We start from the raw sequence: 115,343 nt of genomic DNA, 5'->3' as shown, positions 1-115,343 counted from the left end.
GGCTCTCCTTTTCAAGCCACATCTTTAGCTCTGAATTTGTAATATCAAGGAGTGAACGAACTTGTCGGAAGCGTATAAACAAGCAGGAGTGGACATCGCCGCGGGCAACGAAGCGGTCGTACGGATGAAGAAGCACGTCCAGAAGACGTTCCGTCCTGAGGTGCTTACCGAGCTCGGAGGTTTCGGCGCCTTGTTCGGCCTGAACAAGGACAAATATGAGGAGCCGGTGCTCGTATCTGGAACGGACGGAGTCGGCACGAAGCTGAAGATTGCTTTCGCGATGGATAAGCACGACACGATCGGCATCGATGCGGTGGCCATGTGCGTTAACGACGTTGTCGTACAAGGAGCGGAACCGCTGTTCTTCCTCGACTATCTGGCTTGCGACAAGGTCGTACCGGAAAAAATCGAAGCGATCGTCAAAGGAATCGCTGACGGCTGTCTGCAAGCCGGCTGCTCCCTGATCGGCGGCGAAACGGCGGAAATGCCGGGTATGTACTCGGAAGGCGAGTACGATATCGCGGGCTTCACGGTCGGTATCGTCGATAAGAAGAAAATCATCGACGGCTCGACGATCGCCCCGGGCGATGTCATCCTCGGCTTTGCTTCCAGCGGCGTGCACTCGAACGGCTTCTCGCTCGTCCGCAAGCTGCTGCTGCAGGACAAAGGGTACAGCCTTCAGGACGAAGTGGCTGAGCTTGGCGGCAAGCTGGGCGATACGCTGCTTGCGCCGACGAAAATTTATGTGAAACCGATTCTGGCGATGCTGGAGAAGGTGACGATCAAAGGCATGGCGCATATTACGGGCGGCGGGTTCCTCGAGAACATTCCGCGCGTTCTGCCGGAGGGCGTCAACGCTCAGATCGAATACGGCTCGTGGCCGATTCTTCCGATCTTCAAGCTGCTGCAGCAGTCGGGCAATGTGTCCAACAACGATATGTTCCGCACGTTTAATATGGGCATCGGCATGGTGCTGATCGTTCCGGCGGAGCAAGCGGACGAAGCGATCCGTCTGGCCGAGGAGAACGGAGAGAAGGCGTACCGTCTCGGTACCGTCACCCCGGGCGAGCAGATCGTGACGTTTAACGGAGCGGACGTGTAATGAGGCCGTTTCGCATCGCGATATTCGCTTCGGGAAGCGGTTCGAATTTCCAGGCGATCGTGGACGCCGTACAATCCGGGAAGCTCGATGTCGAAGTCGGGCTTCTCGTTTGCGATAAGCCGAATGCCAAAGTCGTCGAGCGGGCCGCGGCGGCCGGAGTCGACACCTTCGCGTTCCGTCCGAAGGAGTACCCCTCCAAGGAGGCGTATGAGGCGGCTATTGTGGAACGGTTGCAGAAGAAGGAGATCGATCTGGTCGTTCTCGCCGGGTATATGCGCATCATTACGGATACGCTGCTGAAGCCGTACGAAGGGCGGATCGTTAACATCCATCCTTCGCTGCTTCCTTCGTTCCCGGGACTTGATGCGATCGGTCAGGCTCTCGCTCACGGGGTCAAAGTAACCGGAGTTACCGTGCATTTCGTCGACGGAGGGATGGATACCGGCCCGATTATCGCCCAGCGCGCGGTAGAAGTGGCGGGCGGCGACGACGCCGATTCGCTCGCTTCCAAGATTCACCCGATCGAGCACGAGCTGTACCCGCATGTCATCCGCGCCATTCGCGAAGGCCGGGTGTTCGTCAGCGAAGACGGACGGCGGGTGCTGTGGAGCTGACGTGGCGGCATGCGGTAGCCGGCCATGCTGCTTCAGTCGCGCAAGCCGAGCTGCAAAGCCGTAGCTAAGCTGCACGCCATAGCTGTAGTCGCAGGTCCTGGTCACACGCCATAGCCAAACTGCACGTTATAGCCCAAGCTGCAAAGCCATAGCCATAGCTGCACGCCATAGCTATAGTTGCACGCCCTGGTCACATGCCATAGCTAAGCTGCACGTTATGACCCAAGCTGCACACCTTAGCTATAGCAAGCTACACACCCATAACCCTAGCTGCGCCGCTGGATGGCCAAACACACGAACGTTTACTGGTACTGTTATTTAAGCAAAGAAGCTGTTGCTCAAAATAAGAGTCTTTTGTACCTCTTAAAACGTCTCTCCCCGCCGAATTCAAGTAAATACGAGTCTTTTGGGACTCTTATTCCGACCCTGTTTTGCCCTAAAAGGCGTTATTGATCAAAATAAGAGCTGCAAACCACTCCTATTTGCTCGAGAGTTCACTTTATCCGGCAAATAACGGTCCCTAAAGACTCTTATTTAAGCGGGGAGCTGGGAAAGGCCCGAGCTTTCGTCGGTTATCTCCGGCCAACTCGGAGTCCGAAGCTGTAGCTATACGGAAGCCTTCTTCAACCGGGAAGCCGGACAAAGTCTGCTCCTTTCCAGGCTGCCACCAGGTATACAAGGCGGGAGAACGAGACGAGAGAGGCAATAAACTAATTAAGGATGGTCCACTATGCCAAATGAGATCCATTTGCGTTACGGGATGAACCCGCACCAGAAAGAAGCAAAGCTGTACGCCGAAGGCGGAGCCGAGCTGCCGATCAAAGTGCTGAACGGCGATCCGGGCTTTATTAACCTGCTCGACGCTTTGAACGCATTCCAGCTCGTACGCGAGCTTCGCCAGGCTACGGGCCTGCCGGCGGCCGCTTCGTTCAAGCACGTCAGCCCGGCCGGGGCGGCGGTGTATGCTCCGCTTAGCGACACGCTGAAAAAAGCGTACTTCGTAGACGGCCTGGAGTTGTCCGAACTCGCTACCGCTTATGCGCGCGCACGCGGAGCTGACCGGATGTCGTCCTTCGGCGACGCGGCCGCACTGAGCGACATCGTGGATGCGTCTACAGCTACCCTGCTGAAGCGCGAAGTGTCCGATCTTGTCGTAGCGCCGGGTTATACCGAGGAAGCGCTTGAGATTCTGAAAGCGAAAAAAGGCGGCAAATACCTCGTGCTGCAAATCGACGCCGACTATGTGGCCGACTCGATCGAGACCCGTACCCTGTTCGGCCTGAAAATGCAGCAACAGCGCAACGATGCCACGATCGACGCCTCGGCGTTCGACCATCTCGTAACCCGCAACAAGGATCTGACCGAGGAAGCGAAGCGGGATATGCTCGTAGCTCTTATTACTTTGAAATATACGCAGTCCAACTCGGTCTGTTACGCGCTCGACGGTCAGACGATCGGTATCGGAGCCGGACAACAGTCGCGGATTCACTGCACGCGTCTGGCCGGGGATAAAGCTGACCGTTGGTACCTCCGTCAGCATCCGACTGCGCTCGGCATGAAGTTCCGCCAAGGCTTGTCGCGCGCCGAGCAAAACAACGCCATTGACTTGTGGCTCGAGGACGAGCTGACCTCGTTCGAGCAGGCGAGCTGGGAAGCGTGCTTCGACGAAGTGCCTCAGCGCCTTACCCGCGAAGAGAAGCGCGAATGGCTGAAAGGGCTCACGAACGTCTCGTACGGTTCGGACGCATTCCTGCCGTTCCGCGACAACCTCGACCGCGCCAGCCGCAGCGGCGTCCGTTACGTCGTTCAGGCGGGAAGCTCAATGCGCGATGAGGAAGTCGTTCAGGCCGCCGACGATTACGGCATGGTCATGGCGTATTCCGGCGTTCGTTTGTTCCACCATTAATCGTTAACCACGGAAGGGAGCACGCATCGTGACACAGCAATGGAGCCAGACGGCCGAGATTAACGCAGGCAAGCTTAAGGAAAATGCATATCCGGGACGCGGTATCGTTATCGGCCTTACACCGGACGGTACGCGTTACGCGCAAGTGTATTGGATCATGGGCCGCAGCGAGAACAGCCGCAACCGGGTGTTCATTCAGGAGGACAACGGCTTCGTCCGTACCGAAGCTAAAGATCCGGCCAAATTGACCGATCCGTCGCTTATTATTTATTATCCGGTCCGTCATGCGGGACAAGCCCATATCGTAACGAACGGCGATCAAACCGACACGATTTACGACGCCGTAGCCGCAGGACGCACGTTCGAGCAAGCGCTGACGACTCGTACGTGGGAGCCGGACGCGCCTAACTATACGCCGCGCATTTCCGGATTGGTCGACTTGTCCGACGTGAACTGCGCGTACAAGCTGTCGATTCTCAAGACGAACCAAGGCGACGCTTCGCAGACGATGCGCCATTATTTCCACTACGAGCAAGGCATCGCCGGCTTCGGTCATTGCATTCACACATACGCCGCAGACGGCAATCCGCTTCCTTCGTTCCAGGGCGAGCCGGTGCTGATGCCGTTATTCGACGATATCCGGCAAACCGCTTCGTTCTACTGGGAACGCTTGAACGAGGAAAACAAAATTTCGCTGCTGGTCAAAACGATCGACAAAGCTACCGGCCAGACGGAAACGGTCATATTGAACAAGGCTTAGCATCCCTGTGATTCACTAGCGGAGGTCCGGATGAGCCGGGCGCAGCAGCGTCAGTAGGTGCCGGAGGTTCAGCGGGAGCGCTGAATCATCGGCCCATGCAGCGCCAACCGGGCTTGCCGCACGATGACGAGCAGGGAACAAAGATTCGGGAGGGTTAACGGTTGCGTATATTGGTCATTGGCAAGGGCGGAAGAGAACATACGATCATTTGGGCGCTGAAAAAAAGCTCCCGGGTCGAGCGCATTTATTGTGCGCCGGGCAACGCCGGCATTTCGGAGCTGGCGGAGAACGTGCCGATTAAAGAAAATGAGTTCGACAAGATCGCCCAGTTCGCACTGGATTATGCGATCGATCTGGTCGTCGTCGGACCGGAAGATCCGCTGGCGGCCGGAATCGTCGACTATCTGGAAGAGCGCAATATCCCGGTATTCGGCCCGCGTGGCAATGCGGCGATTATCGAAGGCTCCAAAGTGTTCACGAAGGAGCTTCTCCAAAAGTATAAAATCCCGACCGCGGCTTACGAATCGTTCGAATCGTACGAGCCGGCGCTTGCCTATGTGCGCAAGCAGGGAGCTCCGATCGTCATCAAGGCGGACGGCCTAGCGGCAGGCAAAGGCGTTATCGTCGCGCAAACGCTGGCAGAAGCGGAGAAAGCGCTGCAGGACATTATGGTCGATAAAGTATTCGGCGAGCAGGGCAGCCAGGTTGTTATCGAGGAGTTTTTGCAAGGCCAGGAGATGTCAATCCTGTCGTTCGTAGACGGCAACGTCGTTCGTCCGATGGTACCTTCGCAGGACCATAAGCAAATTTTCGACGAAGACAAAGGCCCGAATACCGGCGGGATGGGCACGTACAGCCCGCTGCCGCACATTCCGCAATCCGTGATCGACGAAGCGATCGAGACGATCATCAAGCCGACCGCCGAAGCGATGGTGAAGGAAGGACGTCCGTTCCGCGGCGTGTTGTTCGCCGGGCTGATGATTACCGAGAACGGTCCGAAGACGATCGAATTTAACGCGCGTTTCGGAGATCCGGAGACGCAGGTCGTGCTGTCGCTGCTCGAAACGGATCTGCTCGACATCTTCCTCGCGACGATCAACGGTCGTCTGCAGGACATGGATATCCAATGGAGCGGCGATACGGCCGTATGCGTCGTCCTGGCATCAGGCGGCTACCCGGGCAGCTATCCGAAAGGAGTTCCGATCTACGGCTTGGACGAGGTGCAGGACTCGGTCGTCTTCCATGCCGGAACGACACATAAGGACGGTCAGGTCGTCACCGACGGCGGGCGTGTGCTTGGAGTGACGGCGAGAGGCGCCAGCATCATGGAAGCCCGTGCGAAAGCTTACGCCGACGTGGAACGGATTCGCTTCGAGGGTATGCAGTACCGCACAGATATCGCGCTTAAAGCGCTTCGTTAAGTCAAGGGGAGCCAACCGTCAGTCAGTTCAAGGGCTGCTCTGCAAGCCAAACCATGGGGCTATCTCAAAAGTGTCCGTACCACAGTGGCACAATGGAACGTTCTATGTTTTAACAAAAGGACCTCAACTTCCACGGAAAAGTGGGGGCTGAGGTCCTTGTTCTTAAGGAAAACCGGTTTCGGTTCGTTCGAAGGCGGCGCCAAATCGCAAAAGGGCTTTGGTGACAGCCCCGTTTGTGAGCACCCATTCAATGAAAACGTGTTTACTTTACTCAAACTCGTTTTTCGCGTATTTTTCTTTCCGTTTATGCACATAAAGGATAGCTGTGACTAACCCTGCGATCAGAAGCACTTCCAGCCAGTAAGCTTTCATTGCCATGAGGAGCCAGTTCATCCGGATTCACCCCGCGAAATTCCGCCACCTTTTTTTAAAAAAAGCCAATTCCGGCGGTTTTCCCTATAGGTTGCCCGTTCGTCCGATCGTCTATGCCTCCCTATGAGAAACAAGGGGTGGTAGGGGTGGAAAATGTGGAATGGAAACGATTCCCTGTGATATACTATTATAAGTACAACCTATAATCAGGAGGGTTTTCCATGGATATGGAACAAAGACAACCATACAGCGGAACCGATGATCAATCGACTTATTACAATGCGCCATTCCACAAGCTGCTGCGGATGTTCACCGTGTCGGTGCTGATCTCGTTCGTCGGTACGTTTGTAGGGATGTACGTTCCGCCGGCGCTGTTCATTCCGCTCGTCGTCGTAGAGCTGATTATGCTGGTCGCCGCCTTTTTCATACGGCGTAAAGGAAAAGCGGTCGGATACGGATTTGTATTTACGTTTTGTTTCATCAGCGGGATCACGATATTTCCGGCGATTGCGCATTATACGTCGATCGGAGGCACTTGGCTTGTCTCGACCGCGTTTCTGCTGACTGGTATTATTTTTGCCGGGTTAACCGCCTATGCGTATTATTCGAAGCGCGATTTCAGCTTTTTGGGCGGATTTCTGACGGTGGGCATTCTCGTTCTAATCGGGTTCAGCCTGATCGGACTGTTTACCGGCGGATTTGGAGGTACGCTCGGACTGATGATCGCCGCGTTCGGGGTACTCATCTTCTCCGGGTTCATCCTGTACGACATCTCCCAATACAAGCACGGAGTTCCTGACGAAGAGATTCCGCTCGCCGTATTGAGCCTGTACTTAAGCTTCATCAACTTGTTCCTGTACTTGCTTCGTCTGCTCGGCATTTTGTCCAGCGACGACTAAGCACCGACATCGAACATCGACAGCCCTCTGCCGGGTTTATAACCGGATGGAGGGTTTTTCTTTTTGCCGAACACCGGCAGGGCATTTATCGGCCTCGGCCGTTTTTGCGGCTTTTCTTCATATCCTGTGTGTCAGGCTGCCTATCCTTCTATGGTTTCCGGTTCTACTCTAGCGTTCCGGCACATAGTCTGGAACCAAGAGAGAGAAGGAGGAGAGGAAGAGCTATGAAGCAAGGACGTTCGGCGCTGTTAACCGGTCTGGCCGTTTTACTAGCGGGAATCTTATATGTGATTATTTTGATAGGATGCGAGGAACGGTCCGGCGAGAGCGGACAGCCGGTCCAACAAGCGGCCGTTTCTGACGGAGCCGGGGAACCGGGCGAACTGCGGCCCGACACGCTCGTAGGAGGAGGTTCGCCGAAGGAAGCGGACAAGCAGGAGGCCCCGCCGCCGCCGAAGTTTCCGCTGACCGGTCTGACCGCGCCGCAGGACGTACAGGAGCGTCCCGTTATGGTGATGGTGGAAAATTCGCCGCAAGCCCGTCCCCAGACCGGACTGGATCAGGCGGACCTGGTCTATGAAATATTGGCCGAGGGCGACATTACGCGATTCGCCGCGGTGTATCAGAGCCGGGCGCCCAAGACGATCGGACCGGTAAGAAGCATCCGGCCCTATTACGTAGAGATCGGGGACGGGCTCGACGCCTATATCGTTCATGCCGGGTGGAGCCAGGAGGCGATGGACATGCTGGCCGGACGCAAACTGTCCCATCTGGATGAGGTGTACGGGGACGGAAAGTATTACTGGCGCGATGCCAAACGGAAAATGCCGCATAACCTGTATACGAGCATTGAGCTGATCCGCCAAGGAGCTAAAGATAAACGGTTTCGCACCGATTGGAACGGTCCGCTGCTGCAATTCACTCCGGATTCTCCGGACGGTCTGTCGGCCTCGCCAAGCGGACAGACAGCGGCGAAGGCGGTTATCCCGTATTCGCGGGGATATACGGTCTCTTACCGGTACGAAGCGGAGAGCGGAACCTATCTCCGTTCTATGAACGATAAGCCTCATACCGATGCGCTTTCCGGACATACGTTGTCTGCGTCCAATATCATTATCGCTTATGCGGCACACCGAGTATTGGATTCGGAGGGCAGGCGGAGAGTCGACGTATTCGGGCCGGGCCAAGGCGTGCTGCTGCAGCGGGGAACGAAAAAAGACATCACCTGGGAGCGGAAAGAGGGACTGATCCGGGTCTACGAGGGCGGCAAAGAACTAGGCTGGCTGCCCGGACAAACGTGGGTGCAGATCGTGCCGTCCGGCACCGCCGTCCGGATCGAGTAGCGGGACATGCGGCGAACAGGGGAGAGCGTTCGGCGGAAGGCAACAGCAGGGACGGAGCTCCTCTCAGTGGCCAGCGAGTATAGATTTCCGCGCGCGGGCATACTAGCCAGCAGAACAACCGAAATAAGGGGGCTGACAGGTTGGGGCAGGGGCTCGGCGCTGGTATCGGCGAAGGGATCTCCGCTTTTTCGATCTGCTCCACCGGCTGCTGCGGGGGCGCTATCTGCCTTTCAAGGCCGGTGATCCGGCCGGTATCGACCCGTCGGTCTGCGATCCCGGGAGTACGTTCGGGTGAGGCTCCTCTGCGGAGCCTTCTTTTGTGTCCCGGACCGCTTACACGTTTGTCCACTCCGTCTACGGTTATGGTAGAATAAGGGCAACAAGCGTAAAGGCGGTGCGGCAGGCGATGAAAATCGCGATATGCGGCGGTACGGGATTTATCGGCGGCGCTCTGGCCCGGTATCTGGAGCAGTCCGGGGACGAGGTCGTGCTGATCTCGCGCACGGCATCCGGCGGCGGAGGTCGGGAACGGTGGAAGACCGTTAGCTGGGATAATCTAGAAACGGACCGGGGAACGCTGGAGGGACTCGATGCGATCGTCAATTTGGCGGGCGAATCGATCAATCAGCGCTGGTCGGACAAGGCCAAACGGCGGATTTTGCAGTCCCGGCTGGATACGACGAAGAAGCTGGCCCGGCTGGTTGCAGGGCTGGAGCATAAACCGAAGGTGGTTGTTAACGGGTCGGCTATCGGCATATACGGGACGTCGGAGACGGAAGTATACGACGAATCGCATCCGGTTCGCGCCTCCGACTTCTTATCCGGAGTCGTCGAGTCGTGGGAGAAGGCGGCCGACGCGATCCCGGCGGAGCGCATCGTCAAGCTGCGTACCGGACTCGTGCTGGGCAAGGAGGGCGGAGCGCTGCCGATGATGGCGCTGCCGTACAAGCTGTTCGCCGGCGGCAGAGTGGGCAGCGGCAAGCAATGGATGAGCTGGATTCACGTCCATGACATCGCCCGGCTAATCCGATATTGCATCGAGCGGCCGGAGATGTCCGGTCCGGTTAATGCGACCGCTCCGAATCCGGTAACGAACGATCGTTTCGGCAGAGCGCTCGCCGCTGCACTGCACAGGCCTCATTGGTTTCCGGTGCCGGGCTTCGTTTTCCGCGCCGCGTTCGGGGAGATGTCCGAGCTTCTGCTGGCCGGTCAGCAAGTATTGCCGAAGTCGGCGGTCGAGCATGGCTTCGAATTTCAATATCCGACGGTGGATAAAGCGCTCCAGAGCATCTATGGACATGGAAGTCACTAATACGACCTATTTTACTCCTTGACATGCTGTGTCAGGTATCGTTAACTGGAATAGAAAGAGGTACAGGTTCATAACCAATAATATAGAAACCAGGTGAAACCGATGAGCGGAAACAAACGGATTTTGATGGGAGCCGGCCGACCAGCGCTCAGCAACGACGTATTGGGGTCAACGCAAACTGTCATTCACGAAGCATTGGAACGTCTCGGTTATGGAGAAAGCTACTACGAACTGCTGAAGGAGCCGCTGCGGCTGCTGACCGTGCGGATACCCGTACGGATGGACGACGGACAGGTGAAAGTATTCACCGGCTACCGCGCCCAGCATACCGATGCGGTCGGACCGACCAAGGGGGGAATCCGGTTTCACCCGAACGTCACTGCCGAGGAAGTATCCGCCCTGTCGCTCTGGATGACGCTGAAATGCGGCATATTCGATCTGCCGTACGGCGGAGGAAAAGGCGGCATCATCTGCGATCCGCGCACGATGTCGCTTGGCGAAGTGGAGCGTCTGGCTCGCGGCTATGTCCGGGCGATCAGCCAGATCGTAGGTCCCAACAAAGATATTCCTGCTCCGGACGTATATACGAACGCGCAGATTATGGCGTGGATGCTTGACGAATACGGCATTATCCGCGAGCACGACTCCCCGGGCTTTATTACGGGCAAGCCGATCGTGCTTGGAGGGTCGCAAGGCCGGGAGAAAGCGACGTCGCTCGGCGTAGCGATCTCGATCCGCGAAGCTGCAGCCGCTCAAGGGATGGCGATCAAAGGACTGAAAGTATGTATCCAGGGCTTCGGCAACGTCGGCAGCCATCTGGCGGAAATTCTCGACCAATGGGGCGCGGTCGTGGTAGGCATCAGCGACGTGCATGGCGGCATCTATGACGAGAAGGGGCTGGATATCCCGTACTTGCTGGACCGTCGTGATTCGTTCGGCAGTGTCACCAATTTGTTCAGCAAGCGGCTGAGCAACGCGGAGTTCCTGACCCAGTCGTGCGATGTGCTCGTTCCGGCGGCGCTGGAAAACCAGATCACGATGGAGAACGTCGATTCCATCCGGGCCAAAATGATTGTCGAAGCCGCCAACGGTCCGACTTCGATGGAAGCGTCGGAGAAGCTGCACGAACAAGGCGTGCTCGTCGTGCCCGACGTGCTGGCTAACGCGGGCGGCGTAACCGTCTCGTATTTCGAATGGGTACAGAACAATCAGGGCTACTACTGGCCGGAGGAAGAAGTGAACACCAAGCTGGAGAGCAAAATGGTCGAAGCGGTCCAGAAGGTGCTGAGCATGGCGAAAAGCCGGAATATTACGCCGCGACTGGCGGCCTATATGGTCGGTGTGCAAAAGTACGCCGAAGCCAGCCGGATTCGAGGCTGGGTGTAAGTCGGACTTACAACGGAATAACGGATGCATCCAGAGCTTCGCATAAGCAGATCACATCTGCAAGGGCGAGGCCCTTTTTCATTGGATTCAAATCGAATTGGAGGAGAGATCACGATGAGCGAGCTTCAGGTGCCTACCTGGTATTACCAGCATTACGACGCCGACTTTGCAAGGGACGTTCCGGCTGAGGCGTTCGGAGGATGGAACAAGACGGTGCTGCCGATCGCCTGCGAACGGACGGCGCTTGTCGTCATGCATGCGTGGGATTGCGGGACGAGGGAGCAGTTTCCCGGTTGGCACCGGGTCGTCGAGTACATTCCGCGCTCTTACGACATCTGCGGTAACGTGCTGCCGGGCCTGCTGGAGGCGGCCAGATCGTCGGGGCTTACGGTGTATCATGTCGTAAGGCCGGGCGGAACGTATTTCCGCGACTATCCGGGCTACCGGAGGGCGGATCAACTGGCCGGACCTGAGGTGCCGAGGAAAAGAGAAGTGCAGCGCGACGAAGTACTCGATCGTCTGGCCCGCTTCCGCAGCCAGTCCGTGTTTCCCGGGGAGCATAACCAGCCGGATATTACGGCAGGCCAGCGGTGTATGGACTTTCCGCAGCCGGTCAAACCCGCCGGCGACGAAGGCGTTGCCGAATCGTCCGCACAGCTGCACGCATTATGCCGGGAAGACGGGATTAACCATCTGATCTACACCGGATTCGCGATTAACGGCTGTCTGGTCAGCTCCCCGGGCGGGATGATCGATATGCAGCGGGAAGGCTATATGTGCTCCGCCGTCCGCCAAGCGGTTACCGCGATCGAGAACAAGGAGACGGCACGCGCCGAGACGGCGAAGGAGATCGCGCTGTGGCAGGTTGCGCTGCTGTACGGATTCGTCTACGATGCCGACGATTTGGCCGACGCGCTGCGTTGCCGGACGGTGGATAGGCCGTCATAGTTCGCGGGGGATAACGCAACCCACAGCCTCCTCAACCTTCGATCCGCCCAAGACTCCGCCCAACAAAATCGCCCGTCCGCCGCTGTGCATGCATGGCGGCGGACGGGCATTTTACCGGTTAGCGGCGGCCTCGTCTGCGGCGTCTCGAACCGGAGCCGGGGGCGTACAGCACCGGCCGCGGGCCGGATCTTTTCTTGCCCTTCCGGCGGCGCTTGCGGCGGCGGGGCCGTTTTTTCCAACCTTCGAATTCGTCGTTTACCTCGGTCGTTTTCGCTTTGCCGGGCATCATGTTCATCAGCAGCTTAATCATCGGTTGCATCTGTTGAATATTGCTGACGATTTTCTGAACTTTGCCTATGCTGGACATAATGCCGTCGATTCCTCCCAGCCGGTCGACGACGGATTTAATATCCTTGAAGTTGAAGTTGCCGAGCAGACCGGAAGCTCCCGAGGCGGGGGCCGCATTCGTAACCGTAGGCAGCTGCTGCAGCTGTTGAAGCTGTTGTCCGTAAGGGACGGGGGCATAACCGAACTCTCCGTTAAAGCCGCCCGCTCCCGCTCCCGGATAAGCGCCCACATTACGCGTGTCCCTGAAGCTGCTGCGATGGTCGTGCCAACCTGGCCATTGTTGTGGATTCACGCGAGTCTCATTCCTTTCGCAGAAGATGGTTATGTACTACTGTATGTGGTAGGCGAATGTTTGGATTGGACGAATGCCCGGTTTATGGCGGCGAGTTCGGGGGCCTGCCCGCTTGTGCGCGGATTTTGGCGGCCGGGAGCGCCCTTTTTATGCGGGATCGGCAGGAACGAAAACCAAACAAACCTCCATACCCGCCGGCGACCCGGGCATGAAGGTTTATCTGTCAGAGGCTTCGGTTACTTCGTTAAACCGTGATCGTCCGCTGCATGACCGCGAATCCGGCGAGCTGCGCTCAGGCAAAGTGTCCGGCGGCCCCAAGCCCTGAATCCGTCGGATGGAGTCTCCCGTCAGATCCTGCGAGGCGATTTGCCGAGAGGGGAAGGACGCAGCTTTACCCCTGTAACGCATAAAAATTTTAACGTTATGCAAACGTAAAGGAAGGAAATGCAGTTCCGATGTCGAAACAGGTAAGCAAGACAGGAAATAGGGGTTGATGGAAAAGTGCAGTTGAAGAAGCTGAACGATAAAACGATCGACCAGCTGTTCGAGGCGGTTTTGACGTTAAAAACAGTGGAAGAATGCTATATTTTTTTCGACGATCTGTGCACGGTTAATGAGATTCAGTCGTTATCGCAGCGGCTGGAGGTCGCCCGCATGCTGGGCAAAGGCAGCACCTATAACCAGATCGAAGCGGAGACGGGCGCAAGCACGGCGACGATATCCCGCGTCAAGCGCTGCCTCAATTACGGGAACGACGGCTACAAGATGGCGCTGGAGCGGCTGGGCCGTTAATCTTTTTGCTGCTGCCGTTAGAGGTTCCCGCTATACCGGTAGTACCCGAATCCTTCTCCTCCAGGAGCGGGATTTTTGCGTTGCCGAGGGGCGTTCATGGGCAGATTGACTTTCCATGACGGTTTCGTTAGCATGAAGTTGAGATGGGGGCGGAGTAGGTGTCGCGTTTGTCGGATACGAGCAAGGCAGGCGTCCTGGTCATCAGTCACGGTTCGCGAAGCCCGGTATGGGTGGAGAGGGTGGACCGTGCGGTGGCGGATGTCGGATGGACCGGAGCGGTACCGGTTGTCTCTTCGTTTCTGGAGATAGTGGAGGGCCGGCTCATTCAGGACGGGATCGATACCTTGGAAGCGCAGGGCGTTACCGATCTGATCGTCGTACCGCTATTCGTCTCGTACGGGAGCACGCATGTGGACGAGATTCGTTGGGCGCTGGGCGATTTGCCCCGGCCTTCCTCAGAGACCGATCTGCAGCCTTTTCGTCTGAACGCCCGGGTGTGGATATGTCCTCCGCTGGATGACGACCCGGTTGTCGCTGAGATTATGTATGAACATATACGGGACTTATCGGTTCGCCCGGAACGGGAAGCGGTTCTGCTGATCGGACATGGCAGCGATCTGCCTTTCTTTTATTCGAGGTGGAAGCGCGGCATGGAGCGGGTGGCGGCCGATCTGAAGGAGCTGGGAGGCTTTGCGGAGGTGCGGAGCGCCTTGCTGCTGCCGGATGAGACGGCGGACGTGCTGGGCAGCTGGAAGCAGGAATTGCCGGAGCGGGACGTGATTGCGGCTCCGCTGTTTTTGAGTGAAGGTTACTTTACGGAGCGGGTCATCCCGGACAGGCTGGGAGGCCGCGGCTGCCGGTATAACGGACGAGCCCTGCTGCCGCATCGCGGAATCTCCCGTTGGATGGAGCGGCAAATCGTCGAGATGATGGACAAGGCGGGTTTGCGGGTATAACGCTCGTGGGCTCCGTATAAGGAACGGCTGGAATGAAGCATAAGAAACGAATTTGATCATAGAACGATATAACGGAAAATGGGGGAATGGGTCAATGGCCAAACGTGCCAGACTGATCTACAACCCGACGTCCGGTCGGGAAGAGATGAAGCGAAGGCTGCCCGAAATCTTGCAGCGGCTGGAGAGAGGCGGACTGGAGACGTCCACCCACGCTACGATCGGAGAAGGGGACGCAGCTATTGCCGCGGCGGAGGCGGTGGAGCGCGGGTTCGACGTCGTGATCGCCGCAGGCGGGGACGGCACGCTGTATGAGGTGATCAACGGCATGGCTGAGAAGCCGAACCGGCCGCCGCTCGGCATCCTGCCGCTCGGTACGACGAACGATTTCGCGCGGGCGCTCGGGATTCCGAAAAATTGGGAGTTTGCGGTCGACCTGATCTTGCAGCAGCATACCCGGAATATCGACGTCGGCCGGGTGAACAAGCGGTATTTCATCAATATCGCGGGTGGCGGCTCGATGACCGAGCTGACCTACGAGGTGCCGAGCAAGCTGAAGACGGTGATCGGACAGCTCGCGTATTATATGAAGGGACTCGAGAAGCTGCCCCGGCTCCGTCCGACCGAGCTGATCTTCCGCTGGGAGGATCAGATCGTCCACGAGGAAGTGATGATGTTCCTGATCTGCAACAGCAACTCGGTCGGCGGCTTCGAGAAGCTCGCTCCGGAGGCGAGTCTGAGCGACGGGTTGCTGGACGTGTTTATTTTGCGCAAATGCAATCTGGCGGAATTCATCCGCATCGTCTCGGCGGCGCTGCGTGGTGAGCATATGAACGACCCGCATCTGATCTACTTCCAGACGCAGAGCATTCAGGTGACGTCTCCCGACTACGTGCAGTTGAACCTGGACGGGGAGTTCGGCGGTACGCTGCCTTGTACGATTTCGGTGCTTCCGGATCATCTGCAAATTTTCGTCGACGAGTCCGGCAATTCGACATACAAATAAGTCAGGTTGGAGTGAACGTGTAGTGGCAAAAGGAACAGGCCGGGGCGGCCGATCGAAACGAAGCGGCGCGTCCGGCGGCCGGGGAAGAAACGGCGCACCGTCCGCAAAAGCGCAGGCTGCGGCCAAGGATACGGCCAAGGCGCCGGTGACGCTGCAGGAAACGTATATCGCCGATTGTATCGGGATCGGGCACGAAGGGGAAGGGGTAAGCCGGGTGAACGGCTTTACCCTTTTTGTTCATGGAGCGCTGCCGGGAGAGAAGGTCAAGGTACGGGTGACCGGGCTGAAGAAGCAGTACGGGTTCGCCGAGCTGCTTGAGGTCGTGGAGCCGAGCCCGGACCGTATCCAGGCGCCTTGTCCGGTCTATGCGGAGTGCGGCGGCTGTCAGCTCCAGCATCTCGATTATGCGGCCCAGCTGCGGCTGAAGCGGCGAATGGTCGCTGACAATCTCGAGCGGATCGGGAAAATCCGCGTGGCCGGCGGAGATGGGGCCGGAGCCGGTGCAGGTGCCGGTTCGCTGGGGAGCGGTGAAGTGGCGGACGACGGGGTCGTCGTTCATCCGACGATCGGGATGGACGAGCCGTGGCAGTATCGCAACAAGGTGCAGGTGCCGGTCGGGGAGCAGGAGGGCGGGCTTGTCGCCGGCTTTTATGCGGGCGGCAGCCACCGGATCATCGATGCGGAGCGATGCCTGATCCGCAGCGAAGCCGCCGACGGGATCGTGCAGGCGGTCAAGAGCGCCGCCCGCGAGCTTGGCATACCGGCGTATAACGCCGAGAAGCGCGAGGGCGTGCTGCGCCATGTGATAATTAAGTCCGGCTACCGCACCGGCGAGACGATGATCGTTCTGGTTACGGCGGGGCCGGAGCTGCCGCATGGACCGGAGCTGGCGGAGCGGATCGCACAGACCTTGCCCGGCGTGGAGAGCGTGTGCCACAACGTCAACGACGGTGCGCCGGGCAGCGTCATGGGCCCGCGCACGAACGTGCTGTGGGGACGCGACCGGATCTACGATGCGATCGGCGACATCCGGTTCGCGATCTCCGCGCACTCGTTCTACCAGGTCAACCCGCTGCAAACCGAGGCTTTGTACCGCAAAGCGCTCGACTATGCCGGGTTGACCGGCAGCGAGACCGTGATCGACGCCTATTGCGGCGTCGGCACGATCTCGTTGTTTCTCGCGCGGCGCGCGAAGCGGGTGTACGGCGTCGAGATCGTCCCCGAAGCCGTCGAAGACGCCCGCCGCAACGCGGAGATGAACGGCTTGGCGAACGCGGAATTCACGGTCGGCAAGGCCGAGGACGTGCTCCCCTCATGGCGGGAGCAGGGCATCCGCGCCGACGTCATCGTCGTCGACCCGCCGCGCAAAGGCTGCGATGCCGCCTTGCTCGAGACGATCGTCGCGATGCGCCCGCAGCGCGTCGTCTACGTCTCGTGCAACCCCTCGACGCTCGCGCGCGACCTGCGCGTGCTCGAGGACGGCGGCTTCCGCACCGTCGAGGTGCAGCCGGTGGATATGTTTCCTTGGACGGCGCATGTGGAATGTTGCTCACTGTTAGTCAGGAAGTAAAACGAATAGTGCGAGATGTATTGGCGGATAGAGATGAAGATAAATCGCATGAATGAAATAGCCATGTTATGATTAGGATAGAAAAGATTAGGATAGAAAAAGGAGCCGGACGGCCATCCGACTCCCTGCACAACATTTTGGGTGGGAAGCCTCCCAGAGAGACTTTAGAAAATAACCCGTTCCCTTGGCGCTAACCTGGGCGGGTTATTTTCATGTTTTCAGATATGTGAGCAGGGCCAGCAAAAACATACCGAGCCTAATTACTTCCATCAACGAAAATTGCATAAGCATCACCTCCAAACGGGGAAGTCAGAGGATGCGAAGCAACCGAATTGCCAAAGCTGATGGTAGAATCGATAGACTTATACCTTATAAAAAAATAGTGGAATTAATTGACAGGGAAAGTTGAGTGTGTTAGTATTGCTTTAATTTAAAATGAAAAGGCTATGATGAGAAATAGTAGGTATTAGGGATCTCACAGAGAGAAGATGGTTGGTGCGAATCTTCATTGATCTAATAGTGAAGCAGTCTCAGAGCTGTGAACCGAACAGAGGAATCTTAGTAGGCTTCAACGGAGTTCCACCGTTATTCAGGAAACAATATCGGAGAAATCCCGTATTGATAGAGTGCAGAGAAATCTGAAATTAGGTGGTAACACGGACATAATAGTTCGCCCTAAGTTGACAAGAAATATGTCAGCTCAGGGCTTTTTTTGTTGTACTTCTTTTCGTTTGAATATTCGCAGAATAAAAACTTTTGGATTTTCCAAGAATAAATAATAATTGAAATGGAGGTAATGAGCATGGTGAAAATGACACCAGATGAGTTAAGAAAATCATATATAGATTTTATGAAAGGTATAGGGGCTAGCCAAGTGCCCTCTTCTAGCTTGTTACCAGAAAATGATCCCTCAACGTTGTTTACGGGAAGTGGAATGCAACCTATGGTTCCCTATTTATTGGGGGAAAAGCATCCGATAGGTAATGAGATAACTAATATTCAGAAGTGTTTAAGGACAGTGGATATTGAGGAAGTAGGAGATACGTCGCATCTAACATTTTTTGAAATGATAGGTCGATGGGAGTTTAAAGCAAATGAAAATAACTATAAGAAAAAGCAAATCGATGCCATTTGGAATTGGCATATCATCGAATTAGGAATTGATCCTGGCAGGCTGTATATCAGTGCTTTTATAGGAAGTGATGATTTGAATATACAGAAAGATACGGAAGCCATTCAAATCTGGTCAGATAAATTCAAATCAGTTGGTATAGAACCTATTATTGAGGATGATCCATATCAATATGGGACATCTAGAGGTGGAAGAATATTCTTATACGACGAAAAAGAAAATTGGTGGAGCAGAGCCGGAAGTCCATTCGATATGCCTGTTGGTGAACCAGGTGGGCCTGATAGTGAAATGTTCTATGATCTTGAACCAGGCGGCGATTCACTGGATCATCCTGCTTCTGTAAGCGAGAGGTTTTTAGAAATTGGGAACAACGTATTTATGTGTTACAAAAAAGAAGACACAGGATTTGTAAAAATGCAAAATCCCAATATGGATTATGGAGGCGGATTAGAAAGGGTTGCAACCGCCCTTAATGGTGACAAGGATATTTATAATACGGCTTTCTTCCTTAATCCCAAGAAAAAATTGATGGAGCTAAGTGGTAAACAATATACTGACGAATTAAAGTCGTTTAGAATCATACTTGATCATGTGAGGGCTGCTACTTTTCTAATTAATGATGGTGCGGAGCCAGCTAATAGTGATGCAGGGTATATAACAAGAAGGTTATTAAGAAGGGCGATTCGTGCAGGTAAAAAAATCGGTATACGAGGAAGTTTTGTGGGTGAGTTGTCTGAAGTTTATATAGATGAAGCAACAGCTTATGAAGATTTGATCAGTAATAAAAAGAAAGTTATCGAAATAGTAAATAAGGAAGAAAATCTTTTCTATAGAACTTTACTGCAAGGAGAAATTGAAATACAAAAACATCTTAAGAATAAAGGTAAAGTTACAGGTGCAGACGCCTTTTATTTTTACGAAACATATGGGTTTCCCTTGGAATTGACGGAAGAGTTCCTAACTGAAAGTGGATATAGTATGGAGGACAAGGCGTCTTATGTAGAGGCGGCAAAGAAACATGCTGAAAAGAGCAGAACTGCTTCTGCGGGTAAATTTAAAGGTGGATTAGCTGAACATTCAACGGAAACAACAGCGCTACACACGGTATCTCATTTATTACTTGCTGGTTTAAGGGAAGTTTTAGGTGATCATGTTCATCAACAAGGAAGTAATATTACTTCAGAACGATTAAGGTTTGACTTCAACCATGATGAAAAACTTACGCCAGAGCAAATAGCTGAGGTGGAGAAGTATGTGAATGATGCGATTTCATCAAAAGCAATTACCTATATTTCAGAGCTGCCTAAAACTGAAGCGAAAGAAAGTAATGTTGTAGGGAATTTTTGGGATAAATATCCGGATATCGTTAAGGTGTATACAATCAAAGATAACGAAGGGAAAGTTTGGAGTAGAGAAGTATGTGGAGGTCCTCATGTAGAAGATACAACAAACTTAGGAAAGTTCAGTATTAAAAAAGAACAATCTTCTTCTGCTGGAGTTAGAAGGATTAAAGGAGTAATTGATAAATATTTCCATAAAGCGGAACAATAGCCGATGAGACTCTTTCGTACGAGCCTGTTCTTGTTATTGTTAGTCATTTTCATGAAATCCCCATACAGTAACAGGGTTGCATTATTTCACCTGTCTACCGTATGGGGAGCATATCACATTAAGAAATACGGTCTTATTGATGTAACAATCACCGGGCTCCCTGTGACAGAGAAGGCATCACTTTTAAACTGAAGCCATGTGGAGTGCGTAATAGGAATACAACGAATCGATACGTAGAAATCCATTGTTATTCAACACTTTGCGCGATTTATGACGTTCACGGCGGATGACCAAGACTTCAAAAATAAGCTGCTCAAGGACAAAATCGAGGTTTCGGTCGTTTTGGATTGGATTTGGACGTCGTATGCGTAGATATGTCATTGGATAAATTTCAAGCAAATAATCAGTCAAGCTATGCCACTGGCTAAAGAACGAGGGGATACCGATACTTTTAGCGACGTCAAGTATACCGTTATCTTCTCAAACGACACAGTTAAGATTGAGTCACTAGATACAATCCTCTCTATAAATACACAAGCCCTTATTCTTCAATTCTTGAGAAATCAGACACGGGAGAATGGCTTATAACAGTCGAAATCTTCGAAGCTCATCGGTAAAATTTTATGGAAAGGGAGCAACGCCTCGGCGATCTGCTCCCTGTTTTGATTAAGCAATAGTTTCCCGTTAGCATGGTGCAGGGTTACGCTTTCTTAGAGCGCCGGCAATGGGACAACTTCAACGAAGGCGTCACCTTGATCGATTCGGTGGAGACGTACAAAGCTCGGTTCGGCGTGTACCCGGAAGAAGTGATGGCCGATCTACCGAAACCGGGGGAACCGTGCCTACTGCAAGGAGCTCGGCATTCGGCTCAGCGGAGATGAAACGAACCGCCAAGCTGGATGCAGGCGAGCGCAATGCGATCGAAGGCAAGTTTGGCGAAGGAAAACGAAAATATGGTTTGAATCGAATCCGGGCGCGACTCGAGCAAACGAGCGGGGCCGTCATCGCCTGTAGTTCCTCGTGATGAACCTGGAACGCCGCTTTCGGCTCCTTTTTGTCTTTATTTTCAACATGCTGCTGATTCGCATATGTGATCTTGTATGAATGCTTATACATAAAGGCATGACAGGAGAGTAAGCCTTGGGATGATGGTTTTGAAAAATTGGCATCCAGCATACATCTCATGCGGTTGTCTGGCGAAATTTGTATGAAAAACTTTACACATAGTAAAAAATAGTATACTCTGTGTATGAATACTTTTACACAAGAAACGGAGATGATCCCTATGTATGATCAGGAGAAAAAGACAGTCGCCTCATTGCTCGCAAGCCTAATTGTTCTTATTGCTTATGTCCTGTACGGTTATGCCAGGATCCGGGAGCGAGGGGCTGATCTGGAGTCCAACCTCACCTGGTGGGCGGGTGTTATACTGGTGTTCATTGGGATCGGCATCGTCGTGTACATCATCATCCTGATTGTGTTTCGCATTCTGAATGCGATTGTGATACAAGCACGGAAGGAAGAAGACGATTCGACGGATGTCTTAGACGAGATGGACAGACGGATTATGCTGATTGCAACGAAAAACGGGTTTATTGTTGTCAATGCAGGATTTATCGCCGCGCTCGTTACTCTCGTCCTGGATATGCCGTCTGCTGTCATGTTGAATGTTGTGTTCCTGTCCTTTCTTGCCGGGGCGATGGTTGAGGGGTTCTGGAAGTTGTTACTGTACAGAAGAGGGATCGGGAATGGATAACATCACGATTACGAACCATATACGTCGGTTGCGTTTTCACCATCATGAGATGACACAGCTCGAGCTGGCGAGGAGAACGGGTGTTACGAGACAGACCATTGTCGCTGTAGAGAACGGCAAGTACTTCCCCTCGCTGGAGCTTGCGTTTCGGATTGCCCATGCGTTCGGTGAGAAGCTGGAGGATGTGTTCGTCTGCGAGTTCACGGGAACAGACGACGATACAAGGAGGGGAACACGATGAAAGCAGTCGTTTATGAAAGATTCGGATCACCCGAAGTGCTACACCTGCAAGAAGTCACCAAACCGGTCCCCAAGGATGACGAAGTGCTTGTTCGCATCTATGCAACGACCGTCACTTCCGCAGACGTGAGGATTCGCGCCAAGAGGATGCCGGCCGGATTCGGTATCATTGCGCCGCTCGTGTTCGGGTTTCGTAAACCGCGAAATCCGATTCTGGGCGTTGAGTTTGCCGGAGTGATTGAGCAAGTGGGGCGTGAGGTGACCACCTTCAAGATTGGTGACGCTGTGTTCGGCATTCATGGCGCTGGCATGAGATGTTATGCCGAATACAAGACGATCAAGGCGTCCGGACCGATTGCCTTGAAGCCAGATGCGATTCCCTTCGAAGAAGCAGCTGCAATCCCGTTCGGCGGGGGGACCGCCTTGCATTTCCTGAGGCAAGGGAAGGTGACGGCGGGAGAGAAGGTGCTGATCATCGGTGCGTCAGGCAGTGTTGGCAATGCGGCTGTGCAGTTGGCGAGAAGCATGGGTGCAGAGGTGACCGGGGTGTGCAGTACGGCCAATGTGGAGCTTGTGAAATCACTTGGTGCAGACCATGTGGTGGATTATACGATAGAGGATTTCAGACGCAGTGTACTCAAATACGATGTTGTGATGGAGACGATCGGGTTGTACGGGTTCACAGACTGCAAATCGGTTCTCAAGAAAAACGGGCGGTTCATCCCGATTGCCGGGGGATTGCCCGATTTTGCGAAGATGGCGTGGACGAATCTGACAGACAGCCGCAAGACAATCGCCAGAGTCGTCACGGAAAATGCGGAGGACCAACGAACGATTGCGGGTTTGGCTGTAGCCGGAACCTACAAGGTGGTCATTGACCGAACGTGGCCTCTGGAGGAGATATCTGAAGCACATCGTTACGTGGACACAGGTCGCAAACGCGGTAATGTGGTAATCAGGGTAATGGAGTTATAGCGCTGTTTCGAAAGCGACAATAGTCTATAGTACGCCCGGACGTGAGCTGAGAGGTTGGATCATTTCACATGCATTTCTCGCTTTGGTGAATGAGAAGATGCTGATGGGTCGCAGGGCAGCCGTGGATCCCATGGATGTTCGTTTGTTCCCCGTCCGGGAAGCCCTTTCTATGGAGCTAGCTTTCGATCATCGTCAAATTCTTGAGGATGCGCTCGTGGGAGATTCGCAAACAAATGCTGACTACCATTGATTGCTAAGGAATTTCTACCTAAGGAATTCACTATAAGCGAGCTGTATCAGGTCATTCAAGCTATTGTGCCTGAATTGGACGAGAAGAATTTTGTGCGCAAGATCACATCAACCCAAAGTCGCAAGGGTATCATTGAGGAGGTGAGGGATCATAAGGGCGATTTGAAGAAATCGAATGAATACTCACAAGGAGCTGCACAGTTGTATCGCTTTTCCGAAACGGAGCCAAGGTTGTCTCTATATCAATAAATAAATTCTTCGTAGGATATGCGAAAATATCGAATTATTATGGTTATCGTAAAATGACGTGGAAAATAGGGATTACAACTTTTAATTTTATGAATGGAGATTATAATATGAATACACAAAATAAAGCACAAAATGCACTGGAAGACATCAAAGTCAGTTCGAAACTGAAGATTGCTACACTGTGGGCGAGTTTTATGTTTCTCTATATTTATGTTGATTATTTCCACTTATATATGCCGGGCAAAATAGAAGATATTCTGGCAGGAAAAGTATTTACATTTGACATTTCATATGTCTTTCTATTGATAGCACTGATTTTTGTAACAATTCCAGCTCTTATGATTTTCCTTTCTGTTGCCCTGCCGGCTAAAGTAAATCGCCGGGCAAATATCATTATTGCCGCGGTGTATATTCCCTATATGTTGTTTAATTTGGCAGGAGAGGCTTGGGCGCACATGGTGTTTGGCGCTGTTGTAGAAGTCGCTCTTCTTTGTCTAATTATCAGGTATGCATGGAAATGGCCTTCTTCGTAATACAAAGTAAAAGTGGCTACGCCCCTGAAATTACTTTGACCTATATTCCACATCATTTTACGATAACCCGGAAATTGCTGAATATTTCGTTGCAGTAGAGCACACATCACGGAATTCGAGAGCACCTTTCTCGGAGATATACGGCTGTGGCAGATACACCCTAGTCACGTAATCTCTTGGGATGCCTGGGATTGTGGCAGGGGAGGGGCTTGGATCTCCCTTTCTCTTTCGGCCTATAACGGCGGTTTTAATTTCATGCATTCGGCAGAGCACTTAACTTCTTTAGCCAGCGATTTCGCTGGCGTTCCTTTGAATCCCTCTTCGTCAATCGTGCGCGAATATACCAGTATAACTTGGACATCCACATCGTACTGTGGTGTATGGTGAGTTCCAATCTCTCCGTAAGTTCCCCGCCTTGCCGCTGTGCGGTTAATGCTGCGATCCCGGACCGCCGCATCATCCCGTTCGACACGTAACACTATGTTTACCGCGACGGCAAGGAGAAGCTGCAGAGTAGAGGCGATGTATGAATTCGGAAAATGAAAAGGAAGGGCCGTTCCGAGATGGCCCTTTCGGCTTTTTTGGTTTCCAACGTATGGTTAGAAAATTCGACGTCGTCCTTTCCGCTGGCATGCAAATCGCCGTAAAGCGATCCTTTCAGCCTAATCACAGAGCAAGCCGGTTCAACCGGAGACGGGGCGTTAGCCCCGCCGTCCGATGGAACCGGCTTACGGTTCCGGAATGAAATTCTCCGTGCCGTCCTGTTGCTTCTCGTAGGAATGGTCCATGGATGCTTCCTGGATATAGCCGTATGCCCAGTGGGCTTGCGTGACGTCCGGCCATTGCTGCGGCGCTCCGTCTAGCGGTCCCCGGCCCTGCAGCCTGTCGATCATCGCGACCGCCTCGGCGCGGGTCAGCGTCGAATCCGGGCGGAAGGTGCCGTCCTCGTACCCATTTACGATACCCGCCGCCGTCGCTTTCCCGATGCCGGCTTGCGCCCAGCTTCCGGCGATATCGGTGAATCCCGCGCTCCCGGCTATCTCCTCCGGCAGCAATCGGGCGATCACGGTCGCCATCTCCGCCCGCGTGATCGGCGCGTCCGGCATGAAGCTGCCGTCGGGATATCCGATCATCAAGGCCATCCTGGAGACGCGGTCAATATACGCCTTCGCCCAGTATGCTTCGGTAATATCCGGGAATTTCCCGGCTGCAGCGACCTCGCCCCGGTCGATGACCCGGACCAGCATCGCGGCGACTTCCGCGCGGGTTATGTTTCGGTCAGGACCGAAAGTCCCGTCGGAATAACCGAACAGAAAGGCTTTATGCTCCAGATTCGCCCAACGGATGACGGTAAACGTGCCTGTCTTGCCGGCGGTTACGGGAAACCGAATCCCAAGCCGATTTTCGCCATCATAGGGGACGATGCTTCCTCTCGCCAGCTCCTTCGTGCCGTCGTCATACAACGCGAAGACCGCGACTCTCTTCAGCTGTTCGTCGTTGAGCGGCGCACCGGTCAGCGGCAGAATCGCCTCGTATCCGCCGCCGGTCGCGTTCGATCCAATCGTCATCGGACGGCCGACGGTTTCGACCGTGCCGCCTCTCGCGGCTTCGAGTACGAGCGGATCCGTCGTTGCCAGCGATTCGATCGATTCGAGGTCTTTTTCCCTGGCCGGTTCGATGCGGAAACGAAGCCCGTCCGTTCCAACTTCGAACATTGCGTTCGGGATGACGACACGCGCCCGCGTCGCGGAAATCTCCATTCGGATCTTGCTCTCGGATAGCAAATCGACCGAAGCCTTCGGGAACGTCACGACCAGCTCGACGTCCCCGTTATCTTCGTCCGGTATGAGCATCTTCGCGAAATCGGAACCGAGCGCCTTGAGCTTGTCGATCGCTCGTGCCGCCTGATCTTTCGTCAGTTCGACCGCCGCTTGGCGGCGTCCGTCGTTGGCAGACGAACGGACGATATAGGCATTCGATACGAGGGACCCGCCGTTGCCGTCAAAGACTTGAATCGTAGACCGTCCAGAGTCAGAATCGGAGTCCGGCGTTGACGGCGACGCCGGCGACGACGAATTCGGGGCGCGCGGCGTCGCGCTCGCCTCGTTCGAGAACCCGCTGGCTTCCGCGGCGTTGTGCGCCTTCACCGCGAAATAATAAGTCGTATCGTTGACAAGACCCGTCGCCGTATAGGTCACTCCCGTCACCGTGGCCAATGGCAAGGGGTCGTACGCACCGGATGCAGTGCCGATATAAAGGCTGTAATAGACGGCTGACGTGACACTATCCCAGGCCAAAGACGCTTGGCCGTTTCCGGGAGAAGCCCTGAGATTGGCCGGAGCATGGGGAGGATTCAGACTCCACTGGGCGTAGACGGTCACATCGCCGCTCACGACGGTCGTCTCGTCGAAGCCGGTTCCACCGCCGTTCGGCAGCGTATTCCAGCCCGCGAACGCATAGCCGGGACGGGTCGGCGGCGCGGGAAGGGCAGCCGCCGTCTCGCCGTCCGTCACGTTCAAGGTCGAGGGGGTCGCCTCCGTATCCCCGCCGTTCTTATCGAACGTGACCGTGTGGGTAACCGCTTCAAGCTTTTTGATCTTGTAGTTGCTGTTGTCCGATACATACAGATTCCCGTTATGGTCCAGATCGATCCCGATAGGGCCTCTCAGTTCCGCCGATGTCGCCGGTCCGCCTTCGCCGGAATCCCCGAAGGCGCCGGTCCCGGCAATGGTCGTGATGATGCCGGTCGAACTGATTTTCCGAACGATGTGATTGCTGTTCTCCGCGACGTACAGCGTTCCGTTGTCGTCTACGGTGAGTCCGATCGGTTGCCACATAGCGGCCGCCGTCGCCGGACCTCCGTCGCCGGAATAGCCGGCAACTCCCGTGCCGGCCACCGTACTGATGTTCCCGGACGTATCTACTTTCCGCACCCGATTGTTGTTTCGGTCCGCGATGTACAGATTCCCGCTGCCGTCAAAGTCAATGGAATACGGAGTACTCAACTGCGCCAAAGTCGCCGGGCCGCCGTCGCCCGAGAAACCGGCAGCTCCCGTCCCGGCTACCGTGCTGATGATGCCGGTCGTTTGATCCACTTTTCGAACGACATGATTAAAAAGTTCCACGATATATAAATTGCCGGTGCTGTCCGCGGCAACATCCGCTGGACCTCTTAGCAGGGCTGAAGTCGCCGGGCCGCTGTCGCCGGAATAGCCCGGAGCGCCCGTGCTCGAGCCGGCCACCGTGGTGATAATGCCGGACGTATCCACCTTGCGTACGCGCTCGTAGCCGAGTTCCGTTATGTACATATTCCCTGCGCTATCGAAGGCCACGGACCCAGGGTATCGTAATGTAGCCGAAGTCGCCGGTCCGCCGTCTCCAGAAGGGATGCTCCAGTTCGCCTCGACCCCGGGCCTTCCGGCTACCGTCGTGATGATGCCGGACGTATCCACTTTCCGGATCACATGATTATACGAATCCGCAAAATACAGATTTCCGGCGGCGTCTACGGCTAGATGGTAAACTATGTTGAATCGGGCCGAAGCTGCCGGCCCTCCGTCTCCGGAGAAGCCCGCTGTGCCAGTTCCGACGATCGTGTCGATCGTATAGTTCTCCGCCGCATAAGCGCGGCTCCCCCAGTCTGCCGGCAGCAGGGGAACCAGGCCGTTTACCGACATGACCACAAGTGCGATTAGCAGCAGCTTGGCTGCTCGTCCCTTCCATGTTTGCACATTGGCTCTGCTCATCATTCTCCTCCGTTCTTGTAACGCGTCTACAACAACTGTATGTTCAACAACCATTCCATTACACGGGATCCGACCTAACACCTACCAATTGGCGAAAACCAAGATAATGATGAGTTCACTTTAGCTTGTTCCACTGTGCTTCTTCGTGAGATTGGATTTGTCGAACGATTCATGCTTTCAGCTCGATTTGTTTCGCCATATTGCCCCTTTATATGGGGCTTCGCTTTCGCTAAACTTTGACGTAGTCCTGGTCCAGGTATTTGGCCATCTTGGCTTCCCCCCAACAGTCGATTTATAATTAATGAACACCTTATTGTTTATTATTATGCGGGGCAAGCAAGGCTTCAATGAACAATACTGGCGGATGTGTCGGTTAACGAACACGTAGGGTCAAGGTGTCGGGTAAAATTTTCGGGAACATCGGGGGGATTCGGATGAGCGTGAACACGACCGATCTGCGGGTGGTCCGCAGCAAACAGGCGATTCGGGATGCGCTGGTGGAATTGATCGAAGAGAAGGGTTTCGAAGCGGTTACAGTCAAAGACATTACGATGCGGGCCAAAATCAACCGCGGCACGTTCTACGCCCATTATCAGGACAAATACGACCTGATGGCCAAATGCGAAGAAGAGATCATGGTCGGGATGTCCAATATTGCGAAGAAGATTTTTCCATCGTTGAAAACGGAACTGCAGCAGTCACCGTCCCGATTGGCGATTTATCCGTTCGTTGCAGCCATCTTCGCGTTCATGAACGGGCACAGCCGATTCATGAACGCGGCGTTGGGACCGAAGGGAAACATGTCTTTCCAGATCAGGATCAGAGCGTTCATGCAAGAGACGATGCTGGGGAAAAGCCCGGACGTGCTGATCAATGAAGAAGAATGCCTCGTTCCGACAAAGTATTTTGCTACGTACGTGGGATCGGCGCACATCGGCGTGATTCAACAATGGCTGGAGAGCGGCAGGCAAGAGTCGCCCGAGGAAATGGCGCGCATCCTGACAACCATTCTGGTGCACGGTCCGTTGTATGCGGCCGGATTGAAGAAGCTGCCCGAGTCCTGAACCGCCCGTTGCCGATTCTTACAAGTTGGGGCACAACTACGAATAAAAGGAACTTAGTCGAATCCACGATGAACTGCTTGTTGTTAGGCACTTTTGTGCGTGGTGGGACAATGTCGATTCGATACCTAGAAGTTTTGAATTTCCGGTATTTTACACGATATGTACATTTACGACAGATGAAAAAAACGGGTTCAATAATAAATACTGAAAGATTCGATCGAAGTTTCCGTGGTGTTGGATCTGAAGTATGCAACCGGGCTTCTATTAGCCGTCATAGCCCATAACGCATTGGAGAGCGGGCCATATTCGAGTATGGTCCACTTTCTCTGGAGGTTCATGAATCGTGGACAGACAGAAGCACTAAGCCAGTTGTCTCCTGAATTGTTCGGAGAAAGCCTTTATTTTATCCACGAAAATTCCTTTCAGTTGATCGGTGCCTTCTTTCGGTGCAGCATAAGCCTTGTAACCGCCAAACGATTCGATGCAGATAGCGGCTTCTTTGAGGTCGGCCGGAATATTCCGCTCTATGATTTCTTCTGTCTCCTTGGGTTTCTCATTGCAAATAAAATATCCCATTCTTTTTTTCAGTAAATCAGAATGATTTTTTTTGATGAAATCGCGAATCGGTTTATATATTTTCCCGTCTCGAACTCCCGCGCCCAAAATAATAGAATCAAATTCCCCGATAGAGGGCTTTTCCATTTGAATATCGCATATCGTACAATTCGGAATCTCTTCTGCTAACACTTTAATGCATTGCTCTGTGGCTCCTGTTTTCGTAGCATAGATAATCAGCGCTTTCACTAGACTCATCCTTTATCATTTGGATTTTTTTTTGTATTTGAATGAAGATAGTGAATTTGCTCCTCTAGAACGATGCTTGCCCTAGATAAAAATTGTGTAATAAGCTCAAGCTCTTCATCTGAATAAGATGAAGCCAGTTTGACCATCGCTGCGTGGAGCATAAGGTACGTATGGCTGACTTCTTCTTTATTTTCGTATAGCGGAATAATAATCACTTTACGACGGTCATGGGGATCAGATTGCCTGCGCACAAAACCGTTTTTCTCGAGCCGGTCTATTAATGAAGTAACACTGCCAGTCGTGAGCCCAGTTAGTTTCGACAACTCGCCAGCGGTGACAGGGCCTTTTTCATGCAAAATGTCGACGGATAAAAAGTCATTGTTATAAAGACCTAAGGAAGCAGCTACGCTTTGCTGGTAGAGAACCGTTCTCGTCCCTAATCCGCGCATACTCTTTGTAAGGTTTTCTTGTTGCTCCGTGGGTAGTTCCGACCGATCATTTGACAAATTGTAGTCCTCCTCAATTATCTTGATTATAAAGATACTTCGTGACAAAGATACTTTATGAAAAAGATACTTTATTGCACTCTAGATGTCAAATCTATCGCCGTTGGAGGGATATGGTGAACCGTGTACCTATCCAAGAATATGATGAATTATTTGATGATTTGATTCAACAAAAAACTAAAGAGGGAATGGAAGAAGAGAAGAAAAAGGAAAAAAAGAAGAAAAAGGAAGAAAAGAAGAAAAAGGAAGAGGGAGTACTCACTGCTTGAATTAGCGAAAATATAAATTGTTTGTTCATCGTTATGATTAAAAGTTGGATCTTAACGGTTGACATGGGGAGCCGACTGAAGGGATTCCTGCCGACAATTGTAGCCTTTGTCGATGGACTCGTTCATGCCGGTGATCGCCGATTTGCTCGAGCTAAGCAACGCAAAATCCACTGGTAAGAACGTATGACCATCCGACCAACCTATCGTCAGCATACGGAACCCTTTATAATACGCACCCGTAGCATGATCTTTGAACCTTGCGAGCAACTCAACAGCTTTGCTGCGATTGCGTTCGAACATAGAATCGTCGACGATGAGGACGGCGTCTCGATCCGCAGACGTCAGGGCGTCCACCTTCTTCACCGTGGCCACGCTAAGCGAGGTTAGAAACCGGCGCCATGCAAAACCGGTATGATTGAGGAAGCGATACACCGCGTATTTACCGGGCATGGAACGCCCTTACGACTCCCAAGCAAGCGAAACCAGTTTTTCTGATGAAACAACAGAACGAAGACGAGTTGGAACAGTCGGCTGCGACTAAAGCCAAAACGTTTACGAAATCCAGCTTGCTGCAAATGCTGCATGACTTTCAATTCTTGGAATGCGGGCTTTAATTCATTTGGCAGTTGATTCAATTCGGGTGGATGGGCTATCATTAGATAGACACCTCTTCGGTTGAAGTGATTGTTCGACACTCTCACTTTACCAAACGAAGCGGTGTTTTTCTATTTTACAAGCTATGCATCTGATCGCTTAGCAATCCAATACCATCAAGCGTTCATGACGATTTTCTCTCTGCGAAAGTTGAGTTACTTATTTTTGTTAGCCACATTGGGAACTGCACTATATCGACTTAATCCAATGAAAAGTTATTCAATTATAACAATTATTGATGCTGTCTCTATTCCGATAACTGGAGTAATAAATAGCATTGACAGAGCAGCCGGATACAACGAATTTGAACATTTAGTTGTTCATCTACAACAAGGATCAAACTGGGCCATTTATTTATTGATAGCTCACTTTTATCTATTAGTTTGGTGGGTTTTGTTCTTTGTCAAAAGGAGAAATTAAAATAACATTGAGTTGATCTCACAAGCTTAGAAACGGTAAAAGAAACGCTGAAAAAGTGTTATTTATAAATAAGTCAATAAGTCCGACATCGGTTGTGGACATCGACTTTTCCTTTCCAATATGTATACAAAGATGTATACTGAACATCGAAATCGAAACGCTCCAGGCACCCTTTATGCCAAAGGGAACTTTGCGGGCGAATTAGCGAAGGGGAGACTTGCGATGATATTCAAGCAAGTGGAGTTTAGAAGACTGATTGTACTGCTGAAGGCGTCGTTCGAAACGAGGCACGATATGACCGCTACGTTGCACGGCATTATTGCCAAAACGCTTCTTTCATGGAAGGAAGGGGTGGCGACGAAGCTGTGAAACAAAAGTTGAATGTCGGATATGTCGGCTGCGGGGTAATGGGCCAAGTATATTTGCGGGCGGCACAATCGATTCCGTTTATTCATTCCGCCGCGGTAGCGGATGCGGTAGAGGACAGCGTCAAGAAAGCGGCGGAAACGTTCGGCATCACCGCCGTCTATACGGATGCGGAGGCGATGTTCGCCGATCCGAACATCGATGCCGTGGTATTGGCGCTGCCGGCCATCGCGCGAACCGAGCTTGCGGTCCAGGCTTTTCGCGCCGGCAAGCATGTGCTGACCGAGAAGCCGGTGGCCCGCAATTCCGACGAGGTCCGCAGACTCATCCGAGAAAAAGGCAGCCTGATCGCGGGATGCGCTTCCTCCAGAACCAGGCTGCTCGATTCTGCAGCGGTAGTGGCGGATACACTCGCGCAAGGGAAACTCGGCACGCTTCGGATTATGCGCTGCCGCTGGCATACGAGCGCCAAGCCCAAGCCGGAAGTGATGCCGCCGTTATGGCGTTTCTCCAAGGATGTTAATGGCGGAGGCAACTTGGCTAATCTCGGTACGTATATGCTCGACTATTTCCTTGGCATAAATGGGTGGGGGCTCGAACCGGACACGATCCTAGCCCGAACGTGGACGATCGCGGATTCGTTCGCCGACCGCGTGCCTGCAGGCTCGGACGGTGAAACGTTGACCTCCGCGCTGATCAGCTTCAAGAACGGCCCGGTGCTGATGATCGAACAAGGCGAACATTACGTCGGAGATCGGATTCATGAGTGCCAACTGATCGGTACGGATGGTACTTTGACATTTTCGGTCGTGCCGTCGAATTCCCGTGTCGTGCTGAATCAATACGCGGACGGAGGCATAACCGAGCAGGTGCTGTGGGAAGGACAGGAAAGCTTCAACACGGCCCATCGACGGGTATTTGCAGACTTTGCCGAAGCCGTACTGGAAGGACGTCAGCCGAGCACGAGCTTGGAGCAAGCACTTATCGTGCAGAACATTATCGACGGCGTATATGAATCGGCGGAGCGAGGGGAAGCGGTGCGTCTCGATTCGTCTTGCTATGGGTGAAGCCCGACCGTTCGGAGAGGGATAATCTAGAAAATTCGAGTATATTGTGACGTCTGCAAAATAAAACCATGATCTGCACATGCACAGCGGTAGATTCACAGCGGGAGATTAATTGCCGTCTAAGGCGGTGCACGTATCACGGTTCGGCTTAAACACGTGATACAAGCAACTGACGCTGGGAATATAATCATCATGAGTGAATATAATAGCAGACCTCCGTTCGAGTTCGATGAACTCGAACGGAGGTCTGCTTTGCATTTGTACAACAACGAGATGAAAAGCGGGCCTGAGATTGACGAGGTGACTTTTTCAACTTAAAATGTAAAAATGCAATATTGTACACAAAGTCTATACGGATCAAACAACACGGTGTTCAGACAGACCTTATCTGGATAAAGGAGCGATTGGAGATTGGAACAGACAAAACGCAGAAAAGCAAGCGATGCGATATATACCGAGATTAAGCGAAAAATCATAGAATTCGAATATGAGCCGAACGAACACCTTAGTGAGGAGCTGTTGGCCAAATCGCTGGAGGTAAGCCGTACGCCGCTGCGCGAAGCGTTTCACAGACTGGAGCTAGAGAAGCTAGTTACGAAGCTGCCTACCGGACGAATCGTAGTTGCGAAACTGACGATCGCCGAAGCGGAGGAGTTGTTTCAGGTAAGAGCTGTTCTGGAAGGACTGCTGACCCGGCATGCGACTCGGAATATGAACGAAGTAATCCTAGACAAGCTGGAGGAAGTGATGCAGCATATGGAAGCCGCTGCCGGTTCCCATCAGCATGTCGAAGTTGTGCGCCTCGGGAGCGCGTTCCACAACTTGCTTTACCAGTTATCGCAGATTGAAACGGCAAGCGGTTTCCTGGAGCAGCTCAAAAGCCGGATTGAACGATATAGACGAATCGGAGGATACAGGCACCCGCATTATGCGGCCAACCTTCCGGTCGAGGAGCACCGGACAATATTGACCTACGTTCGTGCAGGTGACGCCGATGGAGCCGAGCGTGCGATGGTGGCTCATGTCAGCAGAAGCCTGGAAATGGTAAAAGAAACGCTGCAAATGTATTTTATAAAATAAGTAAGTTTGTCAGACATCGGTTTGTGGATGTCGACTTTTTTCTTCCAAAATTGTATACAAAGATGTATACTGAATATCGAGATGAAAACGCACGCTTCAGGAACCCTTTGTATCAAAGGGAACTTTGCGGGCGAAATAGCGAAGGGGAGACTTGCGATGAAAATCGAGCAAGTAGAGCTTAGAAGACTGAATGTACCGTTGAAGGCGCCTTTCGAAACAAGCTTTGGCCGGTTTACGTTCCGGGATTGCATCCTCGTCGGCGTATCGAGTGAAGGGGAGACAGGTTACGCGGAAAGCGTTGCCATGCCGACTCCCTATTATAATGAAGAGATGACCGATACCGTCATCTATTTACTAAAGCATTTTCTCATTCCGCAATTGGTTGGCCGGCACATTGATAAACCGGAGCAAACGGCACAGCTGTTCGCATCGGTTCGTCGCAACTATATGGCCATATCCGCACTGGAAGGAGCGGTGTGGGATTTGTTATGCAAGGCGCAGGGCATCTCGTTGTCCGCTGCGCTGGGCGGAACGCGCTCGGAAATCGATGTCGGCGTAAGCATCGGAATCGAATCATCAGTCGATCACGTTTTGCGCAATGTCACGCGTTTTTTGGAGGAAGGGTATAAAAAAATCAAAGTGAAAATTAAGCCGGGCTTCGATATTGAGCTGATCGATGCGATCCGGACTCGATTCGGGGCTGACGTTCCGTTGATGGCGGATGCCAATTCGGCCTACACGCTTGAGCACATTCCGTTGTTAAAGCAATTAGACCAATACGGCTTAATGATGATTGAACAACCGCTTGCCCACGACGACATCGTTGATCATGCGACGCTGCAGCGTGAGCTTTCTACGCCGATCTGTCTGGACGAAAGCATACACTCCGTTGAAGATGCGCGCAAAGCGATCGAACTGGGCAGCTGCCGGATTATTAACTTAAAGATTGGCCGAGTAGGAGGACTGACGCATACGAAAAACATTCACGACCTATGCGCGCGACATGGCATTCCCGTCTGGTGCGGCGGCATGTTCGAGATGGGAGTTGGACGCGCGCACAATATCGCCATCGCATCGATGCCCAACTTTACGATTCCCGGAGACACATCTACATCCAAACGTCATTTCGAGGAAGATATCGTTGAGCCGGCGATCGATTTTAGCAAACCGGGAACACTCGCGGTACCGACAAAGCCGGGCATCGGTTACGATCTGAATCGGAAAGCGGTGGAGAAGTATACCGTTAGCAAGGAAATTCTTAAGCCATGAGTTCAAATTTATTCCGTATTGGGAGTGTTTGAGATGGATCCAGTTTGGGGCTATTTGCAAGCAAATCGAAGTGACATCGAGGCGGATCTGGAGCGTTTGGTCAAAGCGGAATCGCCGTCGCTCGACAAACGGCTGTCGGACCTGTGTGGGGAAGAACTTAAGAAATTGTTCCGGGATCGTCTCGGGCTCGAAGCAGTCATGTTTCCACAGACGGTCGTTGGCGACAATATGCGGTTTACATATGGAGAAGGCGATTCGCAACTGCTCATTCTCTCCCATTTCGATACGGTATGGCAAGCCGGCCGTCTAACATATCGGGTTGAAGGCAACAGGGCTTACGGGCCCGGTATTTTGGATATGAAGGGCGGAATCGTACAGTCGATATGGGCGGTGAAAGCGCTGAAAGAATCCGGGTTGATGCCTGCTAAGAAAATTGTGTTTTTATGCACGAGCGACGAGGAGATTGGCAGCAACTACTCTCGGGAACTGATCGAGCAGGAATCGAAGAGAAGCGAAGCCGTGCTTGTTCCCGAACCGTCAATCGCTCGAACGGGAGCACTGAAGACGTCGCGTAAAAGCATGAGCAGATATTTTATTCGTATACGGGGTAAAGCCGCCCATTCCGGCAATCATCATGAGGACGGGGTAAGCGCGTTGGAAGAAATGGCGCGTCAGATCGTCTATTTGCACTCGCTGACCGATTATCCCAAAGGAACGACGATCAACGTTGGAGTTGCCGGCGGCGGAACGTGCTACAATGTAGTGGCTGAGCTTGCGGAGCTGGATGTCGACGTGCGCACTGTTAACTATGAAGAGGCGGAACGGATCTATAAGCTGATGATGGGCCTCTCGCCTGTCTTGCCCGGGATACAGTTGCAAGTGGAAGGGGGCATCACCCGACCTCCGATGGAACGGACTGCGCATACAGAGAGACTGTTCCAGTTGGCCGCACATTGCGGGGCGGAACTTGGACTATCGCTGAAGGAAGGCTCCGCCGGCGGCGGGAGCGACGGCAATTTTGCAGCGGCTCTCGGCATCCCGACGTTGGACGGCTTGGGCGCTGTCGGAGAAGGACCCCACGCCGAATATGAGCATGTTGAGCTCGATGGGCTGCCGGTCCGGGCCGCATTGCTCGCCAAACTGTTGACCCGTCTGTAACGATCGTGGGATGGAGAAGAAGGGTCAATCGATAACATCCGGAATCCGGAATATGGATGAGTGAAAAGGTGATTTTATGATATACTGCGGAATGAAGGAAGAAGTCATCACACCTTCTCCAGGCAGCGTTATGCCCGGATATTTTAAGGAGCGGCGGCTGACTGCACTAAAAGACGACTTGTACGTGAAAGCGCTTGCGATAGAATCGAACGGAGCCGTTGTCGTTTTTGTCGTCATTGATGCTTTGTTCATACTTAGCCGAGAGGTGGAGCTGATTCGGGAACGGATTCGCCGGACAGTGACCATCCCGCCGGAACGTATTCTCGTATCCGCAATACATACGCATACCGGGCCTCCGATCTGGCCCGGTTTGGATGATGCGTATTTGGCTCGTCTTGCGGAACAAGCCGCGGACACGGCGATCGACGCGTACAGGAACCGCCGTCCCGCCCGCATTGGCTTCGGTAGCGGAAGCGAGAATGAAATCGCCTTTAATCGCCGGTTTTGGATGGCGGACGGCACGGTCCGTACAAACCCGGGTTTTGTTCATCCCGAGACAGTCCGCCCCACCGGACCGGTCGATCCGGAGGTGCTTGTAGTCCGGATCGACGACGAGCACGGTCAGCCGATCGGCGTATTGACGAACTTTGCCTGCCATCCCGATACCGTGGGAGGGACTGAGGCTTGCGCCGATTATCCCGGAGAGCTGAGCCGAACGCTGAAACAATTATTAGGTCGTGATGTGGTCAGTTTGTTCATCCAAGGCGCGAGCGGGAATATTAACCATTGCGATTATACAAAGCCGAAGGCGGTCGCCCCGGACCACTACCGAAAGATGGGGCGAATATTGGCTGGAGAAGTAATGAAGGTACGAGAGAAAATACGACTTTCGGAAGATTATGATGAGTCGGTTCCGATCGAAGCGGTAAACAGTCTGTTCTCGGTCGAGCTGCGCAAGCCGACGGCGCTAGAGGTGGAGAAGGCGAGAGATTCGCTCGCTTCTCCAACTGCAACGGAAATGGAACGCCATTTGGCCGTCCGTTTGCTGCAAGTGCTGGATAATCCCGAGAGTATGGCTCGGATGGAGGTCCAGGTCGTTCGCATCGGCCAGCTTGTGGTGATCGGCTTACCTGGCGAAATTTTCTCCGAGTTCGGGCTGCAGCTCAAACGCGAATCCGGTTTCAAACATACGATCATCAACACACTGTGTAACGGAACGAATACGGGCTATGTTTGTACACGCGAGGCGTATGACCAAGGCGGATACGAGCCGACGCTGCGTAATTTAAGCCGGAATACGCCGGAGACCGGAGAGCTTTTTGTGCAGCAAGTCCAGAAGTTGCTGCTTAAGCTGGCATAGGCTTTAGCCGTGTCGGCGTATTAAAGTCTTTCCTGCCGTCAAGGCGGGAAAGACTTTGTATTTGCAGTAAACGAGGGAGACGGTAGGCGCATCGAATTGTAAGCGCTTATAAATGTTGTTCTTAAAATCGGGAGTGGAACCTATGAACCGATATGTAAGAGCTGTCGGCGTTGCGCTGACTAGCATCATGCTCACATCATGCTCAGTCATTGGCAGTATGGACGCTAAACGGCAGTCAAATAAAAGTCAGGCAAATGGTGAACGAATGTCGCTGACATGGCTCATTCCAGGGGTTGCGGATATCCAGCTTCCGAGTGAAGAAAACGATTTTGTTTTACGCACGATCGAGAGCAAGTTTCAGGTCGACTTAACTCTGAATATATCTACCTTCGATTACGTCAATAAGCAAAACGCAATGCTCGCTTTCTCGCCACCGGACATGTGGTACGACAAAACAAGCGACGGCGGCCAGCAATATGCGAGGGACGGGCTGCTAGCCGATATGTCCCCGTTAATCAACAGCGATACGATGCCGAACTATTTAAAGTATTGGGTCAGCAATGACCAGTTGATGGCATACGGCATTCTGGAAGGGAAATTCGTACGAGCTCCGATTCCGTACGATCGAATGTCGTACCGTGCGTATTATATTCGGCGCGATTGGCTGAACCGGCTTGGCTTGTCAATTCCCGACTCTTACGAGGAGTATTTGAACGTTCTGCGAGCGTTCCGCAATGACGACCCCGATGGTAACGGCAAAAAGGATACGTACGGATTCTCTCTCTCCGCCGGTGGAAATTCTATCGGGTTCGATTGGCCGGAATATGTCAAAAACGGCTTTCCGTACGGCGGCCATGTCGGGTACGGTCGATGGATCGAAAGCGGGTTAAGCTTGGAGATGGGACACGTCATTGACGATATAAGGAATGTGCTGAATGAAGATTTGATCGATCCGGACTGGTTTCTGAATCGAGGGACGCAGCATATCGAAAAGGCGATCCAAGGGAAAATAGGTATCATATTGCAATCTTCGCTCGAAGCCGGACTCGATTCCAACTCCAATGGCCTGCAACAGCGAACCCGGCAACTAAATCCAAACGCGGTCTGGGTTCCGTTCACGATGTTTCCCGGGAAGCCGCTGCGAAGTGAACCGAGCCCGGGCAGTCCGTTTTTATTCGCAAAAACGACAGCTGAGCAAAACCCGGAGAAGTCGAAAAAATCGATTCAAATATTGGATTGGCTAGCAGGAGAAGAAGGTTTCCTGCTGACGCACTACGGCTTGGAGGGAACGCATTATACGCGTGATGGCAACCAAATTATGCTCATTCGCAATAGCATAAGTGACGACGACAAGCTGGACTTTTTGCGGATATGGAGTTTTTTTACGCCTAATACGCCGGATCTGCTCGGACTGACGGTTGTAGACCCGCTGGAGACGGATCGCGATAAAGAGATCAAATCGATGTTGCGGTCTTTACCGCTGCTCCCGAATATAGGAACCCCGTTAATCGCTCCTCCCGTATTCGATCTTGTCGATTTCCGAAACCGGCAGCAGCAATTTTTAATTAAAGCATTGTTAGAAGACAAATCCAGTGCGAACTGGGCGCAATATTTGCACGATATTTTATACAAGTACAAGGGCATGGAATTGAACAAGACGTATGAGGAACAGATTCGGTCCGCAGGAACGATCAAATAGCCCATCTTCGGTTTAAGTTGTTGATGCAATATTTTTTTGTGGAGGAGGGGGCCGATGAACAACCGATGGAGACAATGGCGGCAGCCGCTGTATCGATTTACATTTAAAAGGAAATTGCTGCTCTACTTGCTTCTTTTGGGGGTCCTCCCGGTTTTTGTAGTCGGGTCGATTGCATCCGGGTTTATGACGAAAAATATCCAGGACGAAGTCAACAACAATCATCGTATTATATTGCGCCATCTGGGTGAGCAAATAGACGATATGCTGCTTGGATTCGATCGGACAATCGTGCAGCTTGCCGGATCCCGCGCAATCCAGCAATCGCTGATAAACGGAATGGGGGCCGACCAGCTGCAGTTGTCGCAGAGCATGATCGATACGATGATGGGGGCGCTGGCGCATGAGCAGATCCCTCTGAAAATGTCATTGTACTATACACGTTACAGTGCGATGTATTCCACGCAACACGGAATAGTACGGGATATCGACTATCCCTATAGCGCGATCGTTCGCGCGGCACAAGTGGCATATGGCGGCTCGTTTTATATTTCTCCGAATACATACCCGAATGTGGAGGATATGTTTTTTGTACGGGCCGTTCCGCTTCATTCAACGGATCCGCTTGGCTTTCTGATTGCTCAGATGAACAAAGACGGCCTTCGTCAGTTTCTGGACAAATTGGAATTGGGCGAGGGCCGGAAGGTGATGATCGTTGATGATAAAGGCGAGATTGTGGCGAAACAGCACGTACCCGGTGTTGGAGAGCGGCTGCAGCGGGCGGGTGAGTTATATCCGTTCTGGGAAGGGGGCCAACCTTATACCGGTACGATCAAGATCGACTCCGTATCGTATAATGTAACGACAATTCCGTCATTGGTGATGGACTGGACTTTTATTGCGCTGACCCCGGTATCTGAGCTGTCGGCGAAAGCGAACAACATTTTGCTTCTGACCCGTACGATCATCGTCGGTATACTTCTCGTATGGACGATCGCGGCTGCCATCGTCTCCAGAAGTTTATATCGTCCCATTCAACTGCTAGCGGAGAAGTTCTCGTCCGCTTCCCAAGGGAAGGATAAGGATATACTGCGGGTGCTCGACACGATGATGGAAAGCATGAAGAATCGCAACGAGCGGCTTCAACTGGAATTGAACGACCATAAGCCATACAGGAAAGAACTGATTTTGCAGCATTTGTTGATTGGCGCCACAACGCGCGAGGAGACGAATATTGCAGCGAAAGAGTTTGAACTGTTTATGGAAGAACGGTGGTTTTATATTGCCGTGGCGCAGTTCGAGCATGAACCATTTTTTGCTATGACGGGGACCGATAAAGAACGTGCCCAATATATGCGGAAGCTTTACCGATTTGCGGAACGATCTTGCGAATCGTTGGAAAACCAGGCATATGCCGTTGCAATGCCCGGTCATGTCGCGATGTTATTTGGCGTTGCCGAGCTGGGTGGCAAGCCATTTACCGACTTTTTGGAGATCTGCGACAACGTTCGAACGTTTGCGAGCACCACTTTACAAGTTCCGGTTTCTGTCGCGGTGAGCAATCCCCGTTACACCTGTTCCGGCATTTCCGAATGTTACCAGGAGGCGGTCGGATTCCTAAAATACAGGTGGACGTTAGGTTACCGGACGACGATCAACTCTTCCTTCTTAGCACGGTCGGATCCCAAATCGCTTCGCATGCTGGCCAGATGGAAAACGTCGGTAGTAATAAGTCTTATGCAAAACGACGTCGCTGGGGCGACGGAGCATTTATCCCGCCTGGTTGAGTCGCTTCCGAACTCCTTGCGTCAATCGGATGCGGCTGCGGGGGTATTTTCGATGATTGCATCTGAAATCGGCCAGTCCTTGAAGGAACGGGGGGACGAAATAGATGAACTGTTCGAATACGATATATCGGAGTATATTTGCCGGCTGCGAACCCGCGAGGAAATGATGGAGTGGTTCGAGAAAGAACTGTTTTCGACCGTCGCCTCGTGCTTAACCGAGCTCCCTGCCGAAGGGCGGCGTACTGTTATGCCTACCGTATTGTCGTATATACATGCCCATTACGAATCCGATATTTCTCTGCAAAGGCTGGCAGATATCGGGCAAGTTTCAACGACGTCGCTCAGCCGTATGTTCAAGGAAGAAATGGGTATCAATTATTTGGAATATGTGATCCATTTGCGGATGAATAAGGCCAAGGAATGGCTCGCCGATACGGAGCTGTCGATCAATGAAATTGCTCAAAGGTTGCAGTATACAACCGTCCAAAACTTTAATCGGATATTCAAACAGACGACCGGCGTTACGCCGGGAATGTTTCGAAAGCTAGCGGGGGAGGCGACCGGCAAAAACTTAACGCCGGACGACTCGCCTTCGCGACGCCGGTCAAAAACCATATAATCAAACGAAGACCTTTATTCCGCTCTCCTACCGGATGAAGGTCTTTTTTTCATTAGTCGAAACGATGTTCTTTTTTTGCGTTTTATCTTTTTTTTCAGATAAGCATGCTGCACAGAATGAACATTGCCGGTCAAACGAATAGGCCATTACGATAAGTGAGGGCTGCAATCCCGTTAACATACAGACAGGGTGTCATAAGTAAACGACAAGGAGGATTTCAAGATGAACAGAAAAGGCATCACATGTATGCTGGCACTGACAGTATTGGCACTGTCCGCTTGCGGCAAAACGGACACGGAAGTTTCGTCGAAGGAGGCGACTGCGGAAAAACCGAAGGAACCTTTTACGATGGTCATTCACGGGGGAAATTTCAATGAAGATTTTGGTGTAAGATTCGGCAAGATGCTGGCTGAGAAATTTCCGCACATTAAGTTCGAGTTTATTAAAGGGGAGAAAGGGGAAACGATTCAAGATTTGGCGCTGGCCGGCAAAATACCCGATTTGATTCGCAACGATCCGCCTGTAATGAAGGCCAATTATTTCGACTTGCATCTAGAGTACGATTTGCGCGAACTGATCAAAACGAACAAGTACGACTTGAAGCGCTTCAACTCGGCGTTCATCAATGAGATAACTGATATCGGCGGCAATACGGGCGCCATTTACGGATTGCCGGTATCCCCTTATTTGCCAACCGTGCTGTATTACAACAAAGATTTGTTTGAGAAATTCGGGGTGCCGTACCCGAAGGATGGAATGAGCTGGGATGAGCTGTACGAATTGGCGAAAAAAATGACACGTGTCGATGGCGGTCAAGTATACAGAGGCTTCAGCGCAAGTATCGCCAATGTCACCCGGGACAATCCATATTCGCTGCCGATCGTTGATTCTAAAGTAGACGGTCTGTCCGCCCCAGAGGTGTGGACGAAAATATTTAACAATCTAAAGCGCTTCTATGATATCCCGAGCAATACGATCGGTGAGAATGGGGTTAAGGAACGAGACGCCTTTGCGGCTGGAAACGTTGCCATGCAAATCAATCAAATCAACGTATATTTGAACTTGCCGGAGAATGTGAAATGGGACATCGTCTCCGTTCCGTACATGCCGGATGCGCCAAAGAAAATGCCGATCCGAGGACCCTCGTACTGGTCCATCACGCAGCAAAGCAAGCATAAGGAGGAGGCGTTCCAGGTCATAGCGGCAATGTTGTCCGACGAGGTGCAAATGCGCGATTCTCGGAACGGAATGCCGACGACATTGAATAACAAGGCGATTCAAGACGCGCTAGGCAAAGACAATCCGATGTTTCAAAATAAAAACATGAATGCGGTTAACTATTATCCTCCGGCTGATCTTCCTCCGCGCCGGGCCAGTGGCCTTGTCAACATTTCCGAGAGCAGTCAGGCGACGATCATATCCGAGCAGTTGCAAAAGGTGGCCCGCAATCAAGCCGATGTGAATACATCTTTGCGTGAAGCGGATGAACGGATTCGGAAGCTGATCGAACAGGAGAAGAGCAAGTAAGCAAGTCGGCATGATGGAATGCGGTGCTTACCGCAATGGGAGGTTGTCGCATTACGCTTCTTGACCTGGTAAATGGAAGACAGCCTGTATATGGAGGGAGAATGACACGCATGCGCAGATGGATATCAAAGGTGACCGCCTGGGTTTTGCTGCTATCGAGTATCTCGTTTCCCGTTTCCGTACAAGCAGAGTCTATATCGCCTTTTCAGGAGGAAGGTCCTGTGCACGCCAATACAAACAAGCTGGTTGTCCTGCCAGAATGGAGTCAGGCTCCCGCCCTGGACGGAGAGTTGAACGATGCTGCCTGGAACGATGCAGCGACGCTCGACGATTTTCGGACCGCCTATTCCTACGAGCCGGCCTCGGGTGATATCGCTTACAAAATGGCCTATGACGATACGAATCTGTATATCGGAGGCACTGTTTCGCTGGAGGAAATACAATCGCTTTCAAGAGTGGAGATCGTTTTGAGCCCAGGCTCCTCGGGCACGCTCCACTACGTAGCCGGCATACCGATCCAACCGAACCGGGCACTGACGACCGAATGGTACCGGACAATCCATATGCCGGAAACGTCGCAGCGAATTGACCTGACCAGCTTCGCGAGTGAAACATTCGCGGACGCTGGAGCTGGAACATTTTCGCTTGAGGCAGCAATCCCGTTTTCATCGTTCGGCCTGCCCTTTGTATCCGTCGGCGATGAGTGGAGAATAAATATTATTCATATCCACAATTTCAATACAAAGCCGATGTCGTCCTGGATCCCGATTCGCAATTCCCGCTTCATGGACAGATCGGGCGATACGATTGCATACTCGGCCAACGTAGTCGACCAGGGGAGGCTCGGCAGTGTCTTTTTCAAGAAAGCTCCGCAAGGCGATTTGTGGAAGCCGGATGGCTGGGAACTGCATTTTACCGACTTTGCGCAAAAAAGGTTGACGTTTGCGCAGCCTGTATCGCCTCGGAATGATTTTGTACTCGAATGGAAAGAACCGAATGCAGATTGGCAACTGCTGAACGAACTTGACGCCATGGTGAACAGTTCGCTAGTTTCTTTGACATTCGAGCACCCGGAGCCGCTGCGGGACGGAATGTACCAGTTGCGCCTTACCGCAAGCTCCGGCAACCCGAACGACAACCTGCTGGCGATTTTTACGTTTGATCGGGAGCAACTGATCGAAGCAGGGACAGCCGCGTTAGACTATACAATTCCGACCGGCGGAGGCCCGACCGAGGTAACGTATGCGCCGGCTTCCGCGGAAGTGGAAGCGGTGATGACGCTCATCCCGGATCAACCCGGATTTCGCTATGTCGGACTGCCGGAAATGCCGCAATTAACACCGGACGGACAGTACACGCTGTCGGCAGATGGCCAGAGAATCATTTCCAAGCGTACTGGAATGTCCTATCCGAGTGGAGCGTATCCGGAGACGAACTCCTTAACCGTCATCGGCCGCAATGGGACTGCTGTTAATTATCCATATTACGAGGACGGACAGGGGAAACGTTATTTTATGAGCGCCCATCTCTGGTATTTGCAGCGTCAGAGTGCGCTGACGAAGACGGAGACCATCTCCCGAAGAGACCCGCTGGGAGCCGCCCGTCTGCTGTACCGGTTCGCGCAGGCATACGATACCTATATGCCGACGACGGATGAAGCCTGGTACACGATCCCGATGAATATAACGAGCGGTCCGCCGTATAATTATTGGGGCGGTATGTGGGAACGCTGGAATTTAAATGATCTGTCCAATATGCGGCCGCTGCTGCAAGCTTACAACAGAGTAAAGCAAACCGACGCGCTGCAAGTGCTCGGAGCGGAAATCGGAATTGATGTGGAGAAGAAGCTGATCGAAGACATGTTCCTCCCTTCCATGGATTACGTGTTCAGCTTTCCGATAACGCTCGGCAATATGGATGCCTCGACTTGGCAAGGGCTGATTGAGGCAGGGCGAGCGCTTGGGCAGCCGGAATACATTCATAAAGCTGTGGAATGGATGAACGACTATGCCGGGCAACGATTTTTGTCGGATGGTTCCTGGTACGAGGTAACGACCTCCTATCATGATCAGGCTATCTCGGGGCTCATAAGCGCTATTAACTTGCTGCAAGGCTACAGCGATCCGGTTGGATATGTATCGCCGCGAACAGGCAGGCGGTTCGACAATCTGGATTTGTACAGCGAATTTCCGATTCTTGAGAAAGCGCGGCAATTTTCCAAGAATTTGGTCTTTCCGAACGGCAAAACGCTCCCGATCCAGGATACGTGGGCATCGGGGTCGGTAGCGCAGCCAATTCCGGAAGCAGGTCCGCTGCTGCTGCCATCGGCAGGCATAGGGCGTCTCACGTCAGGCGAAAACGCCGATCAGACGCAGCTGTATATGCAATTTACGCCGAAATACGGGCACAATCATTACGATCCGTTAAGTCTGAATTTATTTGCGGAAGGCCAAGAGTTATTGCCCGACTTGGGCTATACCCATTCGAAATACCGATATTTCACCGTCTCGACGATCGGACATAATACGGTTGTCGTAAATAGCCGGAATATGACGATCGACAGCGAGTCGAAGCATGGCGGACGAATCGAGCAATTTGTTCAGGCTGATAGCGGCTCGTTTCAGGTCATGCGGGCAGAAGAGAAGCGCGCTTATCCGGAGACGACCGAGTATAGCCGAGAACCGTGGCTGATTTCGTTTCCCGATGACAGCGGAAAAGGTTATGTTCTTGACTTGTTCCGAGTATCCGGAGGGGATCGGCACGAATATACGCTGCAGGGCGACGCCAATGTCGATTCCTATTTTCGTACCGACATGACGCTTGCCGATTACGGACCGCGCTTGCTACCGCCTGGGGTTGAGGCGTCGGAAGCGACAGACCAAGGTGATAGCGGCAGCGCAGAAGGACATTACCCCGGCTATATTTACATTAAAGACGTGAAGCAAGCGGTGCTGTCGGGAGACAAGTACAATGTAACGCTGGATACGTACGACGGTATCGGGGAAAAGGCGAAGCTGAACGTAATCGGTTTACTGGAGAGCGGCTCGAACGAACTGTATTTAGGACGATCGCCATCGATCCGCTCAACCCGCTTGAACGGCAGTTCGAAGGACGACAATGTCGACGTTTCGCTCCACAATATGCCGAAACTTGTGCTGCGCCGGGACGGAAACGATGTGACAAGCACGTTTGTTACGCTGTTGGAGCCGTATGGCGCGACCGCAACAACCCGCGTCGAGGCGGTCGATCGGCTTGTGCCGGATCAGTCGCCAGCAGGGGCGGTCATCATTCAGATCGCTTACGGGAACACGACCGATATCGTCTTGAGCAACCCGCGTTATCCGGGGGGCCTGCTCACGGTCGGCGATATCGCGATGCGCGGCGAGTTAGGCTTTATCCGACTTGTGGATGGCGCGCTGACAGAGATGCAACTGACCGGCGGCACATCTTTAAAGAAAGGAAATGTGGAAATTAACGGACCGGGTATCGTTACAGGAACGATCACAGGCACAAAAAGGAGCGTTAGTGGGGATACGTACGATGCGCTTGTCACGGAAACAGAAGTCGGCAATGATGTTGTCGGCAGCTATGTAATCGTCACTCATCCCGACGAAAGCACACGCGGGTTCAAGGTCAGTGATACTCGGCAAGTCGGCGGCAAGACAGAGATCGTACTGGCGGATCAGGACCCGGGCTTCGAAATTCGCGAAGACGGAAGCTCGAGGCAAAACTATTACCCGGCTAAGGAGTGGACGGGCTTGCATACGTTCCGCATCGCCGGAACGGCGGCTTATGATGGTGAACCCGTGCCGGATACGGGTCCAACTGGCAACGTTACCGGCACGGTATATGACCCGTATGGGGCACCGCTCAGTGGAGCGGCCGTAAACGTGAGCGGTTACGCATCGATCGCAACTCATACGGATCCTAATGGACAATTCATCTTGTCTAATGTGCCGAAAGGAGTCCGTCATGTAAAAGCGAAGAAGGCGGAATACGCACAGGGCGTGTCCGATGCCGTATATGTCCAATCGGGTCAAACTATGTCTGTTTCTATAGTGCTGCCGAAAGAACTGCCACCGGTGTTGTCGGAAGTAACGGAAATGGCAGGTGCCGGCGATCCTGTCCGGGCGACCAGCTCAAAGGACGGCAATATGTACCTTGTTCCGGCCGGGACCTTGCCGAATCCGGCCTATATCGAAACAATTGCCGCGACAGTCGGCACCGCCGTCTACGGAATCGCCGCCGGAATTCCGGTTTTGCTGGACACGACGGGCTTATCGCCGGGACGATACCACGTCTTCTCGATCGATGCGCACGACGGCGTATCATCCGGCGCTTCCGTACAGTTGATCCCGATCGATAAGTCTATATTGGAAGATGGGGATGAAGATATTGTTTATACGGGGGCCTGGACGCAATATTCCAACAGCGCCTATTCCGGCGGCACGGTAAAACGGGCTGGCACGGCAGGCTCCCAGGCGCGAGTTTCCTTTTACGGCAGTGAGGCGAAAGTGATCGGAACGACAAGTACAAGCAACGGATACGCTGATATATTCGTGGACGGAGTGTTCCAGACGAAAATCGATACATACAGCTCCTCGACCCGCTATCAGCAAGTCCTCTATGAAACCGACACTTTGGCTGAAGGCGTTCATACGATTGTGATCGAAGCGACCGGAGAGAAACGGAGCGCCGCAGCGAATGCTTATGTGACATTAGATGCAGTGCAAATCTTACACGAGGATGAACTGCCTTACCAGCTGACCGGTATAACAAACGGCCCATTGATCGCAGGACAAACGGTTGCAGCGACGAGCCCTAGAGATGGTGCGCTTTATCTTGTGCCTTCGGCGACTGAAGCAACGAAACCGGCGATCGAGGCGGGCGCAGCGTCTTCCAATGGGCGCTCGGCCGTTGTGACGGCAAACGTATATGGCATGCTGGATACGACCGGGCTGGCTACGGATCGGTATCGTGTGTATGCGATCGATACGATGGGGTATGTATCCGAAGGCTCGAGTGGTATCTCGATATTAGATCCGGCAATGGTATCCGTGGATGATGATGAAGCGATCGTTGCCTATACAGGCGATTGGAAAAGCTTTGACAACACCGCTTACTGGGGAGGCACCGTACGCCGCGCACAGTCAGCCGGTAGCTATGCGGATATTCCGTTTTACGGGACCAAGGCGGTTCTACTCGGCAGCCGCAGCTTTAATAACGGGAAAGCGCATATTTATATCGACGGTGTCTACCAGACGACGATTGATACGTACAATCCAACCGTCCAATATCAGCAAGAGCTGTTCGTGTCCGATTCTTTGGAGGAGGGACTGCATATGATCCGGGTGGAGGCAGCTTGGACGCGAAATCCCGCTTCGTCGAACTATTACGTAAGCATCGACGCACTGCAGTTGAATGTAGCGGATTAGCGGAAGTCTAATTCAGCAATGAAGCCGAACGTTTTCGTTACTGCAAGAACTTCGGCTTCTTGCCTTGCTGAAGGCGACCATGGCTGATCGTCGGGATTCAAAAATAAATATATCCAAGTATGCAAAAAGATTTAATTTAATGTATACAATATTGTGTTCATTATTTAAAAGTGATGGAAAATAAGGGATAGTTGATCGGGGTATGGATGACCGCAACCAGATGGCGAGCTATATTGCTTAGAGTTGCGGGCATAGTTGACGCTGCGAAGCTTATTTAAGCATACAGGATAAGCAAGACGGGAGGAGAATACGAATGGCAGAACTACATACGCCATACGGAAGGGTATTCGAAGATTTCGAATTTGGAGATATCATCTATCACTGGCCGGGCCGTACGATCACTCAGTCGGACGATTTACTGTTCAGTTTGCTCAGCCTGAACCAGCATCCGCTGCACATCGATACGCATTATGCCTCACAGACGAGTTTCGGGAAAAACGTCGTCAATGGAACGCTCGTCTTCTCAATCGGCGTCGGCTTGACGGTCAACGATATAAGCGGGGCGGCAATCGCCAACCTCGAATACGAGAACGTGACGCATCTGCTTCCTACGTTTCACGGGGATACACTGTATGCGAGAACAGAAATATTGGGCAAATCGGAGTCGAAAAGCAAGGAGGATCGCGGAGTCGTCTACGTCGAGACGATTATAAGCAACCAGCGGAACGAAGATGTGCTGCGCTTTCGCAGGAAATTGATGGTGCCGAAACGGACATTTGCGATTCGTCCGCATACGCATATCCGTCCGACGTGTTGACTGAGAAAGGGGATAAAGGCATGAAACCGTTGGAAGGCATTCGTGTGTTGTCCATCTCTCAATATGGCGCTGGACCATACGCGACATTGCATCTGGCCGACCTTGGCGCGGAAGTGATCAAGATTGAGGACCCGCATACGGGCGGCGACGTATCGCGTTCGGTCATCCCCTATGCGGAGCAGGGCGACAGCTTATATTTTCAGGCATTGAATAGGAACAAGAAAAGCGTCACGCTCGATCTGAAATCAGAGACCGGGCGAGCGCTGTTTCGGCAGTTGGCGGCCAAGTCCGACGCCGTGTTCAACAATTTGCGAGGCGATGTGCCGGCAAAGCTGGGGCTTACGTACCAGCAGTTGAAAGACGTCAACCCGCGCATTGTGACATGCTCTCTGTCCGGATTCGGCACAACCGGCTCGATGAGAGCGGAGCCTGCCTATGATTATTTGCTGCAGGCAATGCTCGGTCATATGTCACTTACCGGCGAACCGTCCAGCCCTCCAGAGAAGTACGGCGTTTCAATGATCGATTTTTCTACCGGCATGATGGCCGCGCTCGGACTAATGGTCGGCTTGTTCCGGGCGAAGTCGCAGGGCGAAGGCTGCGATATTGATGTGAGCTTGTTTGATACGGCGGCGTCGGTGCTTAATTATTTGGCCATCTGGAATTTGAACAAAGGATACGTTCCGCAAAAGACGGCGCACTCCGCTCATCCGAGCCTCGTTCCGTCCCAACTGTTTCCGACGAAAGACGGACACATCGTCATTATGTGCAACAAAGAAAAGTTTTTCCCGGCGTTGAGCCAAGCGATTGGCGCCCCGCATCTGGCTGAGGATGCGAGATATGTAAACTTCGAGTCCCGATTCGCGCACAAAGATTCGCTCGTGGCCGAGTTGATCGCCATCTTCGCCCGGGAAAAGACGGCATATTGGCTGGAAAAACTGCAGGGCGTAGTGCCCGCCGCCCCGGTGAACACTGTCGATGAGGCGTTGAAGCATCCTCTGCTGCGGGAGCGGGACATGATAGTTAACGTAGCCCATCCCGGCTTTGGGGACGTGAGTATGATCGGGACACCGATCAAAATAACGGGTGAGAAGCCGAATTACCTCGCTGCGCCTGCTCTCGGCGCGAACAATGAGGAAATATTCGGCGGCTTGCTTGGTCTGTCCCGCAGTGAGCTTGAAAGGCTGAATGCGGAGCGGGTTGTGTAAAAAAGGCAGTCACTTCGGCTTATGCCGTTAATCGAAAAAAATAACGAGGAGTGAAGGTCGATGACTGAAAAATTTCGCCCCGGACTTGAGGGCATTATTGCCAGTGAAACTACCATTTCGTATCTGGATGTGGCGGCCGAGCAAATCGTCATCCGCGGTTACGATCTGATCGAGTTAGCGCGGACTGTTACCTATGTCGATGTCGTCGGACTGCTGTTGGACGGGACTCTGCCCGATTCGGCACAGCGGTCGAAGCTGGAGGCGGAGCTGGCTGCGGAAGCGGAGTTGCCGGACGAAATATGGCCGATCGTCAGTTTCCCGGCGCCGCACAAGGAAGCGATGGATATTTTGCGGACGGGCATATCCGCTCTCGCTGCCTTCGACGAGGAACTAGGTGTCCGGTCGCCGGAGGCAAACCGCCGCAAAGCATTACGCTTGCTGGCCAAAGTGCCAAACCTTGTGGCTAACGGGTACCGGCTGCAGACGGGTAAAGCTCCGATCGAGCCGAAAAAGGAGTTGTCCTACAGCGCCAACTTCCTGTACATGCTAACAGGAAAGCTGCCTGATGAGCGGGAAGCGCGTGCGTTCGACCAGTCGCTAATCGTGTACAGCGAGCACGAGATGCCGAACTCGACGTTCGTCGCCCGAGTGATCGCCTCAACGCATTCCGATCTATACGGAGCGCTGACCGGCGCCGTTGCTTCGCTCAAAGGAACGCTACATGGCGGGGCGAATGAAGCGGTCATGTACATGCTGCAGGAAGCGAAAACGCCGGAAGGGTTGGAGAAGCTAATGAAGGGCAAGCTTGCCGCCAAGGAACGGATAATGGGCTTCGGTCATCGTGTGTACATGAAGAAAATGGACCCGCGCGCGCTGATGATGAAGGAAGCGCTTGCCGTTCTGTCCGAGCAGCGTGGCAGTCGCGAGCTATACGAGATGTGCGATCTGGGCGAACGGATCATGCGGGAGGAGAAGGGGTTGTATCCGAACCTGGACTATTACGCCGCGCCAGTCTATTACATGCTCGGCATCCCGATCGACCTGTATACGCCCATTTTCTTGGCCTCGCGAACGGTCGGAATCGGCGCTCATGTCATGGAGCAGCATGCGAATAACCGGCTGTTTCGTCCGCGTGTGTTGTATAGCGGTCCGCGGGGATTGCGTCCGACTATACAATGAAGCGGCAACTGTTCGAATGTCGCCATGCAACGCCACACCGCGCGCCATGAGGCGTGCGGTGTATGAAAGTGTGGATATGAACGGGTCTATGCTGACGATACGGCTGGCCCGGTATCGAGAATCAGTTACTACGGAAGGAGCATGTTGCACATGCATCATGAATTTGCGAAGCAATTCCGCGGAACGCCGGATGAACTGCTAGTCCGGCTCACCGATTACGTCCTCGATAAACGGATAAAGAGCACGGAAGCTTACAATACCGCGCGTTATGTGTTGATGGATACGCTCGCCTGCGGTTTCTTGGCGTTGCGTTATCCGGAATGTGCCAAGCACCTCGGACCGATCGTTCCGGGCACCGTCGTTCCGAACGGGGCGCGCGTTCCCGGGACGCAGTATGTGCTGGATCCGATCCATGCGGCGTTCAATATCGGGTGCATGATCCGCTGGCTCGATTACAACGATACGTGGCTGGCGGCGGAATGGGGGCACCCGTCGGATAACCTCGGCAGTATTCTCGCGGTATCCGACTATATCAGCCGTCAGCGTGCTGCCCGGGGAGAAGCGCCGCTTACCGTGCGGGATGTGCTTACGGCCACGATCAAGGCTCACGAAATTCAAGGCGTGCTCGCGCTCGAGAATAGCATGAACCGGGTCGGTCTCGATCACGTTCTGTTTGTGAAAATTGCGTCGACCGCCGTTGTAACCGCCCTGCTGGGCGGAACCCGGGAAGAGGTCATCAACGCGCTATCCAATGCCTGGATCGACAATGCCAGCCTGCGCACGTACCGGCATGCCCCCAATACGGGCTCGCGGAAATCGTGGGCGGCGGGCGACGCTACGAGCAGAGCGGTGCGGCTCGCGCTCATGGCGCTGAAGGGTGAGATGGGGTATCCGAGCGCGCTGACCGCGAAAGGCTGGGGCTTCCAGGATGTGCTGTTCAAGGGCAATACTCTGACGCTTGCCCGTGAGATGGACGCTTACGTCATGGAGCGGGTTCTGTTCAAAATTTCTTTCCCGGCTGAGTTCCATGCGCAGACGGCCGTCGAGTGCGCCTTCCGCTTACATAGGGAAGTGAAGGACCGACTGGATCTTATTGACAGAATCGAGATGACGACACACGAGTCGGCGATCCGAATCATCGACAAGAAAGGGCCGCTGCACAATCCGGCGGACCGCGATCACTGCCTGCAATATATGGTCGCGATCGGCTTATTGTTCGGCAATTTGACCGCTGACCATTATGAGGACGAGATCGCCGCAGATCCGCGTATCGACGCGATTCGCGAGAAGATGGTCGTCAGCGAGAACCCGCAATACAGCCGCGACTACCTCGATCCGGATAAACGGTCGATTGCCAATGCGGTGCAAGTATTTTACCGGGATGGGACGTGTACGGAAAAAGTCGAGTGCGAATATCCGATTGGCCATCGGGAAAGGCGGGAAGATGGCATGCCGAAGCTAGTGGAAAAATTCGAAAGCGCCATTGCCACCCGATTCCCGAAAAAGCAGCAGCAGGACATCATTCGAATGTTTGCCGATACGGAGAGACTGGATGCGATGCCGGCGCATCATTTCATGGAACAATTCGTAATATGATCGCAATGGAAGACGGGGGGTGCGGGCATATTCCGTCACGCCCGTCTTTCGTCAGGAGGGATACGACTTGACTTGGTTTATGGAACGAGGCATAACTCAGCGGGAACTGGCCGAGCGTTTTATGGCGCTCATTCAAGGTCCCGCGGCATTAAAGCTGCCGGGCGCTCACGACGGGTTGGCGGCGCGGATGGCACAGCTCTCCGGATTTGAGGCGTTGTATTTGTCCGGGGCGGCGTACACAGCCAGCCGCGCATTACCGGATCTAGGCGTTGTCGGTTCGGCGGAGCTGGCGGACCGGGCGCGTGAGCTTGTTCGCGCTACTGGTCTGCCGCTTCTTGTGGATATTGATACGGGATTCGGCGGTGTATTGAATGCGGCGCGTACCGCGAAGGAAATGGTTGAGGCGAATGTGGCCGCTGTGCAGCTAGAGGATCAGGATTTGCCAAAAAAGTGCGGACACTTGAACGGAAAGAAGCTGGTGACGCCGGAAGAAATGATTCAAAAAATACGCGTCATCAAAGAGGTGTGCCCGTCCCTAATTGTCGTCGCCCGCACCGATGCAAAAGATGTGGAAGGGATGGACGCGGCGATCTCACGGGCGCAGCGATACGTCGCTGCAGGAGCGGACGCGATATTCCCCGAGGCGCTTGCGACGGAAGAGGAATTCCGCCGGTTCAGCGCCGCGATTCATGTTCCGTTGCTGGCCAATATGACTGAATTCGGTCGTACTCCGTACTATACGGTGCAGCAGTTCGAAGCGTGGGGATACCGGATGGTGCTGTTTCCGGTTACATCGCTGCGTGTGGCAGCCAAAGCTTACGAGCTTGTGTTTCGCGAAATTATGGAGCTGGGAACCCAGGCGGGGGCACTCGAGCGGATGATGACCCGCAAGGAGTTATATGAAGCGATCCGATATTACGATTACGAGAAGTTGGACGCGAGTATCGCGGCTACCATCCTGGCTGGCTCGACAGAGGAGCCGGAACGGTAGCTCAAACGGTAGTTGACTATAATGGTGACCATAATAAGTAAGCCCCCCTTTTCCCATTGAATCCGGCTTTCAAAACGGTTCGTCAAGGAGTGCTTGTCATGAGTTTGGTTTATTTGTTCACACCCGGCGACAGCCGGATTAAGCTGGAGAAAGCGGCAGGCAGTGATACGGATGTTGTCATCATCGATCTGGAGGACGGGGTATCCGCCGTCGACAAGACTTTCGCCCGCCAGCAGACTTACGCCTTCCTAGAGGAGAAGCGGAGAGAAGCCAGCCGGAACAAGCCGTTCGTCATTCGCTGCAATCCGGCGAATAGTCCGCATTTTGCCGAGGATATGCGGCTTGTTCGCGAGTGTGGCGTGGTCGGAGTGATGATTCCGAAGTGCGAAGGTGCGGAAGAGCTGCGGGCGGCGAACGAAGCGGCCCCGCTTGCAGAGCTCATCCCGCTCATCGAGTCGGCCCGAGGCGTGCAGCAGATGGAAGAAATCGGCACCGCTAGTGATCGCATCGGCAAGGTGGCCTTCGGCGCGGTTGATTTCGCACTCGATATCGGGGCGGGATGGAGTGAAAGCGGCGAAGAGCGGCTGTATGCGATGGGCCGAATCGTACTGCTGTCGCGGGTAGCGGGACTAGAGCCGCCGATCGACGCTGTATTTCCGCTGCTTGACGCCAAGGAATCGTTCATAAAGGATGCGAAGCTTGGCAAGCAGGTCGGCTTTTATGGGAAAATGATCATTCATCCGCGACATATTGAATGGGTCCGGGATGCCTACCAGATACCGAAGGAGGAACTAGAGTGGTGTCGCAATGCGGTCCGTTTGTACGAAAGCATGCCTTCGGGCGGATCGGTTAAACTGGACGGCAAGCTGATCGACATGCCGGTATATGTGAACGCGAAGCGCAGGTTGGGCGCCCTGACCGTACAGCAGGAGGGCGGGACCGTTGGCGAGGTAAGCCCGGAAGGAAAATGACCGTAGATACTCGCCGTGGAGAATGATTCCGCGTGTTAAGTGAAGTATTTTGAGACCGCTCATATGAGCGGTTTTTTTATAAGTAATGAAAGTGAAAGTATAAGTTTTCAGCGCAGCTGAATACTTCTGCTCGAAAGAAAAACTACCTCTTACGCAGGGTCATTCGTCGTGGAAAAGACTTCGTTTAGAAGTTTTTCTTAAGAGCAACAAAATATAGATGTTCGATTGAATTTTCCGCCGAATCTGGTTGACATGATTATCCCTTTCAATTATGGCGGACATACAGAAAAATGGAGCTGTCCAGAAAGTCAGCCCTTTTAAAGTTGCTTTTGAAGATATTGACATTACAGCCGAATCCCCTTATTATAAAAACACAATATGTTAGTTACCACTAACTATAACTCATTAAATCGAGCTGGGATGAGAATGATGGAGAATAAGCTGGTCTTGGACACAAGAACCAAATTGATGAACGCGGCCATAGATCTGATGGCTGAAAAAGGCTATAAAGGCGTATCTACGAAGGAGATTGCAGCAACGGCAGGCGTCAGTGAGATGACCTTGTTCCGTAATTTCGGCAGCAAGCAAAACCTGCTGGAGAAAGCAGTCGACCATTATCATTATTCGATTGAGATGACCCACATTTTTAACGAGAACGTGATCGGGGACCTGAGATCGGACTTGCTGATGATTAGCCAAATGTATCATGAATTGATGGAGCGTAACCGAAAATTATTCCTTATTGTATTGAGCGATCATGAATTGGTTGAAATCCGCGAAAAGGCGCAGAAGCATCCTCGGAAACTGTTGGAGTTGTTGACGAATTATTTCAAGGACATGGAGAGAAAGAACAAGATGGTTTCAACTGATGCGGAGATGCAAGCGATCACTTTCATGTGGATGAATTACGGGGCTTTCCTTTCGCAGTTGTTTGTCAAATCTGAGCTTACTGCCAAGTCCAAGCAAGATTTTATGAGATCCAGTGTCGATTTGTTCGTGAGGGCGTTAAGCCCTTAATTTTTCATAATCAATGATAGTTAGCGGTAACTAACCATTTTGAGGAGGTGCCCCTATGAAACATCAGAATATGGAATCGCGCAAGCTTGTCGGTCAAACGGTATCTACCGGTTTTCAAGTCGGTGTCAGGAGGACGTTTCCCATCTCGCCAGAACAGGCGTGGACGTTTCTTACCTCTCCTGAAGGAATGAAATTGTGGCTTGGCAACGTACCCCCTCTTGCATTTACGGAGGGAGAGAGTTTTACCTCCGATGAGGGAATCTCGGGACAGCTCAGGATCGTAAAGCCTCTCAGCCAGCTTCGCTTAAAGTGGGGCAAGAAGGAGTGGGAGAAACCGTCCACGCTGCAAATCCGGATCTTGTCTAATCGCCCTGACCGAACAACGATTAGCTTCCATCAAGAGAATTTGGATCATCCGAACACGCGGGAAGAGATGAAGCTGTATTGGGAAAACGTTCTGAATATCGTCGGGCAGCAAACAAGCACGTAACTGATGAAGAGGAGATGGATCATTATGAATAGATTTAGTCATATCGACCTGAGAGTAAACGATTTGGAAAGGCCTTAATTACAGACCATAGAATCTCAGCAGGCAATCGGCATATCTTCTATCAGTGCTGCCCAGCTACCCAAAAAGAACAACAAGTTGGATCAGGAAGTGCTGCAAACCATCTTACGCGATCGGGTGGTAAAGCTGCATCAACTTCAATCTCCCGTTTGATCCAGCCAAGCAAAGCTGGTTTTACATGGAGAGAGGGGGCATCGTGGCACTAAGCAACACCCCTCGGCAAGCTTCAGAGGTTGCCAGGTGTAACCCCATAATATTTACGAAATACACGAATGAAATGACTGATATCTTTGAACCCGAGCATGAAAGTCGCTTCCGATACGCTGTTGCCGGCCGGCTATTGATAGTTGTCCTGTGTCGTACCCCCAGTGCCTAACGAAATAGTTATTGCATCTGAGCCGACGGTAAGGGTTGCCGCAAAATAAAGGAGCGTGTCTTCGCCATTCGGGACTTGATATTGCCTAAGCTGGTCGCAATAACAAAAACCATGAACCTTGCAAGGTTCATGGTTGGGATGAAGTGTGCGGATGGGACATTGTTATACTCTAGCAGCCCATATTTCGATTTCAATTTTAATCTCAGGTAAGCCTAATTCTGTAATATAGCCAACTGTCATCGCAGGATATTTTTTCCCGAATAATTTGTCCCACTCTACGTCAAAGAAATCCCAATCGATCTGTTCAGTGGCCCAAATATTCACTTTGATAATATGTTCACTACTCAAATTTTCTGATTCCAGAACGGTCTTAATGTTAGCAAACGTATGAACCACCTGCTCATTCAAAACAGTTGGTATCTCCCCTTGAGCGTTTACTCCGATTTGTCCCGATGTAACAAACAGTTCTGCACCTCTTGGAATTTTTGTGATGTGCGTGTAATTCCCAACCGGCGCTGGCATAGTTATGGGATTTGTTCTGGTAATTTTTCCGTTCATTTTAGCGACACCTCGTCATTTTGGATGGATTGCTGTATTCATTTTGGAAGCCACTTGGATACACTTCACCCGTAATACATGACTCCTAGAAAAAAACAGCAATGGAGTATCCATAACCGGATGATAAGCTTTTACGCGCTCTCTTTTTCATCTTCGGATGCTCCCTCTCTCTCAAAATGATAAAGTTTTTCTATAGTATACCCAGATCATAGGGTATAGTCAAAACAGTCATCACTTACCGGCAGTATCAGTATATTATACTCGACAAACCTCATCCCGCCTATACCGCCGAGATCTTTTGGACGCTTCTTCCTGGTTGGACAGAAAGATCGGCTTGAACTGGTTTTTCTGCCGCTTTGCAGCCGTCCTATACCTTCCTTCCAACACCGGATATTGGAAAAGGGGGGATTGTTGTTCGGTCATGTTTCTATTGCGAGCACAACACAGCGGGCATCCCTATCAGAAAACAAGCTGGACATCCATACCGCAGCTCCTACCCTAATTGAAAGGTGGGGGCTGTTTGCCGCTTACATTAAAGAAAAAATACGCTTATGGGTGGTGCAAGAAAAAGAAAAGCTTTTTGTCCAGGATCTTGACAGAGGTCCAAGTCACTTCGTTACACCTCACTAGCCAACAATCGATCGTACCACTCGGTCAGCTCTGCCGAAGGCTGGATATGGAGCTCTTGCTTCAACAGCGCTTCATACTGCTTGTATTGCAAGTGGAGGGACCGCCTGTCCTTCAAAGCGGCAAACCCGTGCATAAGCAGCCTGTTCGCTTCTTCATCCAATTCGTTGCGGCGCACCAGCTTTTTGGCAATTTGCACGGCCTGATGAAGCTGATTCTTCTCGAGCAGCCACTTGGCCAGACGTTTGGCAAACGCCTCGTACACATCGCTGAGCCGCTCGCGCTCAGCAAGCGCCCACCCGTACGGTTTGTCTTCGAACAAATCGCCAGTATACATGTTCTCGGCGGCAATCGCGGCCTCTGCATTGGATTCATCGATGGTAGGGAGACCGGACACTCGCTCTTCGAATTGGATAAAATCGACCTTGATCTGTTCCAGACTCATCTGATATTGTTCGCGATCGGAGACGAGGATTGCCTTCATCCCCTGCGTAGACAGCGTTCGGCGCAGCTGGTACAGCGCCGTATTGAGGTACAACTCCGAATTTTTCTCTTCTCTATCGTGGAAAATCTCTTCCATGATGCGGACTTTGGCCGTACGGTTCCCGTGACAGAGCAACAAATACGCGAACAGCTCCTGACTTTTGCGGGACATCCACTTCAACGCTTCTCCTTGCTCGCCGCTGATCTGCAAGCCTCCAAGGCCTGCAACCGACAACCGTTTCGGCGTGTCCAGGTTACCGGTACCGGATGTCCCCATCCGGCCTCTCGCCGCTCTCGCAACGGTTTCCTCCAGACGCTTCCGGGAAACGGGCTTTACGATATAATCCAACGGATACGCATCAAATGCATCCAGCGCAAACTCCTTATGCGAAGTCACGAACACAATATCCAAGTCGGCGTTCCGCTTCCGCAATTCAAGGGCTAATGTCAGTCCGTTGTCCTCGGCGATCTTGATATCGATAAAGGCAAGGTCCACGGCCTGCTGGGAAGCAAACTCAACCGCCTCTGCACGACTGCGTACCATCCCGACGATGACCACGCCTTCTATACGCGACAATAGCTGGCTCATTGCCGTCAACATCGCCTGTTCGTCATCAATAAGCAATACGTTCATCGTTGTCCCTTTCCGAGCCTGCAGTGCCCAGCGAAAAGTAAAAAACAGTTTTCTGGCGCGGCACGCTCTCCACCCATATCTGTCCGCCGCTCATCCGCACGAATTGCTGGCAGACTTGCAACCCCAGTCCGGTTCCTCTCTCCCCGGCAGTCCCTGTTGTGGACACGAGTCTCAGCGGATCGAACAATCCCCGAACCCGTTCTGCCTCTATACCGACACCGTTGTCGCTAACCGATACGATTACCTGCCCGGCAGCCGTTTCAGCACGAACCCAAACTCTGCCGCCTCGCTCGGAAAATTTGATCGCATTCGTCATCAGATTGCGAACGATCAAATTGATCGCTTCCCGATCCGCATATACTTCCACGTCGCTGTCGATCTCGGTATGTATCGCAATTTGTTTGGCTTCGCTTTTAATTCGCAGCGTGCGGCACACGTCCTCGACCACATCGGCCAGTCGTAATCGCTGAGGGTGCAGCAGCATGCCTTCCTTTTGACTGCGAAACCATTCCAGCAAATTTTCGATCATCGTGAACGTATTTTGAATCTGACCGCTTAACGCGTCGATCACTTCCTGATGATTGCGGGCAAACATCGTTTTATCCGCTTCCAGCACTTCAATCAAGCTGGCTTGGACCGCTAACGGATTCCGGATATCGTGGGAAACGATGGCGAACAAATGGTCTTTTAGCTGATTCAGCTTCACGATCTGCTCCATCTGCCTTTGCTTTTCGGTAATATCGAACAAGACGGATACGGTTCCTTGCCCAGCCCTTTCCCGGGAAGCCAGCGGATACACCTTGACCGAATAAACCCGGAGCTCTCCATTCACTCGTGCGTCGATCTCCATATCGCTCGCTTCCATGCGCTCGCAGGCGCGCAGCCATCCCGGCCACTTGGCCAACAATCGGTCGATCTGCCGCCCCGCAATCGAAGTTTCTCCCGAACCTGCAAATAAAGGCTCCACATACGCGTTGCTATCGATGACGCTGCCTCTGTGATTGACAATGAGAATCCCTTCCTCCATCGTCTCCACCACCACATTTCTGGCAAGCGGCACGACGGAGAACATCCGGTAACGGATCACGATCCACAGCATGGTCATTCCCAAAAATCCGCAATACACCGAAACAGGAAGCAGCCACGGCGTGAAGCCGGTATACAAGGACTTGACCACTTCCGTCGAAGCGGGGATACAGCCGCACAGTACCAGCCAGATGCCGGGCTTGCGAAGCTCGGGACGAACGCGCCGGAGATACACAAACAAATAAAAGACGCAAACCGCGATAATCAGATAACAGATGATATTAAAGGCAATCGCATACACGGTTTTGCTTATTTCCAAATGCCCGTGGTCCAGCTCTATATTCCGGAAAAGCAGATGATGGTACGGATTCGTCCAGATCAGCAAGGACCATAGTACGAAAATCGAAAGAATCTGGATCATCCGAAGCGGACGTAAATATTTGTCTTTCCCGAACAAGGCCATCACAAAAAACATAACCATAGGCACTACAAACAACAGGCTGGTTTGTTCCATATTTCGAAACAGCATTTTTGAAGATAAGCTTTCGCTGTTGAGCTCCATGATCACACTTCCGGCATAAATCACGCGGCAAACCATAACCCAGGCAAAATACCGGATTCCCCGTTCCCGGCTGTACAGAAAGGCGTAATATAAAAACGCGATCATTAAAAAAATGGAAACCAGCATGATCACATTGGATAGCGTTATACTCATTGCTGTAAAATTCTCCTTATCAAAGAAGACATTCGGAATTTCTGTGATTATAACTCAGGAAGGCCAACCGTCACAATTTTTCCTTCAACTCCTTCCCTTTGATGATACTATAGGTAAAGGATCTTTCACTATAGGGATTCTTTCATAGTCTTTCAATAGCTCTTTCATAGTTCTTTCATAGCCGTCTGTTATACTGGTTTTTGCTAAATGCTAGGAGAATTTTGTCTGTGGTTATAAAGAAAGGAGTACATGATGAGAACATCGACCTTACTTGTGAAAAAAATAATGATTTGTCTACTAGCGCTTATCATTATCGCAAGCCCGTTATTCGTTCCGTCGAATGCCCATGCTGCCCCCGGTGGCCCCATGTTTGTTTCCATTTCATCCAATAACGCACACTCATTGGCGTTGGATCGAGAGGGGCGGATTTGGGCGTGGGGATCCAACGGTTCGGGCCAATTTGGCAATGGAACAACGGACTCTTCTGCTATACCTACACGAATTGAGGTTATGGATGGCGGCTCTGCGGAATCTTTTAAGAAAGTAAAAGCAGGCATCGATAGTAACTCCATTGCGCTAGATGTTGAGGGCCGACTGTGGACGACCGGCGACGACGGTCATGAAAAATTGGGCAATGGCGGCTCTGCGGGATCTTCTCAGGTATGGGAAAAACTATCGGTACTGGAAGCAGGTGCGGAAGTCGAATTTTTAGATATTTTGACAACACGCAGGGCTTCGATCGCACTGGACAGATCGGGTGAGTTATGGATCTGGGGAACCAAATCGCCCCAGACGCCCATTGACGTGCCGGTTAAATATCCGGTAACGGATAGCGGAGTTCCCGTTACTTTCCAGACGATTGATGGCAATGATGAAGATGCAATTGCTCTTGATTCACAAGATCGCCTGTGGAGGATATTTATGGTGGACCCCTCCCCATTGAAATATCCTGAAACGTCAGCGGTTGAATTCCAATCCATTTCCGCTGGCAGCGGATTCGGGGGCGGCTATCATTTCTTACTGGCTCTCGATAAGGGAGGCAGCATATGGACCTGGGGAGGCGATACCGAAGGGGAACTTGGAGATGGACCGGGAGAAACCGCAATTACTTACATTCCAGCCAAGCTTACTGTCATGGACTCCGGCACCCCGGTCAAATTCACTCAAATTTCCGGGGGGATAAGACACGCGCTGGCATTGGACGACCAAGGGAACATGTGGGCGTGGGGGTCCAATTCCGCAGGTCAGCTAGGTAATAATTCGGCCGTAAAATCGGAAGTGCCCGTCAAAGTTCCGCTCGAAGACGACAGCGGCAATCCGTTACGATTTACGTCCGTGTCAGCGGGATCCGGAAAATCGTTCGGTCTGGATGCGGACGGCCAAATCTGGTCATGGGGAGACGGGCAACATATCCCGAAAAAAATGCGAATCGCACCTGCGGTTTCATTGTCCGCGTCGAATGTATCCCCGGGCTACCTTCAACCGATTACACTGACGGCTGTAGTTTCAGGCGATTTCGACAATCCGACCGGCACTGTCGTGTTCAAAGATGGAAGCAGTGTGCTGGGTTCTGCTCCGCTTGCGGGTGGAACAGCGCAATTAGCCGGAATCACCCTGTCTCCGGGAGCACATTATCTTACAGCGAATTACGAAGGGGACGGCGTCTATTTGGAACTGACTTCGGATCAAGTGACCGTGACGGCCGCCGCTAGCCCGACGAAGGAAATAACCGTCTTCAGCTTTGCAAGCCCGGCAGTGACGGGAACGGTAAACGAGGCGAGTCGCACGATAAGCGTCACGGTGCCGTATGGCACAGACGTCACGTCGCTGACGCCGACGATAACGCACACGGGAGCGAGTATTTCGCCGAACAGCGGCGTGTCGCGGAATTTCACCAGCCCGGTGACGTACACGGTGACCGCAGCGGATGGAAGCACGAAAAGCTACACGGTAACGGTGAATGTGGCAGCTAGCCCTACGAAAGAAATTACCGTCTTCAGCTTTGCAAGCCCGGCAGTGACGGGAACGGTAAACGAGGCGAGTCGCACGATAAGCGTCACGGTGCCGTATGGCACAGACGTCACGTCGCTGACGCCGACGATAACGCACACGGGAGCGAGTATTTCGCCGAACAGCGGCGTGTCGCGGAATTTCACCAGCCCGGTGACGTACACGGTGACCGCAGCGGATGGAAGCACGAAAAGCTACACGGTAACGGTGAATGTGGCAGCTAGCCCTACGAAAGAAATTACCGGCTTCAGCTTTGCTACTCCAGCAGCTATTGGGACGGTAAACGAGGCGAGTCGCACGATAAGCGTCACGGTGCCGTACGGCACGGACGTCACATCGCTGACGCCGACGATAACGCACACGGGCGCAAGCATCTCGCCGAACAGCGGCGTGCCGCGGAACTTCGCCAATCCGGTGACGTATACGGTGAGCGCAGCGGATGGCACTACACAGGATTACGTGGTGACCGTAACCGAAGGTGTGCAACCGGCTCCGGCAGCTCCGCAGCAATTAACCGCGGATGGAGCGGACAGTCAAGTCGCTTTAAACTGGGATACGGTGACGGGCGCAACCTATTACAGGGTGTACCTGTCAACCGTTCAAGGCGTGTTTCCTGAACCGGCATCCGCTACCGTAACGGGTGTGACGTACAACATGAGCGGGCTAACGAACGGCACGACGTATTATTTTATCGTAAAAGCGGGTAATTCCGGAGGCTTGAGTGCAGCGTCGAATGAAGCGGCGGCCACACCTGCCGCCGCACCTGCCGCACCTACACAAGTGACAGCTGTTGCCGGGGATAGGCAGGCGACGATTTCCTTTACGCCGCCAACCGATAATGGAGGCTCCGCCATCACCAGCTATGAAGTGACCGCATCGTCAGGTGGCGTCGTACAGAGCGGAGCCTCCAGCCCGATCACGGTCACCGGTCTGACCAATGGCGTAAGTCACACCTTTACTGTCAAAGCGATCAATCGGGCCGGAAGCAGTCAGGATTCGGATGTGTCCAACGCAGTTGTCCCGAGTTCTCCGTCAAGCGGCGAAGGCGGCAGTGACGATAACGACGATAACAGCGATAACAGTGGGAACAGTGACACCAGCGGGACTGTAAGCGAAGCTGCAGTTCCATTGGCGGACATCCTTCTGAACCATCAAGTGGTCCATGGGGGAGCGGTAGCCACAACGGATCGCAATCGTACCGTGCTGACGATAGCCGCCGATCGGACCAAGCTTGACGACCGGCTTGCAGCGGAAGAACAAGGCGCGATCATCACCTATCGGGCGAACGCAAGCTTCGATAGGGTTGTGGCTGAAATGGACGGCCAATGGGTCAAAAATATGGCAGAAAAGCAAACTGTCATCAAGTTCAAAACCGACCCGGCCACGTATGTGCTGCCCGTGCAGCAAATCAACATCGAAGCTTTAGCCGGGCAGTTTGGCGAATCGGTCTTCTTGCAGGACATCAACCTAAAAATAGAGATCGATACACGGGTCGCACAGGACACGGATCGAGCGATCAAAGAAGCCGTATCCGGAGGCATGTTCACTCTCCTTTCGCCGCCGGTTGAATTTAGTATCCGTGCGACCTACGGAGATGCAACAATCGAGGTTTCGAAGTTCAACACCTTCCTGGAACATTGGATTGCGATTCCCGACAGCGTGAACCCGGATTCGGCGAAAACAGCCGTAGTCGTTGAACCGGACGGTATCCTCCGCTATGTACCACTCCAGGTCCTGGTGAAGGAGAACCGGCACTATGCGAAAGCCAGCAGCTTGACCAACGGCTCGTTCGCCCTTGTATCTCATTCTGCGGAATTCAAAGATATGACGGGTCACTGGGCCGAACAGGCCACCCGCGACATGGGAGCGCGGATGATCGTGATGGGGACGGGAGATAACTCGTACGATCCGGATCGGGAGGTTACCCGCGCGGAGTTTGCCGCCATTCTCGTTCGCGGATTAGGACTGCCCCTGGAGAGGGGGGCCGCTCCATTCTTGGATATATCCCAGTCGGCTTGGTTCAATGATGTCGTGGCTACAGCGTATACGCATCGCTTGCTTAACGGATTTGAAGACGGAACGTTTCATCCGGAGGAGACAATCACCCGCGAACAAGCGATGATCATGTTGTCCAGAGCGATGACGCTCACCGGACTGACAGCGAAGCTGCCCGGCCAAGCGGCTGAAGAAGTGCTTCGTCCCTATACGGATGCGGCGGCTGTGTCCGGCTGGGCGCTGGACGGCATGGCAGCCAGTATTCAAGCTGGGGTCATGCAGGGGAAAAGCAGCGCAACGCTTGCACCGCAGGACTTCTTGACGAGAGCGGAGGCTGCCACCATCATACAACGTCTGCTTCAGCTCTCCGATCTGATCTGATATTCGCTAACCTGAGGTTATCCCGCACGTCTTAGTGGCGCGCAGGATAACCTTATTTTCTATTGGGGGTACCCGGGAAGGTTGACATAAGCTCGTCAGGGGCGACATGATATAATAGAGGCGATAGGCAGCGATAAGACTACTGCGAATAATCGGATAAAAAACAACGATTTTTTCATCACACCTCCAGCTTAGCGAAAGGAACCGATATAACATGAAAGAACCATCTGAACAGCTCATTGAATGGCTGGGCCACCCGTACAATCCCAAGGATGTACAAGCTTTGCTGCAACCATTCGGCGTCAAGCGAATGCCGCCCCCGAACAGCTATTTCAACGACGATATCATCTGGTCTGTGAAATCATCGATCCGCATCGATCTTTATCGCGCACCTAAAATAAATGATCTTACCGGGCTCCAATATACAAACCAGGATGGATGGATCATAGGTGCCATTCATTTTCTTGCGCCCGGGTCGGATGACAGAATTAAAGCTCCGTTTGCCGGGACCCTTCCCCTGGGTATTACCATGAGCTCAACACCGAATGAGTCGATCAAGGCATATGGTCAGCCTCAACTTGATGAAGAATGTGAATGGCCCGGTTATTCCGGTCGACTGTTGGCATGGCGCAAGCCGGGCATAAATATCGTGATCGAATATGCGTACACGGAGACCGATTGCGTGATGAGAAGCTGCACGGCCTGTTTGATCGGCTGTATAGGCGCCTGGCGCAACGATCATCCGGACGTCTTTGCTCCTTGACGGGAGGTTCCCCTCGCTCCAGTGTGGGAAGAATAAAGGGTATCCGTTATGAAATGCGATGCACCGCTTATCCGGACGCAGCTTATTTGAAGGGAGACTATGAAGATGACAACAAGCTCCAGCAGCAGTAAGAAAGAGTTATCGCCGGAACAACGGGAAGGACTGCTCCGAACATTAAAAGTCCGTTTTGAGAAAAATAAGAACCGCCATCAGGACCTGGAATGGGCTAACGTTCAAGCAAGGCTCGAAGCTCATCCCGACAAGCTGTGGTCGCTCCATGAAATGGAGGAGACTGGCGGCGAGCCGGATGTCGTCGGTTATGACCCGAAGACGGGCGAATACCTGCTTTGCGATTGTTCCGCGGAAAGTCCCAAGGGGCGCCGAAGTATTTGTTACGACCGTGAAGCGCTGGAGTCGAGGAAAGAACATAAGCCGAACAATACGGCGATCGATATGGCAGCCGAGATAGGCATTGAGCTTTTAACGGAAGAACAATACCGGGAGCTGCAGAAGCTTGGGAAATTCGATTTGAAAACGTCAAGCTGGGTGCAAACGCCCGCTGCTATTCGGAAGCTCGGCGGGGCCCTCTTCTGCGATCGCCGTTACGACACGGTCTTCGTATACCACAACGGAGCGGATTCCTACTATGCCGCTAGAGGATTCAGAGGCTCGCTAAAGGTTTAAAGATGCAGTAGGTGTCCATTACGGACAAGCCGGCCAGCGGAGGTTGGAGTTAGACGGAAAAACCAGAAAAACCAAGCCCTGAGATTCAGGAACTTGGTTTTTTATGTAATATCAGATAGATAACTGGTACAGGAACGAAAAAATGAAACAGATCGTCTCGACCATTCAAAAGGAGCAAAACGTCATTATCCGGAACGGACATTCTCGAGAGCTGATCATTCAAGGCGTCGCCGGGTCCGGGAAAACGTCGGTCGCTTTGCACCGGGTCGCTTTCTTACTGTACAGGTTTAAAGGGACGTTAACGTCCGAAAACATTTTGATTATTTCCCCCAACAAGGTGTTTGCCGACTATATTTCCAATGTGCTGCCGGAGCTTGGGGAAGAAATGATTCCGCAGATCCGAATGGAGGAGGTGGCCGTTAGGGAGCTGGCGGGATTGTGCGAGTTCCAAACCTTCGACGAGCAGGTGGCGGAGCTTGGCGATACGGTTGTTTATTGCGGAGACCGAAGTGTAAAGGGGTGTTCATTTCTTCATCTAAGGCCAGAACATAATCTTAAGCGCTTTGCTAAGCATAACAAAGAAAACAGTAAGAAATCCGCAATCGCAAGTTGACTTTTTTTAACTAGTAAGTTTATACTTTGTATATACTTACTGGGAGGTGGTTTTATGTTTCAAGTTCAGAAATGGGGGAACAGCTTGGGCATTCGCATCCCGAAGTCCCTTGCTATAAAGGTCGGCCTTGAGGAAGGCTCCGAGGTCGATCTCGACGTGGAAAATGGACACCTTGTCATTAAGCCGAAGTCTGCCACTCTGGACGAGCTCCTTGCCCAGGTCACACCGGATAATCTGCATCAAGAGATATCGACCGGCAAGCCGCAAGGACGGGAGTCATGGTAACCAATCCCTATGTGCCGGACCGCGGCGACTTGGTGTGGCTGCAATTCAACCCTCAAGCAGGCCATGAGCAAGCTGGGAGGCGCCCTGCCTTGGTCATCTCTCCTGCCCTGTATAACGGGAAGGTCGGGCTCTCCCTGCTCTGTCCGATTACTTCCAAAATCAAGGGCTATCCGTTTGAGGTTATCATCCCTCAGGATTTACCTGTTGAGGGGGCAATCCTTTCCGATCAGGTGAAAAGTCTCGACTGGCAGTCCCGACAAGCGGCTTTTATTTGCAAAGTGCCGAATGAGACACTGGCTGAGGTGATTTCTAAAATGGAGCTGTTGATACGCTAACAAATGTCTCGCCTTCCGGCTCGTGCAGGGAGGCCTTCTTGCTATATGAAGACCTTTTCTAATAATCGAAGTTCAAGAAAGGAGCGAACCATGGCCCAAAATCTATATATCGTGCGGCATTGCCAAGCCGAAGGGCAGGCGCCGGATGCCAAGCTCACCGACCTGGGGAGGCAGCAAGCCGTGAAGCTTGCCGATTTCCTCATAGACAAAGAGATCGACTATATCGTTTCAAGCCCTTATGAGAGGGCTTACCGGACAATAGCTCCATTAGCGGAACGGCTGGGTGTCGAAGTGGTTTTGGACGATCGATTGACGGAGAGGGTTTTATCCGGAAAAAACAATGTGGATTGGCGGGACATGCTTCGTAAGACATACGAGGATTTGGACTTATGCTACGAGGGTGGGGAATCCAGCAGCACTGCTATGAGCCGCGCCGTTAGCGTGGTGAAGGAAGTGGTGAGCGGCGGGTACCGGAACGCCGTCGTCGTTTCGCACGGTAACCTGATCTCTCTGCTATTGAAGCATTATGATAGCCGGATCGGGTTCGAAGAGTGGGAAGCGTTGTCTAATCCGGACGTGTATCAACTTTCCTTCGCAGAGGATCAGATTAGCCTGTATCGGATCTGGCCGGAATGATTAAGAGGGCGAAAAGTTGAGGGGCTTAACAAATTGAGCCTATATCCCCATAATCGCCCATGCAAGCAGGAACAAAGTCCGCTGACCTTTTGCTCACAACAGCCTATAATGAGAGTTATTACGGAAGGACAGCAGACGTGCATCGTTAATATCATAAAGGCCTTCTGTACTCCGACAAAAAACGATGAATCGGGCCTGCGAGCCTTATCCGACGAAGCAGGAAGCGGTCAGCCGTCTGAACGTATCATTGAGCCGATCATTACGGAGCGTTACCGGGACTGGACAAGCCGCCGGCAATCGGCAGGAGGAGCGCCATGGATATTACCCAAGATTTTATAGATGAACGTTTCAAAGCTTTTGTGCTGGAGAACTTTTGCGGCAATCGCGAATCGATTCGGACGGGCGATGTGGAGCGGATTGTATCGCTGAAGCTGGCGAACCAGAACTATTCAAGCCTGAAGGGGATCGAGCATTTCTCGTCTCTGGAGGAGCTGGATTGCTCGTACAATCAGCTGACGGAGCTCGATGTCAGCAAGAATGTAAAGCTGCGAGCTTTGGAATGCAGAGTGAACAAGCTAACCGTTCTGGATACGGGGAACCAACCGAATTTGGAAAGGCTGATCTGCTCCTACAACAAGCTGATTCATCTGGATGTCAGCCGCAATCCGTTGTTGAAAGAGCTGGACTGCAACAAAAACGAGATTCATTCGCTAGAGTTGGCGAATAACTCCGAGCTGGAGATGTTGGACTGCGGGTTTAACCGGATTCGGGATCTGGATGTCAGCCGCAATGCCATGCTCGCCAAGCTGGATTGTTATTGGAATCTCTTATCGGAACTGCACGTAGACCGGAATGTGAATTTGGAAAAGCTGAACTGCGGCTACAATTCCATGTTCCAGTTGAATGTGGAGCACAATAGCCGGCTTACGTTTCTCGATTGCGGAAACAATCATTTGATCGGGTTGGATCTCAAGGGCTGTGCGGACTTGGTTGAACTCCGCTGCAACCACAATCATCTTACGAAGTTGGACGTAACCGGCAACCCGGCTTTGCAAAGCTTACGGTGCTTCAACAACCACATTACCGGATTGGATCTTAGCCGTAATTCCCAATTGACCGAGCTTTATTGCTCGGAGAACAAACTCACGAAGCTGGACACGAGCTGCAATCCGAAGCTGGGACGGGTGGATTATGCCAATAATTGCATCGTGGAGCCGGATCATGCGGTCCAGGGAGTCGGGACATTTCAGTACGATGTCTCGTCGTCTACCTACAGCGCGGTGCTTGGCTACAAGGGGAAGGAGCTGCCGGTTACGACGGATGCGTCTGCCAAGGCGGATATGAAGCGTCTGTCGCCTCTGATCAGGAAGGCGTGGGAGCGGTTGGACGAGCTTGCCGAGCAAGCGCTGGGGCTGATTGCCGAAGCGCATCCGGACGAAGACGTGACCGAACTGGTGTTGTCCGAGCTGGGCTTCGACCGGGACGGCAACTTTCATTTGGGTTACGATGCGGGCGATTCCCCGGCCGGACAGCTGTATATTTTCGTGGAATTTGATAAGAAGCTGGAGATGAACGGCGAACTCGTTTATGAGACGTATTAGCAGCTGACAGGCAAATCAACCGGGAAAGGCGCTCGTTCCTCTGACACGGAACGTTTAGCGCCTTTTTGCGTATTTTCGCGGGGGCGGCTTAACCTGACTCGGCAAGCCTCGCGCGCCTCCCGTAGGCGAACACAATCATCGCCGTGCTTAAGATCGCGCACATCGTATACATAGACGAATAAGAAGAAAGATCCGCGATCGGCCCCATCACCATCCCGCCCAGTGACACCCCCAAGTCGGCCATGGCGATGAACAGCCCAACCAGCACGTTGCGGCTTGCCTGAGGCAGCACAAAGGTCAAATACGTCGTCAGCGTAGGATAGAGAAGCGCCTGGGCGATCCCCATCAACACCGCACCTGTGTAAAAGAGGATCACTCCCCCCGCTACAGCGAAGCTTACACAGAAGGCGGAGATGGAGAGCAGGAGCATGAGGCCCATCACAAACAAGGAATGCCATTTGCCGTCGGAAGGGATGCTTTTCCTGCAAAGAAACCGGGCGAGCACGACAGTCGCGGCCTGAAGCATCAAATAAACGGCGGCATTGCCGCCCTGAATCTGCCCGGCGTACAACGGAATAAAGGTCGTTACCGCGCCGAAGACGAGAGAAGCGGCAAGCATCAGGACGCTGCATTTGAATAAATGCGGGTTTCGGACGAGCTGTCCAAATGAACTCATTATCGTCGAGCCTTGCTTGGTTGACCCGGCAGCGGGCAAGACGGATTTTGTGTCCACTTTGGCGCTGTAGCCCACAACTCCCGTAAGCACCGCGATGGCGATCATCGCCACTGTAAAAACATGCATCTCGCCAGTCTGCCACATACCTAAAGCGAGCAGGGGGCCGATGATGCCCGGCATCGAAGCGCAAAGGGAGTACATCGAGATGCCCTGGGAACGGTCCTTGTCCGGCAAAGCGTCGATAATGCCGAGCTGCAGAGCCATCGAGAAAAAGGCGGTGCATACCCCTTGCAGCATGCGGGCGACGAAGTATCCTTCCAGTCCGGTAAACGTGTATAGAAGCAGCGCCAAGCCGTTGACCGCAAGAATGGTGCGCAGCACCCGGATGGGGCCGTATTTCTGGATTACCAGGCCTGCCCACGGGCGAAACAGCATCGTGGTGAACAGATACGCGCCCATGATCACGCCGATCGTCGTATTGGTCGCCCCAAGAGATTGTCCCTGTAAAGGGAGGATGACGTTCAGGATCGCATTCGCGCTAAAGTAGAGAAGCGTCAATCCGTATAACCGCAGAAAAGGCCATGACAGCGCTCCTTTCAAAACGTCCGCTCCTCTCTAAGTTTGTTGATAGCCCATGGGTCAAGTCAAAACCATGCGCAGCAATTTTCTGGCATAGGGGGATTGCACGTCGTTTAATTGCCCGATCGGGACGATTTCCTCGATGTGGCCGTCGCGGATGATCATGATTCTGTCGCAGAGGTAAGCGGCGGCCTGCAGATCGTGAGTGATGAAGATATAGCCGACGTTGTACAGAGCTTTCAAGCTTTTCAGCAGGTCCAGCACCTGAAGCTGAACCGACCCGTCCAGCGAGCTGACGGCTTCGTCCAATAAGATGCACCGCGGTTCGGTCGAGACGGCTCTGGCGATGCATACCCGCTGGGCTTCCCCGCCGGATAGCTCGTGCGGATATTTGGTCCGGTAGGACGGCTCCAGTCCGACTTGATGCAGCAGGACGTCGATTTTGCGGTTATACTCGTCCCGAAGCTTGCCTTGCTGCTTGTTTTGCAGCTTCCAGGGCTCCATCAGCGCTTTCTCCACGGTATAAAACGGATGGATCGAGGACGAGTAGTCCTGGAAGACGGCGCTTAATTTCCCCGATCGGGCCCGGCGGTTATGTGCTCGTTCCCCATCCCAGGATATGGTTCCGCGATCCGGTTTCTCGATCCCGAGCAGCAGCCGTCCCAAGGTCGATTTGCCGCTGCCGCTTTCCCCGATGATGCCGAGACACTCCCCCTGCTCCCACTCGAAGCTGATGCCGTTCAGTACTTGCCGGCGTTCTCTGGAGAACAAGCCGCCGGTCCGGTACGACTTCTCGACCTGTTCAACCTTCAGCAATGCAGGACCCTCCCATCACAAGCTGAAATTGACGGTTCAGCGCCTGCTTCGCCGATACGAGATAGCGGGTGTACGCATGACGGGCGCCTGTGAAAATGTCCCGGGTCGTGCCGCTTTCCACGATTTCCCCGTCCTTCATCACGAGAACCTCGTCCGAGAGCCGCCGGACAACGCCGAGGTCGTGAGAAACGAAAATCATCGAGCAGCCGATCCGGCCCCGCAATAAAGCGAGCTGCTCAATCACCTCGTACTGCGATACGGCGTCCAGCGCGGTCGTCGGCTCATCGGCGATCACCACCTCCGGCTCGAGTGCGAGCGCCAGCGCGATCATGACCCGCTGCAGCATGCCGCCCGACAGCTGGTGCGGATAACTGTTCATGACGGCGATCGGGTCTTTGAGCATGACGCTTTCCATCGCTTGTTTCATGTTGGCGGTGATCTCTTCGCGGCTCCAGCCGAGATGCCTGCCCAGCGTTTCCTTGAAGTGAACTCCGATCACACAAGACGGATCGAAGGCACGCATCCCGTTCTGCACGATCATGCACAGCTGCTTTCCCCGCCTTTTCCGCATTTCTTTCTCCGGCAGCCGGCTTAAGTTGACTCCGCCCAGCACGATATCTCCCGATTGACCGGTCCCAGCTTTGTTCAGCCTCATGACGGCCCGGCAGGTCACAGACTTGCCGCTGCCGCTCTCCCCGACGATGGCCAGACAGCTCCCGGGTTTGACTTCAAACGAACTGCCCGGAATGAGCAGGTTGCCCGTCCGGCTGTCCCATACTTTCAAATTGGAGACGATCAAGCCGTTCGCGGCCGTCATCACGCCACCTCTTTCCCTTGAAGCTTGGCCGCATCGGCTGCAGCCGGTCGTTGTTGTTGCCGGGAAGCTCGTAACTTCGGGTCCCAGACCACTTGAAGCGCGTCGGCCAAAAAGTTGACCGCCGACACGATAACGATGATCGCAATACCGGGAGCCAGCATCTGCTCCGGCCTGGAGAACATGACGGCTCGCGCTTCGTTCAGCATCATGCCCCATTCCGCATTCGGCGCCTGGATGCCCAGTCCGAGAAAGGAGAAGCCCGAGATCTGCAGAATCATGGAGCCGAACGAGCTGCTGGAGACGACGGCGATATCCGGGAGCGTCAGCGGGACAATATGCCTCGTGATGATATGGAAATGGCCGGCGCCTACCGCTTTGGCGAATTTCACATAATCGGATTCCACGTACTGCAAAACCGATGTCCGGACGATGCGGGCGAACCAGGCCCATTTCATCAGCACGAAGGCGAGTAAGATCGTTTCGAGGCCGACCCCCAACACGCCGATGACCGCGAGCACCATCACATAACCGGGAAACGAAAGCATACAGTCGCATATTCTCATCAGGACGGTGTCCGTTTTGCCTCTGAAATACCCCGCAATCAGGCCGACCGCCGCCCCGAACCCTACCGAAGCGGCAAGCGTTGCCAGCACCCAAAGGACACTCGGACGGATGCCGAAAAGGAGGCGGGACAAGACGCACCTTCCGAGATGATCGTTGCCCAGCCAATATTCCCCGGATGCCGCTGCAAAGCGAAGCTCCATATGGACCTCGTTAGGGTCGTGCGGAGCAAGCAGGGGGGCGAACATACCGGCAGCCAATGTGCCCGCGACGATAAACAGGGATAGGGCGGCCAGCTTGTCGCTCCATAGTTGTTTCAGCAGGTTCATCTACAGATCATTCCTTAGCTTGGGGTTCGCCGCCGCTTGAGCGATATCGGAGACGGTATTAAACAGGACAAAGGCCGAAGCGAGCACAAGCACGTACGCCTGGATGACCGGGAAATCCCGGCTCAGGACGGCTTGCACGCTGAGCGTACCCAGTCCGGGCCATGCGAACAGATTTTCCACGACGACCGTGCTTCCGAGAAGGATCGGAATCGCCATGCCGAACATCGAGATAGCCACTTGCAGCGAGTTGCGGAGTACATGCAGCGTAATCCTGGATTCCGGGAGACCGCATGCCCGGCCGTACAGCACATAGTCTTCGTTCAGGTTGCTGAGCATCGAGCTTCGGATCGTGCGGAAGTAGATGCCGGCGAAGCCGATCGTGATCACCGCGACCGGCAAAACGTAACTGGCATACGAGTCCATCCCGCTTGTCGGCAGAAGGTTCAGCTTGACGGAGAAATACCAGACCATCAGAGCGGCGAGCCAATAGGGAGGCATGGAAGTCAGCAAAAAGGAGGCGCCCCGGATCGACCGGTCCAGCGCGGTTCCTTCTCGGAGCGCGCATACGACGCCGAACGTTACGGATACGATCAGAATAGCCGCTGCGGATACGAGAGTCAGCTTCAGCGTATGGAGAAAGGCCGGTCCCAGCAGTGTCCATACGGGCTTGCCCGTGACGTACGAGTCACCGAATTCCAGCTGGAGACAAGAGACAAGCCAGTCCAGATACCGGGTAAGAAAGGGCCGGTCCATGCCGAGTGCGGCTTTCGTCTCCGCGATCAGTTCGTCCGTAATGCTCGGTACGCCTTGCGCGTGCAGCACAATCTCGACCGGGTCCAAGGCGGACAGGTGATTGAGGGCGAACGTGATCAAGGAAATCATGACGAGCAGAGGAACCGAGATCAGCAGCCTTTTGGCGATATATCGTCCCATCGCATTTCCCTTCTTTCAAGCGAACCGAAGGGGAACGGAATTCCCCTCCGCTGCTTATTCGAAATACAAACGCTCAAACGGTAGCTCGAATTGCGTTTGCTTAAAGGAGACGCCCTGCAGGTCTTTGGGGGCGACGACTGTGACGCTGCCGTTCGTAATCGGGATGAAGACGGCCTCGTCGTGTACGATCCGAAGGATGTCGGCGTACAACGCCTTGCGTGTCTTCTCGTCTGCGGATACGGTGACTTCGTCTATTTTGCCGTACAGCTCGGATGCTTTCGCGATGCCCCGGGTCGCGTGGTAATACGCAGATTCGGAGGTGAAGGCGGCTATGGTGCTTTGCGGATCGTATGCGAGTCCCCAGGTTTGGTTGAACATCAGCTCATAATCGCCCGACGATCTTCTCTGGGCGATGGAGGACGATTGTTCGCCGATCAGCTCCAGTGCGATCCCGATTTGTTTGGCTGTGCTTTGAATGAATTCGGCCTGCGTCTTCTGGGAATTGGAGTTGACGTCGTAGATCAGCCTCATCGTTAACTTGCTGCCCGCTTTGGTGCGAGTCTCGCTGCCGCTTTCTGCCTTCCAGCCCGCTTGATCCAATAGCTTCTTGGCGGTCTCCAGGTCGTAGTTCCGTTTCTTCAAATCAACATTGGCGTAGTTAACGTTGGAGGAGAATAACGCAAAGGCGGGCGTCTCCGTGCCGCTGAAAATTTGCTTGCCGATCGTCTCCCTGTCGATCGAATGCCAGAGCGCTTCGCGGACAGCCGTCTCTTGTACGGGACTGCCCGTCTTACTGGTGTTGGCGACGATCATCTTCGTATTCATCGGCTCGCTCCGGATCAGCCGGTATTTGCCCGATTGCACCAGCTGATTCATCGCCTCCACATCGATGCTGTCCGCGCCGCGGTCGTCCGTGAACACGAAGTTCACCTCGCCTTTTTGCAGCGCCAGAAACGTCGTTTCACCCGCCGGAAGCACTTTGGCCGTAATTTGCTTCAATTTCGGCGCACCGCCCCAGTACGTCTCATTTGCCGTAAACGTGGCGTATTGATCGGTCTTATGTTCAGCGAGCTTGTAGGGACCCGTACCGTTGTAGCCTTTGACGCCATCCTTGGTGCCGCCGCTTCCGAAATCTTTGGGGGACAAGAAGACATAGGGGCGGGTCATCGACAATTCGAGTAAGGTTGGATCGTACGGTTCGGTCAGCGCAAGTCGTACAGTATGTTCATCGACTGCAGCGACGCTTGCGATCTTGGTCGACAGCTTGATCCAGGCATGCTTGCCGGCGTTGCTTTGGACCGCTTCGATATTGGCTTTCACCGCTCCCGCGTTGAATGGTTCCCCGTCATGGAACGTTACGCCTTTTCGCAAGCGGAACGTGTACGTCTTTCCATCGGGAGAAATGTCCCAGGATTCGGCGAGCAGCGGCTTGATCCCGTCCTTCGTGTTCTCGACCAGCGATTCGTATACCATTCCTTGCGCCGGCATGGAGCCTGTGTACAGATGAGGGTTCATGTCATTGATGTCTTTGGCCGTAGCATACACGAGCGATTGAGCCGGCTTCGGCGTCCCTGCGGTTTCCGTGCTACTTCCATTGCAGCCTGCCAACACCAGCAGAGCGGCCATCGACCCCGCCAGCCAAGCCGTTAAGGTTCGTTTCATATTCGGTCCTCCTCGTATGTAGAGAATTATAAATAGTAAATATTACGATTTACTTAACGGATTATACCGAATCGGATGGGGAGGCGTCAATATGATCTTTAGGTTTGGGAGCAAAAAGTTGAGACAGATTGTTGCGGACGATTCATCGGTTTTTGGGTGATATTTGCGCCAAATCGTTCTCCCGAGGGGGGATCCCCGCGGCAACGCTTTTCCATCTCATCCGCCAAAAGTGTTATAATAATCGAACTGGGAGGTGCTGACGATGAAAGAACCGATGCTCAAAAAAGCGATGGAAAGAAAATGATAGATTCGCTGTGTGAGAGGAAGATTTGATTGGGTTTCCCTATAACCAAAGTGAAATGGATCGAAAAAAAGGAAATCCTCGATCCATTGCTGGATCAGCCGGACAGCTTGATGGAACATCCGATCAATCAAGGCTTTGAAGCCGAGGTGACGAGGCTTGACTCGGGTCAGGCGAGCTATGTTCTGAAAGTCTGGAACAAAAGTTCCAAGCCGGACGTCCGTTTTCAATATCATTTGCTGAACGCTCTACTCGAACGCGGGGTGTCCGTTCCTGCACCGGTAGGATGGGGAATCGATGCAAATGGAGATCAGGTGCTGCTGACGACCTATGACGGCATGCCCGTTAAAAAGCTGCCTGCCCAGAAAATAATCGAGCTCGCGAAACTTTTAACGAAGATTCATCATATTAAGGTGGAAGAGATCGGACATGTGCCGATTCCGAAATACGATTTCGCGGAATACTTCTTCCCTGGAGTAAGCGAACATGCCGATCTGGCCAATGCGCTTGCGGCTCTGCTGCAGCTGACGGACATCAAGCAGGAGTGGCTGATCCATGGCGATTACCATCTGGGCAACATTGTGGAAGCGGATCACCGGTTAACTGTGATCGATTGGACGAACGGGCAAGCCGGGGATTTCAGATATGATTTCGCCTGGTCGTTTATTTTGTTAGTTCTGTATGGTACCGAACGGAGCGCGCACGCCTTTCGCACCGCTTATGTATCAGAGCAGGATGTGAAGCCGGAAGAGCTGGAGGTGTTTGTAGCGCTTGCTTGCCTCCGATGGATGCAGTTGGCTAGAAGAGGCGGTGCGCCGAAGGGGTCTAAAACGATGGAGAAGATGAAGAAGCTCTTGACGAATCATCCGTTTTTGAACAAGTTTGCGTTTAGCGGCCTTGGAGCGCAAAGTGAATAAGTTTCCAGTAATAAAAAATGGAAAGCGGGGGGGAGTCGAATGACGATACATATCGCGCTGCTCAGAGGTATCAACGTAGGCGGGAACAATAAAATCAAGATGGCGGACCTCCGGGAAGCTTTGAACCGGATCGGCTTGGCCCGGGTCCAGACGTACATCCAGAGCGGCAATATTTTGTTCGAGTCGGATGAGGAAGAGGCTGATCTGCGTCAGCGGATCGAACAGGTCATCACGGACGAGTTCGGTCTCTCGATTCGGACGATTCTACGAACGGCGGAGGAAATGAACGCAATCGCCTCGAGCTGTCCGTTCACGGAGGAGCAGATGGCCAAGGCGGGGAAAGACTCGGTTGGCGAGGTGCTGTATGTGTCGATGCTGCTCGAGGAGCCGCCTGCCGACCGCGTGGAGAGGCTGAAGGCGTTCGAGACCGATGGCGAGACGTTCCACCTGACCGGCAACAATATGTACCTCTTGTTCAACCCCAGCATCCGCAATTCGAAGCTGGCGATTCAGGCGGACAAGCTGGGCGTACCGACGACCGTGCGAAACTGGAAAACGATCAACAAGCTGGCTGCGTTAGCAAACGAAATGGCGGAAGACAAGAAAGCGTAGAGGAAAGGCGGACGGTGACGAGCGGCCTGGGATCGTCCAGAGAGGGCGTGCAGCAGAGCGGGGAGAAAATAGCAAAGAGGGGAGTCTCCCCTCTTCGAGATGAATCGATGACAAGCAATGGCAATCGCTAGTGAACTGGCACCTACTGCTTGCAAGTATTGATCCGGTTCGGATTTAGAACCAGTGCATCATTTCCCAGCTCCAATAATTGATCCATCAGCGCATCCATGCCGTGTTCCAATTTGTATTCCATCTCCTCTTTGTACACCGGGAGCAGGAAATAAACGTTGATCTTATTGCCGTCTTTGGTTGCAATTTCGCTAATTCTCTCGTTTAGCTGATAGATGACCACTCCATTTAAACCCGTGCTGTCGGCATAAGGCTCATAATGCTGGTAATTGGGCAAGGTATGGCCAAAGCTCAGCCACGTATTGTACTGATGGGGGAATCGAGCCATTTGTTTCATCAGTCGAATCGGCCAAAAGTTATTGTCATCTTTAACAGATTCCTCGGTCAACTCCCAGGAAGCCGGAAGAAACATCATCACTTCGGCCCGATCGAATTTCTCTTCAAGCTGTTCCTGCATCTCTTTCGGCAAAGTCATAGGCAAGTCGCTCATACCGGTCGTGTATAAGACCCAAAACGGTTCTTTTTCCGTCGGTTCCATAATGTTTACATCGATATGTACGAGATCGGACACAATCTCATGAAATACGCTGCTGTTTCTATCCGGAAACACATTATCGAAATGGGCTACGATTTCTTCCGCATATTTCATTTGGGCCGGCGGCGTAAAATCATTTGTCTCTTGTTCCTCATATTTATAGATCGTAGTGCCGTCTTTGGACTTCTCTCCGTTGTTAATACCTCCAAATAACTTTTTAAGAAAATTCATATCAATTCTCTCCTTTTGATTCTTCATCTAGCTGTTCCAACTCATAATACCACAATTCCCTACGTCGAAGGACTTGATTCTATACCTGAATTGGAAGAAAAGTGAAATAATGAGTGGAATTCCTCTTCCGGCAAAACCCGTCAGATCGCATGTTTACGTAACTACCAGCCCTCTGCCAACCAACAGATTTCATTCCTATATCTTTCGTACCGAGTATCGGCTATCGCAGGGGAGGAGGAGCCGTGCTGAAATCTAGGTTATGGAGTCCGGTCTACCGGATCGCAGATTCGGGGGGCATAAAAGAGGGCTGATTGGGATCAGCGGAAGGGTGGGGCTCAGCTGCGCAATGCTCGTTGTCGGCATGGTTTCTTTGTGGCTATTCGAGGATTCGGAAGACTGCATTCAGAAAGCCCTTCCGGATTAGAAGGGCTTGCCCTCTCCACTCAGTCAACCTTCGCCCCGAAGGAGCGCAAGAAAACGACAGCTTGAGCGGTATCCATGCGGGCTCCCTTGACGTCAAACGACTTAAAATCGACGCCGTCCATGACGGCACCCCGCAAATCCGCCCCTTGCAGCTTCGCCTTGGCCAGATTGGTCCGGGTCAGGTCACAGCCCCTCAGGTCGCATTTCTCCAGATTGGCCTCATACAGATCCGCTTCAAAAAAACGGATGTTTCTCAAATCTTGCTTGACCAGCCTGGCCTGCCGAAGATTCGTATACGACCAGTCGCCCTTCGTTAGCGTAATGCCGTCGATCCTCGCCTTCGTAAAGTCGGAGCCCATCATTTTGCAATCTACAAATTTGGCTACAAAAAGGTTGGCTTCCATAAAGCTGCAGTTTTCAAAAGCCGATTCCGTATGAATCGAACCGTTCATCGTCGCCCCTTGGAAGTTGCAATGTACGAACCGGCACCCTAACGTGTTGATTTCCTCCAAGGAAGTATGGGTGAATGTGCAGCGTTCAAACGTGCAGCGGGTAAATTCGCTTTCCCTGAGGTCCTCCCCGCTGAAACTGACCGCATCAAAGTGCCGGTCCATCTGTTGAACCATCATCTGATATCCTCCGATCGATTATTTAATGATTAAACCCAAAAGACCTACAAACGAGGAGGCCTGTTGCGGCGCAATGATACAGCCGTTCAAATCTTCGATTTCTACCATCAGCCCGCCGAAGTCGCAGTCGCTGAGATCGATCCCTTCCAGTTTGCAGCCGGACAGATTGGCCTGGTCGATCCGACACGCGGTGAACCAAGTCTTGGGCAAGGCGGAGTGAGAGTAGTCGGCGCTGATTAAGGAGCTGTTCTCAAAAGCGGCCTGCTTAAACTTGCAAAACCGGAATGCGGCGTAATCCCCCGAACAGCCGGCAAATCGGACGTTCTGGAACCGGCTCCTTGTAAAGTCCGTTCCGATCAGCTTGCAATGCCTGAATTCCGTACGGTGAAAAAACGAATCGGTCAGGCACACGTTCGACAGATCGCATTTGTCAAAAACGACGTCCGTCAGTTCGAGTCCGATCAGGGAGGAGTCCGTAACGGTTACATTCTTGAACACAATCTTCTCGAACGAAACCTTCGCCGCCTCCTGATCCTCCAAGACCATATCGCTTATAGAGAAGAGACGAAACTCGTCCTTCGGCTGAAGCGGGAATACGTCACGATCCCATGGCGTCAAGTTGTCGGGAATTTTCGGTGCCTCGATTTTCGGCTTCATCTCACGGGTCCCCCTTGTCCTTTTTTTTCGAAATACGGGTTGTTTGCTCCGGGCGTCTGATTGATTTCATTATCCCAAACGTATGTTCGAATGTCTAGCGGCGTTTCCTTTATCCGGCTTTTTTTATATAGTAGACGTAACCCTATACAACTACTTGGTCACCTGGATCTGATCATACCGAATCGGAGGAGAACGGAATGGAATCAACCCGGCTTACGAAGGAAGTTTTCCAGGCAGCGCAGTCCAATGATGCTTCGCGTCTGCAAACGATTTTGGCGGCTCATCCGCAGCTTGCGAACGAGGAAAATGAAGACGGGCTTACGCCTTTGGGTTATGCGGCGCATTTCGGCAGCCGGGAGGCTGTGCAAGTGCTGCTGGATAACGGTGCGGAGGCGAATGCTATGTCGCATTCCAAACTTTCGTTCATCCCGTCGAATACCGCGCTGCACGCCGCAATAGCGGGGGCGCGGAAGATGGAAGTCATCGAGTTGCTTCTCGCTTCCGGGGCGCAGACCGATAGTTTCGACAGCAATGGCCATACCGCATTGCATACGGCTGCCTTCCATGAAGACAATCTGGAGATCATCCGGTTGCTCGTAAGGTATGGTGCTGACGTTAACGCGGGCAGCGAAGGCGGAGAGACGGCGCTGTCTCTTGCGCTTCGTCAAGGCAACAACAACGTGGCCGCTTTGCTCCGCGAGTTTGGAGCACTGCGCTAATGCATATCGGCATCGACTTGGACAACACAATTCTCGACGCGACCTCCGCTCATTTGCACTATTACAATATAGCGTCCGGGTTATCGTTTACGCCGGATGACGTTAACGATTTTTATTTGTACCGGTTGTACGGGTGGAATCAGGATGAAATCGATGCGGTTTATATCAAGTATGGCCACGATATTCATTGGAATTCCTCCCCTCTGCCGATGGCCGTCGAAATCTTGCAGCAGCTGTACGGCAGGCACCGGCTATCCATTATTACAGCCCGGCCGCCCTATTTCCGAGAGGTTACGATGGACTGGCTGAAGCGCCATGACATTTCGTATCATCACATAGCGTTTGTTGAAAACAAGCTTCAGGCATGCATGGATGCGAGGGTGGACGTGCTGATCGATGACGGCCCTCATTATGCGGAGCAGTTTGGCAGGGCGAACCGGCCTGTTATTTTGTACGAGCAGCCCTACAACTTGTCCGTTGCCGGCGATCGGATATACCGCGCTGCCAACTGGATGGAAGTCCGGAAGCATATTGACTGCTTGGAAACGCAGCTTCATTCGGTGTAAGGCAACCCTATAATGATTCTGGCCCCGACCTAGGCGGCGAGGTAGAAGTGACCATGACCGAAAGCGGCTGGATCAGCCGCTCCGGATCGGGTGCTATGTCAGGCCATATAGGGAAGTGGGCTGACTTTGGCGATCAGCCCCCCGATCATGACTTTGTACCAGTGCCCGCTCCATTACTTCGAAACCCATCCTTTAGACGGTCTACGCTTGCTGCGAGGATTTCGCTGATTTAGCAAAAACCTCACATTCACGATGCCGCTTCCCGCTACATTGGGTCCAAGACCTAGGCGGAAGGCGTTTTTTTTCAAAGCCGCTTTCACCTGCCGGGGAGATAGAGACGGATAACGCTGCAGCAGCTGGGCGGCTGCGCCGGAAACCAGGGGCGTCGAGATGCTGGTGCCGGACAGGATGAAATAGTCGTGTCCGACCCGCAAGTAAGGGTATTCCCGATCCAGCACGGAGCCGGGAGCCCGCAGCGAGACGATCGTCTCGCCCGGCGCTACGAGGTCCGGCTTGCTCCGTCCGCCTCGTGCGGGACCGCGGCTTGAATACCACATCACGCTGTCGTCCGCTTGCCGGATGCTGCGATGATCGTCCACCGCTCCGACCGTGATAGCCGACGGGGCGCTCCCCGGCGACTCGATCGTTCGGCGCCCCGGTCCGCTGTTGCCGGCGGCAATGACGGCGACGAGTCCGGCCCGGACTGCTTTTTCCACCGCCTGGCAAAGAGGGTCGTCGCTGCAGACGGTATTCACCGGGCCGCCCAACGACATGGACAGAATGCGCAGCTTTAACCGTCTCCGGTGAAGGATGCACCACTCGATTCCTTTTATAATCGTGGAGTCGTAGCCGCTCCCTTGCCGATCCAGCACTTTAACTCCGACAATTCCCGCTTCGGGTGCGGGCCCCCTGTATATCCCCTTGCTCTCCCATCCGTTTCCTGCACAGTCGCCGGCGATATGGGTTCCGTGACCGTTATCGTCATACGGCTTTTTTCGCCCATGAATCCAATCCTTGAAAGCCACAATCCGGTTAACCGGCCGGGTCAGATCCGGATGCGGGTATACGCCTGTGTCGATCACCGCAATGTTGATCCCTTTGCCGGTAAGCCCCGTCTTCCTTCGGACGGCCGTTGCGCCGATGGAGGGCGTTGCAATATACAGCGACGTTTTTTTGATCCCGTCCAAATAAATTTTCCCGATCCCATTCCAACTGCACATCCGTTCCAGACACGGCATCGAGACGTTGGACGCCACGGAGCGGATCAGCGGAAGACGCCGGATGATCGGGAGGGGGAGAGAACCTGTATGCTGCTGCAGAGCGTTCAGCCGGGCTGGAGTGACGCGGCGTTTCAATTGGATGATGACTCGGATGGCGGCGGAAGGATTGCCGCTCGCATGGATGTGCCGAACTTTGTTTCTTAAGGGACGATTCATTTTCGACGCATAGGTTTGCAGCCAGCTTGGTCCGTCCATACGGTTGGTTCACCTCTCCGTCATTGTATGCGCGGGCCGCCCTTCAGGCTACGTTCCTACTTTTCTAGGATATAACCTCTTTTCTAGTAAGTAGGTAAAAGAGCGTTTCAGGCAAAGAGTTTCTTGCATTTACTATTAACATCTTAAGAGAAAGTGGTGAACGTAGATGAAGACTGTAAACAAAACAAAAGCTCTTATGCTTAAAAAAGCGCTCTTGCTCAGAAGGGCTAAAGCGGCAGCAACGAAAAAGAAAAGAAGAATCAGACAAACGCTGAACCGGTTCCATGTGTTTGCGGTTAACGCCAATGCAGGCAATTCGCCCAAATCTACTTCCGGCTGGACGGCGGTGTTAACTAGAAACGGTACCACGCTGACAGCGCAATTTGACGATTTCGGAGCCGCCAGATTCGATAACCTCAATACATTAACGAACTTTTCCTATACGCTGCGAATAAGAAATGCGGACAACGAACAGTTATTCCAATCTAACGTGCCGGCCGATCGCGAATTTTATGTCGCCCGATTCTAGTCGTTGGGTTCCGGTCAGCCCTTCAGCGTGACCCGGGACAGGCTTTACCTGGCAGCCACCCGGTCTGCCGACAAAGGATTAATGCCAGCCCCTCCTTCATGGAGGGGCTTTGGTATGATACTATTCTCTGTATATAGCCTAGAAATTAATGGAAGGGTGCGGCGTATGAAGGAGAAAGATGTGATCGGAGCAACCCGCAGCCCTGTCACCATAAACCAAATCATCGAGGATGCCGGACATCTCGGCATAAGCGGGAACGACATGCTGCTGGTACATTCCTCCTTGTCGAGCATTGGCTGGGTTTGCGGCGGGCCGCAGGCGGTCGTTCAAGCGCTGCTGACAGCGGTCGGAGAGGGCGGTACGCTGGTGATGCCTGCGCAGAGCGGCGATTGGAGCGATCCGGCCGAATGGGAAAATCCTCCGGTACCTGAGGCATGGAGGAACGTCATCTACGAGGAATGGCCGGCTTTCGATCCGGCCATAACGCCGACGCGGGGAATGGGGCGGATCGCCGAGCTGTTTCGAACGTTCCCGGGGACGTGCCGGTCGAACCACCCGCAGGTGTCCTTCTGCGCGAATGGCGCTTTTGCGGCTTCGATCGTGGCGGATCATCCGCTGACGCCGCAGTTCGGCCCGGATTCGCCGCTGGGCAAGCTGTACGCTTGGCCTTCGAAAGCGAAAGTGCTCCTGTTTGGAGTAGGTTATGACTCCTGCACAAGTTTCCATCTGGCCGAGACGTTGCTGGAGAGGATGCCGCGAAAATCGATGGGGGCGCCGATTACAGTGAAGGGGCAGCGCGTCTGGCAGCAGTTTGAGGACTATGACTACGATTCCGGCGATTTCGCCGAGATCGGGCGTCGGTTTGACGAACAGGACGAAGTGCGGACCGGCTATATCGGCCGTGCCTATTGCCGGCTTTTCGGGATGAGGGAAGCGGTGGATTATGCGGGGCGCTGGCTGATGGAGAACCGTAAGGTGTAGCAGGGTGCTAGATGTTCAAAGCTGTACATAGGCCGTGCGGATGAATGAGGCAGAAAGCTTAAAGCTGCTACGTGCCATACATGTTGAAGAGACGATGATCGACCGGCCATGGGGGGATAGGGATGGTTGGAACGGCGGTAATGCTCGTACTCGGTTCGGGGTTCCTGCATTCACTTTGGAATCTGTACACGAAGAAAAGTATCGACAAAAATGTGTTCCTCTGGTATTGCCAGCTTGTCGCGATCGTTCTCTTCTTGCCGTGGACGATCCTCGAATGGGACAACAGCCGGCTGTCCGGCGAAGGACTGGTGATCGTGCTGGTCTCGATGGCGCTGCACGGGCTGTACGTCGTACTGCTCGCAGCCGCTTATTCGGCTGGTGATCTGTCGCAGGTATATCCGATCATGAGAGGGACGAGCCCGCTGCTCGTGCCAGTGCTTGGGGTGACGTTGTACGGCGAATCGTTATCGGCCGCGGGCTGGGCGGGGATAGGCTTGATCGTCGTCGGGATTGCGCTGCTGAGCAGCGTCAAGCCGGGGAGAGAAGCTTCGGCACGGGCGCCCGCGCCGTGGAAGGCGCCGCTTCTGGCACTGGCCGTGGGAGTTTGTATCGCCGGTTATATTGCGGTGGATAAGGCGGCTCTGGAGTATGTCCCGGCCGTCGTGCTGAATGAAGCGACCAATATCGGCAACCTGCTGGCTCTGTCATGGGCTGCGCTGCGTTCAGGAAAGATGCGGGAGGAGCTTCAGGCGAATGGGAAGGTGATCCTGCTCGGCGGAGTAATTGCACCCGGAGGGTACTTGCTGTTTCTGTTCGCCTTGTCGATTGCGCCGGTCGCACAGCTTGCTCCCATGAGAGAGATCGGGACCGTATTCGGGACGATCCTGGGGGTCCTGATCCTGCGGGAGCAGCAGGGCGCCAAACGTATCCTAACGTCGCTCCTTATAACACTCGGTGTCATAATGGTCGGAGTATGGGGGTAGGCAGGGCAGGGCGCCTGCGGCTGTGGCGCGAGTTTGCGTCTATAACTCCGTTGGCAGGCCGTGCAGGTACATTTGTTTGCAATCGGTATGGTGAAGGAGCGCGTCCATCGTTTTCGGGTGGGGCGCCTTGTGAAGGAGCGGGTAATCCTTCTCTCCATAATGATCGCGTATGGGAAAGGCCAGCCGCTCTTTGTTCAGGGAAAACTGGGCGTCCACTCCATCCTTATTGCCGCGGGCATCCAGACGAATCCATTTGCCGACGGAGTGGATATAGCAGGCATTTAATGCATGGATCGCATAGCCCGTGTCGGGAGTGTCGCCTAATGTCAAGCGCTGGTAACAGAAGCCGGTAGGTATGCCCCGTCCCCGTAATAAAGCGCACAGCAGATTGGATTTGGCATAACAGATCCCTTCGCGATGCAGAAGAACTTCAGAGGCCGTACGCGTAATGCGCGAGCTTCGGATATCCCACGAATGGGAGATGCCGTCCCGGACAAATTCAAAAGCGGCTTTCACATAGGCGATATCGTCCGGCGAGCGGCCATGCAATTCGGTGATTTTCCCTTGTATCGTCTGGTGGCGGTAGTCGACTTCTTCGGTGTGCCCCAAGTAATCGTCCAGTCGGCTGGACTCCCGGATCAGGTTCATGGCTCATTCCCCCCAAGTACAAAATAGTTGAGAATTATTATGCATTATAATGAATTGTTATTCAACATTTCGTTTGGCGTGACGGCAGTACCGGGCAAACGCAAAGACCGTCTGGATCAAGCTAGACGGCCCTTTCCAATTATTCGCGAACGATCGTTAGTACGGTTAACGTTCCCGGTACAGCAGCGCTCTGACTGCAAACCGGGGCAGAATGAGCTGTCTGCGCCATCTCGAGGGCTGATTGATTAACCGGAATAACCATTCGGCATGCAGATCTTGCCATACTTTGGGGGCGCGCTTTACTTTCCCGCCGATAATATCCAGACTTCCTCCGACACCCATCGCAATTTTGGCGTTCAGACGCGACCGGTAGGTATGAATCCACAATTCGGCTTGCGGAGCTCCCAGCGCCACGATTAAGAAATCGGGGGCCGCGCGGCGGATATCTTCCACAATCTTCTCGTCTTCCTCCGGGGTGAAATAGCCGTGGTGGCGTCCTGCGATTGTAACGTTCGGATACGTCCGGCCGATGGCCTCCGCCGCCTTGAGGCTTGTCTCTTCATCCGCACCGAGTAAGTAAAACGACCAGTTTTTCCGATTCCGGTTCCCGGTCTCGAGCAGCCGAATCAGCAGATCGCAGCCGGTGACCCGTTCCGGAAGATGCCCGCCCTTCACCCGGGACACCAGCACGATTCCGATCCCATCGGCGGTAATCAGCCCGGCTTCATCCACAATCGAACGCAGCCCGGCATCGTGCTGGCATCTCATTACAATTTCCGGGTTTCCCGTAATGACGTGATAGAGGGAAGAGCGATTCTGCTCCACGACCTCGCTAAGCTTGCTTAAAGTTTGGTCCATCGTAAGTTTTGGAAAAGGGATGCCCATAATGTTGGCGACAGGTACCATCGGAGAAACTCCACCTCCAGCTTGTATTCCTTTCATCCTACCATGTTTTGGAGGGAGGGGCCATCCTGGCTGAAGGTTGGGCGGCAGGCAGCTGGTTTGTGGTCGATGTTACGCGCCGCGGCCTGTTGGGGTGCGGTGTAATTGGCGGGTTGGGGGGATGCAGCGGCACAGCACACTGCGTGCGGTAAGTATGCGTGGTACGACATGAAGCCGTTGACCGAGGCTGCCGGTGGATGAACGTTGGAGTGGGAATGGGACGCCGGGAGAATAAGGGGTGCTGGCAGCTCTTATTGGAGCGAGTGAGCGAGTTTTCCCGAAAGTAAGAGCGATTACTAGCTCTTATTTGCGTTGTTGGGCCGGGTTTTCAGCGGAAACGGTGAGAATAAGAGTCACAAATGAGGCTGTCGATTCAATGTGGACAACCAAGTGGAAAGGGAAAAGATTACATGGCGAGTTTTGTCTGGAATCCCCTACCTTACAATCCTTATTCAATCAAGGGATTCCGGACAACCTGTTTGAGCAGAAGAAGGTAACTTTTTACTTGGAACGGCCTGCTATCACTTCTACACAATGAATCGACAGTCTTACAAATCGCTCTTATTCCTCGCCGGTATCCCGATATTAAGGAAATAAGAGATACAGATCGCTCTTATGTGCCGGCAAGTCTCTCTTGCGGGATAAGCATGGGGGGGACCATCGTCATGCGATGCCGATCATCGTGCGCCGGGAGCTCGCGCGGTGCGGAAAGGCGGTTGCGTGGTCTGTGTCAGACGAACGTCAGGTAACGGTGGCCGGGGCTGTCCCAAACGGGTTCGCAGGAAACAGAAACGTCCCTGTTTCGAAAACGAAAGGACCTCATATTCCACGGTAAGTCGGAGATAGAGGTCCTTATTCTTAAGGGAAACCGGCTTCAAGCGGGGCTCGAAAATTCGCAAAATGACTGTTGGGACAGCCTGATCTTCGGCCCACCCCGTACCCGTCCCTCCCTGCGCCTATTCGGGTCCCCGTCCCCCACGCTCACGGGCCTGGCCCAGGCGGAGGGATGACTGATGCCCGCCTTACATGGGGTGGCGCTGCAGGAAGTCGAGCATCAGATCGTTCACCAGCACCGGGCTTTCCCGCAGCATATGCGGCCTGTGGCTGCCGCCCGGGATAACCTTATATTGCGAATCGGGTACGAGCGTGCTCAGCCTTCGCAGCTTTTCTTCGGTCGCAAAAGAGTCGTGCTCTCCGGCGATGAACAGAGCTGGGCAGCGGATGCCGCGCAGCTGCTCCTCCGACAGCTGCGGATAGAGCCGCCAATCCCGGGCGCTTACGCGCATAAATTGCTGCCAGTCGCCTCGGTGCGCTTCCTGATGCCGCTCGGTCATCTGCCGGATCGTATCCGTTCGGTTGTTGTCCGCAAGCCACTCCGGCTCGAACTCGTCGGCGCCTGTCGGATCGGCAAAGCCGGCTTGTCCGATCGTAGTCAGCGTAGCGATCCGGTGCGGCGCCTGAACGGCCAAATACAGGCCGACGCTTCCTCCCAGGGAGTAGCCGATCACATGGGCGCGCGGGAGCTCCAGCTTGTCCATGAGCCGGTCGATATCTTCGGCGAGCTGGGGCGTGCTCCATTCCAGACTGCGGCACCGGGTTCTTCCGTGACCGCGGAAGTCGGGGAAGTAGCACGTATACGTCTTCTGGAAATCGAGCATCTGGCTGGCGAACGCAAGAATGCCTCTGGAATACCCGCTGTGCAGGAAAAGGACCGGATCTCCAATCCCCATCTTCTCGTAAAATACGTCCAGATCTTCAACGGCCAAACGCGGCATAAGGACTCGTCCTTTCTACGAATAAATTGCCATCCCAAGATCCATTCTGTCTCGCACTCGTCTGTTAGGGAGTGAAGCGGACAGGAGGGAGTCCCGTCTTCACCGCCAGCCCCCAGCCGAACATACATTCCTGATTGGTCACTTCGGTGCGAACCGTGTTGACGCCTGCCCGCCATTTGACCGGAACCGTCTGATCGGCCCGAATCCGTCCGTCGCTGCCGGGAGGGTCCCACAGCGAAACGCCTTCATACACCAGCGCGTCGTTAACCCACAGCCGGACCCCGTCGCTGAAGCCGAAGGACAACACCGATTCCGCCGCTTCCGGCAGCGTAAACGAGCATTTCGCCTGAACGGCGGTGCCTTTCTCCCCGGCGGCATACAGCCGGTTGAGGTTCAGACAGCCGTTCTCCTCGACCCGGTGCGTCGTCCAGGCTCCTTCGTAAGTCCCGTCTCCGTCCGCAGGGGGCAGATAGGGCTCGGATACGGACCATTCGGTGATATAGGAGTCCCCGGCGAGCCGCCCGATATCCGTCTCCGTTCTTGCGAGTGGCTGAAGCCGGATTTCCTCGACGGTGAAGTTCCGGATATAGCCGGGGAAGTTGCCCCAGAAGCCGACCCGGCCGGCAGCGCGGCCGTGCTGAAGGTTCGTGATGACGAGCTGGGGAGAATCCGTCTCGTTAACGTACACGGAGACGCCGTGAGGCTGTACCTCCAAGGCGAAGCGAATCCATTCGCCCGCCGGGAACGGAGCGAACGCCTGATAGGCGGGGCCCTGATAAATTTGCCAAGTGCTGGAGCCGTTCATAATCGGGTCGTATTGGATGTCTCCCGGGCTCGTCTCCTGACCCGGCGAGATGTACACCAATTCGTAATTACCGATATCGCGCGCGCCGAAAGCTAGGCCGATAAATCCGTACGGGCCGGGAGAAGCGACCTCGGCTTCGATCCGGTAGCTATCGAAGGAAATCTCGTCGCGAAGCAGCACGGGTATCGTATGAAAGCCTTCCAGATACGTCGCCTCCCGGCCTGCCCATGTCCCCGGACGAGCTCCGGCTTCCGCATAATCGAAATCGCCGATCTCGCCGGTCAAATCCCACTGTTTTCTTGTCATAGACGGACATCCTCCATATCACACAAGTTATGTAATCGGGAAGCTTACATTTTGCAGCCCTTGATACACATTGCCCCAGCTCGCCGTAAATTGCAGAATTGTATAGTCGGGGTCGGTCACTCCTTGCGGGTAGTAAGCCTTCCAGCCTTGGCGCCACAGCTGCTGCTTCAGCTCCGGGTCGTCCGCGATCTCCATCGTACCGCTTAACATCAGGCCGCAAAAAACGTCCGGGTCAAAGAAATAAAGGCACGATTTCGGATCTTGCCTAAACTGGCTCACCCTTCTGGAGGACGTGTTGGTACTGAAATAGACGTGACGCAGCCCGTCTGCCCGGATTTTGAACATCGCCTTAATATGGGGGTGTCCGTCCCCGCCATTCGAACCGACCATGGCGATCTCGGAGAGGGACAGCAGGTCCTGCGCTTTCCGTATGCCTTCTTCCGCGCTTAAGGGGGTTAGTCCGTCTGCGACGAGCCGGTTAGCCGCCTCCATGCCTTTATCGATCGCGCTGCCGCTCATAATGGAATCATCCTCCGGTGTTTAAGATTCGGCTTCGTTGTTCTCGAGATTGTGAAAAATACGCAAGAGGTAATCTTCGAATAAGTCGATCTCCGCCTCCGAAAATCCTTCGTAATACAAGCCGGTCATCTCGGCCGATACGTCCTCGTAGGCTTGCTTCATCCGTTTGTTCTCGTCCGTCAGCCGGATTAATACTTTCCGGCGGTCGTCTTCCGGAAATACCCGGATCAGATGGCCGCTTTCCTCGAGCTTGTCCAGCATGCGCGTCAGCGTTGATTTGCCTAGGGAGGTCCGTTTGGCGAGCTCCTGGATCGGGATGTCGTCTTTTTGCCATAACGCGAACAGAATGCGTCCCTGAGCCGGATTAATGTCGGTGATGCGGTATTGCTTCAGTTTTTTGGCGAATACGCGGCCCGAGATTTGATGGACCTTCGAAAGTAAAAAACCGCCTTGGCGAGTGCTGCTCATCCTATATTCATCCTTGTATTTCCATTTTTATTTTAATTGTATATATAATAGTTGTATATAGAACTATTGTCAAGGAGTAAAAATGAGCAGCGGTTCGGGCGGGAGTGGAAGTAGGAGGAGGGGGAACAGTGGTGGAGCGGGTGGCGCCAGTACAAGACAGCACAAGCCGGTACAAGCTGGGTAGCTGCCCGAGCCATGCGGCGGTTTGGAGCCAAGCATCCATAACGTGTTTATTTCTAAATAGCAGTAAGGTATACTCTCCTCATACCGACAGAGTAATTAGCAGGAGGGAACAGACGGATGGAAGCAGTCATTTTCAATCAGATCGCCTTAAACCGTAGCCGTACGCTCGAGATCGCGGGAGAGCTGGCGGAATCGTTCGCGGATGTAGTGCCGCACGGGTTCAACAACAATATCCGCTGGCATCTGGGACATATTGTGACGACACAGGAGAGGCTCGCGTACCGGCTGATCGGAGAGAAGCTGGAGCTTCCGGAGGAGCTGATGAGCTTGTTCCTGAATGGAACGAAGCCCGCAGACTGGCAGACGGCGCCGCCGGATATTCCGACCTTGAAACGTTTGCTTCAACAACAGCCCGATCGTATCCGCGAGCGGCTGGAGGGTCGGCTGGACGAGCCACTAACCGTACCGTTTAAGCAATTGGCGACGCTGAAGGAAGCGCTCATCTTCAGCATCGGGCATGAAGCGACTCACGCCGGTTATATGCTGGCCTTGAAGCGGGCGGTCCAAGCTCAGCTGTAACGGAACGAACGATTCGCCAGCAGCCGGACCGAACAACAAAGCCCGGACGGAGGACAGCTTGTCTCCGTTCGGGCTTTTGTCATGCAGATACGAATTTCGAGGCGGCCGATTACTTCCAAGGAAGCAGACGGTTCTCCAGCCATTGCAGGCCACGGTTGAACAGCAGGCCGAGCAGCGACAGCACAACGACGCCGACCATCAGCTTGGTCGTGATCATCAGGTTGCCGTAGTGAAGAATCATCGAACCGATCCCCTGGCTGGCGGCGATCATCTCCGCAGCGACCAGCAGCAGGAGCGAGGTGCCGGCGGCCAGCTTCAAGCCTGCGAAAATAACGGGCAGCGAGCCCGGCAGCAACACCTTGCGGATGACGCTCATATGCCCCGAGCCGAAGCTGACGGCCGCTTTGATGAGCGCGGGGTCGACATTTTTTACGCCGGAATACGTGTTGATCACAACCGGGAAGAAGACGCCCAGCGCGATAATCGTCACTTTCGGCAGCTCGCCGATGCCGAGCCATAACACGATCAGCGGCAGCAGGGCGATTTTCGGAATCGGGTACAGCGAGTACAGAATCGGAGTGCCGAGCGCCTCCGCCCAGCGGGAAAAGCCGAGCGCGAGCCCGATCATGATCCCGACCGACGCGCCCAGCACATAACCGAGCACGATCCGGTACAAGCTCGTTCCGATGCCCTGCAGCAGCTCGCCCTTCGAAAGCAGCTCCCAGCCGGCCGCCAGAATGCTCGTCGGCGAAGGCAGGAACAGGGGAGATACCCAGCCGAGCCGGCAGACAAGCTCCCAGATCAGCAGCAGCGCGGCGATTCCGATCACCGAGGCGTAGCCCGGCACTTTCGCTTCGAGAAATGCGACCCGGTTTTTGATATGTTTCTTGCTAATGTCCGCCACCGGTTTAAACCTCCTTAAGCGCGTCCTGGGCGTCGTGCCGGATCAGGTTCCAGATCTGCTTGACGTAGTCGTCGAACCGGTTGCGCAGCTGTTCGTTGTCCCGTCCGATTTTGGGCATATCAATCGGAATGATCTCTTTGATGGCGCCGGGATGGCGGGACAGTACGATGACGCGGTCCGCCAGATAGACGGCTTCCTGAATATTATGAGTTACGTATAAAGTGCTTTGCTTCGTCCGGTTCCAGATCGTGAGCAGCTCTTCCTGCATCAGCGTCCGGGTCTGCGCGTCCAGGGCGGAGAACGGCTCGTCCATCAGCAGCAGATTCGGCTCGATGGCCAGCGCCCTGGCGATCCCGGCACGCTGGCGCATCCCGCCGGACAGCTGCTTCGGGTACGCTTGCTCGAAGCCGGTCAGTCCGACCATATCGATATAGTGCTGACCTTTTTCCTTCATATCCGTCTTGCTCATGCCGAGCTCCTGCAGCCCGTATACGACGTTCTCATACACGGTGCGCCAAGGGAACAAGGCGATCTCCTGAAAGACGATGCCAAGCCGCGGGTCGCTCTGCTCGGCGGACAAGCCTTCGAAATAAACGCTGCCTTCGGTCGGTGACAGCAGGCCCCCTACGATATTCAGCAGCGTGGACTTGCCGCAGCCGCTCGGGCCGACCAGGACGACGAATTCCTCCTGGTGAATCGCGAAGTCGATCTTGCTCAGAGCGGTGACCTCACGGCCCTTTTTGTCCCGAAATGTTTTGGTAACTCCGTCGATCACGACTCTCATGCGTTTCTCACTTCCTTACGGCTTTTAATGCTTCTTCCAGAAACTCGTTGTTGACGATTTTGGCAGGGTCGATAGAGCCTTGAACCATCTTGTTGGCCGCATACCAGTCGAGCTGGGTTTTAATGTCTTCGGTCAGCAGCTTCCCGTCCCGGTCCATGTAAGGAAGGCCGAGCTTGATGTTGTCTTTCGGCTGGTCCGTATATTTGGCGATGACGTCGATGACCTCATCGTAGTTGGCGCCCGGTACAAGCTTTCCGTCCTTCTTTACCAGAACGGCGTCGTAATAGTAATTCGCTGCTTTGATATATACTTTCATAAAACGAATGGCAGCGTCGCGGTTGTCAGCCAGCTTCGGAGAGAAGAAAATACCGGAAGTCTGGTATTCCATCTCGTCGCCGATCTGAGAAATGACTTTGCCGTAGCCTTCTTTGACGACCGCAGTAATATTCGGCTCGTTCAACAGGACGGCGTCCACCTGCTTGCTCTGCAGCGTTTCCATCATGGCGCTTACTTTGCCGAGCGGCACGAGCTCGACATCGCTAAGCGACAGGCCGTGCTTTTCCAGCAGGCGTCCGGCCATATAGTGGAACGTGGAGCCGGTTTGCGTAATGCCGATTTTTTTGCCTTTCAGCTCGGCGACCGACTTGATTCCGGAATCGCTGTGAACGAGTAAAGCGGAAGAGGAATAGCCGGGCTGCTCCCTTCCTTTATCGGCCACGATCAGCAGCTTCTGTCCGCCTGCGATCATGTTGTACAAGCTGGCGGTAATGCCCGTCGCACCGACATCGACGCTTCCGGATGCGGTCGCTACGGCGATCGGCTGAGCCGCGTCAAACCATTTGGCGTTAACCGTAATGCCTTCTTCTGCGAAGAACCCTTTCTCCATAGCAATAAACAGCGGCGCCGAGCTGGTCAGCTTCAGCATGCCGATATCCAGTGTAACGGGAGCGGCTGCGGCCGGGCTTTCCGATCCCTGGCTTTTGTCTTTGCTGCCGCAGGCGGAAAGGATGCCGACCATTGCGAGCAGGACGGCGAGCAGAATCGGGGTGAATCTTGTTTTCATGATGTGACCTCCAAGATGCGTTGTGTGATGAAGAAAACCACCTACATACTTCGACAAAATAAGACATATTCCTTTTTTGGCGAAAAGGAAAGTTTAACCCCGCTAACGCGCTAAAGTGAAACGTAGTAATCGTTGTAATGATTGCCCTCGAAGCCCTTTTCTGGCTAAAGGGCATAAACGTATACTCTGTTTTTAACTCCATATATGGATTATAAAGGGTGATAAAAATGTCGAAAAATTACTAATAGTAGCTAATATTTACTATATAGTGGGAGTAAAATTGAAAGGAGTGTAATGATCTCCCCGCAGCGAAATATCCGGTTTCGATCTGGCATATTTTAACCTTGGGGGAAACGTTTCATACCCTTTGTGTTCTGCTAGTCCGGCGACATATAATAGGAGGAAGCACGCAGTACTTTTGTAATCGTTTATCGGGGGAACGACAAGAAACGACAATGCATTCGACAACGCGACGAACGGGAGAGATTCATGCATACGATTAAAATTGTTACCGATTCCACGACAGATTTGCCCAAGGAACTGCTCGAGCAATTTCGGATCGAGGTCATTCCTCTGCAGGTGGATATTGACGGAGAGAGTTACTTGGACAATGTCACGATATCGCCGCTTTCGTTCATAGACCGGATGAGGGAAGCGAAGGAATTGCCGAAAACGTCGCAGCCTGCGGTCGGAGTTTTTTTGGAATCGTATAACCGGCTCGGCGCGGACGGGGATCTGATCTTGTCCGTTCATATGTCCAGCGGGATGAGCGGGACGTACCAGGCGGCCTGCATGGCTGCGGAGATGACAACCAGTCATGTGCAGGTAGTCGATTCCCAGATGATCTCGCAAGCGCTCGGCTTTCAGGTGATAGAGGCTGCGCGAATGGCGGACGAAGGGCTTGCGGTGTCGTCGATCGTGGACCGGCTGAAGCATGTTCTCGAACGGACGACACTGTTCGTAGTGGTCGATACGCTCGAGTATTTGGTCAAGGGCGGCAGAATCGGCAAAGCGACCGGCTGGATCGGCACGCTGCTGAATATTAAGCCGATATCCAGACTGCAGAACGGCGTAGTCACTCCGGTTGCGAGAGTAAGGTCGTTCTCTCATGTCGTCAAAACGCTGATGGACCATTTTGAAGAGGATACGAAAGGTAAAGTGATCCGGGGGATCGGGATCTCGCACGCCGACAACATGTCGATCGCGGAGAAGCTGCGCCAGAAGATCGAGCTGATTACGAGCGTGCCCGTCCGAATCTGTCCGGCTACCCCTGTTATCACGGCGCATACGGGACCCGGGGCGATCGGTTTTATGTATTACGCGGAATAAGGACTAGGTAGAGCTGGACCGGCCTTGGCGTTTATAGACCCGCTTGGCTACAACTGGACGGTTTTTCGCAAGAAACGCTGAATAGGATTGGGTTCGGAGTCCCTGCTCCAAAGTTTCCGCCCGATGAAAGACTCCTTTAACTTGTTAAAGCCGCCTTTACAACGTCCGTCGGTCCTTATATAATTAGCCCAACCTGTTGAGGAGGCTAGACCGATGAACGTTAACTTCCAAAGCTTAGCCCAATCGTATATCCACAGCCATCATCACAGTTAGGCGTTTGTATTGCGGTCTTCGCGTCCGCAGGTACAAGCGCCTATTGGCGTTATACCTGCGGACTTGCTAGAGAGAGTCATGCGGGTATTTTTTTACCTGCATGGCTCTTTTTGTTTGTCGCAAAAAACGATCTCCGAGGGAGGAAATTACGATGTCCACGATGATTTTTAATTTGCCGCAAGATCAGGAAAAGCTGGATGAACGGTTCAGATCGCATAACAAGCTGTTTGACCGCGAGGTGCTGACGGGAGTGCTGGCGATTTTCGACGAGGTGGCCCGGAGCGGGGACGAGGGCATAAGAAGTGCGACCCGGAAGTTCGATCAGGTGGAGCTGGACCGGCTGGAGCTCACGGCAACCTACACGGAGGCCTGCATAAACGGATTGCCGCCTTCCCTGCGTTCGGCGATCGGACTGGCGATTCGCCATGTGCACGAGGTGAATACGGAGATGCTGCCCCGTTCCTGGGAGAAAGAGATTCGGCCGGGTACCGTAGTCGGGGAGATCGTGCGACCGCTCGATTCGGTCGGAATCTGGATTCCGGCGAGAAAAGGGCCGCTACTCTCGACCGCCATCATGCTCGTCGTTGCCGCCAAAGCCGCCGGAGTGCCAACGATCGTAGTCGGAATGCCGCCTCTGAAGGACGGCACCGGCGACCCGGGGACGGTAGCCGCTGCCAAGCTGGCGGGAGCGGACCGGATTATCATCGGCAACGGCGTCGCGATCATCGCCGCATTCGCGCAAGGGACGGAGTCGGTGCCCGAGGTGGACGGCATCTTCGGCCCCGGTCCCGGGGGGATCGCAGCCGCGATGAGTGCGGCCTTGATGTACGGCAAGAAGGCCGCGCTCGGACTCGGCCCGACCGAATGCGCGATTATTGCGGACGGAAGCGCCGATCCGGAGAGAGCCGCTTACGACTTGATCAATGAAGCGGAGCACGGCCCGGACTCGTCCGCCGTTCTCGTCACCACTTCCGCCGCCTTGGCCCGTCAGGTCGAAGAGCGGCTCGGGATCTGTATCGGGGGCATGCCGGAGGACAGACGCCGCTATTTGCAGCAGGTGTTCGGTCCGGACGGGAAAGGAGCCATCGTCGTCACGCCAACGATTGAGGAAGCCTGCGATTGTATCAACGGGTTCGCGCCGGAGCATCTGATGGTGGTAGGCGAACCGCAGACGGAGCAGCGCGTAATTGAGCTCGTCCGCCATGCGGGCGAGGTTCTGATCGGCGGCTATACGCCGTTCTCCGCCGGGAACTATGCGATCGGCATTACGGCCGTGCTGCCGACGAACGGGTTTGCCAAGGCGTTCTCGGGCGTCACGTGCAAAGATATGGTGAAAGTGTCGACGACCGGGCGGCTGACCCCGGAAGCGCTTCGGGAACTGGCGCCGGTAATTCGGGAGATGAGCGGCTACGAGCAGCTGCCGGGTCATAGGAAGGCGGCGGATATCCGGCTGGGAACGGAGCCGGCGGATCACAATGGAGGCGGTTAACGGAACCGGCGCTTGATCGGGCTGGCCGGCTACTGCACAAAATCCAACGGGCTTTATTTCGAATCGATTCTTCTATAGAAAAAGGACCTCACACCTCCACTTTGCCGTGGACTTGGGGTCCTTACCATTTGCCGCAGGTTTGACCGCTAAAACAACCGATTTTCAGGAATTTTATATGAAATGTAAGAAGTGTGTAAGTTTTTGTCGAGAGATGTTAGATATAATGATTTTAGGGGTACATACAGGTTAAAAGACGGGGGCACACCAGTAGGTAAATAATGCTCATTTATTATTCCATTAAGTTATGTTCAAATCAATAGTAAGGAATTGATATCTTTAGTAATCTTATTGTAAGAAGCTGAAGCGGGATGTAAGGAAGTGCTGCCGTGAGAAAAAAGAGTTTGCTGCTGATCGGCGTTCTCGCAGGGTTGACGCTGTTATTGATTGTTAAACAAACGGGCGGCCCCGCCGCCCCGCCGCAGCTTTCCTTGCCGGAGGACCCTGCGTATGGAGCCCGGGCGAACGTTCAGAAGGAGCGGGGCGAGCTGGAGACGTTTGTTCAGACCCGGCTGGCCGGGGAGCACGGGGTGTACACCAACTATCTGGATACCGACCAGTCCCGGGAACTGGCGACCGGGCACGAAGTGCTCAGCGAGTCGGCTTCCCTCCGGATGAGAATCAGCGTCCTTGCGAAGGACAAGCCGTCTTTCGACAACGAGTGGGCGCTTGCGAAGCGGACCTTCGATCTGCAGAAAGGGTTCAGCTACCGGTACAGCCCCAAGCAGCAGAAAAGCTATCCGATGAATGCCGCCGTTGACGACCTCCGGATGATCCGGGCGCTCTACGAGGCGGGACAAGCGTTCGGGGACGGTTCGTATACGAAGGAAGCGAACCGGTACGGGGAACGGTTTTATCAATACAATGTCAAGGACGGCCGGCTCTACGACTTCTATGACGAGAAGTACAACACGACCAACTCGTTCGTCACGTTGTGTTATGCGGATCTCAGAACGCTGCAACTGCTTCCGGCTCCGTCCAAAGCCCGGCAGACGCTGCTGTCCAACATGCAGACCATCGTTCAGGACGGATATTTAGGCGACGAGTTTCCGTTCTATGAAACCCGGTACCACTACGATCGAAGCGCGTATTCCTCCGGGAATATCAACACGGTGGAGTCGCTGCTGACGATTCTGCATCTGGCCGAGGTGAAGGAGGCGAAGCCGGCGAGCATCCGCTACCTGAAGGAGCATGTGAAGGCGGGAACGTTGTTCGGCCAATATACGAGAGCAGGCGAACCGGCCAATTCCATCCGGTCGACCGCGATTTATGCCCTGACGGCGATGATCGGCTCCGAGACCGGAGATTATCCGCTGTATCTGGACAGCATCGGGCGGATGAATGCGTTTCAGGTCAAGCAGCAAGACAGTCCGCTGTACGGGGGCTTTGGAGACGTACATACGAATCAAGCGTACTCGTTCGATAACCTGATGGCGCTGCTCGCTTACTCGTATTAAAGAAATGAAGGTGAACCCAGGTGACAGACAAGGGGATAGCTAAATGGATTCGCAGCGGACTCGCACGGGCCGGCCGATATATATCGCCGGCCTCGTTAGCCGCCATCGGGGTTCTGCTCGTAACGGCAATAGCTTTGTTCGTCCCTCCCTACGTCGGAATGGCGGATAACGGAGACTTTTTCCGAAGCATCTACAGCACCGGCCTGTACTTCAGCGAACCGGGGTATGACGGTTTGCGGTTCGGGCATTTCGTCAAGCAATATGGTATCTTTCAATATTTCAACGAAAACGGCTCGACGATCGCCTCGTCCCAGACTTTGTTTATTAAAGCCGCGATTGGGCTGAATCAGCTGCTGTTTGATCCGGTCGTTTTCGATATCCGTTTTCAGGCAGCGATCTTCACGTTGCTGCTGACGGCAGCCATCTACTTGCTGGTGGAGGCCATTACTTGGGGAGTGCCGAAGAAGCTCGGCTACCTCATCGCGGCGATCGCGATATTCATCTTCGGCGACACCGGGTACACGGCGTATTTTAATTCGTTTTACGGCGAAAGCATCGTGTTCGTCATGGTGCTGCTCCTGTCGGCGTCCTGGCTGCTGATGTACCGGAGGCGGTATAACGACTACGCCATGCTGGCGCTGTTCGTTGTCAGCGCGCTGATTCTCACGACCTCGAAGCAGCAGAATGCGCCCGTCGGCGTAATCGTCGCGGTGATGGGAATCAGCCTGTTGTGGATGCGCAAAGGCAAATCGTTCCGGATCTGGACCGCCGGGTCGCTCGTCCTGATGTTCGTGACCGGCCTTGCCACGTATGTGATGATCTCCAAGGAGTTCGTCAACATCAACCAGTATCACGCGATGACCCGCGGCGTTCTGATGCAGTCGGAGAATCCCGAGGAGACGCTAAGGAAGTTCGATATCGACGAGCAGTATGCGCTGCTCAAAGGAACGATCTACTACGAGCCGTTCGCCACGATCGACGTCAACTCGGCGGAGCTTGAGCGGCAGTTTTACAGCAAGTACAGCTTCGTATCGATTCTGCAGTATTACGCCACTCACCCGGACAAGCTCGGATCGATATTGAACATAGCGGCCAAGGACGCGTTCTCGATCCGGCCGCAGGCGATGGGCAATTACGAAGCTTCGGCCGGCAAGCCGTTCGGAGCGCACACCCCGTTTTTCTCCTTGTACAGCTGGCTGAAGATGAAGCTGGCGCCCAAGACGTTCGGTTTTATCGTCATCTGGATCGCCGTCGTAACAGGGCTGTACATGCCTTCCTTCGTCGCCGCGGTAAGAGCGCGCGACTTCAGACAAGCGCAGAGGCTGATCATGATCGTGACGATGATGCTGATCGGGCTGGCTGGCGTTCTTGTCTCGATTATCGGGGCGGGGGATGCGGATCTGGCGAAGCACCAATTTCTGTTTACGGCGGCGTTTGACGTCGTGACCTATATAATCGCGGCGGATCTGATCAGCCGGAGGTTGTTCCGCGATGCGCCGGCGACGATCGCACGGAAGGCGCCATATGCGTCCGGAGGCAAGGGGGTGACGCCGTTTGCTGCGCCATAAAGCGTTCAAGCCCGGCCTGCTGCTGACCGTGGTACTGCTTGTATGCTTCTGCTCGGGTCGGTGGCAGCCGGCTTCGGCCGCAGCCGCCGCCGAGCGTCAGCCGGATAACGTGCTGCTGCTGTACGACAGCTTGGCGAAAGGCACGTCCCGGGAAGGAAATGTGGCGGTCTTGCAGCAGCAGCTGGCGGCATACCGGGTACAGGTTACGACGATGAGTCTGGACCGTTACCGGCAAGGGACGATGCAATCTTACGGGAAAGTGATTACCGTGATTAACGCTGCCGATCTGAATATTGCAAACGAGGCCTACAAGACCGATCTCGCTGCTTATCCGGGCGAGTATATGCATATCGGAGGCAACCTGCCGGGACGGATCGCGGATATCGGACAAGGAGTCCTGACGCGGACGGACGGTCGATCGGTCCGGCTGGAAGCGGGCAAAATCAGCCAGTCCACTATCCATCCCGGACCCTTGACGTTGATTGCGGGACCGGAGAGCGGAATATACGGCACGATCACCGTGGAGGGAAGCGCCGAACGATTTCCTTACGGCGTCCGCGAAGGGCGGAATACGTACCTTCCTTTTATGGAGAAAGGCAATCTCAGCGAGCTGGCCGCAGCGCACGTTCTGAAGCGGTGGCTGCAGGTGGAGACGGCGGGGCGCACGTATGCGGTGATTAAAGACATTACCCCGTTCTCCGATTTCAAGCTGCTGGAGGCTGTCACCGACCGGCTGTACGAGGCGGGGATACCGTTTGCGGGCAGCATACGTCCCGTGATCAGCAATACCGACTACCCGGCTATGAAACGGTATGTCGAAGCGCTCAAGTACGTACAGTCGCGCAACGGCGCTATTCTGATCCAGGCCCCGGTCGTCCTGGACGGCGTCAGCCGGAGCGGGCAGCTGCTGCGCAAAAGGATGGAGGATTTCATCGCCGTCCTTGCCGGGTATCAAGTGGCCCCGCTCGGCATAGGCGCCGAGCTGTATTGGTCGTATGACAAGGCTTATGCGGAGGGAGGAATGGGGTTCTTCAGCTCCGCAGTATTGTTCCCGGACGAGAAGCCTCTTCCGATCGAGCCGGCGGATACGTCCAAGGCGTTCTCCTCAGCCTTATACAGCATGACGGTCAGAGATCTCAGGCGGATGGAAAGGTACGGCGGAGCGATACCGGCATTCCCGATGGATACGGCCGTCACGATCGCTTTCACTGACGACGAGCGTCAGCTGGCGTCGGCCGTTCAGACGCTGATCGATTCGAGAATTCCGTTCGCCGACTACAGGGACGGCCGTCATGAGGTTCGTACGGACGCCCATCGCATCGCTTCGGAAGACGGAGTGATTACGATAGACGGAAACCGGCTGCAGGCGGACTACGCTCCATCCATCGTCAGCGAAGACTACAAATATCAGGAAGAAACCCGCAAAAGCTTTACGCGCATGTTTCAGGTGCAGAACCGCTTCTTTATTGTCGTGATCGGCGCGGCTCTGATCGTATTCGGCGTTTTCCTGGTGGCGGGCCGCCGGTTGTATAAACGAAAATTTATGAAATAAGGAGACTCGCATGACGCTTCCCGACGTCTTGATGGTTATCGCCGTCATCTGTATCTGGTCCTTGCTTCTAGTCAACGTGGTCCTTATTATTGCCGGATATTTGTATTACATCGAGGGCGAGAACAAGCCGGTGCCGGACATCCGGGGCGAGGCCCCGTTCGTGACGATTATGGTGCCGGCACATAATGAAGGGAAAGTGATAGGCAAAACGGTCGAGTCGCTGCTCGCCCTCGATTATCCGCACGAACGGTACGAGATTATCGTCATTAACGATAATTCATCCGACCGCAGCGCCGAGCTGCTGGCCGGAATTCAGGCCAAGTATCCGGGCCGCAATCTGATCGTGATCAATACCGATTCGGTTACCGGCGGCAAAGGAAAGTCGAACGCGCTGAATATCGGCTTCGCTCAAAGCAAAGGCGAGCTGATCGCCATCTACGATGCGGACAATACGCCCGAGAAAACGGCACTGCGCTATCTCGTCGCCGAGATTACGAACGATTCGTCGCTCGGCGCGGTCATCGGCAAGTTCCGCACCCGCAACCGGGACGTCAACCTGCTGACCCGTTTCATTAATATCGAGACGCTTTCGTTCCAGTGGATGGCTCAGGCGGGGCGGTGGAAATTGTTCAAGCTGTGCACCATACCCGGCACCAACTTTATTATGCGGCGGCATATTGTCGAGACGATCGGGGGCTGGGACGTCAAAGCGATCGCCGAGGATACCGAGATCAGCTTCCGGATCTACATGATGGGCTACAAGATCAAATTCCAGCCGCGTGCCGTCACCTGGGAGCAGGAGCCGCAGACCGTCAAAGTCTGGTTCAAGCAGCGCACCCGATGGGCGAAAGGGAATATCTACGTTATCGTCAAATATTGCAAGCTGCTGTTCCATCCTTCGGCCAAAACGATCCGGTTCGACATCCTGTATTACTTATCGATCTACTTCCTGCTGCTGATCTCGCTGGTCACGTCCGACCTGCTGCTGATCCTCCATGCGCTCGGTTACGTATATACGACCATTGCGGGCTTGAGCACCTTCCTGTGGCTGCTCGCCATCGTTCTGTTCGTAGTCGGAATCTACGTTACGCTCACGACCGAAAAAGGAGAAATGAACGTCTCCAACCTGTGGATCATCTTGCTGATGTACGTTTCGTACTGTCAAATGTGGCTCGTGGTCGTCGCTTACGGGATGTACCACTACATCCGGGACGTCGTCGGAGCGCGGGAAGTCAAGTGGTACAAAACCGAAAGGTTCTAATCAAACGCCGGCGATTCCAGGCGGTAGCTTCAAAACTGATAACGGGAGAAGGCCACTATCATGAAAAAAACGATCGCACTCCTCACGCTCCTCTCCTTCTGCCTCCTGTCGGCCGGGCAGGCGGCGTCGGCCGCCCCGGACCCGGACGGGACGCGGCTGCTGCAAACGGTATTTACCGACAACGAGACCAGCCTTACGGGCATGAGGAGCTCCAAACAAAAGCTGTTCCAGATCCCGGACTATTGGAACGTGCAGGAAGTGAATCTGAAACTCGATTACGTCGTCACGCCGCTGGCGAAGGAACTGATATCCAGCGTTACGTTGTGGATTAACGGCAAGCCGTTCCATTCGTTCCGGCCGGGAACCGGGGAGAAGGGCTTGCAGCAGCTGACGATCGCCGTTCCGAAGGAGTGGCTGAAGCAGGGCGACAATACGATCGAGATTCAAGGTTATGTCCGGACGGAGGACCAGCAGGCTTGCTCGATTGTCGAGGCGCCGGACCAATGGCTGCAGCTGCACAACACGTCCAGCATCGACGTACGCTATACGAGCCTGCCTATGGAAGGGACGATCGCCGATTTCGCCAAACGGTTCGCCGGTCCGGACACCGTCTATGCGGGCGGCAGCGTCATCACCGTACCCGACCGCAGCGAGACGGCCGAGCTTGAAGCGGCTGTGCACGTCCTATCCGGATTCGCCAAGCTGAATTCGTGGGACGACAAGGACATTCCGCTGTTTCCATACAGCGCGGAAGCCTTGAAGGAGAAAGAACTCGTCGTGCTGGTCGGCTTGTACGACCGGCTGCCGGAGGAGATCCGGAGCCTTATCGGCTCCGAAGAGATGAGCGGCAAGGCGTGGCTCCGGCTTCTGAATCAGGAGGGCCAGCCGATGCTGGTCGTCACTTCCCAGAATGCGGAGCTGCTGAAAAAAGCGGCCCGGCTGACGGCGAATCCCGAGCTGATGAGCCAGATCGCGGGCGAGGCCAAGGCGGTGGACGAGAGCACGGACGTCTCTACGCCGGCGGTTTCCTTCAGCTCCCGGGTCAGCTTCACCGAGAACGGGGACGAGCTGAAAGGGCCGCACCATCAGGAGCGGTCCTACTACATCAACCTGCCCGCGAACCGCTCGATTGCCGATAGCGGACGGATCAGCCTGGATTACCGCTATTCGCAAAACCTCGACTTCAACCGCTCGCTGGTCACCGTATCGATCAACGATACGCCGATCGGAAGCAAGAAGCTGACCAAAGAAATGGCGAACGGCGACCGCGCGACCTTTGCCATCCCGACCGATCTGAAAGTATCCGGCAACTTCGCGGTTACCGTCGGATTTGATCTGGAGATGATCGACGCGGCTTGTACGCAGAACGAGGAGCAGACGCCGTGGGCGTACATTTCGAACGAATCGATGATCGATTTCAAGACGAAGGACCGGACCGAGCTGCTGTTCAACCACTATCCGTATCCGTTTCTTCGCGACGGCGCCTACAATCAAGTTGCGGTCGTGCTTCCTCAGGAGCGCGATGCGTATACGTACCGGACGTTCTCCAATTTGTTCAATCTGCTCGGGCGTTACGCCGTGGCCAATACCGGGGACGTCAAAGTATATCCGGATACGGCCCAGGAGAGCGAGCTGAAGGACCGCAACATTATCGCCATCGGGACGTATCAGGACAATAAATGGATTCGCGACCAGAACAAGAACCTGTACTTTCAGTACGACGACAAAGGGACGGCGATCCGGTCCAACGAGAAAAAAAGCATCGATTCCGAATACGGCGCACGGATCGGCACGCTGCAGCTTCTTCCTTCTCCGTTCTCCTCCAGCACCGGAATGCTGGCCGTAACGGGAGCCCGCTCGGAAAGCTACTATCTGGCGTCCAAGCTGCTTGCGACGGAGAAAGCGAAGTGGAGCGTGTACGGCGACGGGGTGACGGCCGACAAGGACGGCAACGTAAATGCGTACCGATTCAAAAAGCAAGCCGGAGAAAAAACAGATTCGGTTATTGCCGATATAGCCAAACGAAGTGATGTGCTGGGCTTCTTGGCGGCGGTAGGGCTGGCTGCCTGTCTCGCGCTCGTCTCGCTCGTGCTGCTCATCCGCAAATACCGGAAGAAATGAGGCCGAAGACGATGAATTTGAATCGCAACAGCTTGGTGTCGGACGTCGCTTTCCTGGTTTTTCTGGGGCTGTGCATGATTTGCGTGACGTTTACGGCGGGGAACCCGAATGCGTATTTTCAAAACCTGATCCTGCTGAACCTGACGTTCTTTTTTGCCATCGTCACTTATTTTACGACGGTTACGACAGGGCTTGTCCTTAACGTGATCTTCATCTTCGGCTACGGGGCCTATATCATGTACGAGACCGTATCGAAAGGCGAAACGATCGGGGCCGGCACGTATTTCTGGCTGCTGGTCACGCCGCTTCTGACGATCGTAACCTGGTTGTTTACGTCGGGGACCCGGCGGCTGCAAACCGAGAACGCGGAGCTGCAGAAGCAGAAAGCCAGACTGGCCACCCTCGACGAAAATACCGATCTGAAAAACACGATCTCGTTCACCAAAGACGTCACCGTGTTCGCCGGCATCTCGACCCGGTACCAGATTCCGCTTACACTGCTCGTGCTGAAGGTCAAGTACTGGAAGGAACTGAGGCGTATGATCGGGGAAGACCAGTTGGCCGAGGCGATCATCGACTTGTCCAGAATCAGTCAGGCCAGCATCCGCACGAACGACTCGCTTTATTTGCTCGACCGGGGAGAGGCTACGTGGGGACTGCTGCTTTTTACCGACCAGGAGGGAGCGAAGGTGGTCATGGACCGGATTCGCCACAGTCTGGTGGAGTTTAACTCCAACCGGTTCTCCGCCAAATACAAGGTGGAGCTGGGGCTGAAGATGGGTGCCCTGGAGTATAACGCCGAGACGATCGAGTCGCCGCTCGACTTTATCGCCCAAGCGAAAAGACAGCTGGAGTACGATGTATAGCTTCGTTTTGTGCGACAGACGAAAGCGCGCCGGCAAGGCGCGGATAAGGGCCTGCGCTTCCTTAAGGGAAGAGTGGGCTTGTTTTATGGCCAGAGAGTATATCGTGGGAGTGGCTCTACATCTCGGTAAAGGCCAGCGTCAAAATACGCCAGTAGGCGTACAACCAGACTCTAACGGACATGGTGGAGGCTATTTCGCTAAAAAACAGTGTTTTAGAATGTAACGGTCACCACAGCGCTTATTTACTCTGAAGCACCTCCAAAAGTGACGCTTCTCACCAAATAGCTGCATCTATGTCCGTTAGAAATCAAAATGATCGAAATGCATCACAATAACGGCCGCTGTGTCCGTTGGAGTTTTTGTTTCATGGGTACTTGTGCAGGAGCAGCGCTATATACCCTGATCTGCTGCGACAGGGAAGCGAGCTTCCGAGGCTGGGACTATTAACAATTTGACGAGTGGTCCGTTGTGAGCGAAGATAGATTCATATGCATACCGAACAGGAATACAAATACTGGTAACTGAAGAACCGATGGATATGGGAATGGGGAGCAGCAACTTGAAAACATTCAAAAAAGTATATATCGAGATTACGAGCGTATGCAACCTTGCTTGCAGCTTCTGCCCGCAGACGGAGCGGAAGGCCAACTTCATCAAGCCGGAAACGTTCAACCGGATTCTCGACCAGATCCGCCCGCATACGAAGCATATTTACCTGCATGTCAAAGGCGAGCCGCTGCTGCACCCGAAGCTGGACGAGCTGCTGGACGCGAGCCACGCCAAAGGGTTCAAGGTGAATATTACGTCCAACGGGACGCTGCTGCACAAAGCGGCGCCGAAACTGCTCGGCAAGCCGGCCTTGCGGCAAATGAACTTCTCGCTTCACAGCTTCGACGGGCATGAAGGATCGGAGAACCGGGAGAAGTATCTCGGCACCGTATTTTCGTTCGTCCGCGAAGCGGTGCAGCATGGCGTCATCATCTCGTTCAGGCTGTGGAACCTGACGCAGGATAATGAGATCAACCGGCAGCGCAACCGGAACCGCGAGACGCTGGAGATGCTGGAGAAGGAATTTAACCTCGACTACCGTATCGAGGAGAAGGTCATACCGGGCGGCGGAATCAAGATCGCCCCGAACGTTTATTTGAACCAGGAGTACGAGTTCGAGTGGCCGAGCCTGAGCGCGCCGGAAGACGACGGCAAAGGGTTCTGCCATGCGCTTCGCAGCCAGGCGGCGATCCTGGTCGATGGAACCGTCGTGCCGTGCTGTCTCGACGGGGAAGGCGTCATCAATCTGGGCAACGTGAACGAGACGCCGTTCTCGGACATTGTGGAGAGCGAGCGGGCGAACAATCTGTTTTACGGGTTTTCCCGCCGGGAAGCGGTCGAGGAGCTGTGCCGCAAGTGCGGATACCGGAAAAGGTTCGGCGCCTGAACCCGGAGCCGCTTCCGGGACCGGCCGCCGGGCCGGGCCGCGCCGCATCACGCATGACGGCGGGCCGGGAGCTGCGGGCGGTGCGAAGCTTTCGGCAGTATCCGGGAAACCGACCGAGAATCGTCCCGTAAAACCGCTACTCGTTGCGCGTAATCCGTTTGTTTTTTTGCGAGCTGGAATGGGTTATATTGAGATCGATCTCGATATGCCGGATCGCATCCTTGGTAAGCAGAGGCTCCTTCTGCTCAGACAACGCTTTCCACTCGCGGTACCGGTTGCGGTAAAGGTTGTGTTCCAGATTGAACACGTCCGTCTGCTTCTTCCGTCCGTTCTCGTACGTTTGCCGGATTTCCCGCTCGATCGCCTCTTTGGTCTGGGCGGTTAACGGTCCGAGTCCGCGCGTCCGGTTATTGACCCGATTTACGACGTATCCGGTCGCTTTCATGTTCATGTCAAAATACAGCTCTTCACCGGCCGAAACGGGCTTCAGCTTCGTTTTCGGCTCGTCGACGACGATCTGCGCCGTCGAGTCCGACTCGCTGGGCACCGGAATGCCTGCGCGCACAGTACCGTGCTGGACCCAGCGAAGCCCTTCCAGCTCCTTCAGCGGCATATAACTGCGAAACTTCTCGCTTTTGAGGAAAATCGCGCCGTCGAGCATCAGCTTCGGCTCTTTTTTTTGTTTTTCCTGCCAATCGGTCCGGTTCAGGGCGATCGTCGGGATGCAGGACGTGTAACCCGGTTCGTAGATTTGGCCGATCAGCCGGTGAAACTGGACCGACTTGATCAACGAAGCTTGCGTATAAGTCCCTTCCGGCTCGTGAAGGATCGTACTGAGCGGAGATTGCCCGAAAAATCCCGCCGCCGTAAAAATTTCCTTGATGGACTCTCTGATTTGGCCGATCAGCCGGTGAAACTGGACCGACTTGATCAACGAAGCTTGCGTATAAGTCCCTTCCGGCTCGTGAAGGATCGTACTGAGCGGAGATTGCCCGAAAAATCCCGCCGCCGTAAAAATTTCCTTGATGGACTCTCTCGTGCCGAATACCCAAGGCGTCAGCCGAAATTCGTAATACCGGCTAATACTGTCGGAGATCTCCCTGAAGCCTTGCTTGAACGCCGATTCGCTGATCAGAACAGCGGTCACATGCCCCCAGTAAATCCGTTCCTGAGCTGACCGGTACAGGTCGAAGAACGACTCCTCGAAAGACTTTCCGACCCCTTCGCCGACCCATATTTTTGCGGCGGGTTTCTGACCGTCCGTTTTGGCCACCGACTGAAAATCGATAAATTGGATGTAGCCGTAATATTGGCCGTCCTTGTAGTCGACACCGAGGGCCGACGCATAATTCAGCTTCTCGATATCTTGTACGTCCGTGGCGCAGCCGGAACCGAACGCCAGAACCGCAGCGGCCAATAGCGCGAATACCGATTTTCGCATCGACGTCACTTCCTTTTTCGCTTGTTGATCATCGCTGAGGAGAAGCGGGATCGCCGGAACGGATTGATGAGAAACCCGTCCAGCCACTCCTTGAACCGCAAGGAGACGATCGGCTCCAGAAAAGCAAGCCCAAAGGAATCGAGCCGGCACAGGTAGATCAGGATTGTGAACATGCTTAAAAAGAAACCGTATATGCCGAGGTAGGAGGACATGATTAAAATAAACACCCGAAGCAGGCTGACAGTGCCCGACAGCGACTGATTGACCAGGGCGAACGTGGCGACCGCCGAGATCGCGATTACGACAAGCAGCGTAGGGGAGGCAAGGCCCGCCCGGATCAGCGAATCGCCGATGATCAGCCCGCCGACGATGCCGATCGTTTGCCCGACCGCCTTGGGCAGACGGATGCCCGCTTCCCGAAGCAGTTCGAACTGAAACAGCAGCAGCAGCGCCTCAAGAAACGTAGGAAGCGGGATGCCCTCGCGCGAGATAACGACAGTCGACAGCAGGGCAAACGGAATCTGGTCCAGATTCACGGTTGCGATGGCGATCCAGAAGCCCGGCAGGAAAATGCTCAGCAGCAGGCCGATAATCCGCAAAGTCCGCTGAAACATGACGTAATAATAGGGAAAGTGAACGTCCTCGGGTGTTTTCAGCTGCTCGAGGAAGTTGCTAGGCCCGATCAGCACCATGGGCGACCCGTCTACCACGATGGCGAATCGTCCGCGCAGCAGCGTTTCGTTGACGAAGTCGGGACGGCCGATATAATCGATCAGCGGAAACAGCGAGAACGTCCGGTCCGACAGCCATTGCTCGAGCTGTCCGCTGCTCACGACGCTTTCCGCCTGGAACGTCGACAGCCGTTTGCGCGCCTCGGCGATCATGGCCGGATTCGCTTTATGACTCAAATAAAGCAAAACGACACGCGTTTTGCTCAAGTTCCCGATAAAAAACTGCTCGCTGAACAGCAGTCCGGTCTGCATCCGTTTGCGAATGAGCGAGATGTTCGTAAACACATCTTCCGTGAACGCGTCCTTCGGGCCTTTGATCGAAATTTCCGTATTGGACTCCTGCAACGAGCGCTGAGGAACGTCGGAAATATCGGCCGTCCAGAAAAAAGCGTCCCCTTCCCGGTAAATAATCAGGCTGCCGGTAAACAGCTCGGTGAGCATGTCGCCGATCGTATGCTTGATTTCGAACAACGGCAGATCGTCCGAATAATCGAAGGACGCACTTACGCCGGAGGGCGGCTGGAGGGCGACGAACCGGCACATTTTCGAGAGATATTTGTTCAACTGGAACCATCCCGTCGCAGTAAACGGCCGTCAGTTTGTCATCGCTATCGAACGGCTCGCAGGGCGGAAAACGCAGATCCGCATAACGGGAAAAAGCCTCTTTCAACCGGTCGATCGTCATCCCTCCTTCGCACAGCAGGGCTTCCAATTCGGTAAAAAGTGCAGTTTCCTCAGGAATCGGCTTCATGGACGGTTCATCTTCCTTTCTTTCGGCCGCATATAGGCTGCGACAAGCAGCACGGCCGTCAGCGCCAGGCCGAACCAGAGCGAGCTGGTGTAGAAGTACGCGTGAATCAGCTCCTGCATCCGGATATCGCTCACAGTCAGCAGGGACGGCAAGGACATGACAACGGTGCAGATCAAGGCGATCGCCAGGCGGAATCTCGGGAATCGACTTCCGAGCAGCGTAGCCAGCAAATGAATTACGAGCGCCGTCCTTGTCATGCTCCCGGCCATCAATTGAAAGGCTGCCAAAAAATCGACATGGGAGATTTGGTTGCCGATCATGACCAGCCTCCATTGCTCGAAGGCGGGGAAGCGCATGTTTCCGGCCTGGGACGGACCGAAGGCGGCGGTAGATCCCACAGTCGGTCCCATAATCAGGCCGGCCAATATGGTCAGCAGCACAAAAACGGTGCCGTAGTTCAACGGCTTGTCCGCCTTGTGCTGAAGCAGCAGCAGGACGAGCAGGTCCATGCTCCCGCCAAACACCAGAGCTCCGCCCCGAATACTGGGGTCCATCCCTTCGGTAAAGACGGGAAACAGCATGCCGTAGTCTTTGTTGCCCATCGTCATGATCGACACGCCCATCCCCAGTATCCATACGATGGGAAGCAGGACGGCGGATAAGTATACAAGCGTTTTCAGTCCCGACCGGGCCGCACCGAAACAGAGGCCGATAAACGTGACGATAATAATGACATTAGGGGTTCGCGGAAGAAAGTAGATGCTTATGTTTTTGACCGTATCGAATATAATCATCGTTCCCGCGACCAGCAAATAGAGAGCGAAGACGCCAATGACGATCCAGCATCCGATAGCCCCGATCCGGCCTTCCAGCCAGCGGTCGAACGGCGAAGCCTGCATCGACTTCAGGATCAGATACAGGAGCAGGCTCCAGACGACCAGCACCGCATAGGCCATCCCGATACTGATCCAGGCATCGCGTCCCGCAGTTTGGAGGAGATGCGGAATAATCAGCACATGGTTCGATATTCCAAGCGACAGCAGCAGCAAAAAAACAAGTTGCAGTCTCGAGAAGGAACTCTCCACTCCCATGCCTCCAAGTTTCAGCGTTATACATTAAATGGTAGGGTCCCCTTTATGGAGTCAATTATGCAGGAGTTCCCGCGCGACACCTTCGGCAGAAGCGGGACGGGAAAGCGGCGAAGTTCGCGGGGGCAAAACGGGATTGGCCGACCGGAACGGGCAGGAAAGACGTCAGAGGTTTGGGGCGAAGATTGGATCGGAGATGTGAGTGTAATCACACGCGGGCGCCGCAGGATCGGATATAATAAGAATTAGTGATAACGGTTATCAATTGGCAACGATAAAATCGCAAAGGAGCGATCACGATGGAAACGATAAAACTCGAAAGTCACCTGGGGGCCGTCCCTAAACATATCGGCAAATTGGCGGAGTTTGGGAAGGCGGCGGTCATGCAGCTGCAATTGCGGGCGGGAGAGACGATCCCGGAACATCGGACAGAGGCGGACGTGCTGATCGTCGTCCAGTCAGGCCAGGCCGTGTTCGGCTTTCAGAACCGTCAGGTGACGCTTGATCCGCGCACGCTGCTGCACATCCTGCCCGGGGAAGCACACAGCGTGCATGCGGCGGATGGGGATGCGGAACTGCTCGTTATCAAGGTCGCACGCTCGTAAGAAAATTTCCTGCCCGAGACAACCAAAAACCTCCAGTCCGCTGCCTTCCGCAGTGATGGAGGTTTTTTGTCGTTACGCGATGCAGTCCCGGACGGGCAGGATCGGGCATGCCTGCTACCCGGTCGGTCCGTATAGACCTGCCTTATTGCCCGGCCAGTCCCAGTCCCTCGGCCACGCGGCGGCCGTATTCCGGGTCGGCTTTTGTAAAGTGGGCGATCTGGCGAAGCTTGATCTCGTCTCTCTCGACCGGCGCCATAGCGGCTACGATATTGGCTACGAGGCGCGTGCGTTCTTCTTCGCTCATCAGGCGGTACAAGTCGCCCGGCTGCGTGTAGTGATCGTTGTGATCGTAGGCGACGCTGTCGGCCTGACCGGATACGGCATAGGCCGCCGGTTTATGCTCCGGCGACTCGGTCGGTCCGCCGTAGCTGTTCGGCTCGTAGTAGACGGAGCCGCCGCCGTTGTTGTCGGAGCGCATCTGGCCGTCGCGCTGGTAATGGTTCACTTCAGCTTTCGGACGGTTGATCGGCAGCGTATTGTGATTGGCGCCGACCCGGTACCGGTGCGCGTCGGAATAAGCGAACAGACGTCCTTGCAGCATTTTGTCCGGCGAAGCCTCGATGCCGGGTACGAACGAGCCGGGGGAGAACGTCGCCTGCTCGACTTCCGCGAAATAGTTGTCCGGATTGCGGTCCAGCATCATCCGGCCTACTTCAATGAGCGGGTAATCTTTCTGCGACCATACCTTCGTCACGTCGAACGGATCGAACCGGTACGTATCGGCGTCCTCCAACGGCATAATTTGCACGCACAGCTTCCAGGAAGGGAAGTCCCCTTGATCGATCGCATTGAACAAATCTTCCGTATGGTAGTCCGGATTTTCGCCTGCCAGCTTGGCGGCAAGACCCACATCCAGATTTTGAATGCCCTGCTCGGTTTTGAAATGATATTTTACCCAAACGGCTTTGCCTTCCGCATTCACCCACTTGAACGTATGGCTTCCGAAGCCGTGCATATGTCTCAGCGTAGCCGGTATGCCGCGGTCGGACATCAGAATCGTCACCTGATGCAGCGACTCGGGAGAGAGCGACCAGAAATCCCATACCGCGTTCGGGTTTTTCAGGTGAGTTTGCGGGTGGCGTTTCTGGGTATGGATAAAGTCCGGGAATTTGATCGCATCCCGGATGAAAAAGACCGGAGTATTATTGCCGACGAGGTCATAATTACCCTCATCCGTATAAAATTTGACGGCGAATCCGCGCGGGTCGCGGACCGTATCGGCCGAGCCGAGCTCGCCGGCGACCGTAGAGAAGCGAATGAACATAGGAGTGCGTTTTCCGACCTCGGACAAAAAGTCGGCCTTCGTATAAGCGGACAAATCGTTCGTCACTTCAAAATAGCCATGCGCTCCGGCGCCTTTAGCATGTACGACGCGCTCCGGGACGCGTTCCCGGTTGAAATGCGCCAGCTTCTCCAGCAAGTGGACGTCCTGAATCAGAGTCGGGCCGCGCGAACCGGCGGTCATGGAATTCTGGTTATCTCCTACGGGAGCGCCCCAGCTTGTCGTCAGCTTGTTTTTATTCGTGGTCATCGTCTATTCACCCCTAATGTGGTATTGACTATTACTATAAATACTCCCGTTTTTAAAATCAATGACTTTTTGAAATAAATATTTTAT

At 53.8% G+C, this 115,343-nt stretch carries 95 protein-coding genes, 6 pseudogenes and 1 other annotated feature; of the genes and pseudogenes, 69 read left to right on the top strand and 32 right to left on the bottom strand.

Annotation, left to right across the window (positions count from 1 at the left end; all coding sequences use genetic code 11):
* Positions 1–61: 61 nt before the first annotated feature.
* The 10 genes from purM to AC3Y2E_RS19605 all read left to right on the top strand — a co-directional run bounded on the left by purM (position 62) and on the right by AC3Y2E_RS19605 (position 12,063).
* Entirely contained in the window at positions 62–1,102 is a 1,041-nt protein-coding gene (gene purM / locus AC3Y2E_RS19650; protein WP_379213301.1) for a phosphoribosylformylglycinamidine cyclo-ligase, read from the top strand.
* Positions 1,102–1,716, top strand: coding sequence for a phosphoribosylglycinamide formyltransferase (gene purN / locus AC3Y2E_RS19645; RefSeq protein ID WP_379213300.1), 615 nt, complete (start codon positions 1,102–1,104; stop codon positions 1,714–1,716). The genes purM and purN overlap by 1 nt, the downstream gene beginning before the upstream one ends.
* 730 nt (positions 1,717–2,446) lie before the next feature.
* Complete coding sequence (locus AC3Y2E_RS19640) at positions 2,447–3,622, top strand: phosphoribosylaminoimidazolecarboxamide formyltransferase (protein WP_379213299.1); 1,176 nt, start codon at positions 2,447–2,449, stop codon at positions 3,620–3,622.
* Between the two features lie 28 nt (positions 3,623–3,650).
* Positions 3,651–4,382, top strand: a complete 732-nt coding sequence (locus AC3Y2E_RS19635; RefSeq protein WP_379213297.1) for an IMP cyclohydrolase — start codon at positions 3,651–3,653, stop codon at positions 4,380–4,382.
* A 161-nt stretch (positions 4,383–4,543) separates the two neighbouring features.
* The gene (gene purD / locus AC3Y2E_RS19630) at positions 4,544–5,803 is read left to right on the top strand and encodes a phosphoribosylamine--glycine ligase (RefSeq protein WP_379213295.1); all 1,260 of its coding nucleotides are present in this window, start codon (positions 4,544–4,546) and stop codon (positions 5,801–5,803) included.
* A 593-nt stretch (positions 5,804–6,396) separates the two neighbouring features.
* Complete coding sequence (locus tag AC3Y2E_RS19625; RefSeq protein ID WP_332073436.1) at positions 6,397–7,074, top strand: Bax inhibitor-1/YccA family protein; 678 nt, start codon at positions 6,397–6,399, stop codon at positions 7,072–7,074.
* A 224-nt stretch (positions 7,075–7,298) separates the two neighbouring features.
* Positions 7,299–8,417: a DUF3048 domain-containing protein gene (locus AC3Y2E_RS19620; protein ID WP_379213292.1), complete on the top strand. Its 1,119-nt coding sequence runs from the start codon at positions 7,299–7,301 to the stop codon at positions 8,415–8,417.
* A gap of 406 nt (positions 8,418–8,823) precedes the next feature.
* Positions 8,824–9,729 (top strand): TIGR01777 family oxidoreductase, encoded by a 906-nt coding sequence (locus AC3Y2E_RS19615; RefSeq protein ID WP_379213290.1) that lies wholly within the window; start codon positions 8,824–8,826, stop codon positions 9,727–9,729.
* A 126-nt stretch (positions 9,730–9,855) separates the two neighbouring features.
* Positions 9,856–11,115 (top strand): Glu/Leu/Phe/Val family dehydrogenase, encoded by a 1,260-nt coding sequence (locus tag AC3Y2E_RS19610; protein WP_379213335.1) that lies wholly within the window; start codon positions 9,856–9,858, stop codon positions 11,113–11,115.
* Positions 11,116–11,229: 114 nt separating this feature from the next.
* Entirely contained in the window at positions 11,230–12,063 is an 834-nt protein-coding gene (locus tag AC3Y2E_RS19605) for a hypothetical protein (protein WP_379213288.1), read from the top strand.
* Positions 12,064–12,181: 118 nt separating this feature from the next.
* Here AC3Y2E_RS19605 and AC3Y2E_RS19600 read toward each other — a convergent pair whose 3' ends face one another.
* Positions 12,182–12,703, bottom strand: coding sequence for a hypothetical protein (locus AC3Y2E_RS19600; RefSeq protein WP_379213286.1), 522 nt, complete (start codon positions 12,701–12,703; stop codon positions 12,182–12,184).
* Between the two features lie 112 nt (positions 12,704–12,815).
* Here AC3Y2E_RS19600 and AC3Y2E_RS19595 point away from each other — a divergent pair, with 112 nt between their 5' ends.
* From AC3Y2E_RS19595 to AC3Y2E_RS19540, 12 genes and pseudogenes are all read left to right on the top strand, one after another.
* Complete coding sequence (locus tag AC3Y2E_RS19595) at positions 12,816–13,028, top strand: hypothetical protein (protein WP_379213284.1); 213 nt, start codon at positions 12,816–12,818, stop codon at positions 13,026–13,028.
* A 176-nt stretch (positions 13,029–13,204) separates the two neighbouring features.
* Positions 13,205–13,495: a YerC/YecD family TrpR-related protein gene (locus tag AC3Y2E_RS19590; RefSeq protein ID WP_138880059.1), complete on the top strand. Its 291-nt coding sequence runs from the start codon at positions 13,205–13,207 to the stop codon at positions 13,493–13,495.
* Between the two features lie 158 nt (positions 13,496–13,653).
* Positions 13,654–14,451 carry a sirohydrochlorin chelatase gene (locus AC3Y2E_RS19585; RefSeq protein WP_379213282.1) on the top strand — a complete coding sequence of 266 codons (798 nt, stop codon included), beginning with the start codon at positions 13,654–13,656 and terminating at the stop codon, positions 14,449–14,451.
* A 94-nt stretch (positions 14,452–14,545) separates the two neighbouring features.
* Complete coding sequence (locus AC3Y2E_RS19580) at positions 14,546–15,454, top strand: diacylglycerol kinase (RefSeq protein ID WP_190932166.1); 909 nt, start codon at positions 14,546–14,548, stop codon at positions 15,452–15,454.
* Between the two features lie 22 nt (positions 15,455–15,476).
* Positions 15,477–17,024, top strand: coding sequence for a 23S rRNA (uracil(1939)-C(5))-methyltransferase RlmD (rlmD, locus tag AC3Y2E_RS19575; RefSeq protein ID WP_379213279.1), 1,548 nt, complete (start codon positions 15,477–15,479; stop codon positions 17,022–17,024).
* 437 nt (positions 17,025–17,461) lie between these two features.
* Positions 17,462–17,705: a binding site (T-box leader), on the top strand.
* A 121-nt stretch (positions 17,706–17,826) separates the two neighbouring features.
* Positions 17,827–19,707, top strand: a complete 1,881-nt coding sequence (locus AC3Y2E_RS19570) for an alanine--tRNA ligase (protein ID WP_379213277.1) — start codon at positions 17,827–17,829, stop codon at positions 19,705–19,707.
* Between the two features lie 683 nt (positions 19,708–20,390).
* A pseudogene (locus AC3Y2E_RS19565) lies at positions 20,391–20,811 on the top strand (transposase); the annotation flags it as partial.
* Between the two features lie 181 nt (positions 20,812–20,992).
* Complete coding sequence (locus AC3Y2E_RS19560) at positions 20,993–21,463, top strand: hypothetical protein (RefSeq protein ID WP_379213275.1); 471 nt, start codon at positions 20,993–20,995, stop codon at positions 21,461–21,463.
* Entirely contained in the window at positions 21,456–21,704 is a 249-nt protein-coding gene (locus tag AC3Y2E_RS19555) for a helix-turn-helix transcriptional regulator (protein WP_379213273.1), read from the top strand. The genes AC3Y2E_RS19560 and AC3Y2E_RS19555 overlap by 8 nt, the downstream gene beginning before the upstream one ends.
* Positions 21,701–22,678 (top strand): NAD(P)-dependent alcohol dehydrogenase, encoded by a 978-nt coding sequence (locus tag AC3Y2E_RS19550; RefSeq protein WP_379213271.1) that lies wholly within the window; start codon positions 21,701–21,703, stop codon positions 22,676–22,678. The genes AC3Y2E_RS19555 and AC3Y2E_RS19550 overlap by 4 nt, the downstream gene beginning before the upstream one ends.
* A gap of 22 nt (positions 22,679–22,700) precedes the next feature.
* Positions 22,701–23,176, top strand: a pseudogene (locus AC3Y2E_RS19545) (NrtR DNA-binding winged helix domain-containing protein); the annotation flags it as partial.
* 107 nt (positions 23,177–23,283) lie between these two features.
* The gene (locus AC3Y2E_RS19540) at positions 23,284–23,709 is read left to right on the top strand and encodes a DUF6326 family protein (RefSeq protein ID WP_379213269.1); all 426 of its coding nucleotides are present in this window, start codon (positions 23,284–23,286) and stop codon (positions 23,707–23,709) included.
* Between the two features lie 728 nt (positions 23,710–24,437).
* Here the strand turns inward: AC3Y2E_RS19540 and AC3Y2E_RS19535 are convergent.
* Positions 24,438–27,455, bottom strand: a complete 3,018-nt coding sequence (locus AC3Y2E_RS19535) for an NHL domain-containing protein (RefSeq protein ID WP_379213267.1) — start codon at positions 27,453–27,455, stop codon at positions 24,438–24,440.
* A gap of 434 nt (positions 27,456–27,889) precedes the next feature.
* Here AC3Y2E_RS19535 and AC3Y2E_RS19530 point away from each other — a divergent pair, with 434 nt between their 5' ends.
* On the top strand, positions 27,890–28,519 hold the full coding sequence (locus AC3Y2E_RS19530; protein WP_379213265.1) for a TetR/AcrR family transcriptional regulator: 630 nt from the start codon (positions 27,890–27,892) through the stop codon (positions 28,517–28,519).
* A gap of 360 nt (positions 28,520–28,879) precedes the next feature.
* On the opposite strand, the gene AC3Y2E_RS19525 is transcribed toward AC3Y2E_RS19530, so the two are convergent.
* Both AC3Y2E_RS19525 and AC3Y2E_RS19520 read right to left on the bottom strand, forming a co-directional pair.
* Complete coding sequence (locus tag AC3Y2E_RS19525) at positions 28,880–29,323, bottom strand: flavodoxin domain-containing protein (RefSeq protein WP_379213262.1); 444 nt, start codon at positions 29,321–29,323, stop codon at positions 28,880–28,882.
* 5 nt (positions 29,324–29,328) lie between these two features.
* On the bottom strand, positions 29,329–29,829 hold the full coding sequence (locus tag AC3Y2E_RS19520) for a MarR family winged helix-turn-helix transcriptional regulator (RefSeq protein WP_379213260.1): 501 nt from the start codon (positions 29,827–29,829) through the stop codon (positions 29,329–29,331).
* 113 nt (positions 29,830–29,942) lie between these two features.
* On the opposite strand from AC3Y2E_RS19520, the gene AC3Y2E_RS19515 reads away from it, so the two are divergent.
* Positions 29,943–30,098: a hypothetical protein gene (locus AC3Y2E_RS19515; protein WP_379213258.1), complete on the top strand. Its 156-nt coding sequence runs from the start codon at positions 29,943–29,945 to the stop codon at positions 30,096–30,098.
* 60 nt (positions 30,099–30,158) lie between these two features.
* Here the strand turns inward: AC3Y2E_RS19515 and AC3Y2E_RS19510 are convergent.
* A pseudogene (locus AC3Y2E_RS19510) lies at positions 30,159–30,754 on the bottom strand (transposase); the annotation flags it as partial.
* 640 nt (positions 30,755–31,394) lie between these two features.
* On the opposite strand from AC3Y2E_RS19510, the gene AC3Y2E_RS19505 reads away from it, so the two are divergent.
* The 18 genes from AC3Y2E_RS19505 (at position 31,395) to AC3Y2E_RS19420 (ending at position 56,805) form a co-directional block, all read left to right on the top strand.
* The gene (locus tag AC3Y2E_RS19505) at positions 31,395–31,541 is read left to right on the top strand and encodes a hypothetical protein (protein ID WP_379213256.1); all 147 of its coding nucleotides are present in this window, start codon (positions 31,395–31,397) and stop codon (positions 31,539–31,541) included.
* Positions 31,538–32,605 (top strand): Gfo/Idh/MocA family protein, encoded by a 1,068-nt coding sequence (locus tag AC3Y2E_RS19500; RefSeq protein WP_379213254.1) that lies wholly within the window; start codon positions 31,538–31,540, stop codon positions 32,603–32,605. The genes AC3Y2E_RS19505 and AC3Y2E_RS19500 overlap by 4 nt, the downstream gene beginning before the upstream one ends.
* A 411-nt stretch (positions 32,606–33,016) precedes the next feature.
* A complete protein-coding gene (locus tag AC3Y2E_RS19495) occupies positions 33,017–33,685 on the top strand; it encodes a GntR family transcriptional regulator (protein ID WP_379213252.1) in 669 nt (222 codons plus the stop codon).
* 156 nt (positions 33,686–33,841) lie between these two features.
* The gene (gene menC / locus AC3Y2E_RS19490) at positions 33,842–34,954 is read left to right on the top strand and encodes an o-succinylbenzoate synthase (protein ID WP_379213250.1); all 1,113 of its coding nucleotides are present in this window, start codon (positions 33,842–33,844) and stop codon (positions 34,952–34,954) included.
* Between the two features lie 33 nt (positions 34,955–34,987).
* A complete protein-coding gene (locus AC3Y2E_RS19485) occupies positions 34,988–36,112 on the top strand; it encodes a M20 family metallopeptidase (RefSeq protein WP_379213248.1) in 1,125 nt (374 codons plus the stop codon).
* Positions 36,113–36,188: 76 nt separating this feature from the next.
* Positions 36,189–37,472 (top strand): hypothetical protein, encoded by a 1,284-nt coding sequence (locus AC3Y2E_RS19480; protein WP_379213246.1) that lies wholly within the window; start codon positions 36,189–36,191, stop codon positions 37,470–37,472.
* A 265-nt stretch (positions 37,473–37,737) separates the two neighbouring features.
* The gene (locus AC3Y2E_RS19475) at positions 37,738–39,171 is read left to right on the top strand and encodes a type 2 periplasmic-binding domain-containing protein (protein WP_379213244.1); all 1,434 of its coding nucleotides are present in this window, start codon (positions 37,738–37,740) and stop codon (positions 39,169–39,171) included.
* A gap of 54 nt (positions 39,172–39,225) precedes the next feature.
* Positions 39,226–41,574: a helix-turn-helix domain-containing protein gene (locus AC3Y2E_RS19470; protein WP_379213242.1), complete on the top strand. Its 2,349-nt coding sequence runs from the start codon at positions 39,226–39,228 to the stop codon at positions 41,572–41,574.
* 222 nt (positions 41,575–41,796) lie between these two features.
* Positions 41,797–43,101, top strand: a complete 1,305-nt coding sequence (locus AC3Y2E_RS19465) for an ABC transporter substrate-binding protein (protein ID WP_379213239.1) — start codon at positions 41,797–41,799, stop codon at positions 43,099–43,101.
* Between the two features lie 221 nt (positions 43,102–43,322).
* On the top strand, positions 43,323–48,536 hold the full coding sequence (locus tag AC3Y2E_RS19460; protein WP_379213237.1) for a carboxypeptidase regulatory-like domain-containing protein: 5,214 nt from the start codon (positions 43,323–43,325) through the stop codon (positions 48,534–48,536).
* A 313-nt stretch (positions 48,537–48,849) separates the two neighbouring features.
* On the top strand, positions 48,850–49,353 hold the full coding sequence (locus AC3Y2E_RS19455) for a MaoC family dehydratase (RefSeq protein ID WP_379213235.1): 504 nt from the start codon (positions 48,850–48,852) through the stop codon (positions 49,351–49,353).
* Positions 49,354–49,373: 20 nt separating this feature from the next.
* Complete coding sequence (locus AC3Y2E_RS19450) at positions 49,374–50,561, top strand: CaiB/BaiF CoA transferase family protein (RefSeq protein WP_379213233.1); 1,188 nt, start codon at positions 49,374–49,376, stop codon at positions 50,559–50,561.
* Positions 50,562–50,621: 60 nt separating this feature from the next.
* Entirely contained in the window at positions 50,622–51,740 is a 1,119-nt protein-coding gene (gene mmgD / locus AC3Y2E_RS19445) for a citrate synthase (protein ID WP_379213231.1), read from the top strand.
* 150 nt (positions 51,741–51,890) lie between these two features.
* Positions 51,891–53,336 (top strand): bifunctional 2-methylcitrate dehydratase/aconitate hydratase, encoded by a 1,446-nt coding sequence (locus tag AC3Y2E_RS19440; RefSeq protein ID WP_379213229.1) that lies wholly within the window; start codon positions 51,891–51,893, stop codon positions 53,334–53,336.
* Positions 53,337–53,415: 79 nt separating this feature from the next.
* Positions 53,416–54,327 carry a methylisocitrate lyase gene (prpB, locus tag AC3Y2E_RS19435; protein WP_379213333.1) on the top strand — a complete coding sequence of 304 codons (912 nt, stop codon included), beginning with the start codon at positions 53,416–53,418 and terminating at the stop codon, positions 54,325–54,327.
* 98 nt (positions 54,328–54,425) lie between these two features.
* The gene (locus tag AC3Y2E_RS19430) at positions 54,426–55,298 is read left to right on the top strand and encodes an HpcH/HpaI aldolase/citrate lyase family protein (RefSeq protein WP_379213227.1); all 873 of its coding nucleotides are present in this window, start codon (positions 54,426–54,428) and stop codon (positions 55,296–55,298) included.
* Positions 55,299–55,727: 429 nt separating this feature from the next.
* Positions 55,728–56,315, top strand: coding sequence for a TetR/AcrR family transcriptional regulator (locus tag AC3Y2E_RS19425; RefSeq protein WP_379213331.1), 588 nt, complete (start codon positions 55,728–55,730; stop codon positions 56,313–56,315).
* Between the two features lie 55 nt (positions 56,316–56,370).
* A complete protein-coding gene (locus tag AC3Y2E_RS19420; protein ID WP_379213225.1) occupies positions 56,371–56,805 on the top strand; it encodes an SRPBCC family protein in 435 nt (144 codons plus the stop codon).
* 304 nt (positions 56,806–57,109) lie between these two features.
* Here AC3Y2E_RS19420 and AC3Y2E_RS19415 read toward each other — a convergent pair.
* The 4 genes and pseudogenes from AC3Y2E_RS19415 to AC3Y2E_RS19400 form a co-directional block, all read right to left on the bottom strand.
* A pseudogene (locus AC3Y2E_RS19415) lies at positions 57,110–57,202 on the bottom strand (AraC family transcriptional regulator); the annotation flags it as partial.
* A 219-nt stretch (positions 57,203–57,421) separates the two neighbouring features.
* Positions 57,422–57,817 carry a RidA family protein gene (locus AC3Y2E_RS19410; protein WP_379213222.1) on the bottom strand — a complete coding sequence of 132 codons (396 nt, stop codon included), beginning with the start codon at positions 57,815–57,817 and terminating at the stop codon, positions 57,422–57,424.
* Positions 57,818–58,433: 616 nt separating this feature from the next.
* Entirely contained in the window at positions 58,434–59,561 is a 1,128-nt protein-coding gene (locus AC3Y2E_RS19405) for a response regulator (RefSeq protein WP_379213220.1), read from the bottom strand.
* Positions 59,542–61,302, bottom strand: a complete 1,761-nt coding sequence (locus tag AC3Y2E_RS19400; RefSeq protein ID WP_379213218.1) for a sensor histidine kinase — start codon at positions 61,300–61,302, stop codon at positions 59,542–59,544. Before AC3Y2E_RS19400 ends, AC3Y2E_RS19405 begins: the two co-directional genes overlap by 20 nt.
* A gap of 249 nt (positions 61,303–61,551) precedes the next feature.
* On the opposite strand from AC3Y2E_RS19400, the pseudogene AC3Y2E_RS19395 reads away from it, so the two are divergent.
* The 9 genes and pseudogenes from AC3Y2E_RS19395 to AC3Y2E_RS19355 all read left to right on the top strand — a co-directional run.
* Positions 61,552–61,845 (top strand): annotated as a pseudogene (locus tag AC3Y2E_RS19395) (hypothetical protein); the annotation flags it as partial.
* A 396-nt stretch (positions 61,846–62,241) separates the two neighbouring features.
* Complete coding sequence (locus tag AC3Y2E_RS19390) at positions 62,242–65,688, top strand: SGBP N-terminal domain-containing protein (RefSeq protein WP_379213329.1); 3,447 nt, start codon at positions 62,242–62,244, stop codon at positions 65,686–65,688.
* A 214-nt stretch (positions 65,689–65,902) separates the two neighbouring features.
* Positions 65,903–66,451: a hypothetical protein gene (locus tag AC3Y2E_RS19385; RefSeq protein ID WP_379213216.1), complete on the top strand. Its 549-nt coding sequence runs from the start codon at positions 65,903–65,905 to the stop codon at positions 66,449–66,451.
* A gap of 105 nt (positions 66,452–66,556) precedes the next feature.
* Positions 66,557–67,135, top strand: a complete 579-nt coding sequence (locus AC3Y2E_RS19380) for a DUF4256 domain-containing protein (RefSeq protein ID WP_332073397.1) — start codon at positions 66,557–66,559, stop codon at positions 67,133–67,135.
* A 133-nt stretch (positions 67,136–67,268) separates the two neighbouring features.
* Positions 67,269–67,613, top strand: a pseudogene (locus AC3Y2E_RS19375) (helicase); the annotation flags it as partial.
* 189 nt (positions 67,614–67,802) lie between these two features.
* The gene (locus AC3Y2E_RS19370; RefSeq protein ID WP_190931970.1) at positions 67,803–68,033 is read left to right on the top strand and encodes an AbrB/MazE/SpoVT family DNA-binding domain-containing protein; all 231 of its coding nucleotides are present in this window, start codon (positions 67,803–67,805) and stop codon (positions 68,031–68,033) included.
* On the top strand, positions 68,027–68,368 hold the full coding sequence (mazF, locus tag AC3Y2E_RS19365) for an endoribonuclease MazF (protein ID WP_190931969.1): 342 nt from the start codon (positions 68,027–68,029) through the stop codon (positions 68,366–68,368). The genes AC3Y2E_RS19370 and mazF overlap by 7 nt, the downstream gene beginning before the upstream one ends.
* Before the next feature lie 90 nt (positions 68,369–68,458).
* The gene (locus tag AC3Y2E_RS19360) at positions 68,459–69,004 is read left to right on the top strand and encodes a histidine phosphatase family protein (protein ID WP_379213212.1); all 546 of its coding nucleotides are present in this window, start codon (positions 68,459–68,461) and stop codon (positions 69,002–69,004) included.
* Positions 69,005–69,318: 314 nt separating this feature from the next.
* Entirely contained in the window at positions 69,319–70,605 is a 1,287-nt protein-coding gene (locus AC3Y2E_RS19355) for a leucine-rich repeat domain-containing protein (protein ID WP_379213210.1), read from the top strand.
* Between the two features lie 88 nt (positions 70,606–70,693).
* On the opposite strand, the gene cntE is transcribed toward AC3Y2E_RS19355, so the two are convergent.
* The 6 genes from cntE to cntA are packed head-to-tail and all read right to left on the bottom strand — an operon-like array spanning position 70,694 to position 76,978.
* The gene (cntE, locus tag AC3Y2E_RS19350; protein ID WP_379213208.1) at positions 70,694–71,881 is read right to left on the bottom strand and encodes a staphylopine family metallophore export MFS transporter CntE; all 1,188 of its coding nucleotides are present in this window, start codon (positions 71,879–71,881) and stop codon (positions 70,694–70,696) included.
* A 39-nt stretch (positions 71,882–71,920) separates the two neighbouring features.
* Positions 71,921–72,676: an ABC transporter ATP-binding protein gene (locus AC3Y2E_RS19345; protein ID WP_379213206.1), complete on the bottom strand. Its 756-nt coding sequence runs from the start codon at positions 72,674–72,676 to the stop codon at positions 71,921–71,923.
* Positions 72,663–73,493 carry a staphylopine uptake ABC transporter ATP-binding protein CntD gene (gene cntD / locus AC3Y2E_RS19340; protein ID WP_379213203.1) on the bottom strand — a complete coding sequence of 277 codons (831 nt, stop codon included), beginning with the start codon at positions 73,491–73,493 and terminating at the stop codon, positions 72,663–72,665. Before cntD ends, AC3Y2E_RS19345 begins: the two co-directional genes overlap by 14 nt.
* Complete coding sequence (gene cntC / locus AC3Y2E_RS19335; protein ID WP_379213201.1) at positions 73,493–74,383, bottom strand: staphylopine uptake ABC transporter permease subunit CntC; 891 nt, start codon at positions 74,381–74,383, stop codon at positions 73,493–73,495. The genes cntD and cntC overlap by 1 nt, the downstream gene beginning before the upstream one ends.
* Positions 74,384–75,316: a nickel/cobalt ABC transporter permease gene (gene opp1B, locus AC3Y2E_RS19330; protein WP_379213199.1), complete on the bottom strand. Its 933-nt coding sequence runs from the start codon at positions 75,314–75,316 to the stop codon at positions 74,384–74,386.
* Between the two features lie 54 nt (positions 75,317–75,370).
* Positions 75,371–76,978 carry a staphylopine-dependent metal ABC transporter substrate-binding lipoprotein gene (gene cntA / locus AC3Y2E_RS19325; protein ID WP_379213197.1) on the bottom strand — a complete coding sequence of 536 codons (1,608 nt, stop codon included), beginning with the start codon at positions 76,976–76,978 and terminating at the stop codon, positions 75,371–75,373.
* A gap of 333 nt (positions 76,979–77,311) precedes the next feature.
* On the opposite strand from cntA, the gene AC3Y2E_RS19320 reads away from it, so the two are divergent.
* On the top strand, positions 77,312–78,196 hold the full coding sequence (locus tag AC3Y2E_RS19320) for an aminoglycoside phosphotransferase family protein (protein WP_379213195.1): 885 nt from the start codon (positions 77,312–77,314) through the stop codon (positions 78,194–78,196).
* A gap of 39 nt (positions 78,197–78,235) precedes the next feature.
* The gene (locus AC3Y2E_RS19315; RefSeq protein ID WP_379213193.1) at positions 78,236–78,808 is read left to right on the top strand and encodes a DUF1697 domain-containing protein; all 573 of its coding nucleotides are present in this window, start codon (positions 78,236–78,238) and stop codon (positions 78,806–78,808) included.
* Between the two features lie 142 nt (positions 78,809–78,950).
* Here the strand turns inward: AC3Y2E_RS19315 and AC3Y2E_RS19310 are convergent, their stop codons facing one another.
* The 3 genes from AC3Y2E_RS19310 to AC3Y2E_RS19300 form a co-directional block, all read right to left on the bottom strand.
* Positions 78,951–79,703, bottom strand: a complete 753-nt coding sequence (locus AC3Y2E_RS19310) for a suppressor of fused domain protein (protein ID WP_190931959.1) — start codon at positions 79,701–79,703, stop codon at positions 78,951–78,953.
* Between the two features lie 443 nt (positions 79,704–80,146).
* A complete protein-coding gene (locus AC3Y2E_RS19305; RefSeq protein ID WP_190931976.1) occupies positions 80,147–80,752 on the bottom strand; it encodes a pentapeptide repeat-containing protein in 606 nt (201 codons plus the stop codon).
* Between the two features lie 21 nt (positions 80,753–80,773).
* The gene (locus tag AC3Y2E_RS19300; RefSeq protein ID WP_379213190.1) at positions 80,774–81,412 is read right to left on the bottom strand and encodes a pentapeptide repeat-containing protein; all 639 of its coding nucleotides are present in this window, start codon (positions 81,410–81,412) and stop codon (positions 80,774–80,776) included.
* A 197-nt stretch (positions 81,413–81,609) separates the two neighbouring features.
* Here AC3Y2E_RS19300 and AC3Y2E_RS19295 point away from each other — a divergent pair, with 197 nt between their 5' ends.
* Positions 81,610–82,131, top strand: coding sequence for an ankyrin repeat domain-containing protein (locus tag AC3Y2E_RS19295; RefSeq protein WP_379213188.1), 522 nt, complete (start codon positions 81,610–81,612; stop codon positions 82,129–82,131).
* Complete coding sequence (locus tag AC3Y2E_RS19290; RefSeq protein ID WP_379213186.1) at positions 82,131–82,697, top strand: 5' nucleotidase, NT5C type; 567 nt, start codon at positions 82,131–82,133, stop codon at positions 82,695–82,697. The genes AC3Y2E_RS19295 and AC3Y2E_RS19290 overlap by 1 nt, the downstream gene beginning before the upstream one ends.
* Before the next feature lie 173 nt (positions 82,698–82,870).
* Here AC3Y2E_RS19290 and AC3Y2E_RS19285 read toward each other — a convergent pair whose 3' ends face one another.
* Complete coding sequence (locus tag AC3Y2E_RS19285; RefSeq protein ID WP_379213184.1) at positions 82,871–84,172, bottom strand: S8 family peptidase; 1,302 nt, start codon at positions 84,170–84,172, stop codon at positions 82,871–82,873.
* 166 nt (positions 84,173–84,338) lie between these two features.
* Between AC3Y2E_RS19285 and AC3Y2E_RS19280 the strand changes: the two genes are divergently transcribed.
* The 3 genes from AC3Y2E_RS19280 to AC3Y2E_RS19270 all read left to right on the top strand — a co-directional run bounded on the left by AC3Y2E_RS19280 (position 84,339) and on the right by AC3Y2E_RS19270 (position 86,665).
* The gene (locus AC3Y2E_RS19280; protein WP_379213182.1) at positions 84,339–84,701 is read left to right on the top strand and encodes a hypothetical protein; all 363 of its coding nucleotides are present in this window, start codon (positions 84,339–84,341) and stop codon (positions 84,699–84,701) included.
* Between the two features lie 165 nt (positions 84,702–84,866).
* Positions 84,867–85,682, top strand: a complete 816-nt coding sequence (locus tag AC3Y2E_RS19275) for an AAC(3) family N-acetyltransferase (RefSeq protein ID WP_379213180.1) — start codon at positions 84,867–84,869, stop codon at positions 85,680–85,682.
* A gap of 122 nt (positions 85,683–85,804) precedes the next feature.
* Positions 85,805–86,665 carry a DMT family transporter gene (locus AC3Y2E_RS19270; protein ID WP_379213178.1) on the top strand — a complete coding sequence of 287 codons (861 nt, stop codon included), beginning with the start codon at positions 85,805–85,807 and terminating at the stop codon, positions 86,663–86,665.
* A gap of 39 nt (positions 86,666–86,704) precedes the next feature.
* Here AC3Y2E_RS19270 and AC3Y2E_RS19265 read toward each other — a convergent pair whose 3' ends face one another.
* From AC3Y2E_RS19265 to AC3Y2E_RS19240, 6 genes are all read right to left on the bottom strand, one after another.
* Positions 86,705–87,313 (bottom strand): transglutaminase-like domain-containing protein, encoded by a 609-nt coding sequence (locus tag AC3Y2E_RS19265; protein WP_379213176.1) that lies wholly within the window; start codon positions 87,311–87,313, stop codon positions 86,705–86,707.
* 165 nt (positions 87,314–87,478) lie between these two features.
* Positions 87,479–88,219: a WecB/TagA/CpsF family glycosyltransferase gene (locus AC3Y2E_RS19260; protein ID WP_379213174.1), complete on the bottom strand. Its 741-nt coding sequence runs from the start codon at positions 88,217–88,219 to the stop codon at positions 87,479–87,481.
* Positions 88,220–89,277: 1,058 nt separating this feature from the next.
* Positions 89,278–90,030, bottom strand: coding sequence for an alpha/beta fold hydrolase (locus AC3Y2E_RS19255; protein ID WP_379213172.1), 753 nt, complete (start codon positions 90,028–90,030; stop codon positions 89,278–89,280).
* Between the two features lie 64 nt (positions 90,031–90,094).
* The gene (locus AC3Y2E_RS19250) at positions 90,095–91,141 is read right to left on the bottom strand and encodes a hypothetical protein (protein WP_379213170.1); all 1,047 of its coding nucleotides are present in this window, start codon (positions 91,139–91,141) and stop codon (positions 90,095–90,097) included.
* A gap of 27 nt (positions 91,142–91,168) precedes the next feature.
* Entirely contained in the window at positions 91,169–91,660 is a 492-nt protein-coding gene (locus tag AC3Y2E_RS19245; protein WP_379213168.1) for a pyridoxamine 5'-phosphate oxidase family protein, read from the bottom strand.
* Positions 91,661–91,681: 21 nt separating this feature from the next.
* A complete protein-coding gene (locus tag AC3Y2E_RS19240) occupies positions 91,682–92,128 on the bottom strand; it encodes a MarR family winged helix-turn-helix transcriptional regulator (protein WP_379213166.1) in 447 nt (148 codons plus the stop codon).
* Positions 92,129–92,428: 300 nt separating this feature from the next.
* On the opposite strand from AC3Y2E_RS19240, the gene AC3Y2E_RS19235 reads away from it, so the two are divergent.
* Complete coding sequence (locus AC3Y2E_RS19235) at positions 92,429–92,890, top strand: DinB family protein (protein ID WP_379213164.1); 462 nt, start codon at positions 92,429–92,431, stop codon at positions 92,888–92,890.
* A gap of 109 nt (positions 92,891–92,999) precedes the next feature.
* Here the strand turns inward: AC3Y2E_RS19235 and AC3Y2E_RS19230 are convergent, their stop codons facing one another.
* Genes AC3Y2E_RS19230 through AC3Y2E_RS19220 form a run of 3 tightly spaced genes read right to left on the bottom strand, consistent with a single transcriptional unit; the run spans position 93,000 to position 95,641 of the window.
* Positions 93,000–93,794, bottom strand: coding sequence for an ABC transporter permease (locus AC3Y2E_RS19230; protein ID WP_379213162.1), 795 nt, complete (start codon positions 93,792–93,794; stop codon positions 93,000–93,002).
* A 4-nt stretch (positions 93,795–93,798) separates the two neighbouring features.
* Positions 93,799–94,578, bottom strand: a complete 780-nt coding sequence (locus tag AC3Y2E_RS19225; RefSeq protein ID WP_379213160.1) for an ABC transporter ATP-binding protein — start codon at positions 94,576–94,578, stop codon at positions 93,799–93,801.
* A gap of 7 nt (positions 94,579–94,585) precedes the next feature.
* The gene (locus AC3Y2E_RS19220; protein WP_379213158.1) at positions 94,586–95,641 is read right to left on the bottom strand and encodes an ABC transporter substrate-binding protein; all 1,056 of its coding nucleotides are present in this window, start codon (positions 95,639–95,641) and stop codon (positions 94,586–94,588) included.
* A 489-nt stretch (positions 95,642–96,130) separates the two neighbouring features.
* On the opposite strand from AC3Y2E_RS19220, the gene AC3Y2E_RS19215 reads away from it, so the two are divergent.
* The 9 genes from AC3Y2E_RS19215 to AC3Y2E_RS19175 all read left to right on the top strand — a co-directional run bounded on the left by AC3Y2E_RS19215 (position 96,131) and on the right by AC3Y2E_RS19175 (position 109,049).
* Positions 96,131–96,970: a DegV family protein gene (locus AC3Y2E_RS19215; RefSeq protein WP_379213156.1), complete on the top strand. Its 840-nt coding sequence runs from the start codon at positions 96,131–96,133 to the stop codon at positions 96,968–96,970.
* 424 nt (positions 96,971–97,394) lie between these two features.
* The gene (gene hisD, locus AC3Y2E_RS19210; RefSeq protein ID WP_379213153.1) at positions 97,395–98,732 is read left to right on the top strand and encodes a histidinol dehydrogenase; all 1,338 of its coding nucleotides are present in this window, start codon (positions 97,395–97,397) and stop codon (positions 98,730–98,732) included.
* A 386-nt stretch (positions 98,733–99,118) separates the two neighbouring features.
* Entirely contained in the window at positions 99,119–100,246 is a 1,128-nt protein-coding gene (locus AC3Y2E_RS19205) for a hypothetical protein (RefSeq protein ID WP_379213151.1), read from the top strand.
* A 20-nt stretch (positions 100,247–100,266) separates the two neighbouring features.
* Positions 100,267–101,814, top strand: a complete 1,548-nt coding sequence (wsfD, locus tag AC3Y2E_RS19200) for a glycan biosynthesis hexose transferase WsfD (RefSeq protein WP_379213149.1) — start codon at positions 100,267–100,269, stop codon at positions 101,812–101,814.
* Positions 101,801–103,366 (top strand): hypothetical protein, encoded by a 1,566-nt coding sequence (locus tag AC3Y2E_RS19195; RefSeq protein ID WP_379213147.1) that lies wholly within the window; start codon positions 101,801–101,803, stop codon positions 103,364–103,366. The genes wsfD and AC3Y2E_RS19195 overlap by 14 nt, the downstream gene beginning before the upstream one ends.
* Positions 103,367–103,376: 10 nt before the next feature.
* On the top strand, positions 103,377–104,627 hold the full coding sequence (locus tag AC3Y2E_RS19190) for a glycosyltransferase family 2 protein (protein ID WP_379213145.1): 1,251 nt from the start codon (positions 103,377–103,379) through the stop codon (positions 104,625–104,627).
* A 60-nt stretch (positions 104,628–104,687) separates the two neighbouring features.
* Positions 104,688–106,748 carry a cellulose biosynthesis cyclic di-GMP-binding regulatory protein BcsB gene (locus AC3Y2E_RS19185; protein WP_379213143.1) on the top strand — a complete coding sequence of 687 codons (2,061 nt, stop codon included), beginning with the start codon at positions 104,688–104,690 and terminating at the stop codon, positions 106,746–106,748.
* Between the two features lie 11 nt (positions 106,749–106,759).
* Positions 106,760–107,614, top strand: coding sequence for a diguanylate cyclase domain-containing protein (locus AC3Y2E_RS19180; protein WP_379213140.1), 855 nt, complete (start codon positions 106,760–106,762; stop codon positions 107,612–107,614).
* Positions 107,615–108,173: 559 nt separating this feature from the next.
* Positions 108,174–109,049 (top strand): radical SAM/SPASM domain-containing protein, encoded by an 876-nt coding sequence (locus AC3Y2E_RS19175; protein ID WP_379213138.1) that lies wholly within the window; start codon positions 108,174–108,176, stop codon positions 109,047–109,049.
* A gap of 136 nt (positions 109,050–109,185) precedes the next feature.
* Here AC3Y2E_RS19175 and AC3Y2E_RS19170 read toward each other — a convergent pair whose 3' ends face one another.
* From AC3Y2E_RS19170 to AC3Y2E_RS19160, 3 genes are all read right to left on the bottom strand, one after another.
* The gene (locus AC3Y2E_RS19170) at positions 109,186–110,490 is read right to left on the bottom strand and encodes a Ger(x)C family spore germination protein (protein WP_379213136.1); all 1,305 of its coding nucleotides are present in this window, start codon (positions 110,488–110,490) and stop codon (positions 109,186–109,188) included.
* 5 nt (positions 110,491–110,495) lie between these two features.
* Positions 110,496–111,785, bottom strand: coding sequence for a spore germination protein (locus AC3Y2E_RS19165; RefSeq protein WP_379213134.1), 1,290 nt, complete (start codon positions 111,783–111,785; stop codon positions 110,496–110,498).
* Positions 111,786–111,968: 183 nt separating this feature from the next.
* Positions 111,969–113,057, bottom strand: coding sequence for an endospore germination permease (locus AC3Y2E_RS19160; RefSeq protein ID WP_379213132.1), 1,089 nt, complete (start codon positions 113,055–113,057; stop codon positions 111,969–111,971).
* Positions 113,058–113,359: 302 nt separating this feature from the next.
* Between AC3Y2E_RS19160 and AC3Y2E_RS19155 the strand changes: the two genes are divergently transcribed.
* Positions 113,360–113,665, top strand: coding sequence for an AraC family ligand binding domain-containing protein (locus tag AC3Y2E_RS19155; RefSeq protein WP_379213130.1), 306 nt, complete (start codon positions 113,360–113,362; stop codon positions 113,663–113,665).
* A 142-nt stretch (positions 113,666–113,807) separates the two neighbouring features.
* On the opposite strand, the gene katA is transcribed toward AC3Y2E_RS19155, so the two are convergent.
* Complete coding sequence (gene katA, locus AC3Y2E_RS19150) at positions 113,808–115,256, bottom strand: catalase KatA (protein ID WP_379213128.1); 1,449 nt, start codon at positions 115,254–115,256, stop codon at positions 113,808–113,810.
* Positions 115,257–115,343: the final 87 nt, after the last annotated feature.

This window comes from Paenibacillus sp. MAH-35 (assembly GCF_058135425.1).
The sequence above is the reverse complement of the archived record's forward strand: the minus strand, read 5'-3'. Positions and strand labels throughout refer to the sequence as shown.

Bases quoted from the DNA above. Each gene is read 5' to 3' on its own strand.
- AC3Y2E_RS19225 (WP_379213160.1), bottom strand. From the start codon at position 94,578: ATGAGAGTCGTGATCGACGGAGTTACCAAAACATTTCGGGACAAAAAG.
- AC3Y2E_RS19270 (WP_379213178.1), top strand. From the start codon at position 85,805: ATGGTTGGAACGGCGGTAATGCTCGTACTCGGTTCGGGGTTCCTGCAT.
- AC3Y2E_RS19155 (WP_379213130.1), top strand. From the start codon at position 113,360: ATGGAAACGATAAAACTCGAAAGTCACCTGGGGGCCGTCCCTAAACAT.
- AC3Y2E_RS19305 (WP_190931976.1), bottom strand. From the start codon at position 80,752: ATGGTTCAACAGATGGACCGGCACTTTGATGCGGTCAGTTTCAGCGGG.
- hisD (WP_379213153.1), top strand. From the start codon at position 97,395: ATGTCCACGATGATTTTTAATTTGCCGCAAGATCAGGAAAAGCTGGAT.
- AC3Y2E_RS19360 (WP_379213212.1), top strand. From the start codon at position 68,459: ATGGCCCAAAATCTATATATCGTGCGGCATTGCCAAGCCGAAGGGCAG.
- AC3Y2E_RS19450 (WP_379213233.1), top strand. From the start codon at position 49,374: ATGAAACCGTTGGAAGGCATTCGTGTGTTGTCCATCTCTCAATATGGC.
- AC3Y2E_RS19250 (WP_379213170.1), bottom strand. From the start codon at position 91,141: ATGACAAGAAAACAGTGGGATTTGACCGGCGAGATCGGCGATTTCGAT.
- AC3Y2E_RS19380 (WP_332073397.1), top strand. From the start codon at position 66,557: ATGACAACAAGCTCCAGCAGCAGTAAGAAAGAGTTATCGCCGGAACAA.
- AC3Y2E_RS19505 (WP_379213256.1), top strand. From the start codon at position 31,395: ATGATATTCAAGCAAGTGGAGTTTAGAAGACTGATTGTACTGCTGAAG.
- AC3Y2E_RS19425 (WP_379213331.1), top strand. From the start codon at position 55,728: ATGGAGAATAAGCTGGTCTTGGACACAAGAACCAAATTGATGAACGCG.
- cntA (WP_379213197.1), bottom strand. From the start codon at position 76,978: ATGAAACGAACCTTAACGGCTTGGCTGGCGGGGTCGATGGCCGCTCTG.
- prpB (WP_379213333.1), top strand. From the start codon at position 53,416: ATGGAACGAGGCATAACTCAGCGGGAACTGGCCGAGCGTTTTATGGCG.
- AC3Y2E_RS19245 (WP_379213168.1), bottom strand. From the start codon at position 91,660: ATGAGCGGCAGCGCGATCGATAAAGGCATGGAGGCGGCTAACCGGCTC.
- AC3Y2E_RS19515 (WP_379213258.1), top strand. From the start codon at position 29,943: ATGGTGAACCGTGTACCTATCCAAGAATATGATGAATTATTTGATGAT.
- AC3Y2E_RS19605 (WP_379213288.1), top strand. From the start codon at position 11,230: ATGAGCGAGCTTCAGGTGCCTACCTGGTATTACCAGCATTACGACGCC.
- AC3Y2E_RS19275 (WP_379213180.1), top strand. From the start codon at position 84,867: ATGAAGGAGAAAGATGTGATCGGAGCAACCCGCAGCCCTGTCACCATA.
- AC3Y2E_RS19560 (WP_379213275.1), top strand. From the start codon at position 20,993: ATGTATGATCAGGAGAAAAAGACAGTCGCCTCATTGCTCGCAAGCCTA.
- AC3Y2E_RS19185 (WP_379213143.1), top strand. From the start codon at position 104,688: ATGAAAAAAACGATCGCACTCCTCACGCTCCTCTCCTTCTGCCTCCTG.
- menC (WP_379213250.1), top strand. From the start codon at position 33,842: ATGAAAATCGAGCAAGTAGAGCTTAGAAGACTGAATGTACCGTTGAAG.
- AC3Y2E_RS19570 (WP_379213277.1), top strand. From the start codon at position 17,827: ATGGTGAAAATGACACCAGATGAGTTAAGAAAATCATATATAGATTTT.
- AC3Y2E_RS19535 (WP_379213267.1), bottom strand. From the start codon at position 27,455: ATGAGCAGAGCCAATGTGCAAACATGGAAGGGACGAGCAGCCAAGCTG.
- opp1B (WP_379213199.1), bottom strand. From the start codon at position 75,316: ATGGGACGATATATCGCCAAAAGGCTGCTGATCTCGGTTCCTCTGCTC.
- cntC (WP_379213201.1), bottom strand. From the start codon at position 74,383: ATGAACCTGCTGAAACAACTATGGAGCGACAAGCTGGCCGCCCTATCC.
- AC3Y2E_RS19300 (WP_379213190.1), bottom strand. From the start codon at position 81,412: ATGAAGCCGAAAATCGAGGCACCGAAAATTCCCGACAACTTGACGCCA.
- mmgD (WP_379213231.1), top strand. From the start codon at position 50,622: ATGACTGAAAAATTTCGCCCCGGACTTGAGGGCATTATTGCCAGTGAA.
- AC3Y2E_RS19625 (WP_332073436.1), top strand. From the start codon at position 6,397: ATGGATATGGAACAAAGACAACCATACAGCGGAACCGATGATCAATCG.
- AC3Y2E_RS19180 (WP_379213140.1), top strand. From the start codon at position 106,760: ATGAATTTGAATCGCAACAGCTTGGTGTCGGACGTCGCTTTCCTGGTT.
- AC3Y2E_RS19370 (WP_190931970.1), top strand. From the start codon at position 67,803: ATGTTTCAAGTTCAGAAATGGGGGAACAGCTTGGGCATTCGCATCCCG.
- cntD (WP_379213203.1), bottom strand. From the start codon at position 73,493: ATGACGGCCGCGAACGGCTTGATCGTCTCCAATTTGAAAGTATGGGAC.
- AC3Y2E_RS19235 (WP_379213164.1), top strand. From the start codon at position 92,429: ATGGAAGCAGTCATTTTCAATCAGATCGCCTTAAACCGTAGCCGTACG.
- AC3Y2E_RS19480 (WP_379213246.1), top strand. From the start codon at position 36,189: ATGATATACTGCGGAATGAAGGAAGAAGTCATCACACCTTCTCCAGGC.
- AC3Y2E_RS19580 (WP_190932166.1), top strand. From the start codon at position 14,546: ATGGCCAAACGTGCCAGACTGATCTACAACCCGACGTCCGGTCGGGAA.
- katA (WP_379213128.1), bottom strand. From the start codon at position 115,256: ATGACCACGAATAAAAACAAGCTGACGACAAGCTGGGGCGCTCCCGTA.
- AC3Y2E_RS19540 (WP_379213269.1), top strand. From the start codon at position 23,284: ATGAATACACAAAATAAAGCACAAAATGCACTGGAAGACATCAAAGTC.
- AC3Y2E_RS19440 (WP_379213229.1), top strand. From the start codon at position 51,891: ATGCATCATGAATTTGCGAAGCAATTCCGCGGAACGCCGGATGAACTG.
- AC3Y2E_RS19215 (WP_379213156.1), top strand. From the start codon at position 96,131: ATGCATACGATTAAAATTGTTACCGATTCCACGACAGATTTGCCCAAG.
- AC3Y2E_RS19430 (WP_379213227.1), top strand. From the start codon at position 54,426: ATGAGTTTGGTTTATTTGTTCACACCCGGCGACAGCCGGATTAAGCTG.
- AC3Y2E_RS19280 (WP_379213182.1), top strand. From the start codon at position 84,339: ATGAAGACTGTAAACAAAACAAAAGCTCTTATGCTTAAAAAAGCGCTC.
- AC3Y2E_RS19240 (WP_379213166.1), bottom strand. From the start codon at position 92,128: ATGAGCAGCACTCGCCAAGGCGGTTTTTTACTTTCGAAGGTCCATCAA.
- AC3Y2E_RS19620 (WP_379213292.1), top strand. From the start codon at position 7,299: ATGAAGCAAGGACGTTCGGCGCTGTTAACCGGTCTGGCCGTTTTACTA.
- AC3Y2E_RS19400 (WP_379213218.1), bottom strand. From the start codon at position 61,302: ATGAGTATAACGCTATCCAATGTGATCATGCTGGTTTCCATTTTTTTA.
- AC3Y2E_RS19295 (WP_379213188.1), top strand. From the start codon at position 81,610: ATGGAATCAACCCGGCTTACGAAGGAAGTTTTCCAGGCAGCGCAGTCC.
- AC3Y2E_RS19405 (WP_379213220.1), bottom strand. From the start codon at position 59,561: ATGAACGTATTGCTTATTGATGACGAACAGGCGATGTTGACGGCAATG.
- AC3Y2E_RS19530 (WP_379213265.1), top strand. From the start codon at position 27,890: ATGAGCGTGAACACGACCGATCTGCGGGTGGTCCGCAGCAAACAGGCG.
- AC3Y2E_RS19190 (WP_379213145.1), top strand. From the start codon at position 103,377: ATGACGCTTCCCGACGTCTTGATGGTTATCGCCGTCATCTGTATCTGG.
- AC3Y2E_RS19420 (WP_379213225.1), top strand. From the start codon at position 56,371: ATGAAACATCAGAATATGGAATCGCGCAAGCTTGTCGGTCAAACGGTA.
- AC3Y2E_RS19475 (WP_379213244.1), top strand. From the start codon at position 37,738: ATGTCGCTGACATGGCTCATTCCAGGGGTTGCGGATATCCAGCTTCCG.
- AC3Y2E_RS19385 (WP_379213216.1), top strand. From the start codon at position 65,903: ATGAAAGAACCATCTGAACAGCTCATTGAATGGCTGGGCCACCCGTAC.
- AC3Y2E_RS19220 (WP_379213158.1), bottom strand. From the start codon at position 95,641: ATGAAAACAAGATTCACCCCGATTCTGCTCGCCGTCCTGCTCGCAATG.
- AC3Y2E_RS19550 (WP_379213271.1), top strand. From the start codon at position 21,701: ATGAAAGCAGTCGTTTATGAAAGATTCGGATCACCCGAAGTGCTACAC.
- AC3Y2E_RS19265 (WP_379213176.1), bottom strand. From the start codon at position 87,313: ATGAACCTGATCCGGGAGTCCAGCCGACTGGACGATTACTTGGGGCAC.
- AC3Y2E_RS19310 (WP_190931959.1), bottom strand. From the start codon at position 79,703: ATGAATTTTCTTAAAAAGTTATTTGGAGGTATTAACAACGGAGAGAAG.
- mazF (WP_190931969.1), top strand. From the start codon at position 68,027: ATGGTAACCAATCCCTATGTGCCGGACCGCGGCGACTTGGTGTGGCTG.
- AC3Y2E_RS19465 (WP_379213239.1), top strand. From the start codon at position 41,797: ATGAACAGAAAAGGCATCACATGTATGCTGGCACTGACAGTATTGGCA.
- AC3Y2E_RS19610 (WP_379213335.1), top strand. From the start codon at position 9,856: ATGGGAGCCGGCCGACCAGCGCTCAGCAACGACGTATTGGGGTCAACG.
- AC3Y2E_RS19470 (WP_379213242.1), top strand. From the start codon at position 39,226: ATGAACAACCGATGGAGACAATGGCGGCAGCCGCTGTATCGATTTACA.
- AC3Y2E_RS19355 (WP_379213210.1), top strand. From the start codon at position 69,319: ATGGATATTACCCAAGATTTTATAGATGAACGTTTCAAAGCTTTTGTG.
- AC3Y2E_RS19255 (WP_379213172.1), bottom strand. From the start codon at position 90,030: ATGCCGCGTTTGGCCGTTGAAGATCTGGACGTATTTTACGAGAAGATG.
- AC3Y2E_RS19455 (WP_379213235.1), top strand. From the start codon at position 48,850: ATGGCAGAACTACATACGCCATACGGAAGGGTATTCGAAGATTTCGAA.
- AC3Y2E_RS19315 (WP_379213193.1), top strand. From the start codon at position 78,236: ATGACGATACATATCGCGCTGCTCAGAGGTATCAACGTAGGCGGGAAC.
- AC3Y2E_RS19285 (WP_379213184.1), bottom strand. From the start codon at position 84,172: ATGGACGGACCAAGCTGGCTGCAAACCTATGCGTCGAAAATGAATCGT.
- AC3Y2E_RS19170 (WP_379213136.1), bottom strand. From the start codon at position 110,490: ATGCGAAAATCGGTATTCGCGCTATTGGCCGCTGCGGTTCTGGCGTTC.
- AC3Y2E_RS19290 (WP_379213186.1), top strand. From the start codon at position 82,131: ATGCATATCGGCATCGACTTGGACAACACAATTCTCGACGCGACCTCC.
- AC3Y2E_RS19640 (WP_379213299.1), top strand. From the start codon at position 2,447: ATGCCAAATGAGATCCATTTGCGTTACGGGATGAACCCGCACCAGAAA.
- purN (WP_379213300.1), top strand. From the start codon at position 1,102: ATGAGGCCGTTTCGCATCGCGATATTCGCTTCGGGAAGCGGTTCGAAT.
- AC3Y2E_RS19485 (WP_379213248.1), top strand. From the start codon at position 34,988: ATGGATCCAGTTTGGGGCTATTTGCAAGCAAATCGAAGTGACATCGAG.
- AC3Y2E_RS19615 (WP_379213290.1), top strand. From the start codon at position 8,824: ATGAAAATCGCGATATGCGGCGGTACGGGATTTATCGGCGGCGCTCTG.
- AC3Y2E_RS19260 (WP_379213174.1), bottom strand. From the start codon at position 88,219: ATGGTACCTGTCGCCAACATTATGGGCATCCCTTTTCCAAAACTTACG.
- AC3Y2E_RS19410 (WP_379213222.1), bottom strand. From the start codon at position 57,817: ATGAACGGAAAAATTACCAGAACAAATCCCATAACTATGCCAGCGCCG.
- AC3Y2E_RS19555 (WP_379213273.1), top strand. From the start codon at position 21,456: ATGGATAACATCACGATTACGAACCATATACGTCGGTTGCGTTTTCAC.